This window comes from Phormidium tenue FACHB-1052, assembly GCF_014696675.1.
GTDB classification, from domain to species: domain Bacteria; phylum Cyanobacteriota; class Cyanobacteriia; order Phormidesmidales; family Phormidesmidaceae; genus Nodosilinea; species Nodosilinea tenuis_A.
In genome coordinates, this window is the sequence record NZ_JACJQN010000001.1 from 288,135 (window position 1) to 397,589 (window position 109,455).

The following is a 109,455-nucleotide window of genomic DNA, read 5'->3' on the forward strand; positions in this document are numbered from 1 at the left end:
CCATGGCTTTGGCCGAGGCAAGCGCGCTGTGCAACCAGGAGATTATTTCTCGCTGTCAACAGCTGGTTTGCTTTGCCTTTCATGACAGCCATACCCTGCTGAAAACCTGTCAGGATGCAGAAGACCAGCGCAAGATTGTGACATTGTTCTACTTCGACTAGCGATGCTTGGGAAGTGGAAGTTGATGGGTTCAGAGCATTCCAGCGTTCTCACTTGCCAACCCGCTAATGTCTCATGTGTTCCCCACAGCAAAAAATTAGCGAGGAGTAATTTATGGCATCTTTGATCGCTATGCCAGGTTTTTTGCTGGTTAGTATTGGGCTGGCGGCGTTGCTGGTTTATCTGCCCTTCTTTGTGGTGGGCTACGGACGGTTTGCGGTGGGCTATGACCAGGCCGCCCCTCGGGCCATGCTGGCTAAATTGCCCCCCTACGCACAGCGGGCTACCTGGGCCCATGAAAATGCCTTTGAATCGATGATTTTGTTCGCCCCGGCGGCGCTGATGGCCTATGTCACCCAACAGCAGTCGGGACTGGCGTTGGGGGCTGCGATCGCCTACCTGACTGCCCGCACCCTGTACCCAGTGGCGTACATTTTGAATGTGCCAATTGGGCGATCGCTGATGTTTGGGGTCGCCAACCTGAGCACCTTCACCCTCTATGTCTTGAGCTGTCGGTCGGCCTTGATGTAATCTGTTGGTACGCAGATACTCAACGGTACCTATGGCTTCTAGCTTTTCCTTTGATATCGTCAGCGATTTCGATCGCCAGGAACTGGTCAACGCCCTCGACCAGACCCGGCGGGATGTAATTAGCCGTTACGACCTGAAAGACACCAAGACCACCATTGACCTGGCAGACAACACCATCACCATTGAAACTGCCAGTGACATGACCCTAGACGCGGTCAAAGATTTGTTGTATCAGAAAGCAGCCAAGCGCAATCTTTCCCTCAAGATCTTTGAGTTTGGTGATGTGGAAGCGGCCAGCGGCACCCGCGTACGCCAGACCATCACCCTGAAAAAGGGCATTGAGCAGGAGATGGGTAAACAAATCACCAAGCTGATCCGCGACAACCTCAAAAAGGTAACCGCTGCAATTCAAGGGGATGCGGTGCGGGTGACCGGCAAGTCTAAGGATGACCTGCAACAGGCGATGCAGCTAGTGAAGCAGGAAGACTGGCCCGTGGCGGTGCAGTTTACCAACTATCGGTAGAAACCATGGGTAGGGCGATCGCCCCTCACCCCTTGGGCACGCTAAAGAATGCTGCCCTGGGAAAATCCTGCCATGACCGCCGAACTCAGCAAAACCGAACTGGGCACCTTAGGGGAAACTCTAGCGGCCAACTGGCTGGCGACCCAGGGATGGCGACAGTGCGATCGCCAGTGGCACTGCCGCTGGGGCGAGCTGGATCTGGTGATGGCCCAAGGAGCCGCTAACGCCTGCGGTCAGCTTGCCTTTGTCGAAGTCAAAACTCGCAGCCAGGGCAACTGGGATGCCTATGGCCTCATAGCCATTACCCGCAGCAAGCAGGCCAAACTGTGGAAAGCGGCCCAGCTCTACCTGCTCAAGCATCCCCAGTGGGCAGAAGCCACCTGCCGCTTTGACGTGGCCCTAGTGGCATGCCGCAGTGGTCAGCAACCGCCAACCAACCCAGCCAAGCACCTGCCTGTAGATGATGCCCGCTATCTGGTGCTACAAGACTATATCGAAAATGCGTTTGACGGAACCGATCGCTGAGAACCGCAGGGTTAAACAACTGCGGCCTCAACCAAGGCAATTCTTAATTAAATAATAACGCCCTGTTGGCAGCATTCAGGCATTCATAGTCTAAGCTGCTATGTAGAGGTATAGTCGTTGTCCTGCCTCTATCCCTAGCGTCTGCATCCAGCCAGTGGGCTAGAGCAGGTCGCCTACCATACTTCCCAGTTCGCTGTTTCTCTGGGAATGCCCTATGACCAAGTTTGCAATTTATGTCTGCCCGACCGGAAGCCTAGCCGAGCAGATCAAGCGGTTCTTAGCGGAGCACAGAGAGACAGCAGCACCCCTTCAGCAAGGCCCAGATGCCTGTTGCTTGCTAATCGAAGGCTTTGAAGAACAATCTGGCGCGGCCCCGATCTATACCCGGAGCCTCGATCGCGCCTACAACCGCGGCCTCAAAGCGCGCCCGACTCCGGTCGTGACCCTAGAGGGCCTGGTGGCTAAACCCGACTGGAGTGGTCTGGCGATTACTTCTCCCTGGCTGAAGCAGGTGATGGTAAATTTTGCCTGCACCGTGAAGTCGCCCACCCGCAAAATGCCGCTCCGCATTCAGGACGAGCTGGGTCTACCCCTGGCCTATGGTCCTAACCGCAAAGACAATAAGGCCATAGTCACCCAGGCGAAAGCAGCCATTGACTGGAAAACTCCCACCCAGTGGGAAATGCGGTTTTATCAGCAGTTGACCAATCAAAGCTGGAAATGCCACAGCAGTTGGGATTTAGGTGAAGGCCAGCCTGCGGTCTTAGAGGCCTCGGTAAACTAGAGGTACGCTTCCTAGCCCTGACCCTTGGCGATTGCCCCCAACCCAACCCTGCCCCACATCACCCTGGTGCTGGCCATGAGCCTGGACGGCAAAATTGCCGATGCCCAGCGCAGTGCCGCCCGGTTTTCCTCAGCGGCCGACCTGGCTCACCTCGAGGAAAAAGTGGCAGCAGCGGACGGGGTGCTGTTTGGGGGGGGCACCCTGCGGGCCTACGGCACCACCTTGAGCGTGCGCAACCCAGACCTTTTGGCCCAGCGGCGACAGCGACACCAACCGAACCAACCCGTGCAGATTGTCTGGTCGCCCTCGGGCAATCTCGACCCCAAGTTTCGGTACTTTCAGCAGCCGGTACCGAGGGGGTTAGTCACGACGGTCGCTGGGGCTCAGCGTTGGGCAGAAACGGGACTGTTCGAGCACATTTGGACAGTGCCCGAAGCCAAAACCCAGCCCTGGGATTGGCCTTGGATTTTAGCCCAGTTGAAAGCGGCGGGCATTCACCATCTGGCCCTCCTAGGCGGGGGCGGGCTGGTGGCAGAGCTCCTGGGCCACCACTGCGTCCATGACATTTTCATAACGGTGTGTCCGCTGATTTTGGGGGGCGCAACGGCCCCGACCCCGGTAGATGGAGCCGGTTTTTTGTCGGCGATCGCCCCCCAGCTCCAGTTGCTCTCCCATCGAGCGGTGGCAGGGGAGGTGTTTTTGCACTATCGGGTTCTGCCCCCACTGCAAGGGGCTGGAAATTCCTTTACCCTGGAGAATAACCATCCCTCTCCTACTGACTAATCTTCCATGGGCTATCCCTCTGTGCCGTCGCTGACCGCCACCTGGCTGCGCTCCATTGATGAGATTCCCGAGGCCGTATGGGACGAACTGGCCCAGCCCCTAGTCACACCGTTTCTGGAGTGGAGCTGGCTGCACAACATGGAGCGATCGGGCAGCGTGGGGGCCAATGCGGGCTGGTTGCCCTGCCATCTGGCTCTCTGGCAGGGTAAAACCCTGGTCGGGGCAGCCCCCATGTACCTCAAGGGCCACAGCCGGGGCGAATTTGTATTTGACCACCAGTGGGCCGATTTGGCTGAGCGTCTGGGGGTAGAGTACTATCCCAAACTGCTGGGCATGGCGCCCTTTACCCCGACGGAGGGCTATCGGTTTTTGATTGCCCCCGACGCTGACGAAGCAATCGTGACTCGGGCCATGGTAGAAGTAATTGACGGGTTTTGCGATCGCAACAATATCTCCGGCTGCCACTTTCTCTACGTCGACCCCGAGTGGCGGGCCACCATGACCCAGCTAGGTTTTGCGGAATGGTTGCACCACAGCTACGTGTGGCAGAACCAAGGCTTCAAAGACTTTGACGACTACCTGGGCATGTTTAACGCCAACCAGCGCCGCAACATCAAGCGCGAGCGCAAGTCGATGGCGACGGCGGGCCTGCGTCTGGAGGCGATCGCCGGAGATGCCATCAGTAATTCCTTGTGCGACCAAATGTACGACTTTTACGCCGACACCTGCGACAAGTTTGGCTGGTGGGGCAGCAAGTACCTAAGCCGCAAATTCTTTCACCTGCTGCACCACGACTACCGCCACCGCATGGTGTTTTTTGCCGCCTATAGCGAAGACGATAGCAACCCAGTGGGCATGTCGTTTTGCCTGACCAAGGGCGATCGCCTCTACGGTCGCTACTGGGGCTCAACGATGGAGATGAACAATCTGCACTTTAACGCCTGTTACTACGCGCCGATCGAGTGGGCGATCGCTAACGACATTACCCTCTTTGACCCTGGGGCCGGGGGCCGCCACAAAAAACGGCGGGGCTTTCCGGCCCTGGGCAACTATAGCCTGCACCGGTTCTATGCACCGCGCATGAAAACGCTGCTGACCCGCTACATCGCTGAGGTCAACGAGCTCGAGCAGCAGGAAATTGACGCTATCAACGCCGAGCTACCGCTCAAACTGCTGCCGGGAGACAGTCCTGACCCTGAAGCGTAGAGCTAAACTAACGCAGCCGATCTATGAGCATCGAAGGCTGACTTGCTTAGTAGAGAACTGGGGCGGCAGCTCACGCTACCATAGAGAGTCCTAATGTTGTAATGCCAGGCCGCGATCGCAATGGCCTCACCCACGATGACTCTACCCCCTAGCACCCAACCCATCGACAAAGCCCAGCGCCAGGCCCTCGACGACCAGCTCTCGAAGCGCTACATTGAGCTAGACCCGGCAGGCTATTTTCTAATTTATTTAGACCTGGAGCAGGGGCTAATTTGCGCCAAGCACTTTGCCAACATCATCAACGACAAAGGGCTGGCCTGTGACCCCGCTACTGGCAAACCCTTGCCCGTGCGTGGCCCTGTAGAGCGTGTACCAACCTGCACCTACAGCGGTCGCACCGCCAAAGAACTCTGTATTGCTATTTTTGAAGATCCAGCTCGTCCCTGCCCGATCACCTATCTCGATCATGCAGCCTACTTAGGGCGCGAATTTATGCGGGCCGAGGCAGCTCTCAGCGCTGGCGAATCCTATATTCAAGACTGAGCCTATGGGGCGAGGCTATCCAGTGAAGGGTATCGGCTCTATGTCTAGATTGCCCTTGCTGCCATTTCACGAGTTTAGCTAATGAACTCTAGAGGCTAATAGCTGCTCTTCGAGCGCTGCAATGCGGTTGTACGCGGCTGTGAGCTGAGCCGTTAGTCGCTGAATTTGTACGTCTTGAGAAAAATTAGTTTCGGTGCTTTGGCGGTCTAGATCGAGGTAGCTGCTGTCTAGCAAAATATCTTTGTGCTCGCACACGCTGTCTAACATGCTGGGGCTGTGGCGAGGGGCATTGCCGTAGGCAAAGCGACTGATGCCTGGCTCGCCGGGGGTAACCGAGCAGGCCTGGGTCGCGATCAGGGCTGCGACCTGCTCGTTGACCTGATCAATCATGTGATGCAGGGCGTCAATCTTATTTGTCAGAAGAGTGACCTGGGTTTGCATAGAGTCCATGTGACGCCTGGTTTTTAATTTTCCCCTCCCATCCTAGACTCAAGGTAATAGATCACATTGGGTCTCCTGAATCATTTAACCTTTATTCGCAAGGGTTGCTGTGATATTCACACCCGCTCTAAGGCAGCCTTAGTAATCTGAAAAGCGGCTAAGAAATGTCTGGCTTTGTAAACATATTTGCCGAGATTGTTACACCTGACTCATAAATAATTTGGGCCAGTAGATGGCTTTTTTATTCGGGGAAAAAATGATTTTTCCAAGCCGTCTCGCGCTTCTTAGCGGTGGTTTATTGTTGGCAGTCTACTGGGTTTGTGGCCGTGCGCTGAGTAGCCTAAGTTGCCGTTAAGGCACTAGGGGACTAATTAAAATGCCTACAAAGGCGATCGCTCCTAGCCCAGCCAAAATGTAGGCCACGACCAGGGCTGGAGACCGCCGCGATCGGTAGACTAAGTCGTTGCGCTGAATACGCTGGAGCTGGTGGTTATGGTCGAGGGCTGCGCCCAACAGGGCAAACGTACCCAAGGCCACGAAGGATAGGCCTAAAACACGGGTTAACCGCAGGGGGTTTACCGCGTCCCCCAACGTTTGGTGAATGGCCGCCACAATGCGCTCGATCCCGAAGCCGAAGCCAATTAGGGCCAAGGCCGTGCGAATCCAGGCCATTAGAGTGCGTTCTTCGGCGGCACGATTGCGCTCTTTGGCCAGTTCTGTGGCTGGGTTAGGCTCTGGGGTAGACACACTCATGGCAGCACCAGCAAGGGTAGACAGGCAATCGGGCTAGCGAAACTATCCTACGATCAGGTTGGCTTACTCTTGAGCCTGAATCACTGTCTAGTGCTGTGGGGTTACCCTATCCCAGGGATAAAATCAGCGGCGAGCATGATTCTGATGTTTGCACTGCCCGTTTCAAACGCTCAACCTTTCAACCTGCAACCGATCGCTCCCACTGGAAAATTCACCCATGAGTGATGCTCCCCTACCTCCTCTGGTAAACACGACCAACGAGCTCGCTCGGGAACGCAATCGCGCCGCTGCCGAACGTACCCTCAACGCCTGGACTAGAATCTGCCTGGGCTTGATTGGGTTTGGAGTGGCTTACGAGCAGATTGCCCATAGCCTGCGGCGGCAAGCGGCATCGGTAGCTATCATAGCCAGCCCAAACCCTGCCCTGGTGGGCCTGGGGTTTGTGAGCCTAGGTCTATTGCTGCTGGGGTTGGCACTGGTGCAGCATCGGCTGACTCTCAGCACCCTCGAGCAACGGGGCGACGTGCTGCTATCGATTAAAACGCTGAATCGGTGGGCGGTGGTCGCCATTGTGCTGGTAGCAATCGCAGGGTTAGGGGTATCGCTAGGGCTGCCATAGCCGTTTCTTACCCCAACAGGTCAAACCCCAGCCAGCCCAAGGCCAGAACACCGGTCGCAAAAATGGCTAACCCCGTAGCGGCTGCCAAAGAGTGACGGGGCTGGTATCGATAGTGGGGCGATCGCAGGCGAGCCCTTTCAGCCTGACAGTCGGCGATCGCAAACCCCAGGCTCAGCACCCCCAGACCGACATACACCAGGCTGAGGCCATAGGCCCACCCGTCAATATTACGGTCACCATGATGGGCACTAAGCGCCGCCAAGATTTGCTCTAGCCCCAAACCTAGACCAATCAGCGTAAGGCTGTTGCGCACAAAGGACAGCAGGGAGCGATCGGCGGCTAAGCGGTTGCGATCGCGGGCCAGATCATCCTGGGCCTGGTAACGGCTCGACATGGATAGGCCAGAGCTACTAACGAAAACGAGGTGCCATCCAACCGATTACTGGGGCTGGGTCTCTGACAGTTGGCTGGCCTGCTCAACCCAGTCTTGCCCCACCCGAATCGTAATGTCAGAGTTGAGGTCACCGGTTGACTCAGACAGAGCCAGCCCTACTCCTAGCAATGACTCGACCGTACGGGCACTGTCGACATCGCCGCGCTGAGCCACAACTTCGGTGCGAGCCATGGTGATTGATAAGTCGTCGATAATGTAGACATTGCTAAAGCCGTTCTCGCGCAGGTAGTCGGCGACCGAGGCGGCCTGATCGGGCTGGCCAGAGGCATTTTGCACTGCAATAGACAGATCAGCCACATAGTTGCCCTGGGAATTGTCGGCGTAGATGCTCACCCCTTCAGCCTGAAAAAAGTTTTGCATAATGGTGGCCGAGGCTTCCCAGTTGGGGAGCCAGTAGCTGGCATTAAACTCGGCTGGGGTGCTAAATCGACCGGGCAACATCACCATTTGCAGCTGGTTAGACTCCATGTCGAGGCCGAAGTTGGCGATCGCCAGCATTTCCTCCAGGGTGAGGTTGGTGTCGACGTAGCGCTCCATCACCCGCAGCGCCTGGGGCAGCTTGGTCAGCACAGTGGGGTTAGTCAACCGCTCCCGCAGCGCCTTTAGCAGCATTTGCTGGCGCTGCACTCGGCCAATATCGCCGCTGTCTTTGCGGTAGCGAGCAAACTGCTCGGCTTGGTCGCCATTGAGGGTTTGCCAGCCGGGATACAGATCGATATAGAGGCCCTGGGTGCGATCGGTGTATTCCATGCGGGTGGGCACATTGACCTCAATGCCCCCAACCAGGTCAACCATTTCCCGGAAGGCGCTGGTGTTGATGCGCACATAGCGATCGATCTGAAGGTTGCCCAGGTTGTAGCCTACGGTTTGAGCTACCAATTCTGGGCCACCCAACACGTTGGCCTGGTTAATTTTGTCCATCCCAAAGCCCGGAATTTGCACGCGGGTATCGCGGGGGATAGACATGACATTGAGGGTGCCGGCTTCGGCATCGACCCGCACCAGCAGCAGCGTATCGGTTCGCCCCGCAAAGGTGTCTGCGGAGTTGGGCTGGGCGTTGGGCACCTCGTCAATGCCCATCACCAGAATGTTGACCGGGCGGGTCACCTGATAGCGAAAACCCGCCTGCCACAGATCGCCAAAGTTAGCGGCGCGGTTGGCGTTGCCGCCCATAAAGCCGGGTAAGGGCACCGTGAGGGCGATCGCCGCCCCCACCACAGCCGAAGCCGCCGCCGTCCCCACAAACAGGCTTCCCCACAGCAGCGACTTGATCAGGCGGCGAGCCACCCCAGCAGATGATTCATCGGCAAAGGGGGCAGACTCGGTTGGCTGACTGTCTGAAGCTGCCTCCTCTGCCTGTTCAGCGTCGGAAGATCGGCTTTCTGTAGAGTCGACGTTCTGCAAAGGGGTTGTCATGAATACCTGCTTAACTTGCTGCGACGCCCTACCACCATAGCCCCTGCCACAACTGGCCGATGTAGCCTCAGCATGGGTTTTAGACCCAACTTCCACCACTCACAGGCAGGATCGGGGACACCCCCCAACACCCCACTAAAACTTCGCAGCAGGTTAATGTGTTAATCAATATTAAGCGAATTTTGCTCTGAAATCCCATCCCAAAGGATAGGATTGAGCCACTTATGCGAGTGGCTGCGAGGCCGCCGTTATGACTTAAACGTCTAGGGGAAATTTTTATGGCGGCGCTAATTCCTATTATTTTGGCGGGAGGAAAGGGCGAGCGGTTTTGGCCGGTGAGCCGATTGGCCCGCCCCAAACAGTTTTTGTGTCTAGACGGCAGTGATCGCAGCCTGCTGCAAGCCACCGCCGATCGCCTGCTCCCCCTGGCAAACGGCTGGGGAAATATGTGGGTGATTACCGCCGCTCACCTGGCCGAGCGGGTACGTGAACAGCTGCCTGAACTACCCGCAGCCAATCTGCTGGTCGAGCCAGTGGGTCGCGATACCGCTCCGGCGGTGGCCTGGGGCACCCTGGAGGTCGCCCAGCGCTACGGCGATGACGCCCTAGTGGGGTTTTTCCCAGCTGACCACTGGATTGCTGACGAAGCCGCGTTTTGCCAGACCCTAACCGCAGCGGCGGAGCTGGCCGCGAGTCAGGGGGCGATCGCCACCCTTGGCATTACCCCCACCTACCCCGCCACCGGCTACGGCTACATCGAACAAGGAGAGGCCACCGGCGCCTACGGCAGCCTCAACGCCTACACCGTTAGCCGCTTCACCGAAAAGCCCGACGCCCCCACCGCCCAAACCTTCATTGACAGCGGTCGCTTTAGCTGGAACAGCGGTATGTTCATCTTCCCTGCCGGGGTGATGGTCAACGAGCTAAAAACCCACGCCCCCGCTCTGATGCAGGCTCTGATCGCTGACGGGGTTGACGCCTACCCCAGCCTAGATAAGCTCAGCATTGACTACGCCGTCATGGAGCACACCGATCGCGCCCAGGTTATGCCCGTCACCTTTGGCTGGGATGACCTAGGCGACTGGAATGCGGTAGAGCGCCTGCTGAAGCAGCCCGGCGAGAAAAACGTCGATTTAGCCACCCACGTTGCCCTCGATACCGAAGGCAGCATTGTTTACTCCGCCGACCCCGATGAGGTCATTGTCACCATTGGCCTAGAAGATGTGGTGATTGTGCGCGACGGCAACGCCACTCTAATTGTGCGCAAGGATCGTACTCAGGACATTAAGGCAGCGGTGAAGCAGATCGGTGCAGAAAACCGTTTTCAGCACCTGCTATAAACCCTGAGCGCTAACGGCCACGGACTTCCCTACACCGGATGCAGCTTAGAGAAAGTTGCCCAGGGATCCTGTGCCTTTAGAGAGAACGTTCCAGGTTGGACAGCGGTTGATATAATTTCGGGATCAGCCGTTTATACCTGCGCTGTGCTGCGGAACTCCGTGGCATGCGGCAGCTTGGAATCATGCATCCAACCATCGACGACATCGACTTTCAGGCCCGCCAGGGGAGTGTAGCCGCCATCATTCAAATTTTGAATGATCACTTTGCTGACGAGGGCATTCGCACCCGCGCCATTCAAGACAGCGGCATTTTGCAGCTGCTGGTTGAGGCCCCCAGCGCCGATGCCCTGCCTCGGGAGACAGTGGTTGACCAAGTGCGCCACGTGCTGGAATCGATTAGCCCCCGAGGTATCAATCGGGTAAATATCAACAGCCGCATCGTGCAAGAGCAGCAGCTACTGTGGCTAGACGAAATTAAACGTGACCCCAAAAACAGCCTGCTCTGGTCAGAGCCAATTGTGCTCAAACAGCCCAACCCGGTAGCCCGGCTGTGGCGTGACCTGCGCTCTCCTCGCCAGCGCAACCCGTTCTTGGATGATGTATACAAAAGAAAGCCGGCCTCAAGCCGCAGCGCTTTCTGGCGCGGGTTAGTGGGCGGTGCCAGTCTGGCGCTGCTGCTGCTGCTGGTGGGATGGGCGACTAAAGACTGGCTGGGCGTTGACCTGCCGCTGGGGTCGCAGGCCACCCCCCCCAGCGAACCAACTCCAACCCCGGCTCCAGCAGTGCCCACAGGGCAGGATCCCTTTGTGCTGGCGGTGCGCATTGCTGAGCAGTCATCGGCAGATGGTAAATCGGCTACCACCGCTGCCGCCTGGCTAGATCTGGCGGTGCGCTGGCAGCGGGCGGCCGATCTGATGTCTGAGGTACCGCCTGAGGACGAGCGCTATCCCATTGCCCAAGATCGGGTGCAGCTCTACACCGCCAATAAGGCCATGGCCCTCGCCGAAGCCGAAAAATTCTAAGGGAATCAACACAAACTTGCGCGATTTCCGTGGAGGAGGCTGCGCGATCGCCGGGCGCTATGCAGGTCTCAAGCAGGCCAATGCAGAGGGCGCATAATGGCGTGGCTGGCACCTTGGCAAATTTGCTATATCAAGGATATTAGCAACTCTGTATAGCCCCATGACCACCCTAAAAACCTCGCAATCGACCTCTGCCTCCTCTTCAGCCCGCAACGCTTTAGAAAACCGAGAAGACTTCAGCCTCTGGGCTGAAGCCGTCAAGCAGCAGATGCTGGAGGCGCTGCAAAAGCGTCAGCGCACCAACTAGGGTTATTTGCTGAGCCGATCGCTGAAGCTCCTGTTGCCCAGGTCAGGCCAACTGTTTGAGGCCGCGATCGCGCCAGTGTCTTCATCATTCAACCGCTTGAAAGCTAGCTGAATTCCATCAAAATCCCCTGGGGTGCCTCTATGAAGGCATTTAACCCAGGGGATTTTTTAGGTAGAGTCAGGGTTTAGCGATCGCTCCCCGTACTCGCCAAAATGCGCTCGGTGAGTTTCTCCGGCACCGGGTCGAGGTGGTCGTAGGTCCACTTGAAAAAGCCGACGCCCATGGTCAGCGACCGCAGTTCCAAGATCATGGTCTGCATTTCGGCCTGGGGCAGGTGGCCAGTGACCACATCCCAGCCGGGCCAGTCGGCTTTGGCCTCGTAGCCCAGAATTTGCCCGCGTCTGCCGGTGATCAGCTTCAGCACGTTGGAGGTATAGCTGCTAGGCACCGAAATTTCTACCAGGTCAATGGGTTCGAGCAAGGTAGGGGTGCAAGCCGCCAAGCCCTCTTGCATAGCGATGCGGGCCGCCTGTTTAAAGGCGTTGTCGGAGCTGTCGACATTGTGGTAGGAGCCGTTGGTTAGCGTCACCGCCACATCCACCACCGGAAAGCCTAGGGGGCCGTGGTCAAGGTATTCGCGCACGCCGGTCTCGACACTGGGGATGTACTGCTTGGGCACCACGCCGCCCACAATGGTATCGCTAAAGGCAAAGCCATCGCCGCGCGGCAGCGGCTGAATGGACAGGTAAACGTCACCAAACTGACCATGGCCGCCGCTCTGGTGCTTATAGCGTCCGTGGACGGCTTCTTTGGCCTGACGGATAGTTTCTTTGTAGGGCACCTGGGGCAGGTGGGTGGACATGGGTAAGTTGTACTTGCGGCTGAGGCGATCGATCGCCAAATTTAAGTGCACATCCCCCTGCCCCCAGAGAATCACCTCGTGGGTATCGCCGTGCTGCTCCCAAAAGAGCGAGGGGTCTTCTTCGAGCAGCTTGGTGAGGGCGGCGCTGAGTTTAACCTCATCGCTGCGCTTGACGGAGGTGATGGCCAGGGCATAGACCGGCTCAATGACTGGAGCTTTGGGCAGCAGAGTTTTAAGGGTGCCGGTTGTCAGGGTATCGCCGGTTTGAGCCCCCTCCAGGCGGGCAACGGCGACAATGCGACCAGCCTCTGCTCTGGTGAGGCTGTTTTGCTGGGTGCCCGTCAGGTCGTAGAGGCCGCCCATGCGATCGCCGTTCAGGCTATCCCCATCCTTGAGTTCGCCACACCAGACCCGCACCAGGGAGAGCTTGCCGCCCTGGGGGGTGTAATAGGTTTTGAGCACCTGGGCTAGAGTGTCGGTCTCGCAGGTGATGCCCCGCTTTTCGCAGGTGACATCTGGGGCCGGGGCTTCCTTCACCAGGGCATTGAGCAGGGGCCGCACGCCGTAGTCATTCAGGGCCACACCGATGAATACCGGAACGATGAGGTCGGCTCCCAGCTCCATTCTCAGGTCACGGAAAATTTCCTCTTCGGGGGGCGCAATATCCTCCAGCAGTTCTTCTAATAGATGATCGTCATAGTCAGCTAGGGCTTCCAGCATTTCAGCGCGGGCGATCTGTTCCTCGGCTTGCAGTGCGGCGGGCAGCGGCACGGGGTCAGCGGGAGCGCCGGGATGGTAGTGGAAGGCTTGTTCGGTAACGAGATCAATAAAGCCCACTAACTCGTGGTTTTGACGAATTGGGTACTGCTGGGGAATCACGGGTCGGGAAGAGATCTGACGCAGGGCCGCCAGCACTTCAGCAAAGGTGCCGTTGGCGCGATCGAGCTTGTTGATCCAGATCAGGTGGGGAATTTCCCAGGTATCTAAAAATTGCAGCAGGGGCGAGAGGGTGAGCACTTTGTTGGGGTCGGCTTCGCAGACCACGATCGCCGCATCGACCCCCATCAGGGCATGGTTAGTTTCCTGCTGCAGCTCCACCGAGCCGGGGCAATCGACAAACGTAAAACAAATGCCGCCGTACTGAGTACTGGCGGCATTGAGTTCTACGGTCATGTGGCGGGTGCGGGCCTCCGGGGAGCTATCGCCGAGGGTGTTGCCCTCATCGACGCTGCCCTTGCGAGTTGTGGCCCCAGTGACAGACATAATGCTCTCTAAAAGAGTTGTTTTGCCGCTGGAATAGGTGCCGACCAGCGCTACATTACGTCGGCCTGAAAGGACGTTTTGAGCCATAATAAACTCCTTGCCATGGTGCGATGGCATGTAGAGAAAAGCCTATAGCTTGAAGGCGTGACGAGCGTGATATGAAGTGACTCAGCTGTGTCTAACCCCAGATTAACGCGACCTTAACTCCCTGCTTGATCAGGTTCTAGAAAGTTCACCTGTTGAAGTTTTGTGCCTAGTTTTGTCGATCTGTAACAGTAGATTCTTAGGGTTTAAGGTCAAGGGTCTAAGGCTGTTCTCTAAGCCTTTCACCCTGCCCCCGTCTCGCCATCCAACACCTGTCGCACTTTTTGGGCCAGCGTCGATGGGGTAAAGGGCTTTTGCAAAAAGGCTACGTCGGCCTTTAAAACGCCGTGGTGAATCACGGCATCGTCGGTGTAGCCAGAGAGAAACAACACCTTACAGTGGGGATGGGTGCGGGTCACCTGGGCAGCTAGTTCGCGCCCCCCCAGGTGGGGCATCACCACATCGGACATCAGCAGGTGAATGGGGTCGGGCTCATGCTCGACCAGGTGCAGAGCATCTTGGCCATTGGTAGCCTCTAAGACTCGATAGCCACACCGCTGCAAAACATAAATTTCTAGGGCGCGCACGGCATCTTCATCTTCGACCACCAGGATGGTTTCAGTGCCCTGGGGCAGGGTAGACAATCGCCCCTGCGATCGCCCCTCAGGCACCGACTCCGCCACCAGCGGCAGGTAGATCTGAAACCTCGTTCCTTGGCCCACTGCACTCTCTACCGCGATGTAGCCCCCCGACTGCTTGACAATGCCATGCACCGTGGCCAGCCCCAGGCCGGTGCCCTTACCCACGGGCTTGGTGGTAAAAAAGGGTTCAAACATTCTGGCCTGGGTCGCCGCGTCAATGCCGCAGCCGGTGTCGCTCACCGTGAGCAGCACGTAATTTCCGGGGCCCAAGCCAGCCAGTTGGCGGCATTGGGCTTCGTCTAGCTGCACAGTCTGGGTGGCCAGGGTCAGGGTGCCGCCCTGGGGCATGGCGTCGCGGGCGTTGACCGCCAGGTTCATCAACACCTGCTCGATTTGGCCGGGGTCAGCTTTAATGGGGCCGAGGGTAGGGCTCAGGGTGGTGACTAAAATAATGTCTTCACCGATCAGACGGCGCAGCATGGTTTCGGTATTGCTGACCACGGTGTTGAGGTTAAGCGCTTGGGGCGTTAGCACCTGCTGACGACTAAAGGCCAGCAGCTGACTGGTTAGCGCCCCAGCTCGTTCGCCCGCCTGGTAAATTTCACCCAGCAGCTGAGCGGCAGAGTCACTGGTGGGAATACGGCTCTGCAAAAGCTCGCTGTAGCCTTTAATCACCGTGATTAGGTTGTTAAAGTCGTGGGCAATCCCCCCCGCCAGCCGACCGATGGCCTCCATTTTTTGGGCTTGGCGAAACTGCTCTTCGAGCCGCTGCTGCTCGGTGACGTTGCGGGCCTGCACCAGGCAGGCGGGGCGATCGGCGAAGGTTAGACCGTAGGCGGAGAGTTCAACACTGATGATTTCACCAGTTTTCTTTTGGTGGCGCCAGACGCCATGACGTTCTAGGGATGAGCCTGACTGAGCCAACCGCTCCATTAGAGCGGGCACATCCTCGGGCGGATAAATAGCTTGCAGGGTCATGGTCAAAAACTCGTCGCGGCTGTAGCCATACTCAGCTACGGCGGCATCGTTGACGGCTAGGCAAGCTAGGGTTGTGCGATCGTAGACCAACACTGGGTCAGTGATGGCTTGAAATAGCTGGCGGTAGCGGGCTTCGCTGTCGCGCAGGGCGGCCTCAGTGCGCTTGCGTTCGGCAATTTCGGCCCCTAGCCGCCGGTTGGTTTGCTGTAGGCCCTCGATCTTTTTCTCCAGCTTGCGAAACAGGGCTTCGCTGTAGTCTTTGAGCAAAGCATTTTCTGCAAGCTGGGGCTGGCGCACCGAAGATTGGGCGGGGTCAAAGTGAGCCAGTAAAGCCGCGATGCTAACCATCAACGCCTCGGGTTCAGCAGGCTTGACCAAGAAGGCGTCGGCCCCCAGGTCAAAGGCCAGACGCTCATCTTTAATGTCGGTATAGGTGGCGGTGTAGACCATAAAGGGAATGGCCTTGAGCTGATCGTCGGCCTTCCACTGGCGCAGCAGAGTGTAGCCATCCATCACCGGCATCAGCAGGTCAGAGATGACCAAGATGGGGGGCTGCTGGCGAGCTTTAGCTAAGGCTTCCGCCCCGTGGCGGGCTTCTTCCACGGTGTAGCCATAGCCCTGAAGCAGCATGCGCAGCAGGTAGAGATTCTCAGCGTTATCGTCAACAACCAGCACTTGACTCATAGGGCAACATCTCCTGGAGTGGCGAGGAAGAACCGCTCCACTTCGTCGCCGAATGATTCGGGGTCGATGGGTTTTTCGATGTAGCCTTCGGCTCCGGCGGCTAGGCATTTTTCGCGATCGCCCACCATGGCATAGGACGTAACCGCCACAATCGGGATTGATTTGAGTTGGGGGTCGCTCTTGAGGGCATAGGCTACAGCATGGCCATCCATGCCGGGCAGCTGAATGTCGAGCAAAATTAGGTCGGGTTGGGCGATCGCCGCTAGTTCCAACCCCTGAAGACCGGTTTCTGCCTGAAGAATTTTATGGCCCCGCTGCTCCAGCAAAAACTGCACTAAGTAGCGGTTTTGGGGATTGTCTTCAATTAACAGAATGGTCTTTGTCATGGTGTCTCCGGTGCTTGCAGCGGCAGCGTCACGGTAAAGGTGCTGCCCATCCCCCAGGTGCTCTCGGCCTGAATGGTGCCCCCCATCAGCTCGACCAGGCGGCGACAGATCGCCAAGCCCAGCCCCGTACCCTCGTGGTTGCGGGTCAACCCCGAGTCGATCTGCCGAAAGGGTTGAAACAGAGCGGGCAGATCCTCCGCCTTGATGCCTATGCCCGTGTCAGAGACTCGCAGGCGCAGCGTCGCTGGGGCAGCCTCAGCTCTAGAGGGTTCATACAATTCTGCGGTCAGGGCGACGTTACCGCGATCGGTAAATTTAATGGCATTGCTCAGCAGATTGAGCAAGATCTGCTCAAACCGCCGCTGGTCAGTGATGGCTTCGCCCAGGGTGGGGGCTACCTCAACACGCAGGTCTAGCGCTTTAGCGACGGCCTGGGGCTGCACGATCGCCAGCACTTTAGCAATCGACCGGGGCAGGTCAAAGGGCTCGCGGGCCACCTCTAACTGCCCAGCTTCAATTTTAGAAATATCGAGCACATCGTTGACCAGGGCCAGCAGGTGGCGAGCGCTGGTGCGCACCATGGCGAGCTGCTTGCTCTGCTCGGCGTTGAGTGGCCCGGCCAAGCCCTGCAAGATAATGCCGGTGAAGCCAATGATGGAGTTGAGCGGGGTGCGCAGCTCGTGACTCATGGTGGCGAGGAAGGCCGATTTGATGCGATCGGCGGCCTCAGCCTGGTGACGCTTCTCGCGCTCGGCCTCGGCCTGGCGGCGGGCGGTCATGTCGGTGCCAATGCTGAGAATTTCAACTACGTTGCCGATGGCGTCAAGCTCAATACGGTTGGTCCAGGCGACCCAGACGCGCTGGCCGTCGTGGCGCATATTTTCGTTGATGTTTTGCTCAAAGGCGCTGGGGTTGGCGCAGATGGCATCCATGAGCTGTTGCAGGTCGCGCCCACCACTTTCCATCGGCGGCACGATGGTTTCCATCACGTGGCGGCCAATGATTTCGGCTTCGCTATAGCCAAAGAAGCGCTGGCCATACTCATTGAGAAAGGTAATGCAGCCATCGGAGTTCCACCGCAGAATGATGCTGTTGGCATGCTCGACCAGTTCGCGATACTTGCGCTCGCTCTCGGCCAACCGGGTCTCGGCTCGCCGCCGAGCCGAAATATCAATGCCGACCCCCACCAGGCACCAGGTGTTCTCAAACTGAACCCGCTGCCCGGTAAAAAAATAGGGGGTGGTGGTACCGTCTTTGGCAACAAAGTCTGCCTCCATGGAGGACTCACCGTCGGTAAACACCTGGGCGATGCGCTGCTCTAATCTGGCTCTGTCGTCACCGGCAAAAAAGTGAATAGGGTGCATGTGGGCGATCTCATCGGCAGAGTAGCCAGAGACGCGCTCAAAATTTTGGTTCCAGCGCAGGAAGTGACCCTCGGTGTCGTAGAAGTACAGAATGCCGGGCATGCTCTCGATCATGATTTCGGTAAAGCGCATTTCGTCGCGCACAGCCTGCTCGGCCTGGCGGCGGGCCTCGTCACGGGCAAAGGCGCTAAGGGCAAAGGCGAGATCGCCAGCGGCCTCTTCGAGCAGGGCGATCTCTTTGTCGTGGAAAATGTTGGGCTGCTCGGCGTAGACGTTGAGCACCCCAACGATCTCCCCTTCGAGGATGATTGGGAAGTGGGCCGAGGCCCGAAACCGGCCCTCGGCGATCGCCCCGTGCCCAGCACGGGTGGCTGGGTCGGTGAGAGCGTCATTGCAAATATAGGGCTGGTGCGATCGCAACACCATGGCGGCCAACTCTCCCGACAGATCCGCCGCCGGTTTTTGGCCCATCGCCCCTGGGTTGGACAGTAGACCTGCGCTGTCGCCCACCACCGCCACGGGCGTTAGTCCGTCGGGTTCTACCCCACGCCAGCCGATCCAGGCGAGACAAAAGCCGCCGTCATTCACCAGCGCCTGACAGACTTTTTGAAACAGCTCGTCGCGGTCGGCAGTCCAGACAATGGCCTGGTTGATCTGGCTGAGGGCCGCGTAGAGCCGGGACATGCGGGCAATCTCGCGATCGCGCTCCTTCAGCGCCGTAATGTCGCGCACAATGGCCGAGGTGCCGATAATATTGCCCCGACTGTCTTTCAGCGGTGACGCAGCAATGCACACGTAGATGAGCTGCCCAGCTTTGGTATGGCGCTGGGTCTCCAGCCGCTCAATGCGCTCGCCCCGCTGAATTTTCTCCAGAATTAGGCTGGCTTCGCTCAGCTTGTCTACTGGATACAGCCGCGCCACGGGGGTGCCGAGCATGTCGGCGGCGGAGTAGCCGTAGATTGCCTCTGCTCCGGCATTCCAGCTCGTGACGATGCCGTTGAGGTCGGTGCTAATAATGGCATCAGAGGTCGATTCGACGATCGCCGCCATGCGATCGCGATAGGTCTGGGCCGCGTTGCGATCGCTCAAATCGCGAATCAAGCCCAGCAGAGTGCCATCGGGCAGGAGCGTGGCGATCACCTCCGCCGTAAACACCGTGCCGTCCTTGCGGCGAAACTGCCATTCGCGGTGGTGATCGCGGCGAGTGTGAATTTGGCCCAGGGCCGAGTCAATGTGGGGCGCTTCGGTCTGCACCACAATATCTGAAGCATGCAGCCCAACGAACTCATCGCGGCTGTAGCCAAACATCTCACAGGCGCTGGCATTGACATCAACGTAGTAGCTCTCGGCGTCGGCCAGCACAATGCCCAACTGAGCATGGTCGAACAGCGTGCGGTAGCGGGCTTCACAGGCCTGTAGCTGCTGGGCTAGGGCGGCCATAGACGAGGAGGGGGACTGCGACATAGCGAGAGTGCCCTCGGGAGTAGATGGTATTAGACCGTTAAGGTCACCCTGTTGTCTGCGATCTTAGCCTTTAGATAGATGTGGTACGCCAGAATACATCACCTTTTTTGGGTCACGAATCAATTTTAGACATCAGTTTGAGCACAGCGGAGCAGAGGTTACAGAGGCACCTCAGCAATATCGGCGATCGCAGGCAAGGTCATTACCCCCTCCTGGCCAAAGCGCTCCGACCACCGCTGGCAGCGCACCGCAAACGGGCACTGAGCACAGTAGCCCAGGGCCGGGTCAACCTTGGGCAGATCGACCTCGGTGGCCAGCAAGGTGGTCAAGGCGTCGGTCAACCCTTGCAGGTCGGCCTCGGTGCGGCGGTGCTGGGCGGCACCATAGCCAATGGTGATACTGCTGGGCGGTTTGGGCGCGGCCTGAGCCGTCGGAGGGGCGACAAACCAGTAGGTCATCGTCACCTGCTCTGGGGACAGGTGGCTGGTTTCGACCAGCAGATAGAGGTACAGGCGGGTCTGCCAATGCTGGGTTAGCTGGGTCTGCTGGGGCGGGTTTTGGTAAGTCTTCCAATCAACAATTTGGCCGCTGGTCGGCCCCATTACCAGCAGGTCGTAGATGGCGGTGAGGGTATAGCCGTTAAAGGCCAGGGTGCGGCGGTGCTCGCTTTGGCGCAAGCCATTGACCTGAGGCAAAAACAGATCTGGCGCAGCGGCCAGCAAGCTATGCACCGCCGCATCAAGGGCGGCGTCTTCTTTTAACAAATTATCGACGGGCAGGCCCAAATCTCGCTGCTGCATCACCCGGTGAAACTCAGTGCCCCACCGCTGCCGCTCCGCCATAGCCGGATCCATAGGTGCCGTGTGGTGCTCTAGGTAGGTGTATTGGTAGCGCCGGGGGCAAATTTCCAGCAGGCTTAAATGGCCCTGGGTGAGAGAGAGCATAGAAAAGAGGCTCAAGGTTCAAGGGTTAGGGTTCAAGGCTTCATTTCAAACCTTGTACCTAAACCTTAAACCCTGCACCCCTCATCCAGCAGTCCTCTATGGCGTTGCGCTAAACAGTCGCCAGCAGCTTGTCAATGTTTTTGGCGGTCTCAAAGAAGTAGGCCGCGTTCTCTTCGGGGGTGCCGGGCAAAATACCGTGACCCAGGTTGAGAATGTGGCCACGATTGCCTGCTTTCTTGATGGTGTCAAGGATGCGATCGCGAATCAGATCCTGGGAACCAAACAGGATTGCCGGATCGATATTGCCCTGCACCCCAATGTTGGGGCCTAAGCGGCGGCGGGCCTCAGCCATGTCCATCGTCCAGTCCACGCTGACGATGTCAACGCCCGACTCACCCATCAGGTCAAACACACCAGCGCTACCGCTGATGTAGAGAATCAGGGGGGTGTCGGGGTGGGTCTGCTTCACCTGCTGTACCACCCGCTGCTGGTAGGGCAGAGCAAAGGTGCGGTAGTCCATGGGGCTGAGCTGCCCAGCCCAGGAGTCAAACAGCTGCACCACCTGAGCACCGCAGTCGATTTGGTAGCGCACGTAGGTGGCAATATTGTCGGCCAGCTTGCCCAGCAGGGTGTGCAGCATGGCGGGCTCGCTAAAGGCCATGCCTTTGATGTTGGTGTAGCTCTTGGAGGTTTTGCCCTCCACCGCGTAGGCCGCCAGAGTCCAGGGAGAGCCCACAAAGCCCAGCACGGCAGCGTCGTTGCCGACTTCTTGGCGCAGGGTTTGCAGAATGGTGCGAATGTAGGGCAGCGCCGTTTCAGGATCCAGCTCATGCACCGCGTCGATCTGAGCCTGGGTACGAATGGGCGGCTCGATGATTGGCCCCTTGCTCTCGATGATGTCGAAGGGAATGCCCATGCCCGGCAGCGGCGTCAGAATGTCGGAGAACATAATCACCCCGTCAGGGCGAAAGGCGCGCCAGGGCTGGAGCGAGATCTCAATGGCCAAGTCGGCGTTTTCAGAGCGATCGCGAAAGGACGGATACTTATCGCGCAGATCGCGGTACACCTGCATGTAGCGCCCCGCCTGACGCATCATCCATACCGGGGGACGCTCTAGCACCTCGTGGCGGGCGGCGCGGAGCAACAAAGGTACCTGGTTCACTGCGGTCATGGAAGGCGTCACCAATTTACAAGAACAGCGTTTTTATCAAGAACAGCGTTACAAAAGCGCCCGCCCAAAAGCGAACTAAAGCGTAACCGTTAGCTTATCACTCTGTGATGCTTCTAAATTCTTACGGGAAAAGGGGTTCAGCACTTTTTATGTCGCAACATTTGTACACAATTGCTCAGCGCTGGAAGGGCGTTCTTTATGGAGCTAGTGCCTCTCAATCCATGGCCCAGAAAAGGAGCGCTTCGCCGTAGAATTAAAGACTGTGACTATTTGTCGAAACGCAGATTATCCCCATGGAAATTGTGAACTTTTTTGAAACCCTAGCCGGCAAGTGGTTTTCGCAACGCACCATTCACAACTTGGCGAGTCAGAGTTCCCAAGCGGGGCAGTCTAATCTGCTGATTGAGTTTCTGCCTGCCACCGATACCGACCTGGCCCAGGTCTGCACCACCCTCGGCCACGACCCTAGCCAAATCGCCTGTGGCCTGCGGGTTCACCAGGACAGCCAGCTTGAGGGTGAAAGCCAAAAAATCCAGAGCAGTGCCCTGATGGTGATTATGACTCCCACCGATGGGGGGGATGGGATACTGGTGCAGGCCCCCACGGCGTCACCGGCGCTCCAGGGCAGCTACCGGGTTGAGGATGACGTGTTAACTATCGTGACCCCCACCGACGCAGGGCAGATAGAAGAACGCCTGTGGTTTGCAAACCCCAACCTGCGGATGCGTACCAGCGTGCTCAAAACTGGGGATGATGTGCAAATGGCATCGTTCTGCTCAGAAATTCGCATGGGCCTAGCCAAACCTGCCGCCTAAGCACGTCGCCCCAAAAATCAGGAATCCCCGACTCCAGCCGAGGGATAAGAGTCACTGATGGTGAACACTGTTGAAGCAATTTAGGCGCGTCTGCTGTAGCTAGCAGGTGTAGGGTTGGCCTAAAAACCGCTGCTCTTTGAAACCCCTCTTCTCGTTGCCCTCTCTAGACAGGGAGAGTCACACTCAGCCTCAGTGACCTAACTAGGTTTGGCATCAGGACGAGCGCCATTGGAGATGATTCAAATCAGGGGGTCTGGCAGAGTCACTTGCCCCTCGGAGCCGACTGCAACATTAGGCAGCTGAAGATTGGGTTGTGCCTCGGGCATCTTTTGCACGATGAGTTCGTTGCCGTCGCGACCCAAAACAGCCACGGTGTCGCCGGGCACCAGCGGTACTGCGGCGGAGGCGGCGATCGCAGTCCAGTAGACTCCTTCAAACTTGACCTGGTACTTTCGGCCCTCTAGAAGGTCTTGAACTAGAGCTGTTTTATCCGTCCAGGCTCCCTCTGGGAATGTCGGTTCATCAGCCGAGTCAGAGGCCCACTGAATATCCTGGGGCGAATCAGCTTCGGGAAAGACATCTTCTATCAGGTCGTCTGACATGGCTCAAACCTTTTGTAGGATAAGGACTAGTTTCGACGGGTTCTAGGGTTTAGAACTCATCCTTGAGATAGATAGCAGCTCAAAGGAGATAGCAACGTGTAATAGATAGAATGTCACCATTAGAGCATGGGTGGTTGGGGTAGTTGGCAGGAGCATCGTTAAGTCGCTATGCTGCCCTGGAATGTGAGGACAAACAACGGCTATGGCAGGGTCTCAGATCGAACAGTGGCACGAGCCAGAACTAAAAACCGACCCAGCGGTGGAGAGCGCGGCAACAGCGGCGGCTATCACCTTGGCGCCGTTGCCTACGCTGCCACCGCGCCCCCGGTGGCAGCGTAGGCTGGCGATCGCTGCTGGAGTAGGAGCCCTGGGCGGTCTCGGCGGTCTGCTGTGGTGGGTTTTGCGCACACCGCCCCATCCCTACGTGATGGATATTTCGCCCTCTCAAAGTGAGTATGCGATCGCCCGCGGAGAAAGCCCGAGCCTGAGCTGGCAGGTGAGCAACCCGCGCCAGGTGCAGACCATGCTGCTGCGCGGCTATGCCCCAGACGGCACCCTGGTGTTTGGCCCAGAAACCTACGACCTATCGGAAGGGCTGCCGGTTGGCCTGCTGCCCTACTGCGATCTGACCAGACGGCTGCTCACCTGTCGCGATGTGCCTCTCGAACTGCGGGAGCCGGGCCAGTACCGCTTTGAGCTGACTTTGCTGCCCGATATGGATCTGAACTTGGCCCCCATCCAGGCCGAGAGCAGTCTAGTCACCGTGGCCGACCTACCCCAGCCCACCGTGGTCGAACTTGTCCCCGACCAGGTGATTTACTCCGAAGCTGGTACCCAAGTTTCGGCCAACACGCCAACCTTAGCCCCGCCGGTCACCGATGCTGGCATTCGCGTCAGCTGGATTGTGACCAACCCTGCCAGCCTGCAAGACCTGCTGCTGGTGGTCAAGCGACCCGATGGTACAACCCTAGGGGGGCGGCGATTTGCCTTGCGCAAACCCGATGGCCCAGCCCAGGTGTCTCTGCCCGAAGAGCTTCAGCCCTTTTGCAAACTTGAAGACCGGCTGATTTGCCAAGGAGTACCCAGCGGCATGCTGGAGGTGGGGCAGTACCAGTTTGAACTCACCCCGGTACCGGCTAACCTGGGCGATCGCGAGCTGCCGGCGGCTAAACAGAGCGAAGTGGTGAATATTCAGCCCCGCCCGGTACGGATTGCCTCGTTCACCATCAACGGACGTGAGGCCCAGCCTAAATATCTGGTGCCAGTGGAGCCCGGCCAGCAAATCCCTGGGTTCCAAGTGGCTTGGCGGGTAGAGGGCGGCTCAACAGCTAAAGTTGAACTGCTGCCTTCGCCAGGGACGGTGGGCCTCCAGGGGGCGCTGTCGATGCCCCTTAGCCCGGCAGGCACTACCACTGTGACCCTGCGCGTCACCGATGGCCAAAACCCGCCCCTGGTGCGCGCGGTTACCTTTGAGACCTTTAACCCTCGCCCCAACCAGCCCGTCATTATCAATCAAGGCGGCGGTACCGCCAGCAGCAGTAGTCAAACGGCCCCAGCACCTCGGCCTACGCCCTCACCCACCGCCCGCCCCCGCGACCCCCTAGGCGAAAGCCTCCGCACCAGAGGGTCAACCCCTGGCAGCAATCTCCCCGACCTGCAAAGCCGCCCGCCGGAAGAGTTAGACCTCAACTTTTAGGACAGCATCAGTTGTTAGCGGGTGTAGCGGGGGACTATGGCAAGGTCTAGTTCTGACCAGGTGGACTATAGCCCAGCGCTGCGATCGCTGATGGCCGAGGCAAATATTGCCAGCTACCGTGCCCTCAGCCAAACCAGCGACGTGCCCCGTTCGGCAATCGACAGCCTGCGCCAGGGGCAGGTCGGGCGATTGCGCTTGGACGTGCTAGAACGCCTCGGCCAAACCTTAGGATTGTCGCTAGAGGATCTAGTGAATAGGTTTAGCTCACTCGATGAATCCCAGAGAGGAGGGGATTCCAGGGCTGAGGCAGTAGAGCAAATCAAAGCTCTGCGGCAGGAGTGCGATCGCCTCCAGACCCAGCTCACTAACCAGGCCGACGCCGTGCGCCAGCAGGTTCAGCAAGAGGCGATCGCCCAGCTAGAGCCCTGGCTAGTGCAGTGGCCCACCGCCGCCCACGCCGCCCAGCAAAAAGCCGATCTTCCCGCCCAAAAACTGCTGCCCCTGGTGCGCCCCGTAGAAACCCTGGTGCAGGGCTGGGGCGTTACCCCCATAGAAACGGTCGGGGCCGAGGTGACCTATGACCCGCACATTCACCAGCCCAAGGCAGGCGTGCTGTCGCCGGGGCAGCAAGTGAGGGTGAGCCATGTGGGCTACCGGCAGGGCGATCGCCTGCTGTACCGCGCTAAAGTTACCCCGATCCAGCCCCAGACGCCGTCGCCCTCGCCTTAGTGCCAGATCGGCAAAACTTTCACCTCAACTATAAATATCCGATAAAGTTTTAGATTATTTTGCAATTCTTTACGGAATTTGGGCCTCAGCATGGGAATCTTATGCGTGGGTACGTCGTAACCGGGCAAGCCCACTGCACCCTAACTATACAGAAACCCACTTTCTAGCTGAACTCCTTATATTTGAAAAGCTCCCCGCCTAGGCGGGGAGCTTTTCGTTAGAGCCAAGCGATTAGCGATTTTGGACTGGCGATTTTGGATTTTGGATATCCCTTCTCCCCACCCACTCTCCTACCCATCCACTCCCCTACCCGCCTACTCCTCCCGCTCCGGCTTCAGCAAGGGGAATGCGATCACATCGCGAATGCTGGGGCTATCGGTGAGCAGCATCACCAGGCGATCGATGCCGATGCCCTCGCCACAGGTGGGGGGCATACCGTGCTCCAGTGCAGTGAGGAAGTCCTCGTCTACGCCCGTAGCTTCGAGATCGCCCGCCGCCTTACGCACCGCCTGCAATTCAAAGCGCTGCCGCTGGTCGATGGGGTCAGTCAACTCCGAAAAGCCGTTAGCGGTCTCTCGGCCCACCACAAATAGCTCAAATCGTTCCACCACCCCAGGTCGGCTGCGGTGGGGTTTTGACAGGGGCGAAATCTCCACTGGGTGGTCGATCAGAAACGTGGGTTGAATGAGGGTTTCTTCAATTTTTTGCTCAAAGACTTCGTTCAGCAGTTTGCCGATTGAGTCGCAGTCTTCGGCACCGTGCAGCTTGAGATCCTTCACCGCCGCTTGGGCTTCTTCAAGAGTGGTGAACTGGCGAAAATCTAGGCCAGTATGCTCCTGCACCAGGTCATGCATCGTCACCCGCCGCCAGGGCGGGGTCAGATCAATATCTACACCTTGATAGGTAATCTTGAGCGTACCTAAAATGTCTTTAGCCAAAGTAGCGATCAGGTCTTCCGTCAAATTCATTAGATCGTGGTAGTCAGCATAGGCCTGGTAAAACTCCACGCTGGTGAATTCGGGGTTGTGGCGGGTCGACACGCCCTCGTTGCGAAAGATGCGGCCAATTTCAAATACCCGCTCAAAGCCACCTACCACCAGCCGCTTCAGGTGCAGCTCGGTAGCGATACGCAGGTAGAGATCCATCTCCAAAGTGTTGTGGTAGGTGACGAAGGGGCGCGCCTCGGCTCCCCCGGCCTCGCTTTGCAGCACTGGGGTTTCAATCTCTAAGAAGCCCCGATCTTCCAAATACCGCCGAATGCCGGAGGTAATCAGCGCCCGCTTGCGAAAGGTGTCGCGCACGGTGGGGTTGACGATTAAGTCCACGTAGCGCTGGCGGTAGCGCTTGGCTACATCGGTGAGGCCGTGCCACTTGTCGGGCAGAGGCAGCAGCGCCTTAGTCAGCAGGGCATACTCCTGCACTTTGACCGAGAGTTCGCCCTTCTCGGTGCGCTTAATGGTGCCGCGCACGCCGAGGATATCGCCTACATCGGTGAGCTGCTTCAGGTGTTCAAAGGCCTGCTCATCCGCAGCGCCCATATGCTCCTGAATCGTGGCTTTTTCCAGGTAGAGCTGAATGATGCCGCTCTCATCTTGCAGGGTGAAGAAGGCCAGCTTGCCAAACACTCGCCGCGCCAAGATTCTCCCGGCTAGGGAAACCGGGACATCCACCTCGGCCCCGGCTTCTAAATCGGCATACTTGGTCTGCAAGTCGGCGGTGTGGTCAGTGACATCCCACCGATAGGCAAAGGGGTTTTGGCCTAGCTGCTTGAGGTCTTCTACCTTTTGCAGGCGGGCGGCGCGAATTTCGTCAAGGCTGGAGGCGCTTTGGCCTGGGCGGTTAGAGTCAGACGACATAGCTAGGGGCGGGTGAATGGCAAAACGTCACAAGCCCCCATTATAGGGAACCCTGGCCCCCGTACCGCCAAGAACGGCAATCCTTTAAAGCAGATAAGCCTGACCGCTAAACACTCTCTAAACCAAGGGCGTGAGCAGTCAGGCTTAACAAAACTGAATTACAAGCAGGCTTAAAAAGAGGCGTAGGAAGATGCAGCCACCGCTAGGGCAAGTTGTCCAAGACCGGAGCGGAGAAGCGACAACAGTAGGAAAGCGAGAATAGGCGAGAGGTCAATACCACCCAGAGGAGGAATAATCGAACGAAATAGGTTCAAGTAGGGATCGGTTAGCTGACTCAGCACTGAGAAAGGCGGGCTAAACCAATCAACATTGGGAAACCAGCTCAGAAGAATGCGCACGATCAGCAGTATGGAATAGATCGCTAAAAATTGAGAGAGGGTTTGTACCAATATGCCCATTATGAGAACCTCGGCAGTAGTCGTTATCAACAATACACGGAGCGTCTAAGTCTGTCAGTTAGTGTAACGGTTTGCTTCGCCCAGCACGGCGCGAACCCGGTAGATTTGCTTAAGAGTCTATGCGGGAGGGGCTTTCCCAAGGGCGCTCAGAGTGGCCGTTGATGCCGCCGAGCTGCTGCCGCACGTCATCGATCGCATCGTTGAGCTGAGCAATTTTGTCTTCCAGGCCGAGGCGGGCGGCTTCAATGCTCTCTTCGTCGGGGTCGTCAAATTCGCCAAAGGCGAGGCTGCCGCCGGTTTTGGGTAGTGCAGACTTGGTTTTGCCCCCCGCCTGCTGCATACGCGTGGCCGCCAGCGCACCCACCACGCCGCCCAGAGCGCCACCCACCAGGGTGCCGAGCAAAAATCCACCGACGAAATTGTCTTGCTGACTCATAGGTCGTTAATCCATCTAACCCAAAGAACCGAAGCCTACAATACTCTAATTGTGACAAAGCAACGGCCAACTGCACAGTACAAGTGCGGCGATCGCCCCTGCTCCTGCTTTCATTCTGGCGGATTTTAGGCAGCGATTGGGCTAGGTGCCAAAGGTGCGATCGCCCGCATCCCCCAGCCCCGGCACAATAAACCCGTGCTCGTTTACCTCTTCGTCAATCATGGCGGTGTAGATAGTCACCGCCGGGTAGGCCGCCGCCAGCTTTTGCAGGGCCGGTGGAGCCGCCACAATCGAAATAATTCGCACCACCGCTGGGTCAATGCCCCGCTGGGTCAGCTCATCCATCATTGCCATGATGGTGCCGCCCGTAGCCAGCATCGGCTCACTGATGATCACCCGCGTGGCCGGGTCGAGCTGGGCAGGGAGCTTGTTGAGGTAGCAGCTCGCCTCCAGGGTTTCTTCGTTGCGCACAAAGCCCACGTGGTACACCGAAGCCAGGGGCAGTAGCGCCTGAATGCCCGGCATCAGTGCCAGCCCCGCCCGCAAAATCGGTACGATCACCGTCGGCACCTCAGGGTTAATGAAGGTGGCCGGAGCCGGGCCGAGGGGCGTATTCACCGTCGTATCCATCGTCGGTATCCATTCGCGGATGGCCTCATAGGTGAGCCAGCGGCCCAGTTCTTCCATCGCTGAGCGAAATAGCGGCCCCGGCGTATCGGCATCGCGGGCTACCCCCAACCAATGCTTAACCAAAGGATGCGGCGGAACATAAATACGCAGTTGAAAGGATGACATAGCCCGGCTACCACCAAAATCTGCCACATCATACCCCGGAGGCCCCCAGAGAAGCGATTTCTCCCTTACCTCCCGCAACTTCCCCACTCTCCAATTCAAAATTCAAAGTTTCTCCTCCGGAGACGCTTCGCGAACAAAACTCTCCCCCAACTCCCCTAACTCCCCCACCCCCCTACTCCCGCACTCCCTACGGCTCTCCCCCTACGGTCTATTCGGTGTAAAAACCCAGCTTTTCCCAGGGGTAAGCAACACCTGTGCTCAGCCTTTGGTTTTGTCAAGATAGTCATGTCGGCGAAAGGAGATAGCAATGGCAAAACGATTCTTTGGCAAACCCTTTATGAACTGGTACCGTCAGTTGTTACGCAACTCCAAATATCGTTGGGTTGTGCTGTTTGGCACCCTGGTTTATCTGGTCAGCCCCATTGATATTTCGCCCGACGTTTTTCCGGTTTTGGGTTGGGTTGACGATGGCCTAATCGCCACGATCGCCATCACCGAAATTACCCAAATTTTGCTCGATCGCAGACGTAACCTGCGTCAGGTCGATGAGGCGATCGCCATGACAGAATCCGTCGATACCAGCGGCACAGTGATTGATATCGATGCTGTTGCCGTTCGCTAAGTCTGCTTTTGGTTCAGTATTGAACGGCTATCAGTGAGAAAACACGGCTGCCAATCTGAACTCAATTCAACAGTTTTTAACCCCATTTTTAATTAGGAGAAGCCCCCATGACTCACCCCGTACAAGACCGCGTTAAGACCGAATGGGAAAAAGCCCAAAAAGAAGGTGGCCAGCGCGCTAGCCGCATTCGTGAAATTGTCAAAGCTGCCGCCGCCGAAGCCCTGGCTGAACTCAGAGAAGGCTCTGGCGAAATTGAAACCCAGGGCCGCAAAACCCTGGCCGAAATGATTGCCCAACTTCGGGCCAACGAAGCTGCCGATGCCGCCGCCGCTGAAGCAGTTGCCGATGCAGTGGCCGAGGCCGTCCAGGCTGAATCCTTAGGCGCTGAAGCCGCTGTTGATACCGATGCCCCTGCCCCCACTTGGTCGCAAATCTTTGCCGACCTGCGCTACCTGGCCAACGATCGCAAAGTTGACTGGGCCCAGCAAATTCTGTCTGGTCTACAGACCCAGGTCGATCGCTTCGATGCCGATATGGCCAAGGAGTACGGCGATCGCTACGACGTTGTGCGTCCCCTAGTGCGCGGCTTTCGCTCCCTAGTAGCGCTGGCCTACAGCAAACTGGGCCAGCCCGCTGAGCCCCCTGCGCCCACCCCCGTCCACATCGTTGTCTTAGACGATGTCGAGACCTCAGCGGATGACGCGACGAACGTTTAGTTTTGGTTGGTTGTGTGTTTGAACCCTAGGTAAAGCAAAGCGCCCCCACGTCAATCGTCGGGGCGCTTTTTTGTTGGGGATGCGGTTCTGATGCCCCCGGCACCAAAAACGGTAACAAAGCACGGTGGTTACGTTGCGCTGTGCAAACCTGTGCAACGTTTCCTGGCGGCGCGCGCCTCAGCAGCGAGCCAACTTGATAGAACAGTGAAACCACGGGTTTGGTGGCTAGATCTAGCTTTGTCCAGCAGCCCTGTGCCCAGCAGCATGAGCAATACTCCTCATTTTGGCGAGTGTTTACCTATGGTTAGCTCTCCTCTCGCCCAGCCTTCTCAACGCACCCAGTCGGGGAGTAGTCTGTCTGCCGCTGACCCGCAGCTAGCTCTGGCCGTGGCCGACGATGGTTTTTTGCGATCGCTGCTCACCGAGAGTCTGCCTGCGATCGCCCACCCCCACGAAATTGGCTCCGTCGCCGTCGAAGTTGGCGTTCCCCTGCCCCAGGGCCGCATGGATGCCGTGCTTACCTTTGAGCACATCAACTGCGTGCTGGCTGGGTCATACCCCGATGCGCCGCCGCTGCCCGATGTCCACAACCACCGCGAATACCAGGCCATTACCCCCTGCCACTCCGACCTCGCGACCCTGGCGCAGAATGTTTCCTTGAGTGAGGCAGAGACTCTGCTGGGGCGATCGGGTTTTGACCCCGACGAGGTGCAGCACATTCTCAATCTGCCCTCCCAGGGATGGCACAAGTCGTGGTGGTACAGCCTTGCCCCCGACGGGTTTCTCACCGTGCCTTTTCAGCGCCACATTCGCAGCCGCTGCTACGCCGACGGTACCGTAACTCTGCAATTTAAAGACCACTACGCCCAGCAGCGCCCCGAGGGCTTTCGCAGCCAGCCCCAAAAGCTGCCGGTGGTGGTGCATGCGCCCCAGGCCAGCTTTTGCGACAACCTGGCCCAAATCAATCTCAGCCGCCAGGCGTTAGGCATTCCCCAGGCGATTTTGATCGCCGATGATTTGTCAGAACTCGAAGTCGAGGGCTACATTCGCCAAAACGTCAGCCTCTACCGCCAGCGCAGTTTAGAATATTTGCTCAACGCCAACTGCCGTTCCTGTAGCCAAACCAAATGCCCACTTCAAGGGGTAGATTCGTCGCCCGTGCTGGCCTGTAGGTCGTTCCGCCCGGTGGATGTAGGAACGTAAACCTGCCCCGGTGGGTTCAGCAGCACCGGCATTTTGCTAGAGGTAGCGTGGCGCTGAATCTGTCCCCAGCTCAGGGTGACGGCCCCACCTGCCAGCAGCAGGCCAAATAACGCCAAAGAAACCTTGTCTTCTGTCGCCCCCATGAGGCCATCGACAGCGCCTACGGTGAGCGCTGTAGCCAGCCACGGTTGTTTTCTAAAAAGCACCTTAATGGGTCGATCTCCCGAATGTAGCAAGGTTAATGACGGTGAATTGGCCTTTGGAGATCCCCCCTGCCCCCTTAAAAAGTGGGGTTGAGTGAAGCTTTCAGAACCAAGACCTGGGGGAATCTGTCTCAGATAAATAGCATTCCCAAAAATGGGGAAATAGCTTACCTAGCGCAGGCCCAGCCACGTGACGATCGCCTGCCCGGTTGCCAGTTCAAACAGCACCAGCGCCACAAACCCCAGCATGGCGGCCCGCCCATTTAGCCGCTCGGCGTAGTCGTTAAAGCCCGCCTTGGAGCGCTCGATGGTGGGGGTGACGGTGGGTTCGAGGTTGGCCATGGGTTTAGGGTGTGTCGTTTGCTTTCCTAGCCTACCCTATGGGTTGCCGGTTGTGATATAGGCGTGGACAGACGGGGCGATCGCCCCCTCACCCCCATCTCCGGCCACCACACCTCGATCCGCCGTCCTAAGCCGACTGGCCAGCGCAGCACCAGTCGTTGCTATTCTGCACTCTGAGAAACTGGCCGGTCTAGATACAACGCCACCCGTTCCATCAGTCTTGGAATGTAGGTATAGAAGTGTTCATTGCGTAGCCACATAGCATCGACCGTGCAACTGCCACAATGCACCCCGGGGGGTGGAACCGCGATCGCCTGCACCACCTCATCCGACACGCCAGCCCAGGGCAGATGTCCCGCCGGAGCCTGCAACGAGTAGGTCACCTCCGACTCGTTCAACCAGTCACTGCTAATAAAGTCAACCTCAGGGCGAGGAGCCGCCAGTTTCCAGCCGACGCGATCGCGAAAGGCATTAACCGCCGCTGCACCATCGTTGGGATGAGTAGCCAGCGCCGCCTGCCAAATACGCCGCTGCACACTAAAGCCAAATCGCCCGTCGCTGGCCTTCAGCCACATCTGGTCAATGGCCTGTATCAGCTCTGGCCGCAACAATACTGGGTCAGAGGGTAGGGGATCAAACGGTGGCAGTGAGGTTGTCCCTGGGGCCAGCAACCGCCGGGTTATGCGATCGGCAGCAGCCCAGGACTGGGCTTGAAGTCGTTCTTGCAGCAGCGCCAACTGCTCGTCAATCGCCCCGTTGAGGTCGGCATTTGCAGTCTGGCAGGTGCCCACCATTGAGCGCACGTACTCACTAGGGCTCAAGTAGTGGACGATCTGTATCTGCTGGGGCAGTCCGCTGGTGGGGCGCAGACTGACGTAGAGGCCATGCACCGAATCAGATGTGCTGTACAGGCGATCGGCGTTGTTAGGCTGACCGCGAAAAGGGTCTTCAAAGGGCAGTTGAGCATAGTCAGCATCGGGAGCCAGTTGCTCATAATCGCTCAGGGCAGCGGCATTGAGCAGGGTTCGTATCCGCCCTGTTCGATTTTGCCACTGCACCGTTAGGGTCAAGGCTGTGCCATTCGAGTTTTGCAGATTGTCCGCCATAGTAATTTCCGGCAGGCTACCCATCAGTAAATAGGTCAAAGTGCCATTCTGGCCAAGAGAAACCATCGTTTCACAGGCGATCCGGGAAGGGGTGCCTTGGGCACCGACAGGGAGTGGTGTAGTGGTTGCCAGGGCGATCGTCAAGACACAGCCTAACGGCTTCAGATTTAGCATCTTTTGCATGGGCGTTACCCCCCAACAGAATACAGACTGCGGCCAGTATCAACCATTTCGGATGAGCCTCTGCCCTGGTTGCGCAAATTGATACGCGATCAGCTTATTTAGAATCCGTTTGAACAGTGTTTCCTTATACGACTGTTCTAAACTACCGGTTCAACCGAAGGCGGTGCAGACCCTAACCCTGCCCCTTACAATAGGGACTCATTCCCCCAGACTCAACGACTCCGAGAATTCGCCGTGGCCGCCAACTCCTCCGACAAGCCAACCCTGATGCTGGTAGACGGCCATTCCCTGGCCTTTCGCTCGTACTTTGCCTTTGCGAAAAATGCCGACGGCGGTTTGCGCACCTCCACCGGCATTCCCACCAGCGTGTGCTACGGCTTTCTCAAATCGCTGCTCGACATGATGGAGGTCGAAAAGCCCCAGTACGCCGCCGTGGCCTTTGACCTGGCTGCGCCCACCTTTCGCCACCAGGCCGACGCCACCTATAAAGATGGCCGCCCCGAGGCACCGGAGGGGTTTACCGAGGATGTGGAGAACCTCAACGAGCTGTTGACCGACTTTGGGTTGAATATCTACGTGGCCCCCGGCTTTGAAGCCGACGACGTGATCGGTACTCTGGCCACCAAGGCGCTGGCCGAGGGGTTTTGCGTCAAAATTCTCAGCGGCGATCAGGATCTGTTTCAGCTAATCGACCCCGACGAATGCATCACCGTGCTGCATTTGGGCAACGCCTTTGCCAAAGGGCCAAAGACGGGGCTCGCCCAGGAATTCAAAATCGAAGACGTCAAGGCCAAGCTGGATATTTACCCCCACCAGGTGGTTGACTACAAAGCGCTGTGCGGCGACTCGTCCGACAATATCCCCGGCGTGAAGGGCATTGGGGCCAAAACCGCCGCTAAGCTGCTAGCCGAGTACGGCGATTTGGATGCTATCTACGCCGATATCGACAACATTAAAGGGGCGACTCAAAAAAAGCTGATCGAGGGCAAAGAGTCGGCCTACCACTCGCGCTACATGGCCAAAATCATTACCGATATTCCCGATGGGGATTTGTCCATCGATCTGGCCACCTGCAAGCTGGACGGGTTTGACCCCGATGTGGTGATTCCGGCACTGAAGAAGCTGGAGTTTCAAAATTTTGTCAACCGGCTGGGCAAGCTGCAAATTGCCTTTGGGGGCCAGGCGGCTGAGGAAACTGCGGCGAAAGCCAGCCAGGCGCTGAGTGGGGGTTCCAGCACCAGCAAAGAACCCAGTCGCTCTAGCCGCTTTCAGGATACGGGCGGTGCAGATGTGGCCTTCTTTACAGCAGAGGAAACGGACAGTGCCCAGGGGGTGGATGAGGTGGCGATCGCCCCCCAGATCATCACCACCGAGGCCCAGCTCTACGAACTGCTCGACATTCTCTCTGAGCAAAAGAACCCCGCCACCCCGGTTTCCTGGGACACCGAGACGACATCACTGGAGCCGAGGGATGCCGCGCTGGTGGGCATCGGCTGCTGCTGGGGCACTGGGCGCGACGAGATGGCCTACATCCCCGTCGGCCACAGCGAAGGGGAAATGTTGCCGTTGGAGATGGTGCTAGACGCGCTGCGTCACGTTCTCGAAAGCGATGAGTTTCCCAAGGCGCTGCAAAATGCCAAGTACGATCGCCTGGTGCTTTGCCATCAGGGCATCCAGCTGGCGGGCGTGGTCTTCGACACTATGCTGGCTAGCTATGTGCTCAACCCCGAGGCCAGCCACAACCTGACGGATCTGAGCCTGCGCTACCTCAACCTCTCTGCCCAAAGCTATGAGGATCTGGTGCCTAAGGGGAAGACGATCGCGGATGTGGCGATCGCCGATGTAGCTAACTACTGCGGAGCCGACGTTCACACCACCTATCTGCTGGTACCCAAACTTCAGGCTGAGCTGGACGAAGTCCCCGACCTCAAAACCCTGTTTGCCCAGGTCGAGCTGCCCCTAGAGCCAGTGCTGGCGGAGATGGAATGTACGGGCATTCGCGTTGACCCCGACTATTTGGCTACCTTCTCAAAGCAGCTCGAAATTGACCTGGCCCGCCTGGAAAAATCTGCCTATGAAGCCGCTGGGGAAACCTTTAATATGGGGTCTCCCAAACAGCTGAGCACGCTGTTTTTTGAGAAGCTAAAGCTCGACAAGCGCAAGTCGCGCAAGAACAAGTCGGGCGGCTACTCCACCGATGCCGCCACGCTAGAAAAGCTCCAGGGCGACCACGCCGTGGTGGATTTGGTGGTTGAGCACCGCACCCTCTCCAAGCTGAAATCTACCTATGTGGATGCTCTGCCAACCCTAATTCGGCCCGAGACCCACCGGGTGCACACTGACTTTAACCAGGCGGTGACGGCTACCGGGCGGCTGTCGTCGTCGAACCCCAACCTGCAAAACATCCCCATTCGCACCGCCTTTAGCCGCAAGATTCGGGCGGCGTTCATTCCCGAAAACGGCTGGCAGCTAGTGGCGGCAGACTACTCGCAGATTGAGTTGCGCATTCTGGCTCACCTCAGCGGTGAGCCCGTGCTGGTAGAGGCCTACAAAAATAACGACGACGTGCACGGCCTCACCGCCAGGTTGCTATTCGAGAAAGATGAGATTACGTCGGAAGAGCGGCGAGCGGGCAAGGTAATCAACTTTGGCGTTATTTACGGCATGGGGGCCTCTCGCTTTGCCCGCGAGGCCGGAGTCAACCGCGCCGATGCCAAGACCTTTATCGATCGCTACTACGAGCGCTACCCCAAGGTATTTGAGTACCTGCTGCAAATGCAGCGAGAGGCGATCGCCCACGGCTACGTGCAGACCATTTGCGGGCGGCGTCGGTATTTCAACTTTACGGATGGGAAACTGCGATCGCTGCGCGGCACCGACCCCGCCAGTATTGATCTCGATTCTCTGCGCTCTAATGGTTACGATGCTGGTTCACTAAGGGCCGCCGCCAACGCCCCCATTCAGGGCAGCAGCGCCGACATTATCAAAATTGCCATGATCCACCTGCACGAGCTGCTAAAGGATTATCAGGCCAACCTGCTCCTCCAGGTTCACGACGAACTGGTGTTTGAGGTGCCTCCCGACGAGTGGAAAGAGCTCCAGCCAAAAATTACCGCCGTGATGGAGTCTGCTGTGGAGCTGAAGGTGCCCCTCAAAGTCGAAGCCCACGCTGGGCCCAACTGGATGGAAGCTAAGTAATGAGAGCACAGTAAACCTGTTTTTGGGAAAGGACACTCGATGGATTCAACTCGGTATACCCGTGGGCAAGAGGCGTTGGCCAGAATTCATGGCCACATTGGTCAGGGAGTAATGGATGCCCTAGGCGATTTTGCCCCCGATTTTGCGCGATTCACTATTGAGTTTCCCTACGGCGATATTTGCTCCCGCGAGGGTTTGTTACCCAAAGAAAGGCAGATTGCCACGATCGCGTCCCTAGTCACCCTTGGCAATGCACCTACCGTTTTAAAGGCCCACATTCAAGGCGCGTTAAATGTGGGCTGCACCCGAAACGAAGTTGTCGAAGTCATCATGCACATGTCGGTTTATGCAGGCTTCCCCGCTGCGATCAATGCAATGTTGGTTGCTAGAGATGTATTTGCAGAACTGGATCTCAACCAACAGGCCTAAAGAATAATTCAGTAATCTGGAAGGACTAATGAGCGCTGAAGTGCAGCCTAACCAATGACAGCTAAAGTTTAAGTGAATTGAATTTGAGACATTGTTGCTAATTCCCGCTGATGGCACAGGTTTTAGTCGTTACCGGCGGCAGTCGGGGCATTGGCGCTGCTACGGCCCGTTTAGCTGCCGAGCGGGGGTATGCGGTCTGCATCAACTATCTCCACAATGCGGCGGCGGCTAGGGAGGTGGTTGACGCGATCGCCCAGGCGGGCGGGCAGGCGATCGCCGTCGCCGCCGACATTTCCCGAGAAGACGACGTGCTGCGCCTCTTTCAAACGGTGGATGAGCAGTTGGGTACGCTGACGGCCCTGGTAAATAACGCCGGAATTTTGGAGCAGCAGCGGCGGGTAGACGAACTCGATGCCGCCCGGCTCAACCGCGTCTTTGCCGCTAACGTCACCAGCAGCTTTCTCTGCGCGCGCGAAGCCGTGAAGCGCATGTCAACGAAGTACGGCGGGGCGGGTGGGGCGATCGTCAACGTGTCATCGGTGGCGGCGCGGCTGGGGTCGCCGGGGGAATATGTGGATTACGCCGCGTCTAAGGGTGCGATCGACAGCCTGACCATTGGCCTCGCTAAGGAAGTGGCCGCCGAGGGCATTCGCGTCAATGCAGTGCGCCCCGGATTTATCTATACCGATATTCACGCCAGCGGCGGCGAGCCCGATCGCATCGAGCGGGTAAAGTCGGCTGTGCCCATGCAGCGAGGCGGGCAGGCGGTAGAAGTGGCCAACGCCATTCTCTGGCTGCTTTCGGCAGAGGCATCCTACACCACCGGATCATTTATCGATATCGCGGGCGGCAAGTGAGCCAGAAATCTCTCGATCAACTTGCCCTATTCCCCCGCACAAAAGTTGGGTAGATGGGGTAAGTTTAGGCCTGTGGTTTGGCCTTCCTCGGTTATGGGTTTTAAACGTTTTTTTACCGGACTTTGCCTGGGCGTTGTACTCAGCGTGTGTCTTTCTTGTTCCCAGCGGGCGCTGCTCTCTGAAACCCCTGCTCCAGCGGCTCCCACTGCTGAAGCTGAGGTCATATCTCCCAATGAAGCCCGTGAGGGTGCAGTCACAGCAGTGGCTCCAGCCCCGCCAGAGCTATCTGCCGAAGCCCAGGCGATCGTGGCCAGCGTTGCCGGTGGGCTAGCCAATCCGCCGCGCAAAGATGTGCGCCTGGTGGCGATTAGTGACCTCAATAGCGCCTACGGCTCAACCGACTACGACCCTGAAGTCGATCAGGCGATCGCCCTGTTACCCTTCTGGCAGCCCGACCTGGTGATGTGCGGTGGCGATATGGTGGCGGGACAAAGTCCATCCCTCACAGCACCTCAAATTCAAGCTATGTGGCAGGCATTCGACGACCACGTAGCAGCGCCCCTGCGCCAACAATCTGTGCCTTTTGGCTTTACCATCGGCAACCACGACGCCTCGGGTGCCAGAGGCCCCAACAACCAATTTCTGTTTCAGCAAGAGCGCGATCTGGCCACAGCCTACTGGACGGCCCCAGAACACAGCCCTGGGGTGAACTTTATCGATCGCACCGATTTTCCCTTCTATTACACCTTTGAGCAGCAGGGGATTTTCTTCATGGCCTGGGATGGCTCGTCGAGCCGCCTACCCGAGGAAAAGCTAGCCTGGGTGGAGCAAGCCTTAGCCAGCGACGCCGCTCAGCAGGCCAAGGCCCGCATTTTGCTCAGCCACCTGCCCCTCTACGGCATCGCGGTAGGGCGCGACAAACCCGGCGAAGTGCTCGACAACGCCGACCAGCTACGGGCCATGCTAGAGCGCTATAACGTGCACACCTACATCAGCGGCCACCAGCACGCCTACTATCCGGGCCACCGAGGCAACCTCCAGCTGTTGCACACCGGCCTTTTGGGGTCTGGGCCGCGCGCCCTAATCGACAGCAGTTTGCCGCCGGGGAAGGTGCTGACGGTGATCGACGTTGACTTTGCCGACCCAGAGTTGACCACTTACACCAGCTACGACATGCAAACTCTGCGCACCATTGAGTACGCAGAACTACCTCGGTTTTTGGCGGGCCACAACGGCATTGTGCTGCGGCGAGATATCAGCTACGACGAGCTGGCCCCCGACGAAAGATCCTTTTGTGAACAGCGGTTGGGCCAGGGGCTTTGCACTGGGCAATTCCCTTTCCCTAGGCTCAAGACCTACGCTACCTAGCCACCGTTTAGCTCCAGGAGTAGGTCTGGGCAACGGCATATTTTGTGCTAGTCTGATAAAAATTACGGACAACTATGCCCGAATTTTTCTGTCTGTATATACTTCGTACTGACAGCTAACCATAACGACTCTGCCTGGAGCAATGGGAGGTGGCTCGACCGCTCCGGGGCAATCTAGAACAGTCTGTGAGTTCAACAACCTGTTGTCTGATTCGTTAGTGCATGCCCAAGGAGTATAGAAGCGATTCCGTATGACTCAAGTCGTTGTAGGTGAAAACGAAGGCATTGAATCGGCCCTGCGCCGCTTTAAGCGGCAGGTCTCCAAAGCCGGGGTTTTTTCAGAAGTTAAGCGTCGTCGCCACTTCGAGACGCCCCAAGAAAAGCAAAAGCGCAAAGCCGTCGCGCGCCGCAAAAAGCGCTTCCGTTAAGCCCCAGCTCGTGTAAGACACGGGTAAGGCAACTGCAATAAAAGAGGGATGCTGCTAGTCAGCATCCCTCTTTTATTGTGGGCTGTAGGGGTGGGCTAGTCGTCGGCGTTGGCAGTGACCAGAGTGAGCAGCGGGCCAACTTGCTCTTGGCCACTCACCGCCAAGTCGCTGTGGCAGAGCACGACGCGATCGCTGACTCGTCCCAGCAGATCGCGCACAATGCGCTCGGGGCGATCGCGGTGCAGCGTTTCAATATCCTCAGTAGTCCAGGGGCGGCCCCGGTACGATCCTAGAAACAGCGGATAGCCAAACAGCAGATTGTCGGTACCGGCCAGCCAGCGAGGGGATCCGGCATCGATCCAAAAGTGCCAGCGGTGGCGCAGGCGTTGCAGGCGGTACTGGTACACCGTGGCGATGGTGATTACCTGGGCCGACTCCACGGGGTAGGGGTTGGCGGTCACGGTACCTTGGCGCAGCAGCAGAATAAACCGCTCCAGGGAATTGCGGATCGGTTCTGCTGGTTTGTTGACCAGCATGGGCGTTACCTGGCGCAGGCGCTCGTCTACCGCCCAGTAGTGCTGGGCGGTTTCCATTAGCTCTCGCAGGGCGGCAAGCTGGTCGGCGGGCAGGTGACTACCACCCCAGTAAAAGGCTTGGATGGCGCGATCGAGCACGCTCAGCACCCCCGGAGTCAAGCGCTGCTGGCGCTGCTGGCGCTGCTGCTCGATCCACTGGCGCAGGCGGCTGTAGGCTTCGGTGGCCTTGTAGCCGAGGCGATCCCAGCGATCGAAGCGCTCTACCGGCAACAGTTCGGGCTGCTCTAGGCTGGGTTCAAAGCAATGATCAACCAGCAACTCGGCCCGCACCGGGTCAATCTGCACCGCCTCAAACCAGGGGCCAACCTCTGGAGCCTGGGGAATCTGGCTCAGCACCACCAGCATTTCGGCTACCTCCTCGGCGGTAGCCAGCCGTCCCAGGCCGGAATACACAAAGGTGAGCAGGGTGAGCAGCGATCGCACCAGGGGCGAGTGAATCACGGGCCGCTGATCGCTGAGGGAAGCCACGGGCAGCCCGCGATCGCTAAGAATTTCAGCTAGGGTGTAGCGGGCGATCGCATCCAAACCCGGCCCAATAATCGCAATGTCTTGGGGAGCTGCTCCCCCATTCACCACCTCGACCACTCGCTCCGCCGTTTGACGCAGCAGTTCTCCCCGCGACACCGTTTGCAGGGTTTCAAAACACGGTAGCGGTTCCGGCAGCGCCAGAGGATCCATCACCCACTCCACCACCTGGTTGCCCCACTGATAGGCCAAGGAGTCGGTTGCTGGGGTGGTCTGATCAGTCACCTGGCAGCGATCCCGGAGCTGTTCGAGGGCATCAGGATCTGCCCCTAGCCCCATCCGCACCTTGCCGTGGCGGTTCCAGGTCATGGCCACGGGCCGCCCGGCGTCGATAAACACCTGAAGCCACTGGGCGGCGATCGCCGGGTATTCATCCAAGTCATCGGCAAATATGCCGCCGTAGCGGGCCAGCAGCTTCTCTTGGTAGAGAGGGTGGGGCAGCAGATGCCGCCAGTAAAGCTCGGTCATCACCCCATAGGTGAGCAGACCTCGCGCCAGGCACCAGTCGCGCCAGGCTACCAGTGCTTGACCGATCGCCCGCCACACCGCTTCGGGGGCAAACCCTGGGGGAATGCCCTCGGGCAGCAGCACGGGCAGATCTTCAGCGCGAATACCCCCAGCAGCGGCTAGCTGCAAAAAGTCGAGCGATCGCCGCACGATTTGGGCCTCTAGCCAGCCCTCCACCGCCATCGTGCCGTCTAATATTTGCTGTCGCCAATGCTCGGCGGCCAATTCCTGCTCATTCTCGGGCCGCAGCCGCAGTGGAAACTGGGGCGACAGGCCCAGCGTGGCCACTAGCAGCGGCCAAAACAGCGTCACCTCATCTTGAATAAATCCGTTGGGCGTGGTCGTGACCGCCGCCACGCCGGGGGCGATATCTCCTAGCCGCGCGGCCAGTCGCAGACGGTTGTCGCCGTTAGCCGCAAAGATTAGGTGGCTTTGGCCGGGTTCCAGCAGCGTCGCCGCATCTGGGCGCAGCTGCTCTAGCAGCCAGGTGGTCTTGCCGCTGCCCGTCGCACCCTCAAGCCACTGGGGCGAGTTTGCCATGCCAACCCGAGGTAAACGCTATGCCTACTCTACCCCGACTCCAGATACAAGACAGCCGAGGCAGTTAACTACCTCGGCTACCGTTAAAACTGGTTTGCTACATTGCAAACGCGACTTAGGAAACAGAGACCGCCACTACCAACAGCCCACCCACCAGAGCGAGAGCGAGACCACCCAAAATCAAATAATTGCGCTTTTGGGTAGAGCTTGGGGGCTCAGCCTCATACATCTTGGGCTCAGTGGCAAAGTTGTTGAGGCGACCGCCCTCTTCGGTGGTGTAAGGCATAGCTATAATCCTTCTTAAAACTTGACTAACCTTAAAAGAAGGTTACCTGAATACTGCCCTTCTGGATACCCTTCGACTGACGGGGATCGCTCTATGACGCTAAGCTCCCGTTGCTAGAGGCTGGCGCGGCACAAGGTTTAAAGGCAGCGGTTGACCCACAGTCGGGGCCAGCACCCGGGTTGAAAGTCCCTGGGCCGCGATCGCCGCCTCAAGCGCTTGGGAATCCCCCACCGTCTTGAGCCAGTTGATCAGCATGCCGCTATAGGTAACCTCGCCCGCATCAGCGGTGGGCAGCACCACCTGGGGGCGCAGCCAGTCCACCAGTTCTAAAGCCCCCTTCTGCCCGCGAATGATCGGCCCCACCACGGGCAGCGCTAGATCGATCACCGGAGTGATCACGACATCCACCGGCCCTTCTGCCTTGAGCTCGGGCCGGTGAAAGCCGTGGGGTTCATAAAACAAAGAGGCTCCGGCTTCGCCGCCTGAAATATCGCGCAGAATATAGCCATTTTCAACCACCAGCGGCCCCACAGGAGAACCGGGGAGCGCTTTAATCGTCACCTGTTGATTGAGGGTAAAGGTTTCGCCATGGCCAAGGGCGGTGACTTGGCTGTAGCCGAGCCCCTCTGCCACCTTCGCCGCACTGGGCGAGCCCACGACCGGAACGGCGCGATCGAGGGCCTTAAGGGTGGGGGGATGGGCGTGGTCTTCTAATCCCTGGCTCAGCAAGATCAGGTCAATCGCCTCAGGCAGCGGCTGAGGTTGGGGATGCTCTCCCTTAAACAGCCAAGTTTGCTGACCAAACACTAGCTCTCCCACCAGCCAGGGGTCGACCAAAATGCGCTGCCCCCCCATGGTAATCAACCAAGAGTTGCTGTCGAGCCAGGTGACTTCCATCGCACAATTCTCTGTAGATCGCTATATCACTCAGTGTAACGGATTCTTTACAAAGCCATAGCTAATGAGCTGAGGCGCGGCAAGCGGCAGGAGAAACGGAGCCGAAAAAGCCTTCAAGCTAAGATCACGCTTTAGGATCACTAAGCACTGGCCTGCAAACAATCGTCGAAATTGTGCAAATGCTCTGATCCCCGTATAATCCATCTTGGTTTAAGAGATAACGTTTGCTATCATTGCTCCTCGCCAATTTTGCCATGCCCCGTCTCCCGCTCAAGCCCTACACCGTGCTGATTACGGCAACTGGCAAATCGTCTATTACCCTCAGGTTGCGCCCGGTGCCGCTGCTGGTCGGGCTAGCGGTGCTGGTCGGGCTACCCCTCACCTGGATTAGCCTACTGCTCTACCAAAACGTGCAGCTAGCCCAACGCAACCAAAATTTGTCGGAAACCGCCAGTGAAGTCCTCACCGAGCTAGACGCCATTGGCAACGAGATTGAGGTGCTCAAAAATCGGGCGGGTCTGCCCGACCAAAGCAATGAAAATACCCGCATTCTCGATTCCGAAGCAAAGATTCCCCCGCGCGGCGGCGTAGCTGAGGCTGCCCCAGCCGAGGTCATGTTTGATGAAGCCCGCCGCCAGTTGCCCAGTCTGGAGGTCATGCTGGCGCGGGCGGTCAAGCCAGCCCTAGAGCAAACCTTGGAATCTGAAGCTGAGCAGGCGGCGGCCTTTCCCAGTGGCAAACCGATCGCAGGCGAACCATCGATTTCTTCAGAGTTTGGGCTGCGCCCCAACCCCTTTGGCCAACGGAGTTACGAAATGCACGAGGGCATCGACTTCGAAGGGCCGGTGGGTAAGCCTATTTTGGCCACCGCTGAAGGTGTGGTGGTGCGGGCCGACTACAACGGCGGCTATGGCAACCATGTCAGACTCGACCACGGCTATAACTACGAAACTCTCTATGGCCACCTGTCAAAGCTGGAGGTCAAAATTGGCGATCGCGTCAAACGGGGCGACATCGTGGGCTATTTGGGCAGCACCGGGCGCTCCTCTGGCCCCCACCTGCACTACAGCGTCTATCGCAACGGTCAAGCCGTGAATCCTCGCTATTATTTGAAGCTGGCGGAAACGAATCAGGAAACTAAATAGTAGGATCGGTAAAACTACCTGGGCCGACACCGGCATTACCGATCTATGGGCAACACCTTTGGGGATTTATTTCGCATCACCACCTTTGGCGAATCCCACGGCGGTGGGGTGGGGGTGGTCATCGATGGCTGCCCGCCCCGCCTAGAGATTTCCGCTGAGGAAATTCAGGCCGAACTCGATCGCCGTCGCCCCGGTCAGAGCAAAATTACCACCCCTCGCAAAGAGAGCGATCGCTGCGAAATTCTCTCCGGCGTCTTTGAGGGCAAAACCCTGGGCACACCCATCTCTATTCTGGTGCGCAACGAAAATACCCGCCCCCAGGACTACAGCGAGATGGTCACCGCCTATCGCCCCTCCCACGCCGATGCCACCTACGACGCCAAGTACGGCCTGCGCAACTACCAGGGGGGCGGGCGATCCTCAGCGAGGGAAACCATTGGCCGGGTGGCGGCAGGGGCGATCGCCAAAAAGATCCTCCACCAGGTCGCGGGCACTGAAATCCTGGGCTACGTCAAGCGCATTCAAGACCTGGAGGGCAGCGTGGATCCCAGCACCGTCACCCTAGAGCAGGTCGAGAGCAATATCGTCCGCTGCCCCGACCCCGTCGCCGCCGAGCAGATGGTCGACCGCATCGAAGCCATCCGCGACCAGGGCGACTCCATTGGCGGTGTGGTCGAGTGCGTGGCGCGCGGTGTCAAAGTGGGGCTAGGTTCCCCCGTATTTGACAAGCTCGAAGCCGATCTGGCCAAGGCCGTCATGTCGCTGCCCGCCAGCAAGGGCTTCGAAATTGGCTCTGGGTTCGCGGGCACTCTGCTCACCGGCAGCGAACACAACGACGAGTTCTACACCGACGAGGCGGGCACCCTGCGCACCCGCACCAACCGCTCCGGCGGCACCCAGGGGGGCATCTCCAACGGCGAAAACATCATCATTCGCGTCGCCTTTAAGCCCACGGCCACCATTCGCAAAGCCCAAAACACCGTCACTAACACCGGCGAAGCCACCGTGCTAGAGGCGCGGGGCCGCCACGACCCCTGCGTGCTGCCCCGCGCCGTGCCCATGGTCGAAGCCATGGTGGCCCTGGTGCTGTGCGATCACCTGCTGCGCCACCATGGCCAGTGCGAGCTGTTTTAAGTCAGGGCTATCCCCAACCATGAAAATTACCGGCCTTGACCAGGTACCCGAGGAGTCGGTCTCTCACAACCCGGCGATTAAAAAGCGGGTGCTGCTGCGGAGGGATGACTTGCCCCACCTGACCAACTTTGCCCAGGCTCGCTTTGCCCCTGGCCAGATTGCCAACGGCCACAGCCACGCCGACATGGCCGAGGTGTTCTTTGTCGAGGCGGGCGCTGGCACCATTACCGTTGAGGGTCAGGCCTATCCACTGGCTCCCGGCGTCTGTGTTGCGATCGAGCCCGGCGAACACCACGAAATCGCCAACACCAGCACCCAAGAACTCGTCCTCACCTACTTTGGCCTTCGCCTTTAGCCATCGCCCTTTATCTACTAAACTCACCCAGCCCTCATTTTTCTGCGGATCCTGCCGCAAACACTCGCCCAATCACCTCCTCCACTGGCGGATCGCTGACGGTCAAATCCTGCACGTCTAAATCTCCTAGCAGCTGAGCGACAGTTTGAGTTAGGGTATCGCGATGCACAATCAGCCGGGCGGTGCAGCCCTCCAGGCTTTCTAATTCACCGTAGCGGCTCAGGGTCGCCGCATCGCAGCCCGTGGCCAGATCTACGGTGACTTCTCGGTAGGGGGCGAAGCGATCGAGCAGCCCCTCTAGGCTGCCGTCATAGATTAACCGCCCTTGGTAGATCAGCAGCACGCGACGACACAGGGCCGTAATATCGGCCATGTAGTGGCTGGTGAGCAAAATGGTGGCTTCGTAGCGCCGATTGTAGTCGCGCAAAAATTCTCGCACCGCCACCTGGGCATTGACGTCTAGCCCTAGGGTCGGCTCATCTAAAAATAGAACGCGGGGACGGTGCAGCAGAGCCGCCATCATTTCGGCCTTCATGCGCTCACCGAGGGATAGCTTGCGCACCGGCTGAGACAGCTTTCCCTGCAGGGCCAGCATCTCGGTGAGTTCGTCAATTCGATAGCGGAATTCTTTGTCAGAAAGACCATATATAGCGCCATTAATCCGCAGCGAATCCAGGGCTGGCAAGTCCCACAGGAGCTGCTGCTTTTGCCCCATGACCAGGGTAATATCCTGCAAAAACTCAGTGCGCCGCTGAAAGGGCACCTGGTCGCCGACCCGCACGGTGCCGCTAGAGGGGTGGATGAGCCCAGTGAGCATTTTGAGAGTGGTGGTTTTGCCCGCACCATTGGGCCCCAAGAATCCTACTACCTCTCCCGGGTCGATGTGGAAGGAGATAGACTGCACTGCGTCTACCAGACGGTACTGACGACGCCAGAAATGCCTCAGCGTGCCCCCTAACCCAGGCTCTTTGATAGCGATGGGATAGCGCTTGCTGAGCTGATTGACATCAATGGTGGGCATAGCGAAACGGCGAATAGAGCAGTTAGCCCCCAGGGCGGGGGCTATGGCTTTCACTTTACCGCTAACCTCCTGCGACAGCTGAGCGATCGCTAGCCACATAGCCAGTAGCGAGTTTACGCAGCCTGTCTATCCCTGAGCTGAGCGCGTCCCAACTCCCGCTCTCCCAACGGCGAGCACAACAAGGCAGCCTAACTAATAGTTGGTCAAGCAAAGGTAGCAGATCGGCGAGGGTTCAGGGGTCAAGGTCATGAACTACCTTGAACGTAACACCTTAAACCCTGAACCCTCAGCTACTAGAGTCTGTCACTATCAGCCTGGTCAAATCCTAGACCTAGCCCACGACCCGGCGCAAAAAGTGCAGGCGCTCGTTGAGCCCCATGGTGTTGATGCGGGCAAGCAGCGCCTTGGTTGTAGCCGAACCATCTTGGCAGGCGGTTAAGGGCAGTCGGTTGGCGGGCATGAGGTTAAACAGGCGGTGCCAGAAGGCCAGCTTCATATTCCCGTTGAGGTTTTGGTAAGCCTGGCTGAACCGGGTATCGGCCCCAGCGAGAATATCACGCAAGATGGCCGACTGGTCGTTGCGATCGACCTGCTGAATCTGGCCAAGTAGCTGCTGCACCGCCTGGGAAAAGAGCGCCACCGGGGCGATCGCCGCAAAGGCCTGCCCCAGAGTGTCATAGATCTGCCAAAGCACGGCAATCTTGCAGTCTACATCGACCGATTCAAACGATTCAACGGCTTGCTCAAACTGAAGACGAACATCTATAGCGGTCATGGCAGGTGTCCTGTAAGGGCTTGTTATGGGGTGAGATAACAATGCGGCAGAACAGGTAAGGGCTCTGTCGCACAGATCGCTGGAGAAAAGAGTTTAGCTTTGGCTAGCCAAAGCTAAAGCAGTGGTTTTAAAGGGTCAGAGCAGAAAAAAGAAGAAGGAGCCGTGTCAATTTAGCAGGGTTTATCGTCTATTAATATTGATCCCTGAGGTTTTTGAATACGGGGTATTTCTTCCAAGTTTCTTTTGATTTAAAGCATAGCTAGAGTTGATGGCTGCGCCCACCCTCCCAAAGAGAGGAAAATTTTGACTATTTAGAGGATTGTTGCTGAGCCGGGGTCATTGTCTTTTAATATTTAGTTACACAGACAGGGTGCCGTTCCGGCAGCGGTAGCGTCTTCAGGGCTAATCTGGCTCAGGCCATTACTTGGAGTACTGTTCTCTAGAGTTATGAGGGCAATCTTGATGTTTAAACGCAAAGCGGCTCCGCCATTGACCTATTTGAGTCAAAAAACTGAGTTTGAAGGGGTGCTCCACGCCGAGGGTATGCTGCGGGTTGATGGCGTGATTCACGGCACCGTAGATGTCAACGGTGACCTTGAGATTTCCTCTACAGGGTTGATCGAAGGCCCTGAAGTGAAGGCCCAAAACATCATGGTGCAGGGCGTGCTGAAGGCCCGAGTCTTTGCCGAAGGCAAGCTCACCCTCAGCCGTACTGCTCGTCTAGAAGGCGATGTAATGGCCGGAGCCCTAGAAATAGAACCGGGTGCCTACTACACCGGATATATAGAGACTCGAGATGCTAAGTCGCTCCCACCAGTGCGTGAGGTACCCGAGCTTTACGGCACCACTGAGCTTTAGCTCAATTAGCGCGCGACTAACAGTTGGGGCGCTGCTAGTCGCCCATGAGCCAGGTAGTAAATACCAGGGCTATGCCCCCCAGCAGCCAGGGTGAAGGCGCTAATAGCTGGCCTAGGTGGGTAAGGCTGTTGACTACATGGGCGATCGCCCATGTAGTCAACACACCGATGATCAACATCACAAGTTCCATCGCTGGTGCCCCCTGCGGTCATTACTAGATACGCTGCTTATATTGAACTGGTGTCAATGGAGACAGTTTCAACTTCTGTCTATTATGGCTGCCGGTCGCGGCGGTTACCGACCACCATAGAGTTAAACCGTAGGAGGCTGGGGCCATGACCATTAAGCATCAACGTCGTGGGGCACTGGCGCTATCAGTAGGGCTTGCCGTGGGTCTGACATCAGCGCTGCCCACCCTGGCCCAGCAGGCCAACTTTGAATCGTTCACGCTGTCTGGGGCCACTCCAGCCGCCAGCGTTAGCGGCTTTACCAACGGAATTTCTGCGCTATCTAATATTGCTGGGCGCGATCGCAACGGCACCATTTGCGCTGGGTTTGCCGACACCGCCCCCGACCACATCATGGTATTGCAGCAAGACTTCGCCACCCTCACCCTTCAGGTCAACAGCGGCGGCAATGACACCAGCCTGCTCATTCAAGGGCCGGATGGCACCGTGCGCTGTGGCGACGACACCGATCGCCGCAACCCCGATGCCTTAGTCCAAGACCAAAATTGGCCAACGGGTACCTACAGCATTTGGGTAGGCTCTCACCAGCAGGGTCAGCGCTACAACTATTCTCTCAGCGCCAAGCCCTAGGGCTTGCTCGCATTCACTAGCCCTAGGCCGTAATGCCGACCTAGAGTAATCCACACCAGCGAAGGGTGTTGGTCAAGGACGTGGCCACGTTAGGATAGGGAAGCTGCAGTTAACTCCATTGCCTGTGCTCACCACCCTGATTGCCGATTTTCGCATCGTCTTCGAGCGTGACCCAGCGGCCCGCAACTGGCTAGAGGTGCTCACCTGCTATCCTGGCCTCCACGCCCTAGGACTGCACCGTTTCAGTCATTGGCTTTGGAACCTGGGCCTGCCCGTGGTGCCCCGCATCATCTCTCACCTGGCACGGTTCCTGACCGGCATCGAAATTCACCCAGGGGCCACCATCGGCAAGGGCGTTTTCATCGACCACGGCATGGGGGTGGTGATTGGTGAAACCGCCATCGTTGGCGACTACGCCCTGATCTACCAGGGTGTCACCTTAGGGGGTACTGGCAAGGAAGTCGGCAAGCGCCACCCCACGCTAGGCAACAACGTGGTTGTTGGAGCCGGTGCCAAAGTACTGGGCAATATTTATCTCGGACACAACGTGCGCATCGGCGCTGGCTCGGTGGTACTGCGAGAGGTGCCCTCCGACTGCACGGTGGTCGGTGTGCCTGGGCGCATCGTGTATCGAGCTGGAGAGCGTGTAGAACCCTTAGAGCATGGCCGCCTACCCGACTCCGAAGCCCAGGTGATTCGCGCCCTGCTCGATCGCATTGAAGCATTGGAAAAAGAAGTTCAATCCCTGGGGCAAGTGCGCCGAGACCCTGTCTTAGTGGGCGCGGTTCGCTCCCAAGACGGGGTTTACTGCCGCTTGCAAGACCGCGTCCTCGAAGAATTCCTAGATGGCAGCGGTATTTAACTCAAGTATCCCTAATATTCCAAGACGAAAGTGCTTTTGAACATCACGCAGGCCCGGCATCATAACGCTAGGCCTGCGTGATGTTTATTTTGGATCCAGCCTCTGTCACAAAACGTACTCCGTAATAGCGCTGAGAAAATGTCCGCTGACTAACCCCAATGTAAGGAATTGCTTACAAAATCTAGCGATCGAAACAGTAGATTTGCCCGAGTAATAGTTGATCCAACTGGGACAAATCACACTGAGGGCAGTCTCGAAAAGCCACACGATTGTTTCTATAAGAAAGAAAATATAAAGAAAGAGGGTAGTTTATTTGTTCTAGTAAATCAATTTTGATGGCGATCGCTCTTAGTTCTAGGGAGGGTGTTTTGGTTGCAGCTTAAGCATTTCAGCCGATTCAATCGTTTCTCCCAAAGTTAGGGTGGTACATCACCTAGCATTGCAGTTAAAATTGAAAAGCCATGGCGACGCCGATGTATTTCTCCAGATAGAGGCGGCGGCGACCTGGGCCAACAGCACCAAGTCAGTGTCGTAAACGTCTAGGTGGCTAGACACTTATCACTGGGTTCTCCAAAAATAGATCCGCACTTTTTCGGAACTGTGGGCATCTATCTAACGGAGCTGTTAATCTGATCACAGTCTTTGTCTTTCAATTTTAAGGAGCACGAGGATCGCGGCATGACCCAAGCAAATCATCTGCTCGGCACCATCAACCCTGAAACTGAACTCGATCTACTGATCGACGGTAATGATAGTGACGAGAATTTTGTTGCCCAAGATGACGAGGCCGGCGCCGATGACAAAGCGCCGAAGGGGAAGGTAACCCGCCGCCGAGCTCAAACCAAAAAGCGCCACTACACCGAAGACTCTATTCGTCTCTATCTGCAAGAGATTGGCCGAATTCGCCTACTGCGGGCCGAAGAAGAAATTGAGCTAGCCCGCAAGATCGCCGACCTGCTCAAGCTAGAGCGCCTTCACGACGAGCTGTTTGACTCTTTAGAGCGCGATCCCTCGGATATTGAGTGGGCCGCTGCCGTCAGCCAAGACGAAGGCAAAGACTATACCCTAGCCAGCTTCCGCCACCGTCTGCACATTGGTCGCCGCGCCAAAGACAAAATGGTGCAGTCAAACCTGCGTCTGGTGGTGTCGATCGCCAAAAAGTACATGAACCGTGGTCTCTCCTTCCAAGACCTAATTCAGGAAGGCAGTCTGGGCCTGATTCGCGCCGCTGAGAAGTTTGACCACGAAAAGGGCTACAAGTTCTCGACCTACGCCACCTGGTGGATTCGTCAGGCCATCACCCGAGCGATCGCCGATCAGTCCCGCACCATTCGCCTGCCGGTGCACCTCTACGAGACCATCTCTCGCATCAAAAAGACCACCAAGCTACTCTCTCAAGAACTAGGCCGCAAGCCCACCGAAGAAGAAATCGCCACTCGCATGGAAATGACCATCGAGAAGCTGCGGTTTATTGCCAAGTCGGCCCAGTTACCTATTTCCCTTGAGACTCCCATCGGTAAAGAAGAAGATTCTCGCCTGGGCGATTTCATCGAATCGGACGGCGAAACCCCTGAAGATCAAGTCTCCAAAAGCCTCCTTCGGGAAGACCTGGAAAGCGTTTTGGGCACCCTTAGCCCCCGTGAACGGGATGTGCTACGCCTGCGCTACGGCCTCGACGATGGTCGGATGAAAACCCTGGAAGAAATTGGCCAGATTTTCAACGTTACCCGCGAGCGCATTCGCCAGATTGAAGCCAAGGCTCTGCGCAAGCTGCGCCACCCTAATCGCAACAGCATCTTGAAAGAGTACATTCGCTAGGGTCAACCTGACTTCAGTCCTTTGGTTGAAGGATTAGAGCAATACTGAACGAAACCCACGGAAAAAAGGCTGCCTATAGGCAGCCTTTTTTATTGGCACGGCAACCGCTGCTCTAGGCAGGCTAGTTCTAAGTTGGCACTGGCCACAGATGGCTGTTGCTCTTAAGGTGTGCTGACTTAAAGTGGAATAATTGTCCTCCGGTGCGGCATTAGTACTGACTTACCCAGAGGTTTGTTGATAGAGTAGACAGATTGTCGCCCAGTTGGTACACTTGTTCCATGATCCAACGCCGTGGCTAAATCCCTATGGAATCTTTAACAACTGCCCAACAGGAGCTCTACGACTGGTTAGTTGAGTACATCCGGGCTAATCAGCACTCCCCCTCCATTCGCCAAATGATGCGGGCGATGAACCTGCGTTCTCCTGCACCCATTCAAAGCCGCCTAGAACACCTCAAGAACAAGGGCTACATTGAGTGGAGCGAAGGGAAAGCACGCACGATTCGCGTTCGGGACAAGGTTCGTGGTGTGCCCATTCTTGGCACTATTGCCGCTGGTTTCGTCAACGAGGCATTTACCGATACCGTCGAGCGTCTCGATCTAAATGGGCTACCCATTCAGTCTGGTGACTATGCCCTCAAGGTTACCGGAGACAGCATGATCGAGGCCATGATTCAGGATGGGGATGTGGTCATTATGCGTCCGGTAAAAGATCCCCAGGGCATCCGTGAGGGGACTATTGTCGCAGCTCGGGTTGAGAGCGGCACTACCCTCAAATCATTTCACCGTGAGGGCAACCAGGTACATCTCAAACCTGCCAACCCTAAGTACCCGGTGATGGAGTTTCCAGCAGATCTCGTAGACGTACAGGGTCGGCTAGTGGCCGTGTGGCGCGGCATCGATCCAGACTTTACCGTCTGACATTCTTCCAATGACTAATGCTCCTGGCCGCTGTTGTTAACCACAACAGCGGTTTTTTAATGATTAGCAGTGGGGTTATTCGAGCGGTTGTCTGCGGCAGGGCAGCTTCGGAGTCTGGCTCCGGTTCTGCCACGGGCGGGTGGTTGAGGCAGTACAAGCATTGCTCTAATGTCTCTCGTACCGACTCGTGGGTGTATTGATCATCGGAGTGAGGGGGCTGCCCAGGCTGCTGGAAGTGGGGGCGACTATCGTAAATTTGGCCCCAGGTAACGTCGGTTTGGCGCACCAGTTCGTAGAGGGTTACGGGCGATCGCAGCACCGTTACCAGCAAATCCTTTACCGCTTCAGCAGGGTGCCCCACGTGTTGACTGAGGCGGTGCTCATCGTCCACTAGCCACTGCTCCAGCACTCGATGCAGAGCGCCAGGGCCATCCACCAAGGATTCTTTTAGCGCTTGCTGGGCACCATGTTTAGCCTGCACAAGCCGCGGAATGGGCGATTCCCCTTTCATGAAGTTGCCCGCCTCTTGGCCAATGGCGTCAGCCAGGGTAAACGGACGACTGAGACGCAATTCTTGCTGAATATCGGGGATGTCGTCTTGGGAGGCAGGGGTCATGGAATAGGGCTACAAGGAGCTAGGGTAAGTGCTTTTGCAGACGCTGAATAGTCTTATACAGTTCGGGCAGACGACGGTACACCGCTGAGGCCTTGAGAGAGATTTTGTGGGGTAGAGCCGGCGAGCCGGTCACAATTTCGCCGGGGGCGACGTCACCATGGATGCCGGCTTTAGCGGTGGCGATCGCGCCCTCACCAATTACGGCCTGGTTGGCAATGCCTACCTGGCCCGCCAAAATTACCCGGTTGCCGATGGTGACGCCCCCGGCCATGCCCACCTGGCCGGCCATCACTACTCCCTCGCCCACCTGGCAGCCGTGGGCAATATGAACCATATTGTCAAGCTTGGTGCCGCGCCCCACGCGAGTCGTGCCTACGGCAGGGCGATCGATGGTAGAGTTGCTGCCCACCCGCACGCCGTCATCGATGACGACAATGCCTGACTGCTCCATTTTTTCCCACCCGTGGGGAGTGGGCACAAAGCCGAACCCCTCGGCCCCAATCACTGCGCCGCTGTGGATGGCGCAGTCGGCTCCAATCTGAGTACGCTCATGGATGGTGCAGTTGGCGTGAAGCACGGTGCGATCGCCCACCCGCACCTGGGGATAAATCACCACGTTGGGGTGAACGCAGACCCCCTCTCCCAAGCAGACTCCCGCTTGAATTACCGCGTTGGCCCCAATGGAGACATTGTCGCCATAGGTGGCCGTTGGATCAATTACGGCGGTGGGGTGAATGCCGGGGGCAGGCTGGTAGGGCGTATAGAACAGCGCAATGGCCCGCGCAAAGGCCAGGCGCGGGTCAGGGGTGCTGAGCCAAGCGATGCCGCGTTCGGTAGCCTTGGCCTGCAACACAGGATTCTGAGGCAAAATCAGGGCGTCAGCCTGGGTAGTACCGACAAAATTGGCGAACTTGTCTCCCTCAATGTAGCTCAGCAGGCCGACCGAGGCTTGGTCAACGGCTGCCACGCCAGCGATCTCGGGATCGTGGCCGGGGTTGGCAGTCAGACTAGAGGCAACGGTAATCTGAATTTTGTCGGCAATGGTGCTGAACTTCATAGGAGCTGAGAGAAATGCAGTAAAACCAATCTGGCTTTTACGCTACCAGAAATGCGACGCATTCTACGTGGGGGGTCTGGGGAAAGAAGTCAGCGGGTTGGGCTTTGGTCAGACTATAGCCGCCCTCTTCCCGCAGAATTTTGAGGTCACGCGCCAGGGTGGCAGGGTCACAGCTCATGTAGACGATTCGGGGTGGACGAAGTTCGATCAGAGCATCGAGCACGGAGCGATCGCAGCCCTTACGGGGCGGATCAAGCACGACTATATCCAGTGGATCGCTCAGGCTAGCGGCTGCCTCAACCAGCAATGCACCGACATCTCCAGCACGAAATTCGACATTGTCGATGCCGTTGAGCCCTGCGTTGGCCAAGCCCTGAGCTACAGCTTCTGCTTGAACCTCTAGGCCCATCACCCGCTTGGCCTGTTGAGCCAGGGGCAGCGTCAAGGTACCCACCCCGCAGTAGGCGTCGATAACGGTTTCGCTGCCGGTGAGCTGTAGCTCGTTCAAAATAATCTGCAACACCTGCTCAGCCTGCTCGGTGTTGACCTGAAAGAACGTGGTGGCGTGAATGCGAAACCGCAGTCCGGCAAACAGTTCTTCGATGTAGGGCACACCGTCAATTACCAGGGTTTCGGCCCCAAAAATGGCGTTGGTCTTGTCGGGGTTGAGGTTGACACACACGCCGACGAGGTCGGGGTAACGCTCGCGCCACTCCTGGGCCTGCAATTCTATGTCTTTAAGATTAGGCGCTGTGGAGACCAGAGTGAGCAGCATCTGCCCGGTGCGGCGGCCCACCCGTAGCGACAGGTGGCGCAGCCTGCCCTGGTGCTTGCTCTCGGTATAGATTGACCAGCCCCGCTCCTGAATATCGCGCTTGATCTCGGCCAGCAGCGGGTTCAGGCGCTCGTCCTGCACGGGGCACTGGTTGAGGTTGACCAGTTTGTGGGTGCCCTGGCGAAAGTAGCCGGCCTTGACCTGGCCTTCGGGCGATCGCCCCAGGGGATAGGTCGCCTTGTTGCGGTAGCCCAAGGGAGCTTCAGACGCTAAAATCGGCATCACCTTGGGATTTTCAAAGCCACCTAGACGCGTAAAGGCGTCGAGCACCTGCTGCTGTTTAGCCGCTAGCTGGGATGGGTAGTTAATAGACTGCCACTGACAACCACCACACTTGTCAGCCACAATGCAGGCCGCTCGAATGCGATCGGGTGACGGGGTCAGCAACTGCCGTACCTTGGCCCGACCAAAGGTAGGCTTGGCCTGCACCAACCGCGCCCGCACCAGGTCGCCAGGTACGGTGTCGGGCACAAATACCACCCGATCCTGCCAACGGCCAATGCCGTCACCGCTGCTACTCAGGTCAGTAATCTCCAGATCAAGGGTTTCCCCCTGTTGCCACTGGTCCATGGCCGTGCTCCTGCTGTGCTGCTCATCTGCCTATCGACTGTAGCAAGGGAAACGACCGATGGGGTGACCCGTGACCTAACGAAACCCAACATGTTGGCTAGAAAATAGAGGGAGAGCCCGACGGTGAACGATCTGAGCTCTAGGGAATAAGGTTTACCGCGGCACCCTGAACCCAGCACTTTCACCTAACCCGGTGGACGTAAGCGAGTTTTTGCCTAATCTTCGTCGCGCAAAGCCTCTATGGTTTCAGCACTGAGTAGAGGTTTAAGCTGCGCCTGCACGGTTTCCGGTTGATTCCCCCAAAGCATTTTACAAAAGGCACTTTTGCCCTGCTGGCTGGCCTGGTTAAAGACGCTGGCCAATTTTTCACAGTTGGTGGTATCGCCCATGGTGAAACCTGTCAAATGGTGATGTCAGCATACCGGCTCAAGGCCGCTGTCGCATGTCCCTTAAAAGTAAGAAATAAAATGCCGTCCCCCAAGGAGAACGGCATTTCCAACAGCAGATGATTTACACCAGTGTTTTGCTCTTAGCGTCTAGCTCTCAGCGGAGATCAGCTCTCGACGCTGCTCAGACTGGATAACGACCTTGCCGGTGTCGTCCACATCGACGGTAGCCGTGTCGCCATCGCCCAAACGACCCGAGAGAATCTCTTCGGCGAGGGTGTCTTCGAGCAGTCGCATAATCGCCCGACGCAGCGGTCGCGCCCCGTAGCTGGGGTTGTAACCCTCTTCCACCAGGCGCTCTTTGAAGCGCTCGGTGACCTGGAGGTGAATGTTCTTCTCGGTAAGTCGACCGAACACCTCCTTGAGCAGGATGTCGGAGATCTCTTTGACCTCGTCTTTGGTGAGCTGACGGAAGACGATGATCTCGTCAAGGCGGTTGAGGAACTCAGGGCGGAAGTACTGCTTGAGTTCTTCGTTCACCAGAGAGCGAATGCGGTTGTATTGCGACTCGGCCTGGTCTTGCTCAAACTCGAAGCCGAGGCCACCGCCACCCTTCTCGATGACTTTAGAACCAATGTTGGAAGTCATGATCAGCAGGGTGTTCTTAAAGTCGACCGTGCGACCTTTAGCATCGGTCAGGCGACCGTCTTCTAGAATTTGCAGCAGCATGTTGAAGACGTCGGGGTGGGCCTTCTCAATTTCGTCAAATAGCACCACGGTGTAGGGCCGACGACGCACGGCTTCGGTCAGCTGACCGCCCTCGTTGTAGCCGACATAGCCCGGAGGCGAGCCAATCAGTTTGGAAACCGTGTGGCGCTCCATAAACTCGGACATATCCAGACGGATCATGGAGTCTTCGGAGCCGAAGAAGTAGGCGGCCAGAGACTTAGCAAGCTCAGTTTTACCAACCCCGGTGGGGCCAGAGAACACGAAGCTGGCGATCGGTCGGTTGGGGTTTTTAAGGCCAACTCGGGCACGACGAATGGCGCGGGAAATGGCCCTCACTGCTTCGTCCTGGCCAATTAGCCGCTGGTGCAGGGTATCTTCCATGTGCAGCAGCTTCTCAGACTCAGATTCGGTGAGTTTGCTCACCGGCACCCCAGTCCAGGAGGCGACGATGTGGGCGATGTCTTCTTCGCCCACCACGGGCATGTCTTCACCGCCAGCATCTTCATTAACCTTGTTCTGGGCGATCGCCCGGATCTCGGCCTTGATTTCCATCTCGCGATCGCGCAGTTCCCCAGCCTTGTCAAAGTCCTGGGAACGCACAGCGTTGTCCTTGTCTTTGAGCACTTGGCGCAGTTCGCGATCGAGCTCCTTCGCCGCCGGAGGTAGTTGGGAATTGAGTAGACGAACGCGGGAGCCCGCCTCGTCGATCAAGTCGATGGCCTTGTCGGGCAAGAAGCGATCGGCGATATAGCGATCCGACAGCTTGGCGGCTGCCTCCAGGGCATCGTCGGAAATCTTCAGCTTGTGGTGCTGCTCATAGCGATCGCGCAGACCGTGCAGGATCTCGATAGTCTCATCCACGCTAGGTTCGCCCACCATCACCGGCTGGAAGCGGCGCTCAAGGGCGGCGTCGCGCTCGATGTGCTTGCGGTACTCATCTAGGGTGGTGGCCCCGATGCACTGAAGCTCGCCCCGCGCTAGGGCAGGCTTGAGAATGTTCGCAGCGTCGATCGCCCCCTCAGCAGCGCCCGCCCCGATCAGGGTGTGAACCTCATCAATCACCAGGATGACATTGCCCGCTGTGCGGATCTCATCCATGATTTTTTTCAGGCGCTCTTCAAACTCGCCTCGGTACTTGGTACCGGCCACCAGCAGGCCAATATCCAGGGTAACCACGCGGCGGTCTTCGAGAATGTCAGGCACGTCACCGTTGCCAATGCGCTGGGCCAAGCCCTCGGCGATCGCGGTTTTGCCCACGCCAGGCTCGCCAATTAGCACCGGGTTGTTCTTTGTGCGGCGACCCAGGATTTGGATGACGCGCTCAATTTCCTTCTGCCGTCCCACCACCGGATCGAGCTTGCCGTCGGCGGCCATTTGGGTCAGGTTAGAGCCAAACTCATCTAGAGTGGGGGTCTTGGTGCGCCCACCACTGCTCCCGGCAGACACCTCTGCCGTTTCACCCAGCATGCGAATCACCTGGGTACGCACCTTGGATAGGTCAACGCCCAGATTTTCGAGAACGCGGGCCGCGACCCCCTCGCCTTCGCGGATCAGTCCCAGGAGCAGATGCTCGGTACCAATGTAGTTGTGGCCGAGCTGACGGGCCTCTTCCAGGGAGAGTTCAAGCACACGCTTGGCTCGGGGGGTAAAGGGAATTTCAACGGCCACAAAGCCGGAGCCACGACCAATGATCTTTTCAACTTCAATGCGCGCATCCTTGAGGTTGACGCCCATTGACTTTAAGACCTTGGCGGCTACGCCCGTGCCTTCTCCAATTAACCCCAGGAGAATCTGCTCGGTACCCACAAAGTTGTGGCCGAGCCGACGAGCTTCCTCCTGAGCCAGCATGATGACCTTGATTGCTTTTTCTGTGAAGCGTTCAAACATGATGGTATTAATCACCTGGTGCGTGCCGGATAGGCAAATTCTAGCACAGCGATTTTTGTCAGTTGTGCCCTACTAAACAGGCGGTTTACCGCGCTTCCTTCAACTACTCCTTTGGGCTTAGAAATTAGTCGGGATCGCCAACTGTCAATAGATTGAGTTTGCAAAAAATGTAAATTTTCTCAACTTTTAAGGTTCGGTTTTAGGTTCGGTTGAGGGGCAATTTTTTGTTTGTTATCTGCCATCCTTGCCGTCCAAGGCGATCGCTTACGGCACTACGTTGCTGCTGGAGTTGATCGCGAAATTCAGCGGTTTTAAGGGATTTTTGCCACAGAACCAGGGCATCTTCGCCGTCGGCGTAGTAGCGACGCCGTCGGCCTAAAGTCTCGAACCCAAAGCTCTCATAAAGAGCTAGGGCGCGGCTATTAGAGGGGCGCACTTCTAAGGTGGCGCGGGTGAGCGCGCGCTCACTCGCATCCGTCAGCAAATTCACTAGCAGCCATTTCCCCAACCCCCGCCGCTGGTAACGGGGATCGACCGCCAGTACAGTAATGTGGGCCTCATCCAAAATCGCCCAGTAACAGCCGAGGCCAAGGAGATCGGGTTCATCACTGGGGTCTAGACTTGGTACTGGCTTGGATTCAGCACCTTCTGAACCCAAGGCCGTTTTCAGGGCAGCCATCGACGCTGTCGATAGATCGGCCTGATTCTCCTGGATACTATGAGGTTGATGCACCAGCATCAGCAGACAGCTGTTGGGGCTATCTAGCTCGCGCCCGTAGCCCTCTGCTGACCACAGCCCCCCCAGGGTGCGCTGGTCAAGGGCCACCAGGGCAGCAATGTCGTCGTGGCACGGAGCCTGGCAAGAGAGGTAGCCCACCAACTTTACGGCTTTTAATTTCTGGGGCAAGAAAACTGGCACAGCCCTTAATTGTACACTGGGGGTTGGGGTCAGGGGCGCAATGGGCAAAGACTGGTTGAGTCGGGCGATCGCCAGTTCAAGCTTCCAGCAGTCTCAAATTAATCCTCGAACAACGTTTTTCTGTGAGCGCAACGTCTATGGTTTCGACTTCTCCCCTATCGGCCTCGATCGCCGATAGCCGCCAGTACCTCCCCCCCGCCAACCCCGAAGGAACGCTGTCTCCTAACCAGCAGCTATTGCCCCTGACCGCCACCACCACACCGGACGACCATCTCAGCGTCGGCGGCTGCGACGTAGTAGACTTGGTCGAGCGCTTTGGTACGCCTCTATATATTCTCGACGACCACACCCTGCGCACGGCCTGCCGCCAATATCGCCAAGGGTTTGAGCGCTACTACCCCGGCGAGGCGCTGGTGATCTACGCGTCGAAAGCCTGGAACTGCCTGGCGGTGTGTGCCATTGTCACCGATGAGGGACTGGGGATTGATGTGGTGTCGGCGGGCGAATTGCTCACAGCCACCGGAGCCGGAGCCGACTGCGATCGCATCTACTTCCACGGCAACAACAAGTCCTTTGAAGAGCTGACTCTAGCGGTCGAGGTGGGCTGCCGGGTTGTAGTCGATAACTGGTTAGAACTCAAGACCCTAGGTGAGCTGGCCACACGCGAAGGCAAAACCGTGCCGATTTTGCTGCGGGTCACCCCCGGCATTGAGTGCCACACCCACGAATACATCCGCACCGGCCACCTCGACAGCAAGTTTGGCTTCGACCCCGACCAGATCGAATCGGTATTTGAGTTCCTGGCGAGCCAGCCCCAACTCCAGTGTTTGGGAGTCCATGCCCACATTGGCTCGCAGATTTTTGAGCTAAACCCCCACACCGACCTGGGGGCCGTTATGGCTCAGTGGGTGGTGACGGCCCAGCGCTACGGGCTCACCCTAACGGAACTCGATGTGGGCGGTGGTCTGGGCATTCGCTACACCGAGGGCGATGACCCACCGAGCATTGACACCTGGGTAAAGACCGTGTGCGAAAGCGTGATCGCAGCCTGTGCAGCTCACGATATTCCGCTGCCCAAGCTGCTGTGTGAACCGGGGCGATCGCTGATTGGCTCTGCCTGCGTCACCGCCTACCGAGTCGGCAGCCAAAAGGTGATCCCCGGCCTGCGCACCTACGCGGCCATTGACGGCGGCATGTCCGACAACCCCCGCCCCATCACTTATCAGTCGGTGTATCGGGCGCTGGTGGCCAACCGCATGACGGCCCCCCTGGCCGAAACCGTAACCCTAGCCGGTAAGCACTGCGAGTCTGGCGATATTCTAATTAAGGATGCGGCCCTGCCCGAGTTGAAGAGCGGCGATGTGGTTACTATTGCGGGCACGGGTGCCTACAATTACAGCATGGCTTCGAACTACAACCGGGTGCCTCGGCCTGCGGCGGTGCTGGTGGCCGACGGCGATGCCACCCTCATCATTCGCCGCGAAACTGTGGCGGATCTGCTTCGGCAAGACTGTCTGCCCGAAACCATCAGGCCGAAAGCAAAGTCTACCTAGTCAGCTAACCGTTGCTAGTCTTGGGCAGGATTTTGCCAGAGGGCTGTTCGGGCTAACCCATCGCACAGCCGCTCAGACACCATCCTTGAACGCTGCATGAACTACCTCTGGGAGCAATGGCTAACAAACCTTGACCAGGTTAGGTTCGTGCTTCAGGCGCTCGACATTGCGCTGGTGCTGCTGCTGAGCTACGTGGTGCTCGTCATCATTGGCGAGAAGCGTACCTTGTGGATGGTGCGGGGGCTGATTTTTTTGATGCTGGCAGCGGCCCTGAGCAAGTTTCTGGGCTTAGCCCTGCTCGGCTTTGTGCTCGACAAACTAGTGATTGGCTCGGCAGTGGCCATGGCCTTTATGCTCCAGGGGGAGTTTCGGCGACTGCTGGAGCTACTGGGCCAGGGACGGGTATGGGAATTGCTCAGCCCGTCGCGAGAGGCCATGCCCCAGCCCGACAACGTGATCGATGAGATTGTTGACGCCGTTAAAGAGCTGTCCCAAAATCGCACCGGGGCGCTGCTCATTCTCGAAATTGATAAGCTGATTGACGAGCGCGACTTTACGGTGCCGGGGGTACGCATCAATGCGGAAGTGTCGAAGGAACTGATTCAGACCATTTTTCAAACCAGCACGCTGCTTCACGATGGGGCTATGCTGGTGCGCGGTGCGCGGATTGCGGCGGCGGGGGTAATCTTGCCGATTTCTGAGCGGGTGGCCTCGCGTCAGCTCGGCACTCGCCACCGGGCGGCGATGGGCATTACTGAACGGGTAGAGCATTGTATTTGTGTTGTGGTATCAGAAGAAACCGGCTCTATTTCGCTGGCGGAAGGCGGTATTCTAGATCGGCCTCTAACCAGCAGCCGCCTGCGCAGTATTCTGCGGTCTAAGTTTTCTAAATCGGTAGATCGCGAGGCGGTGGCACCCCAGCTCAGAAGCCTTGGTCGGCGGCTGGGCAGCCTTGGAGTTGCCTATGTACTGCGCTTGTTTCGTCTCCCCTCATCGTCTCCCCGAGAGAAAAAATGACCACCAAGCCTGTTGTTCGCTACGCCCTGCCCGCCGACCTCAAGCCCGATCGCCTACCCCAGCACGTGGCGGTGATTATGGATGGCAACGGGCGCTGGGCCAAACGCCGGGGGCTACCGCGCATCATGGGCCATCGCCGGGGGGTAGACACCCTCAAAACCCTGCTGCGCTGCTGCCGCGACTGGGGCATTGGGGCGCTGACGGCCTACGCCTTTTCGACGGAGAACTGGGGTCGCCCGGTTGAGGAGGTAGATTTTTTGATGGCGCTGTTTGAGCGAGTGCTGCGCCAGGAACTGCTGGAGATGATGGAGGAAAATGTCCGCATTCGCTTTGTGGGCAACCTGGCGGCCCTGCCGCGATCGCTCCAGGGCGAGATTCACCAGGCGGTCACCCAGACCCAGGGCAACCACGGCATCGAGTTTACGGTGGCCACCAACTATGGCGGGCGGCAAGAGATTGTGCAGGCCTGTCGAGCGATCGCCGAACAGGTGCAGCGGGGCGAGCTGAGCCCCAGCGACATTAGCGAAGAGCTGTTTAGCCGCCACCTCTATACCTCCGAGATTAGCGATCCTGACCTGCTAATTCGCACCAGCGGTGAGATGCGGATTAGCAACTTTCTGCTGTGGCAGCTAGCCTACGCCGAGATCTATGTGACCGACACCCTATGGCCCGACTTCGACACCTCAGAGTTTCACCGGGCGATCTATGCCTACCAGCAGCGCGATCGCCGCTTTGGCAAGGTCAAGGGCTAATGCGCTCAATCCCTCTCCCAGGGGAAGAGGAACTTTAGGGTAAAAAGACCTTTGATAGGAAAGCGCTAAGCGCTACTCCCCCTCTAAAATCCAAAATCTAAAAGCCAAAACTCCATGAATATCCCCACCTGGATCACCGTCTCCCGCCTGCTTGGAGTTCCGCTACTGCTAATCCTCCTTCAGGCACCGACGGCGACCCAGCGGTGGTGGGCAGCGGGCATCTTTGTGGTGGCAGCGAGCACCGACTGGCTCGATGGCTACCTAGCTCGTAGGCTCAACCAGGTGACGGATCTGGGCAAATTTTTAGACCCCCTGGTGGATAAGCTGCTGGTGCTGGCTCCCTTGCTGATGCTGGTGGGGCTGGGTCAGGTGCCCGGCTGGGGCGTGTTTTTAATCGTGGCGCGGGAGATTACGATTTCTGGCTGGCGGGTCAACCCGGCCATGCAGGGGGGCGCGGTACCGGGAGCAAACCTGTGGGGTAAGGCCAAAACCGTAGTGCAGATTGTGGCGATCGCCCTGCTCCTGGCCCCGCTACCGGCAGTGTGGGATGGGCCAGCGCAAATTCTCTTTTGGGTGGCAGTGGCGCTAACCTTGGCCTCAGGCCTGGTCTATCTATGGCCCCAAATGCAGTCCAGCCGCAGCGCTTAAACCAGATGGTGAAACTAACGCCATAAAAAGTCCTGGAGTAACGTCAAGTCTCTGCCGAGTGTCTGCTAAACTAACGAAGAACTACTTCTTGGAAGCGTGGCTGAGTGGTCGAAAGCGCCTCCCTGCTAAGGAGGTAGGGGAGTAAACCTTCCCTCGTGGGTTCAAATCCCACCGCTTCCGTATTTTGAGTCTATAAAAGCAGCTGGTATGAGTGCTCATACCAGCTGCTTTTATATGTCAATCAACGGCTTTTGAAGATACAGGTGTACTTAAAGTTCTCCTGTACTGTAGGCTGGGAATAGTGGTGCTAATGTACCCATGATTCCCAAGCACATTGCCCTCAAGAATTTTCTTAGCTATCGCGATGCCAGCCTAGACTTCAACGGGCTGCACGTGGTTTGCGTGGCGGGGCCCAACGGTGCGGGCAAATCGTCGCTGCTAGAGGCGATCGCCTGGGCGCTGTGGGGCCAAAGCCGAGTCGCCGCCGATGACGACATCATCCACCAGGGCGAAATGGAGGCCCAGGTGACGTTTCAGTTTCACCAGGGTGACCACACCTACCGGGTGATACGCAGCCGCCACCGCAGCCAGGGCACCAGTCTAGAGTTTCAGGTGCACACCGAGGAGGGCTGGCGGGTGCTGACCCAGCGTGGGGTGCGGGCCACCCAACTGCTAATCTGCCGCCACCTCCGGCTCGACTACGACACTTTTATCAACTCGGCCTACCTGCGCCAGGGTGGGGCCGACGACTTTATGCTGAAGCGACCCGGCGATCGCAAACAAATTCTGGCCAACCTGCTCAAGCTGCACCAGTACGACCACCTGGCCGAGGGGGCCAAAGAGCAGGCTCGCCAGGCCAAGGCCGAGGCCACCCTGCGTCAAACTCAGCTCGACGAACTCACCGCTGCCCTAGCCGACTACGAACCGACGCTACAGCGCCAGGCTCAGTTTCAGCAGACGCTGCACGATATCGATCAGGCTCAGGAGCGCGATCGCCAGCGTCAGCAACAGCTTCGCACCCTTGAGCACACCCACAGTGCCTGTAATCAGCAGCTTCAGATGCAGCGGCAGCAGCGGCAGCACCTGACGGCTCTTTTGCACCAAACCGAAACGTCCCTGGCCGCGCTGACCCGTGAGCAGCACCAGCATGACCGGCGTTTGGCCCAAGCCGCCGAGATTGAAACCGGCCTAGCTGAACTGGCGGCTCTAGAAGCGGAGGATGCTCAGCTCAATCAGCACTTTCAACGCTATCAGGCGCTAGAAGCGCAGCGTCAGAGCCTAGAAGCTGAGTGGCAAGCCCAGTCGGCTGAGACCCGCACGCGCCTGGGCCAAACCCAGCTCCAGCTGGCGGCCTTGCAGGCCCAGATTGCCGATTTAGACGCGGCTCTCTTACAAAGCGAAGCTGTTGATGCGGCCCGCCAGCAGTTTCTCATTGCCAAAGCCCGCCTCAAACACTTAGATGCGCTTCAGCTTCAGTCTGAACCCTTACAGCAGCGACGCCGACAGCTAGAAAGCGGGTTACAGCAGGCCCAAACCCGGCTTCAAACCCGATTAGAAGAACTCGCCGCCGCCGCCCAGCAGCTCCAGCAGGATCAGGGGAATCCGCCCGAGCTAGTAGCGACCGCCCAGGAGGTGTCAAAAACCCTGAGCTATTTGGAGCAGCGCCGAGCCTACCAGGAGAAGGTGCGCGAGAAGGGGCTAGAGCGGCGCAGCGTTATGGAGGTGCTTCAGTCTAATCAGCGAGCCTGCGAAACCCAGATCGCTCAAATTGGCCAGAAGCTAGGCATGCTCGCTCAACCGGAGGCCGTCTGCCCGCTGTGCGATCGCGCCCTCAAGCCCCATCACCGCGCTCTGGTTGAAGGTCGCCATCGCCAGCATCAGCAAGAACTGCAAGAAGAGATTTGGGTCATTCGCGAGCAGCTGGCTGTTTCAGAGCGCGAAATTCAGGTGCTGCGACAGGAGTATCGAGCGGTCGAAGCCGAACTAGAGGCCTACGCCCCAGTGCTCCAAAAGCAGGGCCAGCTCACAGCGGAGATGGCCTCCCAAGCCACCGTCCACGAGCGGCTTCAAGTCCTAGAGGCCGAGCAGCAGCGCCTAGAGCAGTCCCTCACCGAGAACCAGTACGCCCTCGACCTGCGCACGGAGTTGCACCAGATCAACAACACCCTGGCCCAGCTGGCCTACGACGATCGCGACCATGCCCTGACCCGGGGCCAGGTCAATCGGCTGCGCTGGGCTGAGATCAAGCACCACGAGTTGACCCAGGCGCGACGCCGACGGCAGCAGCTCGAGCGGCGACAGCAGCAGCTTGAGGCCGACCAAATTGCCCTTGAGACTGAGCTGACCCAGCTCCAGGTTGGTACCCAGGGCCAGGCCTTAGCGGCAGCCCAAGCCGCCCTTGAGCAGCTCAGCTACCGCATTGACCATCACCAGCAGGTGCGCCAGTCCTTGCTAGCCGCCCAAGTCTGGCGGCAACGCCATCGGGAGCTAGAAGCAGCCCGCCAGCAGCAGCCCCAGCGCCAGATTCAGATCGAGGGACTTCAGGCCCAGGAGCGGCAGCAGCGCCAGGAGCTAGAACAGTTGAGCGTGGCGATCGCCACCCTAGAGGAGCAGCACCAGGCCTTGGCCTACGATGCGGATGCTCTAGAACAGTTGGAGCGGGCGATCGCCACCCGCCAGTACCAGCGCGATGCCCTCCTAGCCCAGTTGGGTGCTCTCGGTCAGGCCCGTCAGCACCTCGACGATCTGCACCAGGGACTCGCCCAAAAGCAGCAAGAGCTAGCCGCCGTCCGCCAGCGCCAGCGGGTCTACCAAGAGCTGGCCCAGGCCTTTGGCCACAACGGCATCCAGGCGCTGATGATCGAAAACCTGCTGCCCCAGCTCGAGGCCGAAACCAACAACCTGCTGGGTCGCCTCAGTGCTCACCAGCTCCACGTGCAGTTCGCCACCCAGCGGGCCACCAAGCGGGGCCAAGGGGTAATCGACACGCTGGATATTCTAATTGCCGACTCTCGAGGCACCCGCCCCTATGAAACCTACTCGGGCGGGGAGGCGTTTCGGGTTAACTTTGCCCTCCGGCTGGCCCTAGCCCGACTGTTGGCCCAGCGATCGGGGCTAGCGCTACAGCTGCTGATTATCGATGAGGGCTTTGGCACCCAGGATCAGCAGGGGTGCGATCGCCTAATTGCCGCCATCAACGCGATCGCCGCTGACTTTGCCTGCATTCTTACCGTTACCCATATTCCCCATTTTCGAGCGGCTTTTCAGACCCGCATCGATGTGACGAAGACAGCTCAGGGATCGCAGCTTTCTTTCTCAGCCTAAAACTAGCCCAGATTCCGTAAACCTTTAAGTAGCTTCTCAGATTTTTATTAACATTCTTTTTAGATTTTAAGAATTTCCCCTTTGGCTAGTCCAGAAATATGTCTTCTGGAATGCAATACGGCCTAACCAATCGCTTTAATCTAAAGGGTATGAGCCTGCGGGATCAAGGCGGGCTGAGTATTAATGACCATTCACGACTGCCTTCATAAATGTTACAGTTGTTTACATATTCCATTAATAACCTTTTACCTATGAGCGTTGTTGGACCCCTTTTAGAAATTGGTATCGCCGCCGTTGCTGCTGGCCTCATTCTCAAGCGCCAGGCTGAGGAAGCGGCTCTAGAGTCTGAGCCCATCCCGGTGCCAGTGCGCGAGCGCCGTTAGGTCACGGGCCTACCGTCATCTCTGCACCAGACAACTATTGCTTTCCTGGGCTTTGAGCCCTGCCGTTCCCCGTCGCTCTCTCCTCACTGTGCCGCTATGAGAACTGTGCAAAATTCCACCGACCTAGTTCGCACTTACCTAAAAGAAATCGGTAAGGTGCCTTTGCTCACCCACGAAGAAGAAATCGTGTTGGGTAAGCAGGTGCAAAAGCTGTCGGCTCTAGAGGCCAAGCGGCATGCTTTAGAAGAGACAGCTGGCCATGGGTTGACCCTGGAACAGTGGGCCAATGCCGTCGACATGCCCCTACCCGATCTCAAAGCGATCGTGCGCGACGGCAACCTAGCCAAGCGCAAAATGGTAGAAGCCAATCTGCGCCTTGTGGTCTCAGTGGCCAAAAAATATATCAAGCGCAATGTCGATCTGCTCGACCTGATTCAGGAAGGCACCATTGGTATGCAGCGCGGGGTGGAAAAGTTTGACCCCACCAAGGGCTACCGGTTCTCTACCTACGCTTACTGGTGGATTCGCCAGGCGATCACTCGCGCCATCGCCGAGAAAAGCCGCACCATTCGCTTGCCCATTCACATCACCGAGAAGCTTAACAAGCTGAAGAAAGCCCAGCGCACTCTGTCCCAGCGCTACGGTCGAGCAGCCACGGTGGCTGAGCTAGCGATCGAGTGCGACCTGACCGCCAAGCAGGTGCGCGACTACCTAGAAAAGTCTCGTCAGCCTCTCTCCCTAGACCTCAAGGTGGGAGACAACCAGGACACCGAACTGGGTGAACTACTCGAAGATGACGGCCCTTCGCCAGAAGACTTCGCCACCCAGGTATCGCTGCGCCAGGATTTGGAGCGGCTGATGGGCGATCTGACTCCCCAGCAGCGAGAGGTGCTTTCCCTCCGCTTCGGTTTGTCCGACGGCAAGACCATGACCCTGGCCAAGATTGGCGATCTGCTCTCCATCAGTCGTGAGCGGGTGCGCCAGATTGAGCGGGAGGCTCTGACCAAACTACGCAAGCGCCAGTCTGACATTCGCGAGTATTTGGCCAGCTAGAGCAACTGCGCTTTCTGCGGAGTCGCAACGCGATCGCACTGAACCCATAGCCCGAAGGAAGTTTTCCTTCGGGCTATCTTTTTGGCGTTGGGCAGAGCGCTGTTTTAAGGGCGGGGGATCCTGCGGGCCAAGGCTAACAACTGTAGTCCAATTGACCAAACTGGGGAGATCCCGCATTCTAGAGTGGTTCTAGCTAGATTTGCCCCAACTGAGGAGTCCCCATGAGCTATCGCATGGACCGCCGTGCCTATGCCGAAACCTTTGGCCCGACGGTAGGCGATCGCATTCGCTTAGCGGACACAGAGCTGATTATTGAGGTCGAGCAAGACTTCACTACCTACGGGGACGAGGTGAAATTTGGCGGCGGCAAGGTGATCCGTGACGGTATGGGGCAGTCGCCGATCGGACGCGACGCGGGCGCAGTGGATATGGTCATCACCAACGCGCTAATTTTGGACTGGTGGGGCATTGTCAAAGCTGACATCGGCATTAGAGACGGCAAAATCGACAAAATTGGTAAAGCAGGCAACCCCTACATTCAAGACAATGTCGACATCATTATTGGCCCCGGCACCGAGGTAGTGGCCGGAGAAGGCATGATTGTCACCGCTGGCGGCATTGACAGTCACATTCATTTCATTTGCCCTCAGCAGATTGACACTGCGATCGCCTCCGGCATCACCACCATGATCGGCGGCGGCACTGGTCCGGCCACTGGCACCAATGCCACCACCTGCACCCCTGGCGCTTGGCATATCTGGCGCATGCTGCAAGCCGCCGATGCCTTCCCCATGAACCTGGGCTTTTTGGGCAAGGGCAACAGCGCTCAGCCAGAGGGGTTAGTGGAGCAGGTGAAAGCGGGTGCCATGGGCCTCAAGCTTCATGAAGACTGGGGCACAACTCCGGCTACCATCGACACCTGTCTGGGAGTAGCTGACGAGTACGATGTTCAGGTGGCGATCCACTCCGACACCCTCAACGAAGCGGGCTTTGTTGAAGACACCATCGCCGCTTTCAAAAACCGGGTGATTCACACCTATCACACCGAGGGGGCTGGCGGCGGTCACGCGCCGGACATCATTAAGGTGTGCGGTGAGGCCAACGTGCTGCCCTCATCGACCAACCCTACCCGGCCCTACACCCGCAACACCCTCGACGAACACCTCGATATGCTGATGGTGTGCCACCACCTCAGCCCCAGCATTCCCGAAGATATTGCCTTCGCCGAGTCGCGCATTCGCCGCGAAACCATTGCCGCCGAAGACATCCTCCACGACATGGGTGCCTTTAGCATGATCTCCTCCGACTCCCAGGCTATGGGTCGGGTGGGGGAAGTGGTGATTCGCACCTGGCAGACCGCCCACAAAATGAAGGTCCAGCGCGGGCCGCTGGCGGAGGATTCTGAGCGCAACGACAACCACCGAGCCAAGCGCTACGTGGCCAAATACACCATCAACCCCGCCATCACCCACGGCATTGCCAACCACGTCGGTTCAATCGAAGCGGGCAAACTGGCAGATGTTTGCCTGTGGCGACCCGCCTTTTTTGGGGTGAAGCCTGAGATTGTGATCAAGGGCGGCTTGATCGCCTGGGCGCAGATGGGCGATGCCAACGCCAGCATTCCGACGCCGCAGCCAGTGCATATGCGCCCCATGTTTGGCAGCTACGGGGGGGCGATCGCCGCCACTTCCCTCAGCTTTATTTCCCAAGCTGCAATGGATCTGGGCATCCCTGAACACATTGGTCTCGCTAAAGCTACCGCTGCTGTGGCTAACTGCCGCAGCCTCAGCAAGGCTGACATGAAGCTCAACGCCTACCAGCCCCACATGGAGGTCAACGTCGAAACCTACGAAGTGCGAGCCGATGGCGAGCTGCTGACCTGTGAACCGGCTGAGGTTCTACCTATGGCCCAGCGATACTTCTTGTTTTGACCCCAGGCAGAGCAATGAAGAGCCTAGACGGATTGAGCCAGGGTTGGCACGCTATAAAACTGAGGTGATTTCACTTGACCTGCCACCCTCCAACGCTTCCCACAAAGCTAAAATATAGTCATAGGCGTTGGCAGACTTCACCTGCTGCTCCCCAAACTTTCCCAATAGCCGACTTTGAACCACTACATAGGTTCCTAAAGGCAGCAATAGTTTGTGTTTACCATAATTTTGTTGCGAATGTCGTTAAGCGGTGGCAGATTTTCAAGTGTCCACAGTAGAATATAGTTGCGCTCAAACATAAATGTTTGAGTTCACTCCTCACACCACACTCCGCCCAGGCTTTTAGTCTGGGCGGTTCCTTATTTAAAGGATCTTCGGCCTGAAAAGGCGGAAATCCGGCTAGTTTAGCTGACTTAGCGCCCATCCCCTCGGTAGATATTGACCACTCGCCCAAGAAGCCGGGGGTTGGCTATGATAAGATTGCGTGTGACTAATAACGGCAAGGAACACAAGGCATGGCAGCCGCTCAGGTAACAGATTCTACGTTTAAGCAAGAAGTTCTTGAAAGTACCGTTCCCGTACTGGTTGACTTTTGGGCTCCCTGGTGTGGCCCCTGCCGTATGGTAGCTCCGGTAGTCGAGGAAATTGCTGAGCAGTACGACGGCCAAATTAAAGTCGTTAAGGTCAATACCGACGAGAATCCGAGCGTGGCCAGCCAGTATGGGATCCGCAGCATCCCCACCCTGATGATCTTTAAAGAGGGGCAGCGGGTTGACATGGTAGTGGGCGCTGTACCCAAAACCACCCTAGCCAACACCCTTGAGAAGTATCTCTAGGCTCACCTTTCTCTGCCTAGAGATACTACGATTACCCACTTGTGACGACGGCGATCGCTCAACCTTAGAACCAAGCGTCAGCAAAAGCCCATAGTCACAGGTTTAGTGAGCTAGCTTGTTAATATCTGATATAGCCCTTTAGCGTTAGTTCTCGCTGGAGGGTTTTTGCACGGCAGGGGGCAAAATTGTCGTTAGAATGGGGTGCTACCTCTATGGACTCAACGGCGTATGGTTGCGCTTCCCTCAAATTTACCCTCTAGCATTCAGGCCGATTTGGCCGCAGTGTTTGAGCAATTGCCCCACCTGGAGCATGGCAAGATCATCCGCCAGGTGCTGGAAACCATTCTGCGCATGATGGGACGGGAGGCCGACCGACTCGACTGGAAGATTTTAAACTACGCCCTGCTAGACATGGAGCAGGGCTTTCAAGTCTTTTACCCCTACCGGCACACCCGCAAAATTACTATCTTTGGCTCAGCGCGTACGGGGGCAATCAGCCCCGATTATCAGCTAGCTGAGAAGTTTGCCAAGCAGATCACCGAGCTGGGTTTTATGGTTATGACCGGTGCCGGGGGCGGCATTATGGAGGCGGGTAACGCTGGAGCTGGCGCAGATCAATCCTTCGGGTTAAACATTCAGCTACCCTTTGAGCAAGGCGCTAACCCGGTGATGGAGGGCGACCCTAAGCTAATCAATTTCAAGTATTTCTTTACCCGCAAGCTGTTTTTCCTGCGCGAAAGTGACGCCCTGGTGCTGTTTCCGGGAGGGTTTGGCACCCAAGACGAAGCCTTTGAGTCGCTGACGCTGATTCAGACGGGTAAGGCTGACCCCATGCCCATCGTCATGGTCGATCATCCCGGCGGTAACTACTGGCAAGGGTGGGATAACTATATTCGCGAGCACCTGCTGAGCCGAGGGTTGATTAGCCCCGACGACCCCAGTTTGTACACGATTACTGACAACGTCGATGACGCCTGCCACGCGATCAGCAGTTTTTATCGGGTATATCATTCCTGTCGCTATACCAGCGATCGCCTGATCATTCGCCTCAAGAGCGACCTGCCCGAAGGTGCGATCGACCTGCTCAACCAAGAATTTGGCGACATCTTAGCCAAGGGGAAAATTGAAAAGTCTGCCGCCCTGCCCGAAGAGCAGAAAGACGACACCATCGCTTTGCCTCGGTTGGTGATGCACTTCAACAACCGCGACTTTGGTCGGCTGCACCAGTTGATCTGGCGGCTCAACGATCTGGGCGACCATCGTCCCGAGGCTCAGCACCCCGAGCAGAAGTAAGTGATTTAGGTGGATGGGTAGGTGGGTGGATGGGTAGGCAGGTGGTCACGCCTTCCGCAATCTAGAGCGTTTTCGCGCCTGTAATCTTTCACTCTTGTACTTGCCTACTCACTGACCCACTACCCACCGACTCCCAATGAACCAGGTTCAAGCGTTTTTAGAGCAGCTTTACCACGAGTTTAAGGGAGTCTCCGAAGGTCAAGTAGCGTCTTATATTCCTGAGCTGGCGCGGGCTAACCCCGACTGGTTTGGCATTAGCATTGTCACCCTTGATGGCCACGCCTACGAGGTGGGGGATGTGGCGCAGAAATTTACCATTCAATCGATTTCAAAGGTGTTTGTCTACGCCATGGCCCTAGAGGACTATGGCCGTGAAAAACTGCTCAAAAAAGTGGGAGTAGAACCCACTGGGGATCCGTTCAACTCCCTAATTCGGCTGGATGAGGACTCTAAGCGCCCGGATAACCCAATGGTGAATGCGGGGGCGATCGCCACCACCGGACTAATCCCTGGCAAAGACCCCGCAGAACGACTCAACCGACTGCTGGCCATGTTTCAGCGCTATGTTGGCGATGAGGTATTTGTCGATGTATCTACCTTCATGTCGGAGCGATCGACCGGGCACCGCAATCGGGCCATGGCCCACCTGATGCTCAACTTCGGCATGATCGACCAGCCGATCGATGAAGCACTCGACTTGTACTTTCAGCAGTGTGCGGTGCTGGTTACGGCCCATGACTTGGCAGTGATGGCCGCAACCCTAGCCAACCAGGGCATCAACCCCGTCACCGGGCAGCGAGCCGTGGGAGCCGAGCATGTGCGCGATATTCTCAGCGTCATGTACACCTGCGGCATGTATAACTTTGCTGGGGAGTGGGCCTTTCGAGTTGGTATTCCGGCCAAGAGTGGAGTCTCAGGCGGTATTCTCGCTGTCGTGCCAAATCAGGCCGGCATCGCCGTGTTTTCGCCGCCCCTCGACAGTCGCGGCAACAGCGTGCGCGGGCTCAAAGTATTTGAGGCCCTATCGCAAGAATACGGGTTTCATCTGTTTGATCTGTCCCTTGGCCACTGCCGCTTTTCCCAGGCTGTTCAACCCTCAGATGCTGTGGCCCTGGATGCTTAGACCCCTGCTTGCTCACACCAGGGATAGCTCTGGCTTTTGACCAGGCTGCACCAAGCTGGGCCGTTCTGCGGCGGGCTTGGTGACAAATTCCACCACTTTGCCCAGATCCTTGAACATTTTGCCTTCAATGTCGCGGCGGTAGGCCTCAACCACTGAGGTGGCGCGGAAGTAGCGCAGGGCATCGGTGAGATAGCGCACGTGGCGTTCTTCGTCATGCAGCACTGACTCCAGCGCGGCCCGAGTGGCAGTGAGGTGGTCAGGTAGGGTCTTGAGAATGCAGCGAAAGCCCCTTACCCCTAGCTCTTCGGCTAGCAGCACGCTGGCCAACAGGTGGGGCAAGGGGGCCGCCGCTAAATCATCGACCTGGTGATAGCGCCGCATGGAGGACTCGCCCACACTAGAGAGCGACTGCTGGGCAGCTTCGCTGTCTAAGTCAATAAAGTAGCCCTCGCGTTCAACGGCCTTGGTAAAAATCTGAGCGTGACGCACCTCGTCGCTGACGTGGCGCTGCATCTGCTCATCAAGCCAGAGAGGAATCTCGGCGGCTTTGGCAGAGCGAATGTGGGCGACGGTGCGACTGCCTTCAGCTTCTTGCAGCGCTAGGGAGGCAAATAGGTGGGGCCGCCGCTGAGGGTTGGCGGTGCTCTGGCTATAGTAAATGGCGCTAAAGCCGATAAATAAATAGTGCTGGAGCATCACTAGGGGTAGTTGAGGGCATGGATCCTTTTGGCTATTGTAGAAATTTCTAGCCGTTTGTGCTGCCCGTTCAACGCGTGAAGCCGCAGCGACCTAGGTCACTACGGCTTCACGCGTATGGAGAAAAGTTTCAGGGAACAATAGTCCCGATTGACTTCACCAGGCCAATTGAGATTGATAGCCTAGCGAGTCCATTCTCTAAGCTAAATCATCGTCTTCTTCAAGGTCAGCACTCACAATCGCAACCGGCGACGGAGGTTCAGCAGGAGTCAAGGGCTCAGCCGGGGCTGGCGGGCCACTGGGGGTCGGAGGCTCAACTGGGGTGGAAAAGGGGGGGGTTACCGGGGGCGCAGGAACGGGTGGAGCGGCGGGCAGTGGCTCCGGCTCTGGAATGCCCAACTGCTGGCGGGCCTGGGCTAGCAGGTAAGACGTGCTTGACTGCACGCTGTCGAGCAGCGCTTGGCCAGTAGAGGTCATTGACTGAGGCTCGGTGCTGGGGCCTTTTTCGCTGAGGCTAATGTACCAGGCGCGGGTGCTGCGCCCTAGGCCAACCGCAGTGCGGTAAAACCATTCGCCTCCTACAAAGGTTAGGCAAACAACTAGCCACAGCAGCAATCCCACTTCACGCAAAATATCCCAAGTGCGACTCAGGGTCTTCTTGTAGATGTCGCCTGTATCAGCGGAAAACAGTAGTTGGCTAACAATATTGGCCTGCTCTTTGATCTTATCCATAGGTGTAACTCTCTAATAGCTGGGCACGGTTGGGGTAATAATGGCCCTCTGCTGACATAGTCGGTGTGGAGTCTATAGGGTAGCTATGGCAGGGTTACCCCTAGACCAAGCTGAGCCATCACGCCCCCTCGCTCCAAATTTTTTTGAGCACCTGGTCGGGGGTAATGTCGGCCAGAGTGCCGGTGGAGGAGGTTAGGGCAACCAAGCGATCTTCGCCTGTAGTGATGGCCTGAACTCCGCTATTGCCAGAGAATAGCCCCAGGGTGTAGACGTTGAGGGCGATCGCCAGCGCTAGGGGATATCCCTCTACCGCTACTAACAGGTTAGCGGCGGCGATCAATGCTGCCGTCTGTCCTGGGGTTTCAGGTCGCAAAACCTTAAGATTGGGCACAGCGCTGGCGATCGCAACAGTTTGAGGGGCCGCATCATCGGTTTGCAGCAGGGCCAGCGGCATATCGGGCTGGCGCTGCTGAAAGTCTTTGAGAATGGCGATCCAGCTTTCGGTGGGGTAGGTAGTGCCGCTAGCGGTGGCACCGGGGTACACCAGCACATAGCCATTCGTGAGCCCGTTGCTCTGACGCAGGTTGTCTACGGCAGTCAAGTCTTTGCGGGGAACATTCACGGAGAGGGCAGGGGGCGTGCCGGTAACGTTGATCAGCTTGAGCAGATCGCCGTGGTGAGCGATCTCAGCGGCGCGGGGAGCCGTTGAGGTCAGCAATAGGTTGTTGGCCGACCCGCTGTAGCCCAGGCGGGTCGGCACCCCGCTCAGCCACAGCAGCAGAGCAATAGACCAGGAGTCGGTCAGGGTGAGGGCAACATCGAACTCGCGATCGCGCACAATCCCCAACAGGTTGGCCCAGTCAGCAGGGCTGTTGCTGGCCTCAAAGTTGTAGGGCACAACTTCGTCAACCCCCTTAGAGAGCTGATAAATAGCCGTAGCGCTAGGGGCCGCAACTACTGATACCTCAGCATTTTCGAAGCTATCCTTGATCTGATTGATGACCGGAAAGAAGCTTAGCTGCGTCTCCGTTTCTCCTGGAACAAGAGCCAGTACCCGCATATGTTACGTCCATGCCTGTTCGCAAGTATTGTAGTGGAACCTGGCCAAGGTTTAGGGGATATGTGGCCTACAAAATGAATTAAATTTCACCCTAGGGGATAAAAATTCCCCAATTTGCCCAGCCCGTTATGGTTTTGCCCTGTGTCTATGTCCCCCGTTCATGTGCTTATCCCCGCCGCTGGCAGCGGTCGTCGCATGGGGGCCGATCGCAACAAAGTGCTCCTTGACCTGCTCGGTCAGCCGATCATCGCCTGGACTCTAAAAGCCGCCGCCCAGGCCGAAACTGTGGTTTGGATCGGGGTGATTTGCCAGGCGGGCGATCGCCCCACCTTAGAAACCATTGCCGCCTCGCTCCACCTGTCTAAACCAGTGATCTTCATTGACGGCGGCACGACCCGTCAGGAGTCGGTCTGCAACGGGCTGCAAGCGCTGCCACCTGAGGCGACCCGAGTGCTGATCCACGATGGCGCGCGCTGCCTGGCCACCCCCGACCTATTTGATCGCTGCGCCACCGCCCTAGACACCTGCCCCGGCCTGGTGGCGGCGGTGCCAGTCAAAGACACGATCAAAGTTGTCGATGCCAACCAGCGCGTTAAAACCACCCCCGATCGCGAGTCCCTCTGGGCCGCCCAAACCCCCCAGGGCTTTGATGTGGCTTTGCTGAAACAGTGCCATCAGCAGGGCATTGAGCAAGGCTGGAGCGTCACCGACGACGCTGCCCTGTTTGAGAAATGCAGCCTGCCGGTGCAGGTGGTGCCCGGCGAAGAGACCAACCTCAAGGTGACAACGCCCATGGATTTGGCGATCGCAGAATTCATACTAAAACAGCGCCTGGGTTAGCCGAGAGGCCTTCCCAAGCGCTGCTTTTAGATTCCAGGACTTTGGCCCTAGAGGTCGCCACCGCGCAAAAACAGCAGAAACACGATCACTGGGCCAGCGATGACAATCATGGCAAGCATGGTCAACTGGGCAATGAGCTCGAAATTAATATTGCTCAAAAAACCACTCAGAAAGCTCATGAAACCTCCCAACACAAGGCGACTGGACTGATATAAACTTCATTCAATCCCAGAAGTTGAGTTTTGCCCATAGAAAAGCTACAGACCCCCCTCTGGGCTTGGCGTAAAGCTTGCTTATCGGAGCTTATTTTACCTGCTAACGCCGTCCCTATTTTAGATAACTTAACAAAATTCTAAGGCAGCACCCGTTGCCGTTCCACCGCTAGGCCTAAGACGGCCAAGGAAACCCAATGGCCACCTGGCAATGTGTCAAATCCTGCGGAGCCTGCTGCTTTCTGGCCCCCGACGAGCGTCCCGACCTCGACTCCTATCTCGAACCTGACCAGCTTGCGCTGTATCTGAGCATGGTGGGCGAAGACGGCTGGTGCATTCACTACGATGCGGGCGATCGCCTCTGTACCATCTACGCCGACCGACCGAGCTTTTGCCAAGTCACCTTTAGCACCTTCGAGACCATGTTTGGCGTTGAGGCCGACGAGCTCGACGACTTTGCCATCGACTGTTGCCAGGAGCACATTGCCGATATCTACGGCGAAGCCAGCCCGGAGATGGAGCGGTTTAATGGGGCGGTGGGGGTGGGGGAGTGATGGGGTAGGTGAGGATGAGGGAGTGGGGATGTCTGAGAGCGATAGGTTGCGGTTTGGTTGACTCTTTCAGATAATGAAAGCATTATGAAATCTCCGGCCCTACTCAACGGTTTTAACGTTGCTCTGTGCCCCACCCTGTTGACCGCTCAGTTCACCTGCCTTTTACCCCACTGTGTCTATCTCTAGCTCTCTTCCCCCCTCCTCTAACGCCGTCGAAGCCAAGCCTTCTACCTTGAGTCGAGCGGCTTTTTGGCGGGTTTTTGGCTCTACATTCATCACTATTTTTTTGGCTGAGCTGGGTGACAAAACCCAGGTGACTACGCTGCTCATGAGCGCCCAATCTCAGGCACCCTGGATCGTTTTCTTAGGTGCTGGCACTGCCTTGATCAGCACCAGCCTGATTGGCGTACTGCTGGGGCAGTGGCTAGCCCGCCGTGTTTCCCCTGCCACATTGGACACCGCCGCTGGCACCATGCTCATCGGCATCACCGTCTGTCTCCTCTGGGACATCGTCCACCTATAATCTTCATCCTGGTCTTGAGTCCCTGGGGCTACCCATTCACCCCCTACACCCTACCCATCCACCCCCTCACCTCCCCATGGACTGGAACCTCCTCGCCGTCAGCTTTACCGCCGTATTCATTTCAGAACTGGGGGATAAAAGCCAGCTAGCGGCGATCGCCCTCGGCGGCAGCTCAAAGTCTCCCCGTGCTGTATTCCTGGGCACCGCTGCGGCCCTGCTGCTGGCCAGCCTGCTGGGGGTCATTGTGGGAGAAGGCACTGCCCAGATTTTGCCAGAACGGTTGGTCAAAGCCGTTGCCGCCGTTGGGTTTGCCCTATTGGCCGTCAAGTTGCTTTGGCCCGCAGCCAGCGACGATTAAGAGGGATTAAAACTCAATCTGGTCAATCACACCTCGCAGGGTCTGAGCTGAGTGCTGAAGCAGCTTCTCCTCCTGAGGACTGAGCAACATATTCAACCATCGGCTCACCCCGGTGCGCCCCACCACCGCAGGCACACTCAGACATAGATCTTGAACGCCAAAGATTTCATCGACCACGCAGCTCACCGTCAGCACCCGGTTTTGGTCGCGCACGATCGAGTGCACAATCTGCGTCACCGCCAGACCGACCGCGTAGTTGGTGTAACCTTTGCGGCGGATGATTTCGTAGGCGGCGTTTTTGGTCTGCTGAAAGATCTCGTCCATGGCCTGGCGATCGCCATCGGCCATACCGTCGTAGTAGAGGGGGGTGCCGCAGACATTAGCCTGGCTCCAAAACGGCACCTCACTGTCACCGTGTTCGCCAATGATGTAGGCATGCAGGCTGCGTGGATCAATGCCCAGGTGGCGCGATAGCAAATACCGAAACCGCCCTGTGTCTAGCACTGTCCCGGAGCCAAATACCCGAGACTTTGGCAGTCCTGATAGCTTCCAGGCAGCGTAGGTGAGCACGTCTACGGGGTTAGACACCAACAGCAAAATGGCTTCAGGGCAATGAGCGACAATATCGGGAATCAGTTTTTTGAGAATTTCGACGTTTTTTTGCACCAGCTCCAGACGAGTTTCACCTTCTTTTTGGGCTGCCCCAGCGGTGATCACGACTACGTCGGCCCCGGCAGCATCGGCCATAGTGCCCGCCTTAATCAGCGTCGGCTCGACGAAGGACATGCCCTGCTCTAGATCCATCACCTCGCCAATCAGCTTGTCGTGGTTGATGTCCACCAGCACCATTTCGTCCAGCACATTCTGGATCATCATGGCGTAGGCGCAGGCCAACCCCACCTGACCGGCTCCCACAATCACCCCCTTCAGGGGACGCAGCGGGTCAGTTTGCAGGTCGGTCAGCGGATTAGAGGTAAAAAGGCTATCAAACATAGGAAGGACATCCTGGTTTATGGGCCAATGCCTTTAATAAACCACGGTCTAATCAGATTGTCCTGTCCCTAGCCCTTTACCTCAATGGCATTTGGCGGCAGTTGGGTAGCTGTTAGGACGATATCGAAGGTTACGATGCGGTGTTGTTTTGCCGGACAGCAACCAGGCTTTCTAAGTGAGTCTTGAGATCTTTGGTAAGCTCGGCGGCCCCAGCCTTAAGCGCTTCGGGAGAATCCTCCCCTCGGAGATAGGTTTGTACCAACAACGGCGCGCCGATGTGAATTTGAGCCGGGCTACGCCAGCTTGGATAAGCCGCACCATAGTAGATGTCTACCGGCAGCACCTGCACTCCTAGCCCAGTGCGGGTGGCCTCGGCTTGCACCGCCAATCTAGCCAGACCGGGCTTAAGGCCGTGGATTTTGTCCTCTCGACGAATGCCGCCTTCGGGATAAATGACTAGCATTTCGCCCTCTAGCAGCAGCTCAATGCCGTGGCGCAGGCTGGCTACCGTTGGCCGCCGCACATTAACCGCAAACCCTCCTAAGCGGCGGATAAACCATCCCTGGAGGCCCTTGACCTCGTCGGCGGTAACCATAAAGCGCAGGTCGCGGCCAGTAATGGCTCTGCCAGTGGCGTAGGGCAGCAAAATCGAGTCCCAGCGGGCTCGGTGGGTAGGGGCCAAAATGACTGGCCCAGCGGTGGGCACATGGTGCTGTCCCGTAATGGTGATGGGGCCAAAGTAGGCAGGCACCACCAGATGCCGACCCAGAAAATAGGCTAGGGGAGTTAGAACTGGCGAGCAACGCGATTGGGCAGGGGCGATCGCCCCACCCTTAACCAGCCCAGCCGACGATTCAGGAAGCTCAGAGGATTTCATAGGAAGGCGTAATACAGGAGCCATGATCAGCTAAATCCCAATAGTGCCGATGTTAGGCCTTCCCAGTATGCCCGTCGCTAGCTACCACAGAGCCTGCGATCGGAAACAAAATGGGCCTGACCCTGGTCTACATGCTTTACCCTACCGCCCTCGCCAGAGGACGCAACCTGGTTCAGGACAGTTCAGTCGGTGGCATGGTGAGCGCAGACCGGCGCTGCTCTCGGCGGCGCTGCTGAAACCACTGCTGTAGCTGCTGGCGACAGGGTTCGGCCAAAATGCCGGTTACTACTTTGAGCCGATGGTTAGAGGCAGGGCCATCGGGCAGGTTTAGCACCGATCGCACCGCTCCCGATTTGGGGTCGGGGGTACCGTACACCAATAGCCCTAGGCGGCTCAAAACAATTGCTCCAGCACACATTGGGCAGGGCTCAAGGGTGACGTAGAGGGTGCAGTCATTGAGATGCCAGTTGCCCAACTGGCGCGCAGCCTCCCGCAACGCCAGCACTTCGGCGTGGGCGGTGGGGTCTTGATCTTGCTCCCGCCGATTGCCCACCGCCGCCAGCACTCTGTCTCCCGGGCCAACCACCACGGCCCCCACTGGCACATCCCCCGCCGTTCCGGCGGCCTCAGCCAGCTCTAGCGCCCGCAGCATCCAGCGTTGATGTAGAGCCATCTCATCCGCTAGGTCGCCGGTGGGCAGATCTGGGGAAGGCAGGTCGTAGGGCATAGGAGATCACTCAAGCAGCCAATTTAGCCTACCCATAGTAAATCAGAGCATTCCTCAGGCATGCCCTGCCCAAAGTAAACCCCCTCCGCTGACCCAAAGCCAACGGAGGGGGTGAGATGGTTGGACGCAACACAGTCAGTGGCTTTGAAACCTGGCTAGATGACCAGCCAGATGACGTGATCTGAACAAAGCCAAATTTTAGATGTAGGCCGAAATATCTTCGCCGCACTCGTCGGCTAGGTAGCACAGAGCCCGAAACCGCAGCTCCACCAATTCGTTGTAGAGGGGGTTGAGCTTGCACAGGGGCGGAATATGAGCCACCGAGCGACCCAACACCACAATGTCGCGCTCAAAGGGGCACTGGGCGGGGATCAACTCTGCCACCTTGCGGGCGCGGCGGGGAGTCTCAACTCGCAGGTGGCTAACCCACTGGCGTAGTGGACGAAATAGGTCTAGGGGCCGGGCCTGACCCGCAGCGTGCAGCCCGTGACGGAGGGAAGATAGAAAGCGATTCATGGTTAAACCTCTCGCAAGTCCAACAATTGAGACTGTCTGAGAAACGGTCGAGCACTGAGTCTGGACTTGGTATGGAAACTCAATACTGAATGGAGTGAACGTAGGGCTCACTTAGATGTTGGTGAGCCTTCTACTTAAGCTAAAGAATTCCCTCAGCCATCGGGTAAAGCATCAACAAAGTCGATTGGATTTCCACTAAAGCTCAGGTAAAGAGTTACTTCAACAGGGTTAGCAGCAATTCCGGAAAGGCTTGAAATATATGGAGCATAGGTTATTTTGAGGGCAAAAATAGCGCAGTAACATCGAGTACTTTTACTGAAGTGATCTGTATTTAATTGTTTCCTATAGAGACGATTTTTGCGTAAATGTCAGGACACTTTTGCAATTGGGTATACCGTCTGCTGTCTCTCCTTTGGCAGTTTATCTTTCTGTATAGGACACTACTCAATCTGATACCATCGGCGATGAACTTTTGAAGACTGAGCTATGGCTAAATATGTGATGTGGGGCAGCTATTGTGAGGACGTGCTTGAAAAGCGGGTTCCCTTTCGAGCGGCGCATCTCCAGGGATTGCAGCAGCAAAAAGACGACGGCCTGTTAGTGGCCCTAGGCCCAACCACTGACAACACCAAGGTGTTTGGCATTTATGAGGCCGACAACGAGGCTGCTGTACGACAGCTAGTGGAGGGCGACCCCTACTGGAAAAACGGCGTTTGGACAGAGTATGAGGTCTATGCTTGGAACCAGGTGTTTTAAGCGTGCCAGAGTTTTCAACGGTCTTGGCTACACTGGCGGTCATTTCCCATTAAAATGACCTCGTTCGGGTTCATCGACCAGGGCAGAGTTCCCCATAATGTCTTCAGTGAGGTGCCGTGGCTAAGTTAGCTCCTACCCAAATCGAGCAGCTCCAAAGTATCGGGGCGTACCTGCGCCAGGTGCGTCAAGAGCAAGGGCTGGCCATCGACATGCTGGCCAACCAAATTTTTATCCGCCCAGCTCTATTGAAGGCATTGGAATCGGGGCATGATGCTGAGCTACCTGAACCGGTGTTTATTCAAGGATTTATTCGTCGCTATGCCGAAGCCTTGGGCCTTGATGGTCAAACCATTGCCCAGGAGTTTCGGGTTACGCCGGTGAATGTGTTACCCACCCCAGAGCTTCTCGAACGGGCCGACACAAACGGCATTGCGACACCGAAACCTCACACGAACGGTACTGCGGCACTGCCCCCCCCTAGCCCTCAGACGAGCGATCGCACCCCCTTGCCTGAGCCTGACCCAGCGGGTCGGTCACCCCTGCCGCTGGTGCTGAGCCTGGCTGCTCTGGCCGCGATTTTGGGGTTGGGGGCCTGGGGGCTGTTTGGTCGCAGCAACGAGCCATCTCAAGCCAACAACAATTCAGCGGCAGAGACAACCCCTGAGGCCACTAGTACCGATGCTGTCACCCCGGCCTCGCCGGAGACTACGCCCCCTTCGGAGGAAGATCTGAAGGCTGAAGAGGAATCTAGTGCACCCCTAGAGGCACCAGTGGTGGTCAGCGCGAACCTGAGCGATCGCGCCTGGTTGAGCGTGGTGGCTGACGGTGAGAACGTCTACGAAGGCGTTGCTGAAAGCGGCTTTGAAGAGACCTGGACGGCTGAAACCAGCCTGACCTTGAGAACGGGGAATGCGGGCGGAGTAGAGCTGTCTGTCAATGGCGATCGCGCTGTTGTGATGGGGGCCTCTGGCGTGGTTCGAACCGTCACCGTGACCCCTGACTCCGGGGTAGAGAGCGTTGAGTCTCCCTAGGCTGGGCTATGATCCCAAGCTAGCGAAATCATGGGCTTACAATAGAAGCGATCGTCCTACTGCTCACCTGCCCAACCTATGACACCGCCCACCGAGCTTGAGAGCGCCACCACCGAGACGGCCCTCCTTAACGGCGACACCGCAGACCTCGACGAAGTGCCCTACGATGTCGAAATGTCGCTGTTTGACCATCTGGAAGAACTGCGGCAGCGCATTTTTTACAGCCTGATTGCTGTGGTGCTGGCCATTGTGGCCTGCTTCTGGCAGGTGAAACCCATTGTCAGCCTGCTGGAGGTGCCAGCCCAGGGAGTGAAGTTCTTGCAACTGTCGCCAGGGGAGTACTTTTTTGTCTCCTTTAAGGTGGCGGGTTACAGCGGGCTGGTAGCCGCCAGCCCGTTTATTCTCTATCAAATAGTGCTGTTTGTGTTGCCGGGGCTGACTCGCCGAGAGCGGCGGTTGGTGGGGCCGCTGGTGCTGGGGTCGAGCGTGCTGTTTTTTGCTGGGCTGCTGTTTGCCTACGTGGCGCTGATTCCGGCGGCGCTAAACTTTTTTATCAGCTACGGGGCCGATGTGGTCGAGCAGCTGTGGTCAATCGATCGCTACTTTGAGTTTGTGCTGCTGCTGCTGTTCAGCACTGGGTTGGCCTTCCAGATTCCCATTCTGCAAATGCTGCTGGGGCTACTTGGCATTGTCAACTCTGACCAAATGCTGAAGGGCTGGCGCTACGTGCTGCTGGGGGCGGCGGTGCTGGGGGCGGTGCTGACGCCCTCGACCGACCCGGTGACTCAGAGCCTGCTGGCAGGGGCGGTGCTGTTGCTCTACTTTGGCGGTATCGGGTTGGTGAAGGCGATCGGGCGCTAGCCGTTGGCAGGGGATAGGTAAACGGTATAGGGTTTAAGGGCGATCATCAGCCCTCAAACGCTAAAGCCTTCATCCCCAAGCCGTTCTAGCCAGCCAAAGTCTAAGCTCTAGCTTTCAACCGATACCTTTTCCGCAGGCTTTCAGGTTAGGATCAAGCCGTCGTTACAGGCTGACTCAATGTTTTTAGACGAGCTTACTCCCTTTGTGCAAGAGCTGACCGCTTACCCTGTGGCGTTTTTGGGTGGGCTAGCCTCGGGTCTGCTGCGGCTCAGTCTATCGGATGACCCCGTCAAAAGCTGGCTACAGAACCAGGGGATCACACCTCCAAACGAAAACGGTAGTGGATGGGGAAGCAGCGATCGCAACGGCGGCCCCCAAAGCATTTCAATTGATTAGTTAGATGCACGCTGAATTAGCGCTGGGCTCGTCTCGTGGCTGGAACCGGGTGCAGCGCTTGTCGTTATGCCCAGCTCTGCTGAGGCAGCAGTTCCTCCGCCCAGCCCTTGACCCGCTGCACTAGGCTCTGGAGCTGATCGCTCGCCTGCTGGGCTGCCGCTGCGGTCAAGGTGCGGCGGTAGTCGGCGATCGCACAGTTCCAGTCGCCACGCAGATGGTAGGTGCGGCCCCGCTCAGCGTAGATGTACTCGGGCAGTTGGTGAAACATCAACGCTTCGTCAAAGCAGTCTAGGGCGCGATCGAGGTCGCCCATCTGCCGCAGGGTAGCGCCCATGTTGATGCGGGCGCGGCCATTGAACGGGTTGAGGTCAACGGCCTGTTCATAGTCGTCAAGGGCGGCGGGCAGGTCGCCCAGGGCCGCATGGCACATGGCCCGGTTGTTGTAGGCCTGGTCAAGGTCGGGGTTGAGCCGAATGGCGCGATCGCAGTCGGCCAGAGCTGCGCCGGGTTGGCCCAGCCACAGTTGCACCAGCCCCCGGTTGCTGTAGTACATAGCCCGCTGGGGATGGCGCTCAACTAGCTGATCGAGCAGGTGCAGCGCTTGGGAATACTGTTGCCGCTTGACCGCTGCTGCCGCCAGTCGGCTGAGGGTGTCGTCGTCGGTGGTGTAAGACCCGGTCACCGAGTCGTGGGCCGTGGGCCGGGCCGCTGAGTCAACTGGGGGCAAACTCTGCGGTTGACGGGGAAGCATGCAAACCAGAGGCTGCTGTGGTCGGTAGATGTGCATGGTTTTAGTCCTGTCGTGTGCTCATAAACCGTGAAACCAATCCAGCGGAGAGCAGGGGCAGAAACCCCAAAGCTCATACCGTTTAAGCAGGAACTGTTTATAGAGTCCCACCTTGGCTGATGGGGTCTAGACGAACCTGTGGCAGTTATCGAGCTGGCTAGGTCTGGACGGCGAAGGCCCTTTGGTAATTCAAATAGGAGCTTCGCTGGCGTTGATTCTGTAATCCTGCCTGATGACGCTATAGTCGCATCTCCCCCCTGGGGTCTAAACCGGAAAAAAACGGAGGTTAAACCCGCCTGCTAGCGGCTTAATCCCCGTTTGGCGCTATAACCTACGGGAATGTACGGAAAACCTACATGTAGTTTCTTGTGCTTAGATGATGACTCTGTAACCACCTGAGTATTTACCGGCATTCAGCAGCTATTGCCACAGAAGCGCAGTTGGAGCACTGTCTACTCAGCCCGCTGCAACGCCGAGATTTTAGGATCCACAATCTTGCGGCCCTGGCCAGGAAAGTTGATCGCCAGGCAAATTTTGTTGCCCGCCCCAAATATGTGGGTTACTTCTCCGGCCCCGTAGGCCTTATGCACCACCACATCCCCTACCGTCCAGTCTGACTCGTGGGCACCGCTGCCCGGTTTAGCGGCGGCCTCACTGCGGTTGCGGGCTTCGCGGATGGGAGTACTCCACTTTTGGGGCAGGCCCATGGTGCTGTTGCCGGTGACCAGATCGAGGGGTAGTTCGCTTAAAAACAGCGAGGGGCTGGCAGGTTCGCGACTGCCGTAGAGGCGACGAGCACGGGCGTGGGAGATGAACAGACGCTCCTTGGCGCGGGTGATGCCTACATAGCAGAGGCGGCGCTCTTCTTCGGTGGCGGCGGGGTCTTCAAGGGAGCGATGGTTGGGGAACAGGCCCTGCTCTAAACCGACGAGAAACACCACGGGAAACTCTAGCCCCTTGGAGGAGTGCAGGGTCATCAGCGAGACGGCGTTTTTACCTTCTTTGTTGTCATCCATATCAGAGGCCAGGGAGGCATTAGACAAAAAGCCTAATAGCGATGGGTCGTCTACGTTTTCTTCTTCAAATTGCAGTGCGGCGTTGTAAAGCTCCTGCACGTTGCCAAAGCGATCGTCGGCGTCGTCGGTGCCTTCGGCCTTGAGGGCTGCCAAATAGCCACTGTCTTCAAGTACCCCCTGGATAATTTCAGACCCCTTTCGGTTATCTATATCTTGGTGATACTTTTTGATGATGTCGGCGAATTCGAGCACACCTTTTGCCGATCGCCCCGCCAAGGTCTTCACCGAAGTATCATCGGCCAAAATCTCCCACAGAGGAATGCCGCCTAGGGTCTGAGTGGCCTGCTCTAGCTTGTCGATGGTGCCCTTGCCGACGCCGCGCCGGGGCACATTGATCACCCGCTTGAGGCTGACAGTGTCGGAGGGGTTGGCGATCGCCCGCAAATAGGCCAGCACATCTTTGATCTCGCGGCGATCGTAGAATCTCAAGCCCCCCACCACCTGGTAGGGAATGCTGTAACGGGTTAGCACCTCCTCAAAGGCGCGCGACTGGGCGTTCGTGCGGTAGAGAATGGCAAAGGCACCCCAATTTAGCTCCGGGTGCTGGGTTTCGAGGTGGCGAATCTGGCTGATCACAAAATCGGCCTCTGCGGTTTCATCCTCGGCCCGGTAGACGTAGATGCTTTCGCCTTCGCCCCGGGTGGCCCGCAGCACCTTGTCGATGCGCTCGGTGTTGTTTTCGATCAGGTGGTTAGCGACTTCGAGAATGTTCGAGGTGGAGCGGTAGTTTTCCTCCAGTTTCACCATGGTGCGGGTGTCGTCGTCCGCCAGCCCGTCGCCAAAGTCATCCTGAAAGTTCATCAGAATGGTGAAGTCCGCCGCCCTAAAAGAATAAATACTTTGATCTGCATCACCTACCACAAACACCGAACGGTGGTTCCAATCTTTGTAGGTAGCAATCGATTCTCCATTGGTGGCCAGCAGGCGAATTAGATCGTACTGGGTGCGGTTCGTATCCTGGTATTCATCGACTAGAATGTGGCGAAAACGCTTGTGCCAGTAGGCCAGCACCTGCTCGTTTTGCTGAAACAAGTGCACGGGCATCAAAATCAAATCGTCAAAATCGAGGGCGTTGTTTTCTGCCAACGCCTTTTGGTAATGGCGATAGACATCGGCGATTACCCGACCTCGGTAGTTGGGCTGCTCTTTTTCGAGTTCGTCGGGGGTGAAGTTTTGGTTTTTGGCGTTGCTGATGGCAAAGCGCACGGATCGCGGGTTGAACTTTTTGTCGTCCAGATTCAGGGTTTGGGTGACGATGGTTTTAACCAAGCCCTGGGCGTCTGATTCGTCAAAAATCGAGAAACTCTTCGTCCAGCGGTACCCGGCGGGGTGCTGATACTTTTCGATATCGAACCGCAGAATGCGGGCGCACAGGGCATGGAACGTGCCAATCCACAGGTGCTTGGTGACGGTTTTATAGACCTGGGATCTGAGCTTGGTCTGCTCATACTGCGGCAGGCTAGAGAGCGATTTACCGTGGCGAGCCTGGGCATCCTGCTCGGCAAACAGTACCTCAATGCGCTCCTTCATCTCCTTGGCGGCTTTGTTAGTAAAGGTCACCGCGAGGATGTTGTCGGGGTCGGTTTTGTGGGTGAGCACTAGGTTGGCGATGCGGTAGGTCAACGCCCGGGTTTTGCCCGAACCCGCCCCGGCCACCACCAGCAGCGGGCCGCAGTAGTGCTCGACAGACTGGCGTTGGGCGGGGTTGAGCAGGGCGAGAAAATCAGTCATCAGTAGCCGAGGGGTTTTGCCTATTTAGTATGACACTGGTTCAGCGTGTCACCGGCAGCAATGCAACAATGCCCGCCTCAGCTCGAAGCGCTCGAGGCGGCGGCAGCCGTCACCTGGCGCAGCATCAGCACCTTCCAGTAGGGAATGGGGGCCAGCAGCACGGTGCCGGTGCCCTCAAAGATATTGACCAAAAACTCCCCAGAGGTCATCGATCCCAGCACTGATTTGGTAGCTTTTTCGACCCGGTAGGTGAGGGGGCCGCTGCGGGCGATCGCAAAGTTACCGTCCACCACCAGTTTTTCTCGCCGTAGCTCAATGGTTTCCACCGGCCCTTGGGCCACCATCACCACCTTGCCCACGCCCTTGACCTTGGTCTGGTAAAGCCCTTCGCCACCCACTAGGCCCGTGATCAGCTTATTGCGCTCTACCGACACCTCAACGCTGCCGTCGCTGGCCAAATAAGCTCCCCGGTCTAACGTCCACTCGCTGCCCGCCAGGTCAAGAATGTGAAAGCCAGAGAGAGTAGGCTCTAGGTACAGCTCTCCAGTGCCCGTGTAGGTAGGGCGAAAGATGTTTTCTCCGGTGGCCAATGACTTGAGAAAGCCACCCGCCGAGGGCGTCTTAGACTGCATGGTGATGTCGCCACGCATATAGTGCAATGCCCCTGACTCCGTGCGCACCGTCTCATTGTTTAAGGTCACTTTGACCAGGCGCGACTCTTCTCGCTCAATAATTTCGAAGTTAGCCATAGAGACCTTTAAAACAACACCAAAACAGACGAGGCCATCAGCCATTCAACCCAGCCTGGAGGCAGCAGCCACCGACTCTAGCCATCTTAGCTTTGCCATCGATCGGCGGGCGATCGCCCCACAGCTGCATCGCTGATCGGCATTTTCTCCAACAGCCTCACGGGTACAGAGCCTCACCGTTTTAGCAGCTGCGGGGGTCACACTATCGTCACAGGGCCGTCATCTCGCTGTCATGATTGCCCCCTAGGGTGTCAACCCATGGGCACCCAACGCGGTGCCTGGTGCAAATCTCCCCAGCGAGGTTTGCGCTTGACGATATGCGAGGATCATCGCTCATGAAACCTTCCACACTGTTCAAAGGCCTGTTGGCCGCCACCCTGTTGCTGGGTGTTCCGGCCGCCGCCGTAGCCCAGGAGCAAGAGGCCCCAGCCCCAGCCCCAGCCCAAGCAGCCCCAGCAGAGGTGTCTGAAACCCAAATCGATCAGTTTGTTGATGCCTATGAGGCCATTCAAACCATTCAGCAGGCAGTGCAGGCCGACCTAGTTGCCGCTGTAGAGGCCCAGGGGCTAACGGTGGATGACTACAATGCGATCGCAGCATCGCAGCAGTCTCCCGAAGCTGCCGCCGAAGTTCCGCCGGAGCAAGCCGAGCAGTTTGCGGCGGCGGCTGAACAGGTTGCGACCCTGCGCGAAGGCGCTCGAACTGAAATGCAGGCCGCCATTGAGGCTGAATCGCTGAGCATTGAAGAGTTTGAGCTGATTATGGCCCAGGCTCAGCAAGACCCCACCCTGCAACAGGCGATTGTTGAGCGGCTGGCTGAGTAGTCAGTAGGGCAACCCAAAGCCTCAATTGATCAAGGCTTGAGCTTCTGAAGGCTGAGAGCCTAAATGCAGAACAAAACCCTCCTTCGACTCATGTTGAAGGAGGGTTTTGAACGTTTTGAACGGCTAAGCGCCTGCGGCCATCTAAGGACAGGTGATGGGCGTTATGTTGTTGCCGATGCCGTTGGTGCCAGTCCGGGCAATCCAGCCGGTACTGCCGTTATAGATAGTCACCTGCATCCAGCGACGACCGTCAGTGGCGGTTTGCTGGGTGGGTGGGTTGGCACTGGCAATTACGGTGTCGCCGATGTTGTAGCCAGCGACGGCGCTAGAGCCGACTGTGGGGCCAGATCTAACCACCATTTCACGATCGGCCCTAAAGCAGGCTTTGGGCGGAGGAGTCGGAGTGCTACCGCAAGCCGTCAAAACGCTGGCATTAATCCAGCCTACGGGCTGTGTCGAAGACAGGGCACCGCTTCTCAGAAAAACCTGTGCTCGCCCTGGGGAGGTTGCCCCGGTTAGGCTGACCTGGGTGCCAGCCTGTAGGGTGCCGATGCGGGTTGCGATCGGCCCTAGCGTGGAGTTGTCAAAAACTTCAGTGGCTCGGTTGAGCTGACGACAGCCTCGAATCAGAACTGGATTTTCGGTTAGAGTCCGGGTTTCCTGAGCGAGGGCCGGGGCTATAGACAGCGACCCCGCAGAGAGTAGCGCGATTCCCACAGGGATCGCTTTGCGAATCGCTCCGAAAGAAAATTTGCGCAACACGTTTGATGGCATGGACAGTCCTGATCCCTTTTATATAGCTTTTTAAGGTCGAATTTCAGGGTTCACCCGGCCATCCTACCACCCACAAAATTGATCCTCGCGACGGCTTTCACGAAGCTTATCGAAGGGGTTCCAGACACGTTCTATAGCCCTGGCTTGAGGAAATCCTCGACAGACTCAACCGACTGACAAATTATTGGGTTGGCAGTTGTGGGGTAAGCCCCAGGGCGATCGCGCTGGTGACCTGGGCCAGTCCTCAACCAGAGCGCGGTAACGCCGACAGACGTGGGAGAATAAACACCCTGTGCGCAAAGAGTAACAACGGTATGACGGCGGCAATGCCCTATTCTTCTGAGGTAATTGAGTCAGCGATGCAGGCCGGGGAGCTGACCTTTGCCCTTCCCGACCCCACCGACGAAAAAATCTCTGACTATGAGTTTAACCAGCAGATGGAGGCGGCCTGGCAGGTGTGCGATCGCTTCGACCTGCAAACCGATATCTGGCGGGGCAGAATCTTGCGGACGGTGCGCGATCGCGAAAAGAAGGGCGGCGACGGGCGCGGCACCGGCTTTCTCAACTGGCTCAAGGATCGTGAAATCACCAAAAGCCACGCCTACAACCTGATCGAACTCGCCGAGAGCGCCGACCAATTGCTCGATGCGGGCATGCTCACCCCCAAAGAAGTCAACCAGTTCAGCAAACGCGCTTTCGTTGAAACTGCCAAATCGGCCCCCGAAGTGCAGCAGCTCGTCAGCGACTCCGCCCGCAAAGGCGACCACATTACCCGCCGCGAAGTGCGCCAGGTCGCCAACGAATGGGCCGCCATGACCTCAGATCTCATCCCTGAATCTCTGCGAGAAAAAGCCGCCAACAACACCATCCCCACCCGCTACATCGCGCCGTTGGTCAAGGAGATGGAAAAGCTGCCCCCCGTCCACCAAAGCACCCTCAAAACCGAAGTTGAGCTGAACCCCGATCTCGATACCCTAAAACAAGTCACCGCCGAAGCCCGCTACCTCTCCAAGTATCTGGCCTCCGCCAACCAGGTGCAACTGCTTGAAGCCAGCGGCATTGACCTAGAACTCGCCCTCGAAGAAGCCCTGCGGGTAGGCTGCCTCAATTCTGCCGCCGACATGGTGGCCCAGGCCGCCCAGATCGAGCAGACCGCCGTCAAACTCTTCACCGCCTGGAAGCGCATCAACCAACTGGCAGAACGGGTGTTTGTGGACAGCGGCGAAAGCACCCCCAACCTGCGCGCTCTACTCACCGCCCTCGGCCCCGTCACCAGCGAAACCATCCAGGTGCGCCTGGGCGAAATCGACAGCGTCACCGCCCAAACCATCCGCTGGCGACTCATGGTAGAAGAGGACTAAAACAGTAACCTATTGAAGACTCGCTGGGACTCAACGGAGAAACTCGTCTGGAGTAATCTCTGCTTGTTTCAAAATGGCTCGGAGCGTTCCTTCGGGCAGATCCCCAGGATGGTTTGGAATAGTGGTGTAGCACTTAGTTTCGGGATTTTGCCAGATTTCGTGGCTACCCGCAGCCTGGCGATCAAACTTGAAGCCCAATTGTTTAAGTCGTTTTACAACTTGACGATACTTAAATCCAGCCAGGCGACCCATTAGACTCCGAGAACGAGAGGATAGTCAAAACTGTCTCCGACATTGGTGAGATTAATAGTGTTTTGTCGTTCTGACTGGGCTTCTAACAATTTTTTGGCAACATCACGCGCAATTTCAATAGTTTCAGCCACGGTACGCCCCTGAGCTACTAAGCCAGGAATATCATCGGATGTGGCTAAATAAACTCCTTCAGGGAGTTTTTCGATATGGAGATTAGCAATTTGTTCCATTAGTTCTATCCATCACGTCGCCTAGCTGAATGATAAGAAATAACAGCACAGGCTGTTAGTGTACAAAAATCTAAATATCATTAAGACTGAAATAAATCCATAAACATTACCTCCCATACCAGGCGAGGCTGTACGAAGCGGCGTAGGTAGCCCTTGGCAGCTTCGAGTTTAGGTAGCCAGTTCTGGCTTTCGGTTGGGTAGCTCTGCCAGTACCAGTTGAGTAGGTAATCGAGCAGCCAGAGTTGCGATTCGGTATCCAGCATTTTGGCTACCTGGCGGCCTTGTTCTAGGGCTTCGCGCAGGCTGCGGGGGGGCTGATGCAGAGCGGTAAGCAGGTCAGCGGGGATGGTTTGAAGCTGCTGGTAGGCCGCGATCGCCCCCCCCGGACTCCCTTGCGCCATGGCCAGAATCTGCGGCTGCTCTAGCACCTCGGGCTGCCCTACCCGTTCCAGCACCGTCGCCATATCCGCCGTGTTCAAGCGCTGAAAGGCAATCGTTTGGCAACGCGACACCAGGGTAGGCAGCAGCGATTGTGGCCCAGGGGCCAGCAAAATAATCGTCGCCTGCCCCGGTTCTTCCAGGGTTTTCAATAGAGCATTGGCGGCTCCCTCGGCCATAGTTTCTGCCGCCTCGACCACCACCACGGCACGGGAGGCTTCCAGAGGCGGACGGCTGAGAAATTGGGCAATCTGCCGCACCTGCTCTAGTCGAGTCTGGGGGGGGCTTTTGCGCGCGATCCCTTCCTCAGCCGCCTGGGAGGCCGCAATCAGCTTGCTCTGGTGAAGGTAGGTAGGCTCTACCCAGAGCAGGTCGGGGTGGTTGCGCTGGGCTAGGCGTCGTCGCAGGGTAGAAGATGGTGCCGCTCCATCGGGGAGCAACAAAATCTCGGCAAAGCGTTCAGCCGCTAACCGCCGCCCAATTCCATGGGGGCCAGCGAACAGGTAAGCGGGGGCTATCCGCTGCTGCTCCACCGCGCGGTAGAGCAGGGCAACGGCGGTGTCTTGGCCCACTAGGCCGTCAAACTGGGGGCGTACCACTGCTGCAAATACCCTTCCACAACGGCAAAAATCTCGGCGGCGACGGCATCGACAGCCCCCGTTGCATCAATGGCCACAATCCGCTCTGGATACTGGGCGGCCAAGGCCTCAAAGCCCCCTTGCACCCGCTGGTGAAAGGCCAGATCAGCCTGCTCCATACGATCGGCGGCTCCGCGCTGGTGGGTACGGGCCAGACCAGTCGCGGCATCGAGCTTGAGCCACAGAGTGAGATCGGGCACCAGGCCCCCGGTAGCGACCTGGTTGAGTTGGTCGATCAGCCCTAGGTCAAGGCCGCGCCCGTAGCCCTGATAGGCCACGGTGGAGTCGGTGTAGCGATCGCACAGCACCCAGCAGCCCTTTGCCAAAGCAGGCTTAATCAATTCTTCAACATGCTGGGCGCGATCGGCAGCGTAGAGCAGCAGCTCAGCCCGGCTGGCCATCGCCGCCCCACCGTGGTAGCCCAGCAAAAGCTGACGCAGGCCCAAGCCCAGCTCCGTGCCCCCTGGCTCGCGAGTGGCGAGAATCTGGGAAATTAGGCCCTGCTGCTGGAGCTGCTGGAGGCGATCGCTTTTCCCTAGAGCGCTATGCAGGAGCTTTAGCTGGGTCGATTTGCCGCAGCCCTCCACCCCTTCAAACACCAGCAGCTTACCCGACATAGTTCGTCTCGATATTGCCTTTCTAGCTTACAGACAAGAGGGCTATCGACCCTAGGGACAGCCCAGCCCCCTAGCAAGCTATGGTATAGACTAAGATACAAACCGGACTAGTGCATAGTAAGGTCAAGGGTGCAGCTCAGCGTGGGCTTGTCAAAACATGCCTGCCATGACCATGCGCTAACTTGTAGTTAAGATGGTCTCAGCGAGGACGCCTATGGCCCGGTATACCAACACACTTCCTATCTCAGCAACCACCGCTCGGCTGCGCGATGCCATTGTTAGCTCGCTGCAAGCCTGTGGGCTCAATATGGTTTACGAAACCAGCGACTATCTAATGGCCAAAGAACAGCCAGGACAGGTTTCACTGGCTCAGCTAACCACCATTGAGGTGCTGATCAGCCCACCTACCGTAGCTGCCGATGCAGCCTCGGTAAACCTGGTAGTCAGCAACCAAGAACTGCCTCTCCGCCACAACAATCATTGCGAGCAGGTGTTCAGCGCCGTCAACCAGGCCATTGTGGCCCTAGTCTAGGGCTTAGGCATTCAAATCCCCCCCAGGGCGATGGGCTAGATCTCGGTATCATCATCCAGACTATCTGACTCCTCGTCGCCCTCTTCCACCATGTTTGGGCTAATCAGGGTGATGTCAAACTCGTCAGGAGGCAGAGTTGACTGGCTATCGCGCTTGAGCTGGTAGTAAATGGCGCGTGCCTGGGGGCCAAACACAATCTCATCTTCGTTTTTGAGGTCGTGGGCCTGGAGCTTGCGACCGTTGATTAACATGCCGTTGGCGCTGGGTTTGCCCTTTAGGTTGCCGTCAACGATGCGGTAGTAAAACGTATCGTCGTCCTTGGGCAACTGCACCAGGGTAGCGTGGTGGCGCGACACAAACTGCGACGACAAGCGAATGTCGCACTTAGGATCTCGCCCAATGGAATATACCGACCCATCCAAGACAATTTCTCGGCGGCCTTTACTATCTTCAACAATGAGAATATGGCGTTGCTGATCAGCAGTATGATTTGCCCCCCTAATCCCCCAATTCTGGGGGAACCAGACAACCTCAAAGTCCCCCAAAATTGGGGGGTTGGGGAGCCGATGCAGCAACCGTTGCTTTTGCAGATTCATTCCTCAATTCAGCAACGCCGAGAATATTACTGAGTTTGGTGTGGAGTGGCATGCGCTGTCACTAGCAAAAACGGAGCTCAGAATCGGTTGAAAGTGGAACGACGACCTTAATCAACAGGGGAACGTGGAGCCGATCGCGTTTAACCCACCCCATCGCCGCGATCGCTCCCATGAGCCAGTCTTAACCACCGCAGATACAGCCCAACTTAAGCTTACTTACGCCAGCTTACCTTTAGCCAGGAGGGGCATAGCCATGGGAGTGCGCCCAACGGTTGCTCTATATTACCCCCTAGTTGCCTTGCCTGAATGGTAGCAGAATCTTTCTTAGGTGATAGATGTGAGCCGCATCCGTAAAAATGCTTGACCCATCGCTCCAGCCAAGGAGCTAAACGGCAAATTCCTAGAGGTTAGATGTTGGGAAGAGCCCTAGTCGGCAGAGTCCACCTCAAGTTCTTCCCAGGGGTTAGAGTTAACGTTGCGCAGACGCTTGAGCATCCAGTCAAAACGGATGTTGCCCATAGAGAGCATATCGCCCATCTCGTCGAGCCCGGCATCGTTGGGGTTAGTCACAGGACGCCAGTGTTCGCCCTGTAAATGCTTGACGGTGCTACGCAGGCGGCTAGAGAGCAAAATGGCCAAAGCTCGATAAAAGCGCGAGGCAAACCACATATCTTGCTGGAGCTTGTGGCGCAGCTGACTACAGGAAATTGCCAGCACAATGCCGGGTTCGAGGGCAGTGACCGTCGCAGAGGGCGGTTGACCGTCAACAAACGACATTTCGCCAACCACCTCACCGGTAGCCAGTTGGGCAATGGGTTGGTCGCCCATTGCCACCACCGAAACCTCCAGGCTACCGTTTAGAATGAGGAAAATATCGTCGCAGGCGGCACCCTCACGAATCAACACCTCTCCCGGTTGCAGTTCTCGACGCTGACCAGCATCAATCAGCCAGTCAACGTCTTCGTCTTCTAAAACCCCAAGAATAAATACCACACGCTTCATGGCTGCGGCCCTACGTCACAATACCCGAACCGCCCATGGCGGTGATAACAGCACCCATTAGCCTGCACCCCTAGAACAGAGGGTAGCTGAGGACATTGCCGTATCGCTACCTGATGTCAACCCATGCCAGTTTTTAACATAACCTACGATGGGATGTGAGGAACATTTCTCTAGTATCGGCGTTCTGCAACAGTTTTCAACACCAGCCGAAGGAGTGAGACTCTGTCCTTAGGCTGCCGGATATCGCCTGTTTTCTACCCTAACTTCCCATGACTACTTCTATATCAGAGACGGCTACGGCAGCCTCCGATCGCACCGACGATGTGACTGTACGCGCCTATTTTTTGGGTCAAAGTATTGATCTAGGTGCCCTGAGCAAACCTCGCAGCTCAGCGCTGGTGCCGTCTTCGCCACTGGTGGTGCCCGTTGGCGAGGGCGGGCAAGGGGTGCTGTTTAGCTACGGTGCCGTGGTGCTGTTTGGCCTTTCCGCCGCCGCAGAACAGGCTTTTATTACCAGCCTCAGACTCCACATTGCCAACCCCATTGACCACCCTGAGACCGAAGCCGCCACCATTCGCCTAGCCCCCAACAGCAGTGGCAAAGTGCAGGATGGCCTGATTTTTTTGTCGTCCCTTGATGGACTGCGGCTACACCTGGTGGCCGATGTGATGGCGAAAAGCGTGGTGCTGGCCTACTACGAAATCGGCGCGGCGGCTGTGTTTGACCACATCGAACCCTATGCTATGGAGCTGCAACACCAGCACCGCCCTAGCATTCAGGGCGACCAGTTGCTCAAGCAGATTGGCCAAACGCTGATGATTCAGCACAAAATTGTGGGTCGAGTCGAAATCGTCGACAAGCCCGAGCTGCTGTGGGAATATCCTGAGCTTGACCACCTCTACCACCGTCTGGAAGACGAGTACGAGATTCGCGATCGCCACTCGGCCCTAGAGCGCAAGCTCGACCTGGTCAGCCGCACTACCGAAACCGTGCTCGATCTCCAGCGGCACCAGACCGGCCTGCGGCTGGAGTGGTATGTGGTGCTGCTGATTGTGGTAGAAGTGCTGCTGTCGCTCTATGACCTGTTTGTTAGCCCCCGCTGAGGTATTTGATGGGACAGTCTATTGTTGTGAATCAAACCGAGTTTGAGCAAGCGGTGCTGCAACCGTCGTTTGAGCAGCCGGTGCTGGTTGATTTTTTTGCCACCTGGTGCGGCCCCTGTCAATTGCTCAAACCCATGCTCGAAAAGCTGGCCCAGGAGTATGACTTCACCCTGGCCAAGGTTGATATTGACGCCAACCCTGAGCTAGCCAAGGCATTTAAGGTGGAAGGGGTGCCCGACGTGCGCATTGTCAGCCAGGGGCAGGTGCAGGAGGGGTTTGTGGGGGTGCTACCCGAGCCGCAGCTGCGGGAACTGTTGGCTGGCCTCGGTTTGCGATCCTCCCTGGAGCAAGACCTGGCGGCCTTTGAAGCCGCCCAAGCCAGCGGCGACAAAACAGAAATTTATCCAGCCCTGGCCACGCTGCTAACCCGCTACCCCAACAACGGTCAGATTTTGCTCAAGGCGGCCCAGGTCTATCTGGTGCAGGGGGATGATGCCCTGGCCAGCCAGTATTTAGATTTGATTGACCCGAGCGATCGCGCCACCGCCGACCAAGCCGACGGCATCCGCAGCCTGCTCACCCTGCGCCAATCTTTAACCGACCTGGGCGACTCTGAGTTGGATGTCGCCTACAGGGCCGCTGGCCAGGCGGCGCTAAAGGGCGATTTTGCCGCTGCCCTGGAGGGCCTTTTGGGGGTGGTGGAGCGCGATCGCACCTACCGCAGCGACGCCGGTCGCAAGGCCATGCTCACCGTCTTTAAACTCCTGGGTGACAGCGACCCGCTTACCCTCACCTACCGCAAGCGTCTCATGCAAGCCCTTTATTGAACCAAACCTTTACTTAGGAAAGTTTGAGGAATATGGGGCCAAAAGCGTTTGGTTAAAGCTACGACAGTTATTCTAGAAGTAGTTCCCTAAGCTGATTTTTTAGCATTTTGGCCAACGCTACCTAATCGGTAACCCCCTATGTCTCTCCTGGCACGCTGGCTTGAATTTTTGCGATTTCTCGAAGGGCTGTTGGAGTTCTTAGACTTTCTCACCACCCCTCTGGGCCTGGTAGCCAGCGTCGGGCTAGGACTCTATAGCCTGCTGGTGTTTGTGGGCACCGACGCCTCAGCCGCCGCCACCCTAGCCGGGTCAGTCGCCCTGGGCCTCAGCTGCCTCATCACCCGCCCCGACTTCTAGCTACGCGCTAAAATTCAAAATCGCCAATCCAAAATTTTCTTCCCCCATGCTCCCCGCTGCCGAGGCCGAAGCCAAAATTCTCGATTTAGTGCCGCCGCCCACTGAGGTAGAGCAGGTTTCCCTAGATGACTGCCTGGGTCGCGTTCTCGCCAAAGCCATCCCCAGCCCGCTCGATTTTCCCCACTGGGATAATTCGGCGATGGATGGCTACGCCGTGCGCTATGAGGATGTGCAGGAAGCCACTGCTGAGCGGCCCAAGCTGCTGACGCTGACGGAGACAATTCCGGCGGGGCGATCGCCTACGCTCCCCGTCGGCCCCGGCCAAGCCGCCCGCATTCTCACCGGCTCCATGCTGCCTGCGGGAGCCGACACCATCGTGATTCAAGAGGTTACCCAGCGCCAGGGCGATAGTGTTTTGGTGTTAGAAACCCCAGAGCCGCAGCAGTTTGTGCGCCACCGGGGTAGCTTTTGCCGGGCGGGCGAAGCGCTCATGGCCCCCGGCCTCTCCATTGGTGGGCCAGAACTTGCGGTACTGGCCTCAGCCCAATGTCTTCAGGTGCCGGTGTTTCCCCAACCTCGGGTAGCGATTCTCTCTACGGGTGATGAGCTGGTGATGCCCGATGCGCCGCTTCAGCCAGGGCAGATTGTCGATTCTAACCAGTACGCGCTGGCGGCCCTGGTGCGGCAGGCGGGGAGGATTCCCCTACCCTTGGGTATTGTGCCCGATCAGCCCCAAGCGCTGAGGGCTGCAATTCAGTCAGCGCTGGCCCAGGCGGATGTCATCGTGTCGTCTGGGGGCGTCTCCGTCGGCGACTACGACTATGTAGATGAAATTTTGGCGGAGTTGGGGGCAACACTGCATATTCGCTCGGTGGCGGTAAAGCCCGGCAAACCCCTCACGGTGGCGACCTTTCCAGCAGAGCGGGGAACTGCGCCGCTGTACTTTGGCCTGCCGGGGAACCCGGTGTCAGCCCTGGTGACCTTTTGGCGATTTGTGGCTCCAGCGCTGCGGAAGCGATCGGGCCTGGCCAACAGTTGGGGGCCAACGTTCGTGCCCGCTACGACTCGCGATGCGCTCAAGGCCGGGGGCCAGCGAGAAACCTATCTGTGGGGCAAGCTTGAAACGACTACCCAGGGTTACGAGTTTACGTTGGCAGGGGGCGGCCACAACTCTGGAAATTTGATCAACCTAGCAGGAACGAACGCTATGGCGGTAGTGCCGGTGGGGACGAAGCTGATTGCTGCCGGGGCAACAGTCTCAGTAATGGTGGTGGGTTCATAACAGATAGTCGGCCCCAAGGATTTCGCGCCGGGCACGACCTCCGCAGAATGCTTAGTGTGGCTTTCTTTGAGCGATCGCCTCACAGACATACTCCATCGCCGCAGAGTTTAAGGGGTCGGGGGCAACGGGCATCCAGCCACTGCTGCCCACAGGGCCATCAAACTCGACATCGCGAAAGCGGCGGTGATCGCAGTCATACTCGGTCAAATAATCAGTGCGCTGGGACCGTCCAGAGCGGCGATCGACGTAGTAGCTGCCCACCCGCACATGCCCCCGTCCCAGAGGCTCTATAGAATCGATATCGACAAACTGCTGCTGCTGACCCTGGCTGGCTTCGGCCACCGCCTGCCAGGTAGCAGCCAGGGCGCAGGTCGGGTAAACAGCCCAAGTCAGAGCTAATCCTAGAACCAAAGCAACCATCCTGTCCCGCCATTGCAATGTGATCTCTAATGGCAACAGGACATGCTTAAAAAATTGCGGTCGTTGTTTCACGGTGGGCAATCGGGCTATAGGGACGAGTTTATGCACAAGATTCCCAAACTGGTTCATCATCCCCCTGATATTCAGTGGTACACCCTGGTGATGTAGACGATAGACCTTAAAGGGTAGGGAAAAACAGCGTCCGGTAAGCCCCAATTAATACCTCCCCCCAGAACACAGTGATTACGGCACCGATCGCTAAAAACGGGCCAAAGGGCATCGGCTGACGGCGGCTGATAAGTTTGAGGGCGATCGCGCCGCCCCCCACCGCCGCCCCCACCACACAGGCCAAAAAGCCGCTGAGCAGCACCCCCTGCCAGCCCAGCCACGCCCCCAGCATGGCTGCCAGTTTGGCATCGCCGCCCCCCATTGCCGTTTGGCCCAACGCCGCCGAGGCAAACAGGGTAATCAAGTCAAAAATCCAAATGCCCAAGACCGCTCCCAATATGCCGCCCAGCAGGCTTTGCATCGGGCTAGGCCAGGGTTCACCCTGAAGCAGCGGCAGCAAAAACTTCACCCCCAGACCGAGCAGCAACCCCGACTGGGTAAGGGAATTGGGCAGCGTCAGGGTATCCACATCAATAAACGTCAGCGCCACCAGCCAGCTCAGCAGCAGCCAATAACCCACCGTGAGCCAGGTGGGGCCAACCAGCCAAAACGTCGCCAAAAACAGCGCCCCTGTCAACGCCTCAATTAATGGGTAGCGAGGAGAAATAGGCGTGCGGCAGTAGCGACAGCGCCCCTTGAGCCAGAGCCAGCCCAGCACTGGCACATTGTCGTAGGGTTGGAGCTGGGTATGGCACTTGGGGCAGCGAGAGGGTGGGCGCAGCAGCGATAGCCCCGCCGGCACTCGGTAGATCACCACATTGAGAAAGCTGCCCACGGCGGCACCGAACAGAAAAACCAGGGCAGAGGTGACGAGGGCATCCATAACAAGGGTGGCAAAAGGACGATCAAGCAGGGGGAGAAGAAGGCGTGGGGGTAGGGGAGTTGGGGAGTGGATGGGAAAGGGGCTATGGAGCCACAGATGGGTGGTTGTCCCAGTCTATGGCTGATATAGCTAGGTTCAGAGTGCCCAGGATGGGGCAAATGGATAGCTGGCGGGGCGATCGCTCTATGGCAAGCCTCGGCCAACACCCCTAAAATCGAGGGCAACCCATTTTTCCTAATTCTATGTCTCCCGATGCCACGCCCTTTTCCCTAGAGACCCAGGCCATTCACAGCGGCAGCAGCATTGACCCCGCCACCGGAGCCCTAACAGCACCCATTCACCTCTCCACCACCTTTGAGCGGGATAGCGACGGCAGCTATCCCAAAGGCTATGTCTATGGCCGTAGCGGCAACCCCAACCGCGACGCCCTCGAAACCGCCCTGACTACGCTAGAGAAAGGGGCAGAAGCCGCCACCTTTGCCTCCGGGTCTGCCGCCACCTTTAGCCTGCTGCAAGCCCTCAGCCCAGCCGATCATGTGATTGCACCCCAGAGCGTCTATTTTGGGGTGCAGCAAATGCTGAGCCAGATTTTTGCCCCCTGGGGCTTGAGCTATACCCTGGTAGATACGACAGACTTGGCGGCGGTGGCCGAGGCTCTGCGCCCCAACACACGCCTGCTGCTGATCGAAACCCCCTCCAATCCTCAGTTGGCGGTCACCGACATTCAAGCGGTGGCCGACTTGGCCCACCAGGCCAATGCGTATCTAGCCTGCGACAACACCATTGCTTCCCCGGTGCTGCAAACCCCGCTTACCCTGGGGGCTGACTTTGTGATTCACGCCACGACGAAATACCTGGCGGGCCATGGGGATGTGATTGGCGGCGCAGTCGTAACCCGCGAAACCAATTCACTCTTCGATCAGCTACGGCTGGTGCAAACCATTGGCGGCGTGGTGCCCTCTCCCTTCGACTGCTGGCTAACGTTGCGCGGCCTGCAAACCCTGCCCTTGCGGGTACACGCCCAATCCCAGGCGGCCCAAACCCTTGCCACTTGGCTATCTCAACACTCCGCCATTGAGCAGGTGCTTTACCCCGGCTTGCCCGAGCATCCCGGTCACGACATTGCCCAAAAGCAAATGCAGGGCTACGGCGGCTTACTCTCGTTCTTAGTGAAAGGCGATCAGGAGACAGCGATGGCAGTTGCTGCCAAAACCAGGCTGATTGCCCGCGCCACCAGCTTTGGCAGCCCCCACAGCGCGATCGAACACCGGGCATCCATTGAGAAGGGCACGACAACCGCCCCTAACCTGCTCCGTCTCTCCGTGGGCCTAGAGCATGTCGATGACCTCATCGCTGACTTAGACCAAGCCCTAACGCTCAAGCATTGATCAGGACATCCAGTAGGGCTAGCTGGGTTAGACCAGATGCCTAGCAACAGAACGAAGATTTTTTTCTGTCCTCGCTATTGAGCAACTAGCCCCACATCCGAACCAGGCTAACGTCACCGAGGCCAGTCCACCGCTGTTCTTTCAGCGGTGGACTGGCCTGCTTTGTCTGGAGAGTAAGTGACGAAATTCCTAATGCAGCGGCGATCGCCCCGCCATGACGCAACTTTGATGCAGCTTTTCAGGATCTTGCGCTGCGATCGCATACTCTCCACAGGCACACCAGCACCTGCAATAGGCTGACGCCCCACCAAGCTAGCCTCTCACCGCGTCCAAAACTGTCTTTAGCGCAAGCGCAAAATTAATGCAAGAAATTGTTGCAGTATCGTTACATAGCTGTTACACTAGTTTACATAAAGAAACATTCAGCACCCCAGGAGGGCCTCGCAATGTTGACCACCACCCAACTCGACAACGGCATTCTCAACAACTACGCCGTAGAGCCTGAAGTGTATTTCGCCGCCTACCCCTCGCCCGAGCAGCAGAAAGGCTACGCGCTGCAAGCCGCGATCGCCACTCTCTTTGTGACAGCCCTAGTGCTAGTTACCTTGGCAGTCAGCTAATTTCGTCCAGTTTTACAAGAATTTCTAAGAGTCTTTGGAGAAGAAGCGCTATGTTTGCACCAATGGTTCTGCTCGTTCGCAATATCATGGGAACCCCAAAATTTAATAAGCTGCGGGGTCAGGCGATCGCCCTTCACTCCAAGACCATTACCAACTTCTGCAACCGCTTTGGCATCGATAGTAAAGAGCGCCAAGCGCTTATTCGCAAGGCCAAAGCCAACGGCCAACGGCTCGGTTTTCTGGCCTAGTTCATATTGAGCTAGTTTACAAAATCGCTGATATACAAACCCCCTAGCCATAGCTAGGGGGTTTTTGTTAACCCGTGAATTCAACGAGGTTAAAAATGAATTTTGCTTTGGGTGCGATCGCCAAGCACACTTATTAATCAGTACATCGAGCATTACTATTCATAAAAATTAGGGCTTTTTCCCAGCAATCCAGAAAGGGGAAGATGGGCAACAATTTCATGAAGCTTGCTGACCAGCCCATTGCTCTTGCAATTTAATCATCCAAGCCCTAGTCCCAAAACGACCGCCTAATAGACCTGGGACAGAAAAATCGGCATCAAGTTCTTTCCAGTGTAGCCCTGCTCCGGAAGGAGTTATTTCGACTGCTGCTAAATCCTCAGCTGATGCTCCAGCTAACCCTTGAGTAATGTCAGGCGAGAAGCTAAACACTGCCCCACTGTTGAGGCGAATCACGATCAAGTGGCTTGCGGCATCGTAGGAGGCTACTACTGCTTTAGGTTCTGTGGCACTAGCTTGCTTTGCTGCCGCTATAGCTCGCTGATACTGCTCTAGAAACTGACCATTATCAGGTAGCCCAACCATGAGCACTTATGAACCTATACTCTCAACTGTATTTTCCATATTTTAACTGAGCCATCAGAATGAGCACTAAGAATTGCATCATTAGACAAAGAAATTAGTTTCGAGTTGCCTGCGGTATGAGCCATTGTTTTGTGTAATATGGCTCCCAAGTCAACATCCCAAATAATGAGCTGACCGTTGTCATCCATGCCGCATAAAACTTGTCCACTGTAACAAAAGACCAAAGCATTCACTGATTGGTGGAATGATTCAAAAATGATCTTTGGCTCCCGACTGGGATATTTCCAGAGGCAAACTTCACCGGACAGACTACCAGACGCAAAAATTTGCTTTCCAGGGGAGAAGGCCAAGGCTTCAACGGGTTCATTATGTCCCCTCAAATTCATCACGCTGCCGTCTCTGGACACATAGCAGAGATTAACGGTGCCATCTTCAGCACCAAAAACAGCCCCATCTCCTGTTGAGTTTAGGAAGACTGAAGAGGTTACTGCCTTTTTACGAACTATTTGTTTAATCTTTTTATTTTGCTGAAAATCCCATATTTGAATAAATCCAGCAGCATCGGCAGTGATAATAAACTTGCGTGAATAGCAGAGATCAAAGGCTGTAACTCCGCGATCGCAGATCAGCATCGACTTGGCTAGAGAACCATTGTTGAGGCTCCAGAGGTTCACAGTCCCATCAAGGCTGCTGCTAAAAAGAAATTGATTGTCATCGCTAAAGATTAAGTTTGTGATCTCCACCCTATGACCTTTTAGGCAAAAAAAGTGCTTTCTTGCTTTGTAGTTCCAAAGATCGATATCGCCGCTATTCTTGCCCGAAGCGAGGAATTTGTGGTTTGGACTAATGGCCACTGCACAAATCGGCTCTGAGGTTTCTGCAAAGACAGACTCAAGCTGAATCGTCGCTGAGTAGCTAGGTTTCTTAACTTCAGGTGGCTTTTGTTGGGTTTTAGGATTTGCTCGGTTGGAATAGCTACTAGTCCTATCAGAAGAAGATTTTATGCTAAACATTCCAGCAACTTCTGGATCAAGGTTGTTTGCATTGAAACCTAGCTCACTTGCTCTTATGAAATCACTCGCACTTCTATGCCGAAAGCCAATTTCTGAGAAAACTAGGCTTCTAAAATAATAAGCTTCAGCAAATTTAGAATCAAGCTTGACTGCTTTGCCTAATTCTTCAGCAGCTTCTGGGTACTGCTCTTTCTTCGCAAAGAATTTGGCTTTATCAAAAGACTCTTGTGGAGTTGCCTTTCGAGTTCTTATAGTTGTGCTGGTCTGCTCATAGCTAGCCTGCCCAATTGAGCCTACTTGATGAGTTTGTAAAATTTCATAGGCGACATTAATAGCTTTAATTTTTTCCTCAGCAATTCTGGCATTGGTAGGGTCATTAGCGAACTTGTCTGGATGCCACTGCTTTGCAAGTTGCTTATAGGCTTGCTTCAGGTCTTGCTTTGAAGCGCCTGGTTTGAGAGCGAATAGCTGGTAGTAAGTGTCAAGATCTGACATGGTGCGATGAGAAAAGTCCTTTCAAACTAAAGCAGGGCAAGATATACCGTTCTCAGAATTCCCCGCAGACAAAGAAACTTTCATAAACAAAGAGCCCCGATGCATGGCACCGGGGCTCTTTGTTTTACCTAACTAGCTCAACCTAGCCGAAGCGGCTTGATGTCGAAGCTATCAGGAAGGCCGCGTAGGTGAGGATGTAACCCACCGTAAAGTGAGCTAGACCCACAACTCGACCCTGAATGATCGACATGGCAACGGGCTTGTCCTTCCAGCGAACCAGGTTCGCTAGGGGAGTGCGCTCGTGAGCCCAAACAAGAGTTTCGATCAGCTCTTGCCAGTAACCGCGCCAAGAGATCAAGAACATGAAGCCAGTGGCCCAAACCAGGTGCCCAAAGAGGAACATCCAGGCCCAGACGGCTAGGTTATTCATGCCGTAGGGGTTGTAGCCGTTAATTAGCTGAGAGCTGTTGAGCCACAGGTAGTCGCGCAGCCAGCCCATCAAGTAGTTAGATGACTCGTTGAACTGAGCCACGTTGCCCGACCAGATAGCGAGATGCTTCCAGTGCCAGTAGAAGGTCACCCAACCAAGGGTGTTCAACATCCAGAACATCGCCAGGTAGAACGAATCCCACGCGGAGATGTCGCAGGTGCCGCCACGACCAGGGCCGTCGCAGGGGAAGCTGTAGCCGAAGTCTTTTTTGTCGGGCATCAGCTTCGAACCGCGCGCATCCAGCGCACCCTTGACCAAGATCAGGGTGGTGGTGTGCAGACCCAGGGCGATCGCATGGTGAACCAGGAAGTCGCCAGGGCCAATGGTCAGAAACAGCGAGTTGTTGTTGCTGTTGATCGCCTCAAACCAGCCGGGTAGCCAAACGGCATTGGCGGTCTGAGTCACACTGTCAGGGTTTGACAGCAGGGTATCAAATCCGTAGAGCAGCTTACCAGAGCAGGCTTGCACCCACTGGGCAAACACAGGCTCCACCAGAATCTGCTTTTCGGGGGTGCCAAAGGCCACCACCACGTCGTTGTGCACGTACAGACCCAGGGTGTGGAAGCCCAGGAACAGCGATACCCAGCTCAGGTGCGAGATGATCGCTTCCTTGTGCTCCAGCACGCGGTACAGCACGTTGTTTTTGTTGGCAGCCGGATCGTAGTCGCGAATCAGGAAGATCGCGCCGTGGGCAAATGCCCCCACCATGATGAAGCCAGCGATGTACTGGTGGTGGGTATACAGAGCCGCTTGGGTGGTGTAATCCCGAGCCATGAAGGCGTAGGGGGGCAGCGCATACATGTGCTGCGCCACCAGAGAGGTGATCACACCGAGGGAAGCTAGGGCCAGAGCCAGCTGGAAGTGGAGGGAGTTGTTCAAGGTGTCGTAGAGACCCTTGTGCCCTTCACCCAAACCGCCACCGGGTGGCTTGTGAGCATTCAAGATTTCCTTGATGCTGTGGCCAATACCGAAGTTGGTGCGGTACATGTGCCCGGCGATGATGAAGATCACCGCGATCGCCAGGTGGTGGTGGGCCATATCCGTCAGCCAGAGAGACTCTGTTTGAGGATGGAAGCCGCCCAGGAAGGTCAAAATCGCAGAACCAGACCCGGTCGCCGTACCAAAGATATGGCTAGAGGTGTCAGGATTCTGGGCATAGACCCCCCAGTTACCGGTGAAGAAAGGCATCAAACCTTCGGGGTGGGGCTTCATCGAGAGGAAGTTGTCCCAACCGACGTGGACGCCGCGAGATTCGGGGATAGCCACGTGTACCAGGTGACCGGTCCAAGCCAGAGAGCTAACACCAAACAGACCAGCCAAGTGGTGGTTGAGGCGAGACTCGGCGTTTTTGAACCAAGACAAGCTGGGGCGAAACTTGGGCTGAAGGTGCAGCCAGCCTGCGAACAGGAAGACCGCCGACAGAATCAGCAGAAAGACAGCGCCACTGTACAGGTCGGTGTTGGTGCGCATGCCGATGGTGTACCACCAGTGGTACACGCCTGAAAAGGCGATGTTCACCGGGGTCGAAGACCCGGCCTGGGAGAAGGCATCTACCGCAGGCTGGCCAAAGTGAGGATCCCAAATCGCGTGGGCGATCGGTTTGATGTTGAGCGGATCTTTGATCCACTGTTCAAAGTTGCCTTGCCAGGCGACGTGGAACAGGTTGCCCGACGTCCACAGAAAGATGATTGCCAGGTGGCCAAAGTGGGAGGCGAAGATCTTTTGGTAAAGATTCTCCTCCGTCATGCCATCGTGGCTTTCAAAGTCGTGGGCGGTGGCAATCCCGTACCAGAGCCGACGCGTGGTCGGATCTTGGGCCAGGTCCTGGCTAAATTTAGGGAATTTAGTTGCCATGAATCAAAACGGATTCTAGTACGACATTTGAGTCATGAGGGCGGTATATAGGGGCGCAGCGCTTGCGCCCCCAGGAGATTCCATGACGAGAAACCTAGCCCACCGCGATAATTCGAGCCAGGAAGAAGGCCCAGGTAGTGGCAATACCCCCAAGGAGGTAGTGGGCCACACCCACTGCTCGACCCTGAGTGATGCTCAGAGCGCGAGGCTGAATAGCAGGAGCCAGCTTCAGCTTGCTGTGAGCCCAGACAATGGACTCAATCAGCTCTTGCCAGTAGCCACGGCCACTGAACAGGAACATCAGGCTAAAGGCCCACACAAAGTGAGCACCCAAGAACAGCAAACCGTAGGCCGACAGCGCCGAACCGTAGGAGCCGATTACCTGAGAGGCTTGCGCCCACAGGAAGTCGCGCAGCCAGCCGTTGATGGTGATCGCACTTTGGGCAAAGTTGCCGCCGGTGATGTGACTCACCGTGCCATCGGGGCTCACTGTGCCCCAAATGTCGGATTGCATCTTCCAGCTAAAGTGGAAAATCACAATCGAGATGGAGTTGTACATCCAGAACAGGCCCAGGAACACGTGGTCCCAACCGGAAACCTGACAGGTGCCGCCCCGACCGGGACCGTCGCAGGGGAACCGGAAACCCAGGTCGCCTTTGTCGGGAATCAGTCGAGAGCTGCGGGCGAATAAGACACCCTTCAGCAGAATCAGCGCAGTCACGTGGATGGTGAAGGCGTGGATGTGGTGCACCATGAAGTCGGCAGTGCCGAGGGTCATGGGCATCATCGCCACCTTGCCAGCCACAGCAACGACATCGCCGCCGAACACGGGGCTGACGCTGGCCATGGCGTTAGGAGCGGTGGCCCCTGCTGCCGCTGCGTGGAAGCCTTGTACCCACTGGGCAAAGACCGGTTGCAGCTTAATGGCGGTGTCAGAGAACATGTCCTGGGGACGGCCCAGGGCTCGCATGGTGTCGTTGTGGATGTATAGACCAAAGCTGTGGAAGCCGAGGAAAATACACACCCAGTTGAGGTGAGAAATAATGGCATCGCGGGAGCGCAGCATGCGATCGAGCGCGTTGTCCATGTTCACTGCCGGATCGTAGTCACGAACCATAAAGATGGACGCGTGGGCACCAGCACCCACAATCAAGAAGGCGCCAATCCACATATGGTGGGTAAACAGCGACAGCTGAGTGGGGTAATCCGTCGCGATGTACGGATAGGGAGGCATGGCGTACATGTGCTGCGCCACGATGATGGTGAGGGAACCTAGGATGGCCAGGTTAACCGCCAGCTGGGCGTGCCAGGAGGTGGTCAGGTTCTCGTACAGGCCATCGTGGCCCTTGCCACCAAATAGTAGAGGATCGCCCTTGTGGCCCTCTAGGATCTCCTTCATGCTGTGGCCGATGCCCCAGTTGGTGCGGTACATGTGGCCCGCAACAATGAAGAGCACGGCTAGCGCCAGGTGGTGGTGAGCGGTATCCGACAGCCAAAGGCCGCCGGTCACAGGGTTCAAACCGCCCTTGAAGGTGAGGAAGTCGGAATAGACACCCCAGTTGAGGGTGAAGAAAGGCTTCAGACCCTCAGCAAAGCTGGGGTACAGGTCAGCCATCAGACTCTTATTCAAGATGAACTGGTGGGGCAGGGGAATATCCTGCACGGCCACACCAGCATCCAGCATTTTGTTAATGGGCAGCGCCACGTGGATTTGGTGACCGGCCCAGCTGAGGCAGCCCAGACCGAGGAGACCCGCCAGGTGGTGGTTCATCATCGATTCCACGTTTTG

116 protein-coding genes, 1 tRNA gene and 1 pseudogene (2 of these 118 running past the window's edge) are annotated in these 109,455 nt (G+C 57.2%); 64 read left to right on the forward strand and 54 right to left on the reverse strand.

What is annotated here, in order from left to right:
- The 8 genes from H6G07_RS01270 to H6G07_RS01305 all read left to right on the forward strand — a co-directional run.
- Positions 1–161, forward strand: the final stretch of a protein-coding gene (locus tag H6G07_RS01270) for a DNA-processing protein DprA (RefSeq protein WP_073606781.1). Its footprint begins 343 nt before the window's first position; the window shows 161 of its 504 coding nt (coding positions 344–504); its start codon lies beyond the left edge, outside the window; it ends in the stop codon at positions 159–161.
- Positions 162–273: 112 nt separating this feature from the next.
- Positions 274–690: an MAPEG family protein gene (locus H6G07_RS01275; protein WP_199311837.1), complete on the forward strand. Its 417-nt coding sequence runs from the start codon at positions 274–276 to the stop codon at positions 688–690.
- Between the two features lie 31 nt (positions 691–721).
- Entirely contained in the window at positions 722–1,213 is a 492-nt protein-coding gene (locus H6G07_RS01280; protein ID WP_073606779.1) for a YajQ family cyclic di-GMP-binding protein, read from the forward strand.
- A 72-nt stretch (positions 1,214–1,285) separates the two neighbouring features.
- On the forward strand, positions 1,286–1,738 hold the full coding sequence (locus tag H6G07_RS01285; protein WP_073607054.1) for a YraN family protein: 453 nt from the start codon (positions 1,286–1,288) through the stop codon (positions 1,736–1,738).
- A 214-nt stretch (positions 1,739–1,952) separates the two neighbouring features.
- Positions 1,953–2,522 (forward strand): hypothetical protein, encoded by a 570-nt coding sequence (locus tag H6G07_RS01290; RefSeq protein ID WP_073606778.1) that lies wholly within the window; start codon positions 1,953–1,955, stop codon positions 2,520–2,522.
- 24 nt (positions 2,523–2,546) lie between these two features.
- Entirely contained in the window at positions 2,547–3,305 is a 759-nt protein-coding gene (locus H6G07_RS01295; protein ID WP_242026569.1) for a RibD family protein, read from the forward strand.
- Positions 3,306–3,311: 6 nt separating this feature from the next.
- Positions 3,312–4,511 (forward strand): GNAT family N-acetyltransferase, encoded by a 1,200-nt coding sequence (locus H6G07_RS01300; protein ID WP_073606777.1) that lies wholly within the window; start codon positions 3,312–3,314, stop codon positions 4,509–4,511.
- A 135-nt stretch (positions 4,512–4,646) separates the two neighbouring features.
- Positions 4,647–5,054: a DUF4346 domain-containing protein gene (locus H6G07_RS01305; RefSeq protein ID WP_073607052.1), complete on the forward strand. Its 408-nt coding sequence runs from the start codon at positions 4,647–4,649 to the stop codon at positions 5,052–5,054.
- A gap of 78 nt (positions 5,055–5,132) precedes the next feature.
- On the opposite strand, the gene H6G07_RS01310 is transcribed toward H6G07_RS01305, so the two are convergent.
- Both H6G07_RS01310 and H6G07_RS01315 read right to left on the reverse strand, forming a co-directional pair.
- Positions 5,133–5,504, reverse strand: coding sequence for a hypothetical protein (locus H6G07_RS01310; RefSeq protein WP_073606776.1), 372 nt, complete (start codon positions 5,502–5,504; stop codon positions 5,133–5,135).
- A 342-nt stretch (positions 5,505–5,846) separates the two neighbouring features.
- Positions 5,847–6,248, reverse strand: coding sequence for a YidH family protein (locus tag H6G07_RS01315; protein ID WP_073606775.1), 402 nt, complete (start codon positions 6,246–6,248; stop codon positions 5,847–5,849).
- 217 nt (positions 6,249–6,465) lie between these two features.
- Here H6G07_RS01315 and H6G07_RS01320 point away from each other — a divergent pair, with 217 nt between their 5' ends.
- Positions 6,466–6,867 carry a DUF202 domain-containing protein gene (locus H6G07_RS01320; protein WP_073606774.1) on the forward strand — a complete coding sequence of 134 codons (402 nt, stop codon included), beginning with the start codon at positions 6,466–6,468 and terminating at the stop codon, positions 6,865–6,867.
- A 7-nt stretch (positions 6,868–6,874) separates the two neighbouring features.
- On the opposite strand, the gene H6G07_RS01325 is transcribed toward H6G07_RS01320, so the two are convergent.
- Both H6G07_RS01325 and H6G07_RS01330 read right to left on the reverse strand, forming a co-directional pair.
- Positions 6,875–7,261: a DUF202 domain-containing protein gene (locus H6G07_RS01325; RefSeq protein ID WP_073606773.1), complete on the reverse strand. Its 387-nt coding sequence runs from the start codon at positions 7,259–7,261 to the stop codon at positions 6,875–6,877.
- Positions 7,262–7,306: 45 nt separating this feature from the next.
- Positions 7,307–8,737: an LCP family protein gene (locus H6G07_RS01330; RefSeq protein ID WP_073606772.1), complete on the reverse strand. Its 1,431-nt coding sequence runs from the start codon at positions 8,735–8,737 to the stop codon at positions 7,307–7,309.
- A 278-nt stretch (positions 8,738–9,015) separates the two neighbouring features.
- On the opposite strand from H6G07_RS01330, the gene H6G07_RS01335 reads away from it, so the two are divergent.
- The 3 genes from H6G07_RS01335 (at position 9,016) to H6G07_RS01345 (ending at position 11,406) form a co-directional block, all read left to right on the forward strand.
- Positions 9,016–10,077: a mannose-1-phosphate guanylyltransferase gene (locus tag H6G07_RS01335; RefSeq protein WP_073606771.1), complete on the forward strand. Its 1,062-nt coding sequence runs from the start codon at positions 9,016–9,018 to the stop codon at positions 10,075–10,077.
- 164 nt (positions 10,078–10,241) lie between these two features.
- The gene (locus H6G07_RS01340; RefSeq protein ID WP_242026571.1) at positions 10,242–11,099 is read left to right on the forward strand and encodes a hypothetical protein; all 858 of its coding nucleotides are present in this window, start codon (positions 10,242–10,244) and stop codon (positions 11,097–11,099) included.
- 160 nt (positions 11,100–11,259) lie between these two features.
- Positions 11,260–11,406: a hypothetical protein gene (locus H6G07_RS01345; RefSeq protein WP_171972938.1), complete on the forward strand. Its 147-nt coding sequence runs from the start codon at positions 11,260–11,262 to the stop codon at positions 11,404–11,406.
- A 184-nt stretch (positions 11,407–11,590) separates the two neighbouring features.
- Here H6G07_RS01345 and H6G07_RS01350 read toward each other — a convergent pair whose 3' ends face one another.
- The 6 genes from H6G07_RS01350 to hemE all read right to left on the reverse strand — a co-directional run bounded on the left by H6G07_RS01350 (position 11,591) and on the right by hemE (position 21,247).
- Positions 11,591–13,618 carry an elongation factor G gene (locus H6G07_RS01350; protein ID WP_073606770.1) on the reverse strand — a complete coding sequence of 676 codons (2,028 nt, stop codon included), beginning with the start codon at positions 13,616–13,618 and terminating at the stop codon, positions 11,591–11,593.
- Positions 13,619–13,857: 239 nt separating this feature from the next.
- Positions 13,858–15,918 carry a hybrid sensor histidine kinase/response regulator gene (locus H6G07_RS01355; RefSeq protein ID WP_171972937.1) on the reverse strand — a complete coding sequence of 687 codons (2,061 nt, stop codon included), beginning with the start codon at positions 15,916–15,918 and terminating at the stop codon, positions 13,858–13,860.
- The gene (locus H6G07_RS01360) at positions 15,915–16,304 is read right to left on the reverse strand and encodes a response regulator (protein ID WP_073606769.1); all 390 of its coding nucleotides are present in this window, start codon (positions 16,302–16,304) and stop codon (positions 15,915–15,917) included. Before H6G07_RS01360 ends, H6G07_RS01355 begins: the two co-directional genes overlap by 4 nt.
- Positions 16,301–19,132 carry a PAS domain S-box protein gene (locus H6G07_RS01365; protein WP_199311838.1) on the reverse strand — a complete coding sequence of 944 codons (2,832 nt, stop codon included), beginning with the start codon at positions 19,130–19,132 and terminating at the stop codon, positions 16,301–16,303. Before H6G07_RS01365 ends, H6G07_RS01360 begins: the two co-directional genes overlap by 4 nt.
- Before the next feature lie 158 nt (positions 19,133–19,290).
- The gene (locus H6G07_RS01370) at positions 19,291–20,076 is read right to left on the reverse strand and encodes a PD-(D/E)XK nuclease family protein (RefSeq protein WP_073606767.1); all 786 of its coding nucleotides are present in this window, start codon (positions 20,074–20,076) and stop codon (positions 19,291–19,293) included.
- Between the two features lie 109 nt (positions 20,077–20,185).
- Entirely contained in the window at positions 20,186–21,247 is a 1,062-nt protein-coding gene (hemE, locus tag H6G07_RS01375; protein ID WP_073606766.1) for a uroporphyrinogen decarboxylase, read from the reverse strand.
- Positions 21,248–21,540: 293 nt separating this feature from the next.
- Between hemE and H6G07_RS01380 the strand changes: the two genes are divergently transcribed.
- Positions 21,541–22,062 carry a phycobiliprotein lyase gene (locus H6G07_RS01380; protein ID WP_073606765.1) on the forward strand — a complete coding sequence of 174 codons (522 nt, stop codon included), beginning with the start codon at positions 21,541–21,543 and terminating at the stop codon, positions 22,060–22,062.
- Between the two features lie 239 nt (positions 22,063–22,301).
- On the opposite strand, the gene H6G07_RS01385 is transcribed toward H6G07_RS01380, so the two are convergent.
- On the reverse strand, positions 22,302–22,664 hold the full coding sequence (locus H6G07_RS01385) for an NfeD family protein (RefSeq protein ID WP_073606764.1): 363 nt from the start codon (positions 22,662–22,664) through the stop codon (positions 22,302–22,304).
- A 202-nt stretch (positions 22,665–22,866) separates the two neighbouring features.
- Between H6G07_RS01385 and H6G07_RS01390 the strand changes: the two genes are divergently transcribed.
- Both H6G07_RS01390 and H6G07_RS01395 read left to right on the forward strand, forming a co-directional pair.
- A complete protein-coding gene (locus H6G07_RS01390) occupies positions 22,867–24,360 on the forward strand; it encodes a hypothetical protein (protein WP_073606763.1) in 1,494 nt (497 codons plus the stop codon).
- 36 nt (positions 24,361–24,396) lie between these two features.
- Complete coding sequence (locus tag H6G07_RS01395) at positions 24,397–25,089, forward strand: helix-turn-helix domain-containing protein (protein ID WP_073606762.1); 693 nt, start codon at positions 24,397–24,399, stop codon at positions 25,087–25,089.
- 314 nt (positions 25,090–25,403) lie between these two features.
- On the opposite strand, the gene lysS is transcribed toward H6G07_RS01395, so the two are convergent.
- The 4 genes from lysS to upp all read right to left on the reverse strand — a co-directional run bounded on the left by lysS (position 25,404) and on the right by upp (position 28,634).
- Positions 25,404–26,945, reverse strand: a complete 1,542-nt coding sequence (lysS, locus tag H6G07_RS01400; protein WP_073606761.1) for a lysine--tRNA ligase — start codon at positions 26,943–26,945, stop codon at positions 25,404–25,406.
- 170 nt (positions 26,946–27,115) lie between these two features.
- The gene (locus tag H6G07_RS01405; protein ID WP_073607049.1) at positions 27,116–27,403 is read right to left on the reverse strand and encodes a YggT family protein; all 288 of its coding nucleotides are present in this window, start codon (positions 27,401–27,403) and stop codon (positions 27,116–27,118) included.
- A 109-nt stretch (positions 27,404–27,512) separates the two neighbouring features.
- Complete coding sequence (locus H6G07_RS01410; protein ID WP_073606760.1) at positions 27,513–27,839, reverse strand: ssl2009 family thylakoid membrane protein; 327 nt, start codon at positions 27,837–27,839, stop codon at positions 27,513–27,515.
- Between the two features lie 141 nt (positions 27,840–27,980).
- Positions 27,981–28,634: a uracil phosphoribosyltransferase gene (gene upp / locus H6G07_RS01415; RefSeq protein ID WP_073607048.1), complete on the reverse strand. Its 654-nt coding sequence runs from the start codon at positions 28,632–28,634 to the stop codon at positions 27,981–27,983.
- 307 nt (positions 28,635–28,941) lie between these two features.
- Between upp and H6G07_RS01420 the strand changes: the two genes are divergently transcribed.
- From H6G07_RS01420 to H6G07_RS01430, 3 genes are all read left to right on the forward strand, one after another.
- Positions 28,942–29,256 carry a YkvA family protein gene (locus H6G07_RS01420; RefSeq protein WP_073606759.1) on the forward strand — a complete coding sequence of 105 codons (315 nt, stop codon included), beginning with the start codon at positions 28,942–28,944 and terminating at the stop codon, positions 29,254–29,256.
- Positions 29,257–29,363: 107 nt separating this feature from the next.
- Entirely contained in the window at positions 29,364–29,972 is a 609-nt protein-coding gene (locus H6G07_RS01425) for a hypothetical protein (RefSeq protein ID WP_073606758.1), read from the forward strand.
- Between the two features lie 300 nt (positions 29,973–30,272).
- Positions 30,273–31,175, forward strand: a complete 903-nt coding sequence (locus tag H6G07_RS01430; protein ID WP_073606757.1) for a hypothetical protein — start codon at positions 30,273–30,275, stop codon at positions 31,173–31,175.
- On the opposite strand, the gene H6G07_RS01435 is transcribed toward H6G07_RS01430, so the two are convergent.
- From H6G07_RS01435 to H6G07_RS01445, 3 genes are all read right to left on the reverse strand, one after another.
- The gene (locus tag H6G07_RS01435; RefSeq protein WP_139296896.1) at positions 31,109–31,381 is read right to left on the reverse strand and encodes a hypothetical protein; all 273 of its coding nucleotides are present in this window, start codon (positions 31,379–31,381) and stop codon (positions 31,109–31,111) included. The genes H6G07_RS01430 and H6G07_RS01435 overlap by 67 nt on opposite strands.
- 168 nt (positions 31,382–31,549) lie before the next feature.
- Positions 31,550–31,720, reverse strand: coding sequence for a CAB/ELIP/HLIP family chlorophyll-binding protein (locus tag H6G07_RS01440; RefSeq protein WP_139296895.1), 171 nt, complete (start codon positions 31,718–31,720; stop codon positions 31,550–31,552).
- Positions 31,721–31,881: 161 nt separating this feature from the next.
- Entirely contained in the window at positions 31,882–33,009 is a 1,128-nt protein-coding gene (locus H6G07_RS01445; RefSeq protein ID WP_084172840.1) for a GUN4 domain-containing protein, read from the reverse strand.
- Positions 33,010–33,276: 267 nt separating this feature from the next.
- On the opposite strand from H6G07_RS01445, the gene polA reads away from it, so the two are divergent.
- The 5 genes from polA to rpsU all read left to right on the forward strand — a co-directional run bounded on the left by polA (position 33,277) and on the right by rpsU (position 39,288).
- A complete protein-coding gene (polA, locus tag H6G07_RS01450; RefSeq protein ID WP_073606755.1) occupies positions 33,277–36,207 on the forward strand; it encodes a DNA polymerase I in 2,931 nt (976 codons plus the stop codon).
- Positions 36,208–36,246: 39 nt separating this feature from the next.
- A complete protein-coding gene (locus H6G07_RS01455; RefSeq protein WP_073606754.1) occupies positions 36,247–36,636 on the forward strand; it encodes a carboxymuconolactone decarboxylase family protein in 390 nt (129 codons plus the stop codon).
- Positions 36,637–36,746: 110 nt separating this feature from the next.
- A complete protein-coding gene (locus H6G07_RS01460; protein WP_073606753.1) occupies positions 36,747–37,493 on the forward strand; it encodes an SDR family oxidoreductase in 747 nt (248 codons plus the stop codon).
- Positions 37,494–37,586: 93 nt separating this feature from the next.
- Entirely contained in the window at positions 37,587–38,861 is a 1,275-nt protein-coding gene (locus H6G07_RS01465) for a metallophosphoesterase family protein (RefSeq protein WP_073606752.1), read from the forward strand.
- Positions 38,862–39,111: 250 nt separating this feature from the next.
- On the forward strand, positions 39,112–39,288 hold the full coding sequence (rpsU, locus tag H6G07_RS01470) for a 30S ribosomal protein S21 (RefSeq protein ID WP_073606751.1): 177 nt from the start codon (positions 39,112–39,114) through the stop codon (positions 39,286–39,288).
- A gap of 95 nt (positions 39,289–39,383) precedes the next feature.
- On the opposite strand, the gene H6G07_RS01475 is transcribed toward rpsU, so the two are convergent.
- The 3 genes from H6G07_RS01475 to H6G07_RS01485 all read right to left on the reverse strand — a co-directional run bounded on the left by H6G07_RS01475 (position 39,384) and on the right by H6G07_RS01485 (position 42,639).
- Positions 39,384–41,456, reverse strand: a complete 2,073-nt coding sequence (locus tag H6G07_RS01475; protein WP_073606750.1) for a PD-(D/E)XK nuclease family protein — start codon at positions 41,454–41,456, stop codon at positions 39,384–39,386.
- 115 nt (positions 41,457–41,571) lie between these two features.
- Entirely contained in the window at positions 41,572–41,742 is a 171-nt protein-coding gene (gene psb34, locus H6G07_RS01480; protein WP_139296894.1) for a photosystem II assembly protein Psb34, read from the reverse strand.
- Between the two features lie 99 nt (positions 41,743–41,841).
- Positions 41,842–42,639, reverse strand: a complete 798-nt coding sequence (locus H6G07_RS01485) for an MBL fold metallo-hydrolase (protein ID WP_073606749.1) — start codon at positions 42,637–42,639, stop codon at positions 41,842–41,844.
- Positions 42,640–42,893: 254 nt separating this feature from the next.
- Here H6G07_RS01485 and H6G07_RS01490 point away from each other — a divergent pair, with 254 nt between their 5' ends.
- From H6G07_RS01490 to H6G07_RS01500, 3 genes are read left to right on the forward strand one after another with little or no spacing between them, the layout of a single operon-like run.
- A complete protein-coding gene (locus H6G07_RS01490; protein WP_073607047.1) occupies positions 42,894–43,784 on the forward strand; it encodes a M23 family metallopeptidase in 891 nt (296 codons plus the stop codon).
- A 45-nt stretch (positions 43,785–43,829) separates the two neighbouring features.
- The gene (aroC, locus tag H6G07_RS01495) at positions 43,830–44,918 is read left to right on the forward strand and encodes a chorismate synthase (protein WP_073606748.1); all 1,089 of its coding nucleotides are present in this window, start codon (positions 43,830–43,832) and stop codon (positions 44,916–44,918) included.
- A gap of 19 nt (positions 44,919–44,937) precedes the next feature.
- A complete protein-coding gene (locus H6G07_RS01500) occupies positions 44,938–45,273 on the forward strand; it encodes a cupin domain-containing protein (RefSeq protein ID WP_073606747.1) in 336 nt (111 codons plus the stop codon).
- Positions 45,274–45,307: 34 nt separating this feature from the next.
- On the opposite strand, the gene H6G07_RS01505 is transcribed toward H6G07_RS01500, so the two are convergent.
- Positions 45,308–46,294: an ABC transporter ATP-binding protein gene (locus H6G07_RS01505; protein ID WP_073607046.1), complete on the reverse strand. Its 987-nt coding sequence runs from the start codon at positions 46,292–46,294 to the stop codon at positions 45,308–45,310.
- Positions 46,295–46,625: 331 nt separating this feature from the next.
- Positions 46,626–47,069: an orange carotenoid protein N-terminal domain-containing protein gene (locus tag H6G07_RS01510; protein WP_073606746.1), complete on the reverse strand. Its 444-nt coding sequence runs from the start codon at positions 47,067–47,069 to the stop codon at positions 46,626–46,628.
- 462 nt (positions 47,070–47,531) lie between these two features.
- On the opposite strand from H6G07_RS01510, the gene H6G07_RS01515 reads away from it, so the two are divergent.
- The gene (locus tag H6G07_RS01515; protein WP_073606745.1) at positions 47,532–47,927 is read left to right on the forward strand and encodes a bactofilin family protein; all 396 of its coding nucleotides are present in this window, start codon (positions 47,532–47,534) and stop codon (positions 47,925–47,927) included.
- Positions 47,928–47,961: 34 nt separating this feature from the next.
- Here the strand turns inward: H6G07_RS01515 and H6G07_RS01520 are convergent, their stop codons facing one another.
- A complete protein-coding gene (locus tag H6G07_RS01520; protein ID WP_171972936.1) occupies positions 47,962–48,117 on the reverse strand; it encodes a hypothetical protein in 156 nt (51 codons plus the stop codon).
- A gap of 145 nt (positions 48,118–48,262) precedes the next feature.
- Between H6G07_RS01520 and H6G07_RS01525 the strand changes: the two genes are divergently transcribed.
- The 4 genes from H6G07_RS01525 to lexA all read left to right on the forward strand — a co-directional run bounded on the left by H6G07_RS01525 (position 48,263) and on the right by lexA (position 52,345).
- Positions 48,263–48,745 (forward strand): hypothetical protein, encoded by a 483-nt coding sequence (locus H6G07_RS01525; protein WP_073606744.1) that lies wholly within the window; start codon positions 48,263–48,265, stop codon positions 48,743–48,745.
- Positions 48,746–48,869: 124 nt separating this feature from the next.
- Complete coding sequence (gene cysE / locus H6G07_RS01530) at positions 48,870–49,607, forward strand: serine O-acetyltransferase (protein ID WP_073607045.1); 738 nt, start codon at positions 48,870–48,872, stop codon at positions 49,605–49,607.
- A gap of 678 nt (positions 49,608–50,285) precedes the next feature.
- Positions 50,286–51,425, forward strand: a complete 1,140-nt coding sequence (gene rpoD / locus H6G07_RS01535; protein ID WP_073606743.1) for an RNA polymerase sigma factor RpoD — start codon at positions 50,286–50,288, stop codon at positions 51,423–51,425.
- Between the two features lie 305 nt (positions 51,426–51,730).
- Positions 51,731–52,345, forward strand: a complete 615-nt coding sequence (gene lexA, locus H6G07_RS01540; RefSeq protein WP_073606742.1) for a transcriptional repressor LexA — start codon at positions 51,731–51,733, stop codon at positions 52,343–52,345.
- Here the strand turns inward: lexA and H6G07_RS01545 are convergent.
- The 6 genes from H6G07_RS01545 to rimI all read right to left on the reverse strand — a co-directional run bounded on the left by H6G07_RS01545 (position 52,335) and on the right by rimI (position 59,302).
- Positions 52,335–52,961, reverse strand: coding sequence for a hypothetical protein (locus tag H6G07_RS01545; RefSeq protein WP_190740674.1), 627 nt, complete (start codon positions 52,959–52,961; stop codon positions 52,335–52,337). The two genes, lexA and H6G07_RS01545, sit on opposite strands and share 11 nt — an antisense overlap.
- A 19-nt stretch (positions 52,962–52,980) precedes the next feature.
- Positions 52,981–54,018, reverse strand: a complete 1,038-nt coding sequence (lpxD, locus tag H6G07_RS01550) for a UDP-3-O-(3-hydroxymyristoyl)glucosamine N-acyltransferase (protein ID WP_073606741.1) — start codon at positions 54,016–54,018, stop codon at positions 52,981–52,983.
- 37 nt (positions 54,019–54,055) lie between these two features.
- The gene (rlmD, locus tag H6G07_RS01555) at positions 54,056–55,423 is read right to left on the reverse strand and encodes a 23S rRNA (uracil(1939)-C(5))-methyltransferase RlmD (protein WP_073606740.1); all 1,368 of its coding nucleotides are present in this window, start codon (positions 55,421–55,423) and stop codon (positions 54,056–54,058) included.
- Positions 55,424–55,638: 215 nt separating this feature from the next.
- Complete coding sequence (locus H6G07_RS01560) at positions 55,639–55,812, reverse strand: hypothetical protein (RefSeq protein ID WP_171972935.1); 174 nt, start codon at positions 55,810–55,812, stop codon at positions 55,639–55,641.
- 147 nt (positions 55,813–55,959) lie between these two features.
- Positions 55,960–58,425, reverse strand: a complete 2,466-nt coding sequence (locus H6G07_RS01565) for an ATP-dependent Clp protease ATP-binding subunit (protein ID WP_073607044.1) — start codon at positions 58,423–58,425, stop codon at positions 55,960–55,962.
- Between the two features lie 199 nt (positions 58,426–58,624).
- Positions 58,625–59,302, reverse strand: a complete 678-nt coding sequence (gene rimI / locus H6G07_RS01570; RefSeq protein WP_073607043.1) for a ribosomal protein S18-alanine N-acetyltransferase — start codon at positions 59,300–59,302, stop codon at positions 58,625–58,627.
- A gap of 82 nt (positions 59,303–59,384) precedes the next feature.
- Between rimI and H6G07_RS01575 the strand changes: the two genes are divergently transcribed.
- From H6G07_RS01575 to glsA, 13 genes are all read left to right on the forward strand, one after another.
- Positions 59,385–59,522 carry a hypothetical protein gene (locus H6G07_RS01575; RefSeq protein WP_171972934.1) on the forward strand — a complete coding sequence of 46 codons (138 nt, stop codon included), beginning with the start codon at positions 59,385–59,387 and terminating at the stop codon, positions 59,520–59,522.
- Complete coding sequence (lysA, locus tag H6G07_RS01580; RefSeq protein ID WP_073606739.1) at positions 59,482–60,897, forward strand: diaminopimelate decarboxylase; 1,416 nt, start codon at positions 59,482–59,484, stop codon at positions 60,895–60,897. The genes H6G07_RS01575 and lysA overlap by 41 nt, the downstream gene beginning before the upstream one ends.
- 96 nt (positions 60,898–60,993) lie before the next feature.
- Positions 60,994–61,914 carry a diadenylate cyclase CdaA gene (gene cdaA / locus H6G07_RS01585; protein WP_073606738.1) on the forward strand — a complete coding sequence of 307 codons (921 nt, stop codon included), beginning with the start codon at positions 60,994–60,996 and terminating at the stop codon, positions 61,912–61,914.
- On the forward strand, positions 61,911–62,666 hold the full coding sequence (gene uppS, locus H6G07_RS01590) for an undecaprenyl pyrophosphate synthase (protein WP_073606737.1): 756 nt from the start codon (positions 61,911–61,913) through the stop codon (positions 62,664–62,666). Before cdaA ends, uppS begins: the two co-directional genes overlap by 4 nt.
- A gap of 114 nt (positions 62,667–62,780) precedes the next feature.
- Positions 62,781–63,314, forward strand: a complete 534-nt coding sequence (gene pgsA, locus H6G07_RS01595) for a CDP-diacylglycerol--glycerol-3-phosphate 3-phosphatidyltransferase (protein ID WP_073606736.1) — start codon at positions 62,781–62,783, stop codon at positions 63,312–63,314.
- Between the two features lie 90 nt (positions 63,315–63,404).
- Positions 63,405–63,494, forward strand: a tRNA-Ser gene (locus tag H6G07_RS01600).
- A gap of 138 nt (positions 63,495–63,632) precedes the next feature.
- The gene (locus tag H6G07_RS01605; RefSeq protein ID WP_073606735.1) at positions 63,633–66,638 is read left to right on the forward strand and encodes an AAA family ATPase; all 3,006 of its coding nucleotides are present in this window, start codon (positions 63,633–63,635) and stop codon (positions 66,636–66,638) included.
- 251 nt (positions 66,639–66,889) lie between these two features.
- Positions 66,890–67,021 carry a hypothetical protein gene (locus H6G07_RS26600; RefSeq protein WP_277882033.1) on the forward strand — a complete coding sequence of 44 codons (132 nt, stop codon included), beginning with the start codon at positions 66,890–66,892 and terminating at the stop codon, positions 67,019–67,021.
- A gap of 96 nt (positions 67,022–67,117) precedes the next feature.
- On the forward strand, positions 67,118–68,074 hold the full coding sequence (locus H6G07_RS01610) for an RNA polymerase sigma factor, RpoD/SigA family (RefSeq protein ID WP_073606734.1): 957 nt from the start codon (positions 67,118–67,120) through the stop codon (positions 68,072–68,074).
- Positions 68,075–68,295: 221 nt separating this feature from the next.
- Positions 68,296–70,005 carry an urease subunit alpha gene (gene ureC / locus H6G07_RS01615; RefSeq protein ID WP_073606733.1) on the forward strand — a complete coding sequence of 570 codons (1,710 nt, stop codon included), beginning with the start codon at positions 68,296–68,298 and terminating at the stop codon, positions 70,003–70,005.
- A gap of 515 nt (positions 70,006–70,520) precedes the next feature.
- Positions 70,521–70,841 carry a thioredoxin gene (gene trxA, locus H6G07_RS01620; RefSeq protein WP_035985715.1) on the forward strand — a complete coding sequence of 107 codons (321 nt, stop codon included), beginning with the start codon at positions 70,521–70,523 and terminating at the stop codon, positions 70,839–70,841.
- A gap of 228 nt (positions 70,842–71,069) precedes the next feature.
- Entirely contained in the window at positions 71,070–72,134 is a 1,065-nt protein-coding gene (locus tag H6G07_RS01625) for an LOG family protein (protein ID WP_073606732.1), read from the forward strand.
- A 136-nt stretch (positions 72,135–72,270) separates the two neighbouring features.
- Positions 72,271–73,257: a glutaminase A gene (gene glsA / locus H6G07_RS01630; RefSeq protein WP_073606731.1), complete on the forward strand. Its 987-nt coding sequence runs from the start codon at positions 72,271–72,273 to the stop codon at positions 73,255–73,257.
- A gap of 12 nt (positions 73,258–73,269) precedes the next feature.
- On the opposite strand, the gene H6G07_RS01635 is transcribed toward glsA, so the two are convergent.
- The 3 genes from H6G07_RS01635 to H6G07_RS01645 form a co-directional block, all read right to left on the reverse strand.
- Positions 73,270–73,953, reverse strand: coding sequence for a ferritin-like domain-containing protein (locus H6G07_RS01635; protein WP_073606730.1), 684 nt, complete (start codon positions 73,951–73,953; stop codon positions 73,270–73,272).
- A gap of 198 nt (positions 73,954–74,151) precedes the next feature.
- Complete coding sequence (locus H6G07_RS01640; protein WP_073606729.1) at positions 74,152–74,685, reverse strand: hypothetical protein; 534 nt, start codon at positions 74,683–74,685, stop codon at positions 74,152–74,154.
- Positions 74,686–74,803: 118 nt separating this feature from the next.
- Positions 74,804–75,745 carry a glycosyltransferase family 9 protein gene (locus H6G07_RS01645; protein ID WP_073606728.1) on the reverse strand — a complete coding sequence of 314 codons (942 nt, stop codon included), beginning with the start codon at positions 75,743–75,745 and terminating at the stop codon, positions 74,804–74,806.
- A 147-nt stretch (positions 75,746–75,892) separates the two neighbouring features.
- Here H6G07_RS01645 and ispD point away from each other — a divergent pair, with 147 nt between their 5' ends.
- Positions 75,893–76,585, forward strand: a complete 693-nt coding sequence (gene ispD, locus H6G07_RS01650; protein WP_073606727.1) for a 2-C-methyl-D-erythritol 4-phosphate cytidylyltransferase — start codon at positions 75,893–75,895, stop codon at positions 76,583–76,585.
- A 47-nt stretch (positions 76,586–76,632) separates the two neighbouring features.
- Here ispD and psb30 read toward each other — a convergent pair whose 3' ends face one another.
- Positions 76,633–76,764 carry a photosystem II reaction center protein Ycf12/Psb30 gene (psb30, locus tag H6G07_RS01655; protein ID WP_073606726.1) on the reverse strand — a complete coding sequence of 44 codons (132 nt, stop codon included), beginning with the start codon at positions 76,762–76,764 and terminating at the stop codon, positions 76,633–76,635.
- 230 nt (positions 76,765–76,994) lie between these two features.
- Here psb30 and H6G07_RS01660 point away from each other — a divergent pair, with 230 nt between their 5' ends.
- The 3 genes from H6G07_RS01660 (at position 76,995) to H6G07_RS01670 (ending at position 78,232) form a co-directional block, all read left to right on the forward strand.
- A complete protein-coding gene (locus H6G07_RS01660) occupies positions 76,995–77,351 on the forward strand; it encodes a YkgJ family cysteine cluster protein (protein WP_073606725.1) in 357 nt (118 codons plus the stop codon).
- Positions 77,352–77,523: 172 nt separating this feature from the next.
- Positions 77,524–77,874 (forward strand): TMEM165/GDT1 family protein, encoded by a 351-nt coding sequence (locus H6G07_RS01665; RefSeq protein WP_073606724.1) that lies wholly within the window; start codon positions 77,524–77,526, stop codon positions 77,872–77,874.
- Positions 77,875–77,950: 76 nt separating this feature from the next.
- The gene (locus H6G07_RS01670; RefSeq protein WP_073606723.1) at positions 77,951–78,232 is read left to right on the forward strand and encodes a TMEM165/GDT1 family protein; all 282 of its coding nucleotides are present in this window, start codon (positions 77,951–77,953) and stop codon (positions 78,230–78,232) included.
- A 6-nt stretch (positions 78,233–78,238) separates the two neighbouring features.
- Here the strand turns inward: H6G07_RS01670 and H6G07_RS01675 are convergent, their stop codons facing one another.
- The 4 genes from H6G07_RS01675 to H6G07_RS01690 form a co-directional block, all read right to left on the reverse strand.
- Entirely contained in the window at positions 78,239–79,225 is a 987-nt protein-coding gene (locus tag H6G07_RS01675; protein ID WP_199311840.1) for an L-lactate dehydrogenase, read from the reverse strand.
- A gap of 130 nt (positions 79,226–79,355) precedes the next feature.
- The gene (locus H6G07_RS01680) at positions 79,356–80,102 is read right to left on the reverse strand and encodes a lysophospholipid acyltransferase family protein (protein ID WP_073606722.1); all 747 of its coding nucleotides are present in this window, start codon (positions 80,100–80,102) and stop codon (positions 79,356–79,358) included.
- A 172-nt stretch (positions 80,103–80,274) separates the two neighbouring features.
- Positions 80,275–80,775, reverse strand: coding sequence for a tRNA adenosine(34) deaminase TadA (gene tadA, locus H6G07_RS01685; RefSeq protein WP_199311870.1), 501 nt, complete (start codon positions 80,773–80,775; stop codon positions 80,275–80,277).
- Positions 80,776–81,027: 252 nt separating this feature from the next.
- Positions 81,028–81,345, reverse strand: a complete 318-nt coding sequence (locus tag H6G07_RS01690; protein ID WP_073606720.1) for a Mo-dependent nitrogenase C-terminal domain-containing protein — start codon at positions 81,343–81,345, stop codon at positions 81,028–81,030.
- Positions 81,346–81,831: 486 nt separating this feature from the next.
- Here H6G07_RS01690 and H6G07_RS01695 point away from each other — a divergent pair, with 486 nt between their 5' ends.
- From H6G07_RS01695 to H6G07_RS01710, 5 genes and pseudogenes are all read left to right on the forward strand, one after another.
- Positions 81,832–82,101 carry a YciI family protein gene (locus H6G07_RS01695; RefSeq protein WP_073606719.1) on the forward strand — a complete coding sequence of 90 codons (270 nt, stop codon included), beginning with the start codon at positions 81,832–81,834 and terminating at the stop codon, positions 82,099–82,101.
- A gap of 179 nt (positions 82,102–82,280) precedes the next feature.
- A pseudogene (locus H6G07_RS26975) lies at positions 82,281–82,439 on the forward strand (helix-turn-helix domain-containing protein); the annotation flags it as partial.
- Positions 82,440–82,484: 45 nt separating this feature from the next.
- Entirely contained in the window at positions 82,485–83,132 is a 648-nt protein-coding gene (locus H6G07_RS01700) for a DUF4115 domain-containing protein (protein WP_422393850.1), read from the forward strand.
- A 78-nt stretch (positions 83,133–83,210) separates the two neighbouring features.
- Positions 83,211–83,993: a twin-arginine translocase subunit TatC gene (tatC, locus tag H6G07_RS01705; RefSeq protein WP_073606717.1), complete on the forward strand. Its 783-nt coding sequence runs from the start codon at positions 83,211–83,213 to the stop codon at positions 83,991–83,993.
- 177 nt (positions 83,994–84,170) lie between these two features.
- Positions 84,171–84,389 carry a ssl0294 family protein gene (locus tag H6G07_RS01710; protein WP_073606716.1) on the forward strand — a complete coding sequence of 73 codons (219 nt, stop codon included), beginning with the start codon at positions 84,171–84,173 and terminating at the stop codon, positions 84,387–84,389.
- A 64-nt stretch (positions 84,390–84,453) separates the two neighbouring features.
- Here the strand turns inward: H6G07_RS01710 and H6G07_RS01715 are convergent, their stop codons facing one another.
- The 3 genes from H6G07_RS01715 to H6G07_RS01725 all read right to left on the reverse strand — a co-directional run bounded on the left by H6G07_RS01715 (position 84,454) and on the right by H6G07_RS01725 (position 88,732).
- A complete protein-coding gene (locus H6G07_RS01715; protein ID WP_190740675.1) occupies positions 84,454–85,116 on the reverse strand; it encodes a tetratricopeptide repeat protein in 663 nt (220 codons plus the stop codon).
- A 512-nt stretch (positions 85,117–85,628) separates the two neighbouring features.
- The gene (gene pcrA, locus H6G07_RS01720) at positions 85,629–87,983 is read right to left on the reverse strand and encodes a DNA helicase PcrA (RefSeq protein ID WP_073606714.1); all 2,355 of its coding nucleotides are present in this window, start codon (positions 87,981–87,983) and stop codon (positions 85,629–85,631) included.
- 77 nt (positions 87,984–88,060) lie between these two features.
- Positions 88,061–88,732: an AIM24 family protein gene (locus H6G07_RS01725; RefSeq protein ID WP_073607041.1), complete on the reverse strand. Its 672-nt coding sequence runs from the start codon at positions 88,730–88,732 to the stop codon at positions 88,061–88,063.
- 335 nt (positions 88,733–89,067) lie between these two features.
- Here H6G07_RS01725 and H6G07_RS01730 point away from each other — a divergent pair, with 335 nt between their 5' ends.
- Positions 89,068–89,556, forward strand: a complete 489-nt coding sequence (locus tag H6G07_RS01730) for a DUF4168 domain-containing protein (RefSeq protein WP_073606713.1) — start codon at positions 89,068–89,070, stop codon at positions 89,554–89,556.
- Positions 89,557–89,697: 141 nt separating this feature from the next.
- Here the strand turns inward: H6G07_RS01730 and H6G07_RS01735 are convergent, their stop codons facing one another.
- Positions 89,698–90,273 (reverse strand): SH3 domain-containing protein, encoded by a 576-nt coding sequence (locus tag H6G07_RS01735; RefSeq protein WP_139296893.1) that lies wholly within the window; start codon positions 90,271–90,273, stop codon positions 89,698–89,700.
- Between the two features lie 383 nt (positions 90,274–90,656).
- Between H6G07_RS01735 and H6G07_RS01740 the strand changes: the two genes are divergently transcribed.
- Complete coding sequence (locus H6G07_RS01740) at positions 90,657–91,691, forward strand: hypothetical protein (RefSeq protein WP_073607040.1); 1,035 nt, start codon at positions 90,657–90,659, stop codon at positions 91,689–91,691.
- Between the two features lie 30 nt (positions 91,692–91,721).
- Here the strand turns inward: H6G07_RS01740 and H6G07_RS01745 are convergent, their stop codons facing one another.
- The 4 genes from H6G07_RS01745 to tmk all read right to left on the reverse strand — a co-directional run bounded on the left by H6G07_RS01745 (position 91,722) and on the right by tmk (position 93,866).
- Complete coding sequence (locus H6G07_RS01745) at positions 91,722–91,943, reverse strand: type II toxin-antitoxin system HicA family toxin (RefSeq protein ID WP_073606711.1); 222 nt, start codon at positions 91,941–91,943, stop codon at positions 91,722–91,724.
- On the reverse strand, positions 91,943–92,173 hold the full coding sequence (locus H6G07_RS01750) for a type II toxin-antitoxin system HicB family antitoxin (protein ID WP_073606710.1): 231 nt from the start codon (positions 92,171–92,173) through the stop codon (positions 91,943–91,945). Before H6G07_RS01750 ends, H6G07_RS01745 begins: the two co-directional genes overlap by 1 nt.
- Positions 92,174–92,253: 80 nt before the next feature.
- Positions 92,254–93,210 (reverse strand): DNA polymerase III subunit delta', encoded by a 957-nt coding sequence (locus H6G07_RS01755; protein ID WP_073606709.1) that lies wholly within the window; start codon positions 93,208–93,210, stop codon positions 92,254–92,256.
- Complete coding sequence (gene tmk / locus H6G07_RS01760; RefSeq protein WP_073607039.1) at positions 93,183–93,866, reverse strand: dTMP kinase; 684 nt, start codon at positions 93,864–93,866, stop codon at positions 93,183–93,185. The genes H6G07_RS01755 and tmk overlap by 28 nt, the downstream gene beginning before the upstream one ends.
- 214 nt (positions 93,867–94,080) lie before the next feature.
- On the opposite strand from tmk, the gene H6G07_RS01765 reads away from it, so the two are divergent.
- Positions 94,081–94,398: a hypothetical protein gene (locus H6G07_RS01765; protein WP_073606708.1), complete on the forward strand. Its 318-nt coding sequence runs from the start codon at positions 94,081–94,083 to the stop codon at positions 94,396–94,398.
- 35 nt (positions 94,399–94,433) lie between these two features.
- On the opposite strand, the gene H6G07_RS01770 is transcribed toward H6G07_RS01765, so the two are convergent.
- Together H6G07_RS01770 and H6G07_RS01775 are read right to left on the reverse strand one after the other, a co-directional pair.
- Positions 94,434–94,820 (reverse strand): FHA domain-containing protein, encoded by a 387-nt coding sequence (locus H6G07_RS01770; protein ID WP_242026573.1) that lies wholly within the window; start codon positions 94,818–94,820, stop codon positions 94,434–94,436.
- Positions 94,821–95,420: 600 nt separating this feature from the next.
- A complete protein-coding gene (locus H6G07_RS01775; RefSeq protein ID WP_073606706.1) occupies positions 95,421–95,996 on the reverse strand; it encodes a cyclic nucleotide-binding domain-containing protein in 576 nt (191 codons plus the stop codon).
- Positions 95,997–96,265: 269 nt separating this feature from the next.
- Between H6G07_RS01775 and H6G07_RS01780 the strand changes: the two genes are divergently transcribed.
- The 4 genes from H6G07_RS01780 (at position 96,266) to H6G07_RS01795 (ending at position 99,565) form a co-directional block, all read left to right on the forward strand.
- Positions 96,266–97,099 carry an RMD1 family protein gene (locus H6G07_RS01780; RefSeq protein WP_073606705.1) on the forward strand — a complete coding sequence of 278 codons (834 nt, stop codon included), beginning with the start codon at positions 96,266–96,268 and terminating at the stop codon, positions 97,097–97,099.
- A gap of 8 nt (positions 97,100–97,107) precedes the next feature.
- Positions 97,108–97,926, forward strand: coding sequence for a tetratricopeptide repeat protein (locus H6G07_RS01785; protein ID WP_073606704.1), 819 nt, complete (start codon positions 97,108–97,110; stop codon positions 97,924–97,926).
- Between the two features lie 138 nt (positions 97,927–98,064).
- The gene (locus H6G07_RS01790; RefSeq protein ID WP_073606703.1) at positions 98,065–98,283 is read left to right on the forward strand and encodes a hypothetical protein; all 219 of its coding nucleotides are present in this window, start codon (positions 98,065–98,067) and stop codon (positions 98,281–98,283) included.
- A gap of 46 nt (positions 98,284–98,329) precedes the next feature.
- Positions 98,330–99,565, forward strand: coding sequence for a molybdopterin molybdotransferase MoeA (locus H6G07_RS01795; RefSeq protein WP_073606702.1), 1,236 nt, complete (start codon positions 98,330–98,332; stop codon positions 99,563–99,565).
- A gap of 51 nt (positions 99,566–99,616) precedes the next feature.
- Here H6G07_RS01795 and H6G07_RS01800 read toward each other — a convergent pair whose 3' ends face one another.
- On the reverse strand, positions 99,617–99,985 hold the full coding sequence (locus tag H6G07_RS01800; RefSeq protein WP_073606701.1) for a hypothetical protein: 369 nt from the start codon (positions 99,983–99,985) through the stop codon (positions 99,617–99,619).
- A gap of 42 nt (positions 99,986–100,027) precedes the next feature.
- Here H6G07_RS01800 and H6G07_RS26605 point away from each other — a divergent pair, with 42 nt between their 5' ends.
- A complete protein-coding gene (locus H6G07_RS26605; RefSeq protein WP_277882034.1) occupies positions 100,028–100,153 on the forward strand; it encodes a hypothetical protein in 126 nt (41 codons plus the stop codon).
- A gap of 10 nt (positions 100,154–100,163) precedes the next feature.
- On the opposite strand, the gene H6G07_RS01805 is transcribed toward H6G07_RS26605, so the two are convergent.
- Positions 100,164–100,976, reverse strand: a complete 813-nt coding sequence (locus H6G07_RS01805) for a prepilin peptidase (protein WP_073606700.1) — start codon at positions 100,974–100,976, stop codon at positions 100,164–100,166.
- Positions 100,977–101,218: 242 nt separating this feature from the next.
- On the opposite strand from H6G07_RS01805, the gene H6G07_RS01810 reads away from it, so the two are divergent.
- The 3 genes from H6G07_RS01810 to pgr5 all read left to right on the forward strand — a co-directional run bounded on the left by H6G07_RS01810 (position 101,219) and on the right by pgr5 (position 103,232).
- On the forward strand, positions 101,219–102,364 hold the full coding sequence (locus H6G07_RS01810; RefSeq protein ID WP_073606699.1) for a trans-sulfuration enzyme family protein: 1,146 nt from the start codon (positions 101,219–101,221) through the stop codon (positions 102,362–102,364).
- Positions 102,365–102,810: 446 nt separating this feature from the next.
- Positions 102,811–102,984 (forward strand): photosystem II assembly protein Psb34, encoded by a 174-nt coding sequence (psb34, locus tag H6G07_RS01815; RefSeq protein WP_139296892.1) that lies wholly within the window; start codon positions 102,811–102,813, stop codon positions 102,982–102,984.
- 62 nt (positions 102,985–103,046) lie between these two features.
- Positions 103,047–103,232 carry a cyclic electron transport protein PGR5 gene (pgr5, locus tag H6G07_RS01820; RefSeq protein WP_242026574.1) on the forward strand — a complete coding sequence of 62 codons (186 nt, stop codon included), beginning with the start codon at positions 103,047–103,049 and terminating at the stop codon, positions 103,230–103,232.
- 216 nt (positions 103,233–103,448) lie between these two features.
- Here pgr5 and H6G07_RS01825 read toward each other — a convergent pair whose 3' ends face one another.
- The 4 genes from H6G07_RS01825 to psaA form a co-directional block, all read right to left on the reverse strand.
- Complete coding sequence (locus H6G07_RS01825; protein WP_073606697.1) at positions 103,449–103,814, reverse strand: DUF2442 domain-containing protein; 366 nt, start codon at positions 103,812–103,814, stop codon at positions 103,449–103,451.
- 14 nt (positions 103,815–103,828) lie between these two features.
- Positions 103,829–105,322, reverse strand: a complete 1,494-nt coding sequence (locus H6G07_RS01830) for a DnaJ domain-containing protein (RefSeq protein WP_073606696.1) — start codon at positions 105,320–105,322, stop codon at positions 103,829–103,831.
- Positions 105,323–105,464: 142 nt separating this feature from the next.
- Positions 105,465–107,666, reverse strand: a complete 2,202-nt coding sequence (gene psaB / locus H6G07_RS01835; protein WP_073606695.1) for a photosystem I core protein PsaB — start codon at positions 107,664–107,666, stop codon at positions 105,465–105,467.
- Positions 107,667–107,760: 94 nt separating this feature from the next.
- Positions 107,761–109,455, reverse strand: the 3' portion of a protein-coding gene (psaA, locus tag H6G07_RS01840; protein ID WP_073606694.1) for a photosystem I core protein PsaA. The gene runs 570 nt beyond the window's last position; the window shows 1,695 of its 2,265 coding nt (coding positions 571–2,265); the start codon falls outside the window, past its right edge; the stop codon is at positions 107,761–107,763.

What these genes read in the sequence shown, in the direction of transcription:
- H6G07_RS01275 (WP_199311837.1), top strand. Translation starts at nt 274, where the DNA reads ATGGCATCTTTGATCGCTATGCCAGGTTTTTTGCTGGTTAGTATTGGG.
- H6G07_RS01280 (WP_073606779.1), top strand. Translation starts at nt 722, where the DNA reads ATGGCTTCTAGCTTTTCCTTTGATATCGTCAGCGATTTCGATCGCCAG.
- H6G07_RS01285 (WP_073607054.1), top strand. Translation starts at nt 1,286, where the DNA reads ATGACCGCCGAACTCAGCAAAACCGAACTGGGCACCTTAGGGGAAACT.
- H6G07_RS01290 (WP_073606778.1), top strand. Translation starts at nt 1,953, where the DNA reads ATGACCAAGTTTGCAATTTATGTCTGCCCGACCGGAAGCCTAGCCGAG.
- H6G07_RS01300 (WP_073606777.1), top strand. Translation starts at nt 3,312, where the DNA reads ATGGGCTATCCCTCTGTGCCGTCGCTGACCGCCACCTGGCTGCGCTCC.
- H6G07_RS01305 (WP_073607052.1), top strand. Translation starts at nt 4,647, where the DNA reads ATGACTCTACCCCCTAGCACCCAACCCATCGACAAAGCCCAGCGCCAG.
- H6G07_RS01310 (WP_073606776.1), bottom strand. Translation starts at nt 5,504, where the DNA reads ATGGACTCTATGCAAACCCAGGTCACTCTTCTGACAAATAAGATTGAC.
- H6G07_RS01315 (WP_073606775.1), bottom strand. Translation starts at nt 6,248, where the DNA reads ATGAGTGTGTCTACCCCAGAGCCTAACCCAGCCACAGAACTGGCCAAA.
- H6G07_RS01320 (WP_073606774.1), top strand. Translation starts at nt 6,466, where the DNA reads ATGAGTGATGCTCCCCTACCTCCTCTGGTAAACACGACCAACGAGCTC.
- H6G07_RS01325 (WP_073606773.1), bottom strand. Translation starts at nt 7,261, where the DNA reads ATGTCGAGCCGTTACCAGGCCCAGGATGATCTGGCCCGCGATCGCAAC.
- H6G07_RS01330 (WP_073606772.1), bottom strand. Translation starts at nt 8,737, where the DNA reads ATGACAACCCCTTTGCAGAACGTCGACTCTACAGAAAGCCGATCTTCC.
- H6G07_RS01335 (WP_073606771.1), top strand. Translation starts at nt 9,016, where the DNA reads ATGGCGGCGCTAATTCCTATTATTTTGGCGGGAGGAAAGGGCGAGCGG.
- H6G07_RS01340 (WP_242026571.1), top strand. Translation starts at nt 10,242, where the DNA reads ATGCGGCAGCTTGGAATCATGCATCCAACCATCGACGACATCGACTTT.
- H6G07_RS01345 (WP_171972938.1), top strand. Translation starts at nt 11,260, where the DNA reads ATGACCACCCTAAAAACCTCGCAATCGACCTCTGCCTCCTCTTCAGCC.
- H6G07_RS01350 (WP_073606770.1), bottom strand. Translation starts at nt 13,618, where the DNA reads ATGGCTCAAAACGTCCTTTCAGGCCGACGTAATGTAGCGCTGGTCGGC.
- H6G07_RS01355 (WP_171972937.1), bottom strand. Translation starts at nt 15,918, where the DNA reads ATGAGTCAAGTGCTGGTTGTTGACGATAACGCTGAGAATCTCTACCTG.
- H6G07_RS01360 (WP_073606769.1), bottom strand. Translation starts at nt 16,304, where the DNA reads ATGACAAAGACCATTCTGTTAATTGAAGACAATCCCCAAAACCGCTAC.
- H6G07_RS01365 (WP_199311838.1), bottom strand. Translation starts at nt 19,132, where the DNA reads ATGTCGCAGTCCCCCTCCTCGTCTATGGCCGCCCTAGCCCAGCAGCTA.
- H6G07_RS01370 (WP_073606767.1), bottom strand. Translation starts at nt 20,076, where the DNA reads ATGCTCTCTCTCACCCAGGGCCATTTAAGCCTGCTGGAAATTTGCCCC.
- hemE (WP_073606766.1), bottom strand. Translation starts at nt 21,247, where the DNA reads ATGACCGCAGTGAACCAGGTACCTTTGTTGCTCCGCGCCGCCCGCCAC.
- H6G07_RS01380 (WP_073606765.1), top strand. Translation starts at nt 21,541, where the DNA reads ATGGAAATTGTGAACTTTTTTGAAACCCTAGCCGGCAAGTGGTTTTCG.
- H6G07_RS01385 (WP_073606764.1), bottom strand. Translation starts at nt 22,664, where the DNA reads ATGTCAGACGACCTGATAGAAGATGTCTTTCCCGAAGCTGATTCGCCC.
- H6G07_RS01390 (WP_073606763.1), top strand. Translation starts at nt 22,867, where the DNA reads ATGGCAGGGTCTCAGATCGAACAGTGGCACGAGCCAGAACTAAAAACC.
- H6G07_RS01395 (WP_073606762.1), top strand. Translation starts at nt 24,397, where the DNA reads ATGGCAAGGTCTAGTTCTGACCAGGTGGACTATAGCCCAGCGCTGCGA.
- lysS (WP_073606761.1), bottom strand. Translation starts at nt 26,945, where the DNA reads ATGTCGTCTGACTCTAACCGCCCAGGCCAAAGCGCCTCCAGCCTTGAC.
- H6G07_RS01405 (WP_073607049.1), bottom strand. Translation starts at nt 27,403, where the DNA reads ATGGGCATATTGGTACAAACCCTCTCTCAATTTTTAGCGATCTATTCC.
- H6G07_RS01410 (WP_073606760.1), bottom strand. Translation starts at nt 27,839, where the DNA reads ATGAGTCAGCAAGACAATTTCGTCGGTGGATTTTTGCTCGGCACCCTG.
- upp (WP_073607048.1), bottom strand. Translation starts at nt 28,634, where the DNA reads ATGTCATCCTTTCAACTGCGTATTTATGTTCCGCCGCATCCTTTGGTT.
- H6G07_RS01420 (WP_073606759.1), top strand. Translation starts at nt 28,942, where the DNA reads ATGGCAAAACGATTCTTTGGCAAACCCTTTATGAACTGGTACCGTCAG.
- H6G07_RS01425 (WP_073606758.1), top strand. Translation starts at nt 29,364, where the DNA reads ATGACTCACCCCGTACAAGACCGCGTTAAGACCGAATGGGAAAAAGCC.
- H6G07_RS01430 (WP_073606757.1), top strand. Translation starts at nt 30,273, where the DNA reads ATGGTTAGCTCTCCTCTCGCCCAGCCTTCTCAACGCACCCAGTCGGGG.
- H6G07_RS01440 (WP_139296895.1), bottom strand. Translation starts at nt 31,720, where the DNA reads ATGGCCAACCTCGAACCCACCGTCACCCCCACCATCGAGCGCTCCAAG.
- H6G07_RS01445 (WP_084172840.1), bottom strand. Translation starts at nt 33,009, where the DNA reads ATGCAAAAGATGCTAAATCTGAAGCCGTTAGGCTGTGTCTTGACGATC.
- polA (WP_073606755.1), top strand. Translation starts at nt 33,277, where the DNA reads ATGCTGGTAGACGGCCATTCCCTGGCCTTTCGCTCGTACTTTGCCTTT.
- H6G07_RS01455 (WP_073606754.1), top strand. Translation starts at nt 36,247, where the DNA reads ATGGATTCAACTCGGTATACCCGTGGGCAAGAGGCGTTGGCCAGAATT.
- H6G07_RS01460 (WP_073606753.1), top strand. Translation starts at nt 36,747, where the DNA reads ATGGCACAGGTTTTAGTCGTTACCGGCGGCAGTCGGGGCATTGGCGCT.
- H6G07_RS01465 (WP_073606752.1), top strand. Translation starts at nt 37,587, where the DNA reads ATGGGTTTTAAACGTTTTTTTACCGGACTTTGCCTGGGCGTTGTACTC.
- rpsU (WP_073606751.1), top strand. Translation starts at nt 39,112, where the DNA reads ATGACTCAAGTCGTTGTAGGTGAAAACGAAGGCATTGAATCGGCCCTG.
- H6G07_RS01475 (WP_073606750.1), bottom strand. Translation starts at nt 41,456, where the DNA reads ATGGCAAACTCGCCCCAGTGGCTTGAGGGTGCGACGGGCAGCGGCAAG.
- psb34 (WP_139296894.1), bottom strand. Translation starts at nt 41,742, where the DNA reads ATGCCTTACACCACCGAAGAGGGCGGTCGCCTCAACAACTTTGCCACT.
- H6G07_RS01485 (WP_073606749.1), bottom strand. Translation starts at nt 42,639, where the DNA reads ATGGAAGTCACCTGGCTCGACAGCAACTCTTGGTTGATTACCATGGGG.
- H6G07_RS01490 (WP_073607047.1), top strand. Translation starts at nt 42,894, where the DNA reads ATGCCCCGTCTCCCGCTCAAGCCCTACACCGTGCTGATTACGGCAACT.
- aroC (WP_073606748.1), top strand. Translation starts at nt 43,830, where the DNA reads ATGGGCAACACCTTTGGGGATTTATTTCGCATCACCACCTTTGGCGAA.
- H6G07_RS01500 (WP_073606747.1), top strand. Translation starts at nt 44,938, where the DNA reads ATGAAAATTACCGGCCTTGACCAGGTACCCGAGGAGTCGGTCTCTCAC.
- H6G07_RS01505 (WP_073607046.1), bottom strand. Translation starts at nt 46,294, where the DNA reads ATGCCCACCATTGATGTCAATCAGCTCAGCAAGCGCTATCCCATCGCT.
- H6G07_RS01510 (WP_073606746.1), bottom strand. Translation starts at nt 47,069, where the DNA reads ATGACCGCTATAGATGTTCGTCTTCAGTTTGAGCAAGCCGTTGAATCG.
- H6G07_RS01515 (WP_073606745.1), top strand. Translation starts at nt 47,532, where the DNA reads ATGTTTAAACGCAAAGCGGCTCCGCCATTGACCTATTTGAGTCAAAAA.
- H6G07_RS01520 (WP_171972936.1), bottom strand. Translation starts at nt 48,117, where the DNA reads ATGGAACTTGTGATGTTGATCATCGGTGTGTTGACTACATGGGCGATC.
- H6G07_RS01525 (WP_073606744.1), top strand. Translation starts at nt 48,263, where the DNA reads ATGACCATTAAGCATCAACGTCGTGGGGCACTGGCGCTATCAGTAGGG.
- rpoD (WP_073606743.1), top strand. Translation starts at nt 50,286, where the DNA reads ATGACCCAAGCAAATCATCTGCTCGGCACCATCAACCCTGAAACTGAA.
- lexA (WP_073606742.1), top strand. Translation starts at nt 51,731, where the DNA reads ATGGAATCTTTAACAACTGCCCAACAGGAGCTCTACGACTGGTTAGTT.
- H6G07_RS01545 (WP_190740674.1), bottom strand. Translation starts at nt 52,961, where the DNA reads ATGACCCCTGCCTCCCAAGACGACATCCCCGATATTCAGCAAGAATTG.
- lpxD (WP_073606741.1), bottom strand. Translation starts at nt 54,018, where the DNA reads ATGAAGTTCAGCACCATTGCCGACAAAATTCAGATTACCGTTGCCTCT.
- rlmD (WP_073606740.1), bottom strand. Translation starts at nt 55,423, where the DNA reads ATGGACCAGTGGCAACAGGGGGAAACCCTTGATCTGGAGATTACTGAC.
- H6G07_RS01560 (WP_171972935.1), bottom strand. Translation starts at nt 55,812, where the DNA reads ATGGGCGATACCACCAACTGTGAAAAATTGGCCAGCGTCTTTAACCAG.
- H6G07_RS01565 (WP_073607044.1), bottom strand. Translation starts at nt 58,425, where the DNA reads ATGTTTGAACGCTTCACAGAAAAAGCAATCAAGGTCATCATGCTGGCT.
- H6G07_RS01575 (WP_171972934.1), top strand. Translation starts at nt 59,385, where the DNA reads ATGGGCAAAGACTGGTTGAGTCGGGCGATCGCCAGTTCAAGCTTCCAG.
- lysA (WP_073606739.1), top strand. Translation starts at nt 59,482, where the DNA reads ATGGTTTCGACTTCTCCCCTATCGGCCTCGATCGCCGATAGCCGCCAG.
- cdaA (WP_073606738.1), top strand. Translation starts at nt 60,994, where the DNA reads ATGAACTACCTCTGGGAGCAATGGCTAACAAACCTTGACCAGGTTAGG.
- uppS (WP_073606737.1), top strand. Translation starts at nt 61,911, where the DNA reads ATGACCACCAAGCCTGTTGTTCGCTACGCCCTGCCCGCCGACCTCAAG.
- pgsA (WP_073606736.1), top strand. Translation starts at nt 62,781, where the DNA reads ATGAATATCCCCACCTGGATCACCGTCTCCCGCCTGCTTGGAGTTCCG.
- H6G07_RS01605 (WP_073606735.1), top strand. Translation starts at nt 63,633, where the DNA reads ATGATTCCCAAGCACATTGCCCTCAAGAATTTTCTTAGCTATCGCGAT.
- H6G07_RS26600 (WP_277882033.1), top strand. Translation starts at nt 66,890, where the DNA reads ATGAGCGTTGTTGGACCCCTTTTAGAAATTGGTATCGCCGCCGTTGCT.
- H6G07_RS01610 (WP_073606734.1), top strand. Translation starts at nt 67,118, where the DNA reads ATGAGAACTGTGCAAAATTCCACCGACCTAGTTCGCACTTACCTAAAA.
- ureC (WP_073606733.1), top strand. Translation starts at nt 68,296, where the DNA reads ATGAGCTATCGCATGGACCGCCGTGCCTATGCCGAAACCTTTGGCCCG.
- trxA (WP_035985715.1), top strand. Translation starts at nt 70,521, where the DNA reads ATGGCAGCCGCTCAGGTAACAGATTCTACGTTTAAGCAAGAAGTTCTT.
- H6G07_RS01625 (WP_073606732.1), top strand. Translation starts at nt 71,070, where the DNA reads ATGGTTGCGCTTCCCTCAAATTTACCCTCTAGCATTCAGGCCGATTTG.
- glsA (WP_073606731.1), top strand. Translation starts at nt 72,271, where the DNA reads ATGAACCAGGTTCAAGCGTTTTTAGAGCAGCTTTACCACGAGTTTAAG.
- H6G07_RS01635 (WP_073606730.1), bottom strand. Translation starts at nt 73,953, where the DNA reads ATGCTCCAGCACTATTTATTTATCGGCTTTAGCGCCATTTACTATAGC.
- H6G07_RS01640 (WP_073606729.1), bottom strand. Translation starts at nt 74,685, where the DNA reads ATGGATAAGATCAAAGAGCAGGCCAATATTGTTAGCCAACTACTGTTT.
- H6G07_RS01645 (WP_073606728.1), bottom strand. Translation starts at nt 75,745, where the DNA reads ATGCGGGTACTGGCTCTTGTTCCAGGAGAAACGGAGACGCAGCTAAGC.
- ispD (WP_073606727.1), top strand. Translation starts at nt 75,893, where the DNA reads ATGTCCCCCGTTCATGTGCTTATCCCCGCCGCTGGCAGCGGTCGTCGC.
- psb30 (WP_073606726.1), bottom strand. Translation starts at nt 76,764, where the DNA reads ATGAGCTTTCTGAGTGGTTTTTTGAGCAATATTAATTTCGAGCTCATT.
- H6G07_RS01660 (WP_073606725.1), top strand. Translation starts at nt 76,995, where the DNA reads ATGGCCACCTGGCAATGTGTCAAATCCTGCGGAGCCTGCTGCTTTCTG.
- H6G07_RS01670 (WP_073606723.1), top strand. Translation starts at nt 77,951, where the DNA reads ATGGACTGGAACCTCCTCGCCGTCAGCTTTACCGCCGTATTCATTTCA.
- H6G07_RS01675 (WP_199311840.1), bottom strand. Translation starts at nt 79,225, where the DNA reads ATGTTTGATAGCCTTTTTACCTCTAATCCGCTGACCGACCTGCAAACT.
- H6G07_RS01680 (WP_073606722.1), bottom strand. Translation starts at nt 80,102, where the DNA reads ATGAAATCCTCTGAGCTTCCTGAATCGTCGGCTGGGCTGGTTAAGGGT.
- tadA (WP_199311870.1), bottom strand. Translation starts at nt 80,775, where the DNA reads ATGGCTCTACATCAACGCTGGATGCTGCGGGCGCTAGAGCTGGCTGAG.
- H6G07_RS01690 (WP_073606720.1), bottom strand. Translation starts at nt 81,345, where the DNA reads ATGAATCGCTTTCTATCTTCCCTCCGTCACGGGCTGCACGCTGCGGGT.
- H6G07_RS01695 (WP_073606719.1), top strand. Translation starts at nt 81,832, where the DNA reads ATGGCTAAATATGTGATGTGGGGCAGCTATTGTGAGGACGTGCTTGAA.
- tatC (WP_073606717.1), top strand. Translation starts at nt 83,211, where the DNA reads ATGACACCGCCCACCGAGCTTGAGAGCGCCACCACCGAGACGGCCCTC.
- H6G07_RS01710 (WP_073606716.1), top strand. Translation starts at nt 84,171, where the DNA reads ATGTTTTTAGACGAGCTTACTCCCTTTGTGCAAGAGCTGACCGCTTAC.
- pcrA (WP_073606714.1), bottom strand. Translation starts at nt 87,983, where the DNA reads ATGACTGATTTTCTCGCCCTGCTCAACCCCGCCCAACGCCAGTCTGTC.
- H6G07_RS01725 (WP_073607041.1), bottom strand. Translation starts at nt 88,732, where the DNA reads ATGGCTAACTTCGAAATTATTGAGCGAGAAGAGTCGCGCCTGGTCAAA.
- H6G07_RS01730 (WP_073606713.1), top strand. Translation starts at nt 89,068, where the DNA reads ATGAAACCTTCCACACTGTTCAAAGGCCTGTTGGCCGCCACCCTGTTG.
- H6G07_RS01740 (WP_073607040.1), top strand. Translation starts at nt 90,657, where the DNA reads ATGCCCTATTCTTCTGAGGTAATTGAGTCAGCGATGCAGGCCGGGGAG.
- H6G07_RS01745 (WP_073606711.1), bottom strand. Translation starts at nt 91,943, where the DNA reads ATGGGTCGCCTGGCTGGATTTAAGTATCGTCAAGTTGTAAAACGACTT.
- H6G07_RS01750 (WP_073606710.1), bottom strand. Translation starts at nt 92,173, where the DNA reads ATGGAACAAATTGCTAATCTCCATATCGAAAAACTCCCTGAAGGAGTT.
- tmk (WP_073607039.1), bottom strand. Translation starts at nt 93,866, where the DNA reads ATGTCGGGTAAGCTGCTGGTGTTTGAAGGGGTGGAGGGCTGCGGCAAA.
- H6G07_RS01765 (WP_073606708.1), top strand. Translation starts at nt 94,081, where the DNA reads ATGGCCCGGTATACCAACACACTTCCTATCTCAGCAACCACCGCTCGG.
- H6G07_RS01775 (WP_073606706.1), bottom strand. Translation starts at nt 95,996, where the DNA reads ATGAAGCGTGTGGTATTTATTCTTGGGGTTTTAGAAGACGAAGACGTT.
- H6G07_RS01780 (WP_073606705.1), top strand. Translation starts at nt 96,266, where the DNA reads ATGACTACTTCTATATCAGAGACGGCTACGGCAGCCTCCGATCGCACC.
- H6G07_RS01785 (WP_073606704.1), top strand. Translation starts at nt 97,108, where the DNA reads ATGGGACAGTCTATTGTTGTGAATCAAACCGAGTTTGAGCAAGCGGTG.
- H6G07_RS01790 (WP_073606703.1), top strand. Translation starts at nt 98,065, where the DNA reads ATGTCTCTCCTGGCACGCTGGCTTGAATTTTTGCGATTTCTCGAAGGG.
- H6G07_RS01795 (WP_073606702.1), top strand. Translation starts at nt 98,330, where the DNA reads ATGCTCCCCGCTGCCGAGGCCGAAGCCAAAATTCTCGATTTAGTGCCG.
- H6G07_RS01800 (WP_073606701.1), bottom strand. Translation starts at nt 99,985, where the DNA reads ATGGTTGCTTTGGTTCTAGGATTAGCTCTGACTTGGGCTGTTTACCCG.
- H6G07_RS26605 (WP_277882034.1), top strand. Translation starts at nt 100,028, where the DNA reads ATGCTTAAAAAATTGCGGTCGTTGTTTCACGGTGGGCAATCGGGCTAT.
- H6G07_RS01805 (WP_073606700.1), bottom strand. Translation starts at nt 100,976, where the DNA reads ATGGATGCCCTCGTCACCTCTGCCCTGGTTTTTCTGTTCGGTGCCGCC.
- H6G07_RS01810 (WP_073606699.1), top strand. Translation starts at nt 101,219, where the DNA reads ATGTCTCCCGATGCCACGCCCTTTTCCCTAGAGACCCAGGCCATTCAC.
- psb34 (WP_139296892.1), top strand. Translation starts at nt 102,811, where the DNA reads ATGTTGACCACCACCCAACTCGACAACGGCATTCTCAACAACTACGCC.
- pgr5 (WP_242026574.1), top strand. Translation starts at nt 103,047, where the DNA reads ATGGTTCTGCTCGTTCGCAATATCATGGGAACCCCAAAATTTAATAAG.
- H6G07_RS01825 (WP_073606697.1), bottom strand. Translation starts at nt 103,814, where the DNA reads ATGGTTGGGCTACCTGATAATGGTCAGTTTCTAGAGCAGTATCAGCGA.
- H6G07_RS01830 (WP_073606696.1), bottom strand. Translation starts at nt 105,322, where the DNA reads ATGTCAGATCTTGACACTTACTACCAGCTATTCGCTCTCAAACCAGGC.
- psaB (WP_073606695.1), bottom strand. Translation starts at nt 107,666, where the DNA reads ATGGCAACTAAATTCCCTAAATTTAGCCAGGACCTGGCCCAAGATCCG.